The organism is Lentzea tibetensis, assembly GCF_007845675.1.
In the GTDB taxonomy this organism is placed as follows: Bacteria; Actinomycetota; Actinomycetes; order Mycobacteriales; family Pseudonocardiaceae; genus Lentzea; species Lentzea tibetensis.
This window is the reverse complement of record NZ_VOBR01000022.1, coordinates 1-114121: the sequence shown is the minus strand read 5'-3', so window position 1 is coordinate 114121 and position 114121 is coordinate 1. Positions and strand designations below refer to the sequence as shown.

Below are 114121 nucleotides of genomic sequence, written 5' to 3'. Positions count from 1 at the left end.
GTGATCGGCGTCGTGCTGATCTCGTTCCTGTCCTGCACGATGTCGCTCCAGGCCGCCGCGTCGCGCCTGACCTACTCGTACGCGCGCGACAAGATGCTGTTCGGGCACAAGGCGTTGTCCCGCTTCTCGCCGAAGCGGCACATCCCGCCGTACTCGCTGCTGCTGGCGGGCGTGGTGCCGGTGCTGATCGTGTTCGCGTCCAAGCTGTCGACCGACGCGCTGAACAAGATCGTGTCGTTCGCGACGCTCGGCATCTACCTCGGGTTCCAGATGGTCGTGTTCGCGGCGCTGCGGGCCCGGCTGAAGGGCTGGGTGCCGTCGGGCGAGTTCACGCTGGGCCGCTGGGGCCTGCTGGTCAACGTGCTCGCGTTCGCCTACGGCGTGGCCGCGATGGTCAACATGTGCTGGCCGCGCACTCCGGACGCGGCCTGGTACGACAACTACGTCGTGCTGCTCTCCGGCGCGCTCGTGGTGGTCGTCGGCGGTGTCTACATGGCGATCGCTCGCCCCTTCGGGAACAGCGACGCCGCCGCGGGAGACGCTGTGCCGCAACCAAGTGAGATCACCAAGTGAGACGGTTCCACACGATGGAGTGATCAAAAAGACGTAGTTTCAAGATCATCCACTAGCGTCTGCGCCATGCGCGTCACGTCCACTTCGGACACCCAAGTGCAGGGCTACCGCTTCATGGTCGAGCGGATCGAGAGCGCACTGATCCAGCGCGATCCGCTGGTGCGAACAGAGGTGCTGGCCAGGCACCGCCGCGCGACGTTCGCCGGTCTGCTGGTCGCGATCGTCGGCCTGACGGCGGGCCTGGTCATCGGCCTGGCCCGCCCGGCGGCGTCGTTGCCGGGCGTGGGCATCGTGATCAGCAAGCAGACGGGCGCGGTGTACCTGGTCGCGGACGGCGAGCTGACACCGACGTTCAACCTGGCGTCGGCGCGGCTTCTGCTGGCGCGCAAGGAGTTGGAGGGCGCGCACCCGCGGCCGCGGACCCAGCAGGCGGCACAGCCGACGGTCGTGGACGAGTCGGCGTTCCGCAAGACGAGCCTGAAGACGGGGCGCCGCACGGGGATTCCGGACGCCCCGGAGCTGCTGCCCACCGAGGAGCAGCGGCTCGACGCGGCGGACGGCGCCTGGGGCGTGTGCGAGGCGGAGGGCCGCACGACCGTCCTCGCCGGACTCGACGTGCGCAGGCCGGAGCTGGGCATCCCGCTCGGGGACGACGAGGTGCTGCTCGTGCGCGGGCCGGACGAGCTGGACCAGCTGATCTACCGGCAGGACGGCAAGGTCGTGCGGGCGCGCATCGGCAAGGGCGGCCGGATGCTGCGCACCGCGTGGAACCTCAACGGCGTCAAGCCGAAGCGGGTCGGCAGCGCGCTGCTGAACATGCTGCCCGAGGTGCCCGAGCTGGCCGTGCCGCAGGCGAGCGAGGTGTTCCGCACCGAGGAGATCAACGGCCGCAAGCGCTACTGGGTCGTCGCGGAGGGCGCCACGCACCGGGTCACCGAGGCCGTGGCGACGCTGATCTGGCAGCGCAACGCGGACACGCTGCCGCCGAAGTCACCGGGCACGACCACGGACTCACTGGGCGTCTGGCGGCAGACGACGCACTACCCGGACATGCCACCGCGCCCGGTCGCCGACGAGGACAAGGTCTGCGTCGAGTGGACGAAGACCGGCACGAACCTGTTCACCGGCACCGCACCCGCGCTGGGCATCACGATCAACGCCACCGGCCCCACCGGCGAGAAGGTCGACGACTTCGTCATGCCGGCCGGCCGCGCGGCGGTCGTGCGCAGCGGGCGGGTCGGCCCGATCGTGCTCGTCACCGACCACGGCATCACCTACGGCATCCCGAACGTGCCGACGGCCCAGGTGCTCGGCATCGCTGAGCCCGACGACCGGCTGAAGCCGAACCGGATCCCCGAGGCCCCCGAAGCGCTCGTCCGGCTGCTGCCGAGCGGGCCGCAGCTCGACATCAGCAAAGCCGTCTGCACCTACGACAACATCAGCCCCGAACCTCCAGCGGACGCGGCGCCGGTCGCTCTGCCCGTGGGCGCTCGCGGAACGGCCAGCCCTCCCCGAGCAACGACGCGACGCGGACGAGCCGCCGCACCACGATGCTGACCGGCGGCCAGCGGTCTCAACCCAGGACCCTCAACAACCGCAAGGCGAGCTGCACCTCCAGCAGCCGCTCAGGAGACTGCCAGTCCTCCCCGAGCAACGACGCGACCCGGTCGAGTCGCTGCACCACGGTGTTGACGTGCACGTGCAGCGAGTCCTTGGCACGCGTGAGGTTCGTACCGCTGGCGAAGTACACCTGCAGCGTGTGCACGAGCTCCGTCCCGCGCCGCACGTCGTAGTCGAGCAGCGGCCCCAGCACCGACCGCACGTACCCGGTCACGTCGGCCCGGTCGCCGAGCAGCACGCCGACGAAGCCGAGGTCGGTCATCACCGCGCCGCTCTTCTCCCTGCCCAGCACCAGCAACGCGCGCAGGCAGCGCCGGGCCTCGTCGAACGCCGTCGCCACCGCGCCCGGCCCGAGCACCGGGCCAGCTCCGCCGACGGTCGCGCCGAGCGCCGCGGCGGCCGTGTCCACGACGGCGGTCGCCGAGGTGCCCGGCACGACCAGCACCACATCGGTCCCCCACACGCCGGCCAGCCCGCGGTGCGCGGACGCGAAGTGCGTTGCGGCGGCGAGTGATCCGTCGGTCACCAGGACGACGTGCTCGTCGGTCAGCTCGACCCCGATGCGGCGGGCGCGGGCGATCAGACCGAGCGGGTCGCGCGCGTGCAGGATGTCGGTGATCAGCTCGCCGCGCACCTTGTTCTCGGCCTCGGCGACGGTGCGGCGCAACAACAACAGCAGTGCGGTCACGACGCTCGCCCGTTCGAACAGCCTCCGGTCGGCGTCGTCGAGGTCCGGCCGCGCGAGGGTCAGCGTGCCCAGCAGCTCGCGCCCGGCGAGCACCGCGCACACCCACGAGCCGTCGTACGGCACCGCGCGCCCGGTCGTGCGCGACCTCAGCACGGCCGCGTTGGGCGGCGCGCCCTCCGGCATGCCGACGCGCGCGAGCTCGACGCCTTCCTCGTCGTGCACGGCGATCCCGCCGCCGAGCAGCTCGGCCGCCGCCGCCGCGACGGACGACGCGTCGCCGCCGCGCAGCACCAGGTCGGTGAGCCGGTCGTGCGCCTCCTCGGCCCGGCGCATGGCCAGGTTGTGCGAGCGGATCGTCTCGAACAGCGACGCGGTGTCGATCGCGATGGCGGCGTGGTCGGCGAGCGATGACAGCAGCGCGACTTCCTCGGGCGGGAACTCGCGGGTCGTCCGGTCCGCCGCGTACAGCACGCCGATGACCCGCTCGCCCAGCTTCAGCGGCACGCCGAGGATCGCGACCAGCCCCTCCTCGCGCACCGACGAGTCGATGGGGTTGGTGTGCTTGAACCGCGCGTCGGCGAAGTAGTCGGACGTGGCGTAGGGCTGGGCGGTCTGCGCAACCAGACCACCCAGCCCCTCCCCCAGCCCGAGCCGGACCCGTTGGAACAGCGAGGAGATCGACCCGTCCGTCATCCGCATGTAGGTGCCGTCGGGGTCGTTCATCGTCAGGTACGCGACGTCCGCGTTCAGCAGCGAACGGGCCCGGCGCACGATCGAGTGCAGCACCGCCTCCGGGTCCCGCATCCCGGCCAGCTCGGATGCGGTCTCGAACAGCGCCGCCAACTCGGCCTCACGTCGCCGCGTCATCCCGACATGCTGACACGTTCCTCTCGTTCGAGGTCAGTCCCGCGGGTCTCCCGGGAGGCCAGCACGGCGATCGTCGTCAGCACCGACATGCCCGCGACGTACAGCGACACCGGTGTCGTGCTGCCGTACTCCTTCAGCAACCAGGTCGCGATCAACGGCGCCAGCGCACCCGCCACGATCGACGCGAGCTGGTAGCCGACGGACGCGCCCGAGTACCGGACCCTCGTCCCGAACAGCTCGGAGAAGAACGCGGCCTGCGGCCCGTACATCGCGCCGTGCAGCACGAGCCCGACCGTGGCCGCGAGCGTGATGAGCGCGAAGTTCTTGGTGTCCAGCAGGATGAAGAACACGAACGTCCAGAGTCCGGTGCCGACCGCGCCGAACAGGTAGACCGTGCGGCGGCCGAGCCGGTCGGACAGCGCGCCCCAGCTGGGGATCGCCACCAGGTGCACGGCGGAGGCGATCAGCACGGCGTTGAGCCCGACCGAACGCGAGAGCCCCAGCGTGGTCGTGATGTACACCAGGATGAACGCGGTGATCACGTAGTAGGTGACGTTCTCCGCCAGCCGAGCGCCCATCGCGATCAACAGCTCACGCCGGTGGTGGCGCAGGACGTCGATGATCGGCGCCTTCTCGGTGCCGCGCTTCTCCGCGAGCGCCTTCTCCTGCGCGGCCAGGAAGATCGGCGACTCGGCGATGGACAGCCTGATCCACAGCCCGATGCCGACGAGCACGCCGGACAGCAGGAACGGGATGCGCCAGCCCCAGGACAGGAACGCCTCGTCGGTCTGCACCGCGGCGAGGATCGCGAGCACCGCGGTGGCCAGCAGGTTCCCCATGGGCACACCGGCCTGCGGCCACGACGCCCAGAACCCGCGCCTGCTCGCGTCACCGTGCTCGGACACGATGAGCACCGCGCCGCCCCACTCGCCGCCGAGCGCGAAACCCTGCACGAGACGCAGGAACGTCAGCAGCAGCGGTGCGCCGACGCCGATCGTCGCGTACGTCGGCAGCAGGCCCATCGCGAACGTCGCGACACCCATGAGCAGCAGGCTCAGCACGAGCAGCTTCTTGCGGCCGAGCCGGTCGCCGAAGTGCCCGAACACCAGTCCGCCGAGCGGGCGGGCGAGGAAGCCGATCGCGTACGTCGTGAACGCGAGCAGCGTGCCGTTCAAGGGGTCCGCGGTGGGGAAGAACAGCTTGTTGAACACCAGTGCGGCGGCCGAGCCGTAGAGGAAGAAGTCGTACCACTCGACGGTCGTGCCAATCATTGATGCGCCGACGATCTTCTTGATCGATGCCATCGACTCCTCCTCGGCAGTTGCAGGGTTACTGGGCGGTCCAGCCGCCGTCGATCGAGAGCGACGTGCCGGTCACGAAACCGGCGTCGCACAGCCAGAGCACGGCGGACGCGACCTCGGCCGGCTCGATGAGCCGCTTGATCGCGGTCCGCTGCAGGAAGATCTCGCCGACCACGTCCTCCTCCGCGAGGCCGTGCAGGCGCGCCTGGGACGCCACCTGGTTCTCCACCAGCGGGGTGCGCACGTAGCCGGGCGCGACGCAGTTGGACGTCACGCCGTGCGGCGCGCCCTCCAGCGCGGCGACCTTGCTGAAGCCCTCGATCGCGTGCTTCGCCGCGGTGTAGGCGGACTTGTAGGCGCTGGCGCGCAGGCCGTGCACGCTCGAGATGTGGATCAGGCGGCCCCAGCCGCGCTCGTACATGTGCGGCAGGCAGTGCCTGGTCAGCACGAACGCGGCGGTCACCATGACCTGCTGCATCCGGAAGAAGACCTCGGGCGGGAACTCGTGGATCGGTGCCACGTGCTGCATGCCCGCGTTGTTGACCAGGATGTCGACCTCGGACGGCAGGTCCGCGACCGTGAACGCGGCCAGGTCGGCGACGTGCGCCGTACCGCCGATCTCGTGCGCGACCTGCCGGGCCGCGTCCCCGTTGAGATCGACGACGTGCACCTTGGCGCCCGCCGCGGCGAGCGCGCGGGCGGTGGCCAGCCCGATGCCGCTGGCGGCTCCGGTGACCAGCGCGGTGTGACCTGTGACACTCGTCATGGTGTCAACGCTAGGAGAAGCGACACAGCGTGGACATGTGTCGCGCCCACACACCCCGCCCTGACCACATGTGTTTAGCCGACAGTTAGCCGACAGACACAGTTGTGGGTGATTAACCAGAGATCGAGAGGGGTAATGAGGAGTACGCTCCGTCACCTGAACGGGGGAAGATCTTCAGAGGGGGAGTTACCCGATGTCACTGACGCCGATATACGACGACCTCCTGCGCGAGCTCGAAGAGATCGCACAGGAGGCCGGTGTCGCCTCCGCGGACGCCGCAGCGGCGCCCGCGTCCGACTAGTTACTTCGCTACCAGCAGCTCCGCGGGCACGGGCTGGTCCTTGGCGATGGCGTCGAACAACGCGGACGCCTTCTCCTTGTCCCACTGGACGACCGAGCCGACACCGGGGAGCGTCGGGGTGCCGCCGACGGGCACGGTGCCGTTGACGGCGTCGCTCATGTTGAGGCCCATCGACACCAGGTGGTGCAGGTGGTCGTCCTGGCCGACGGACACCGAGTCGGTGGCCGCGAACATCAGCGGCACGCCCCGGAACGGGTTGAGCAGCGTGGCCGGGCTCTTGACCTTCTCGGACAGCGCGCCGAGGAACTTGCGCTGGTTCTGCACGCGCTGCAGGTCGGCCGTCGCGAACGCGCGGGTCCGGACGAAGCCGAGCGCCTGCGCACCGTCGAGCTCCTGGCAGCCCGCGGGCAGGTCGATGCCGGCGAGCGGGTCCTTGATGGGCTCGTCGAGGCACATGTCGACGCCGCCGACGGCGTCCACGATGCCCGCGAACCCGCCGAAGCCGATCTCCATGTAGTGGTCGACGCGCACGCCGGTCGCGCCCTCGACGGTCTGCACGAGCAGCTGCGGCCCGCCGAACGCGAACGCCGCGTTGATCTTGTTGCGGCCGTTGCCCGGAATCGACACCAGCGAGTCGCGCGGGATGCTCAGCAGCGTCGGCTTCGCGTCACCGTTGTCCGGCACGTGCATCATCATGATGGTGTCCGTGCGGCGCCCTGCGGCGTCACCGGTGGCCAGCGCGTCCTTCTGCTCCTGCGTCAGGTCGTCGCGCGCGTCCGAACCCACCAGCAACCACGTCGTGCCGGGGGTGTCGGCCGGACGGCCCTCGTACTCGGTGAGCGCGTCGATTCTGCGCAGCGAGGAGTCGACGTAGAGCCACATCGCGCCCGCGCCCACGAGCAACACCAGCAGCAGCACCAGGATCACACGGCCCGGCCTGCGCTTCTTGCGTCGCGCGGGCGGCATCGGGCGCCGCTGTTGTTGCTGGTAACCGTGGTGGTACCCAGCGCTCATATCTCGCCAACCCCGATCTCGATCGTCATCTTCGACTTGCACCTACAGACGTGGTGACGGCCTGGAGGTTGCGAACCTACCTGTCGAGTAGGACGAGCGTGCGGTGGAGGCGGTTCAGTTCCCGCTCCGGGTCATCGGTCAGTCCGGTGTGCGTCGGAGAGGTCTGGATCGTGGTGCTGCGCGGTGCCGTCAACCAGCGAAAACGCTGTCCCAGCGTGGTCTTCGATACCGGCCCGGCCTCGGTGCTCCCGGCACACGCGAATGTGAGCTGGCTCAAGCTCGATTCGAGCAATTCCACGTCGAAAGCCGGGTCGAGCGCGAGCAGTCGATCACCGTCCACATGGGTCCTGGCACACAGGTAGTCCAGGCTCGGGCAGTAGACGATGACGCCGACGTTCATGAACTCGCCGCGCTCCTGACGCGGCACGGCACGCAGCAGCGCGTACTCAAACACGTGCGACACGCACGGCCTCCACAGCCTCGACCCACTCGCGGTGCGCAAGACGATAGGCGAAGAACTCCGCGTACCGGGCACGGACCTCCACCGGCTCGCCGTCCGGCGCCAGCCACTCGTCCGGGATCAGCGCGAGCACCTCGGTGATCAGCTCCGGCGTGATGGCGGCGGCCAGCTCAGCGTCCACTTCGGACAGCTTCGCGGCGTTGGGCAGCATGGTGTGGTCGGCGGCGTCGAAGCGGAAGTCCTTGGTGGCCGGACGGTCCGGGCTCCACGAGTGGTGGAAGTACAACGCGGCGCCGTGGTCGATGAGCCACGGTTCGCGGTGCCACAGCAGCATGTTCGGGTTGCGCCAGCTGCGGTCGACGTTGAGCGTCAACGCGTCCAGCCACAGCGTCTTCGTGGCGAGCTCGGTGCCGGGGTCGCGCACGATCGGGTTGAAGTCGAAGCTGCCGGGCAGGTAGTCGATGCCGAGGTTGAGCCCGCCGCTGGCCCGGATCAGCTCCTGGACCTCCTGGTCGGGTTCGGACCTGGCCAGCTCGGGGTCGAGCTCGACGAGGACGATCTCCGGAACGCGGAAGCCGAGGCGGCGGGCCAGCTCGCCGACGATGATCTCGGCGACGAGCGCCTTCACGCCCTGGCCCGCACCGCGGAACTTCAGCACGTACATGCCGAGGTCGTCGGCCTCGATGAGTCCGGGCAACGACCCGCCCTCGCGGAACGGCGTCACGTACCTCGTGGCCGTGATCCTGCGCAGTCCTGTCACGCCCGCATGATCACACGCCCAGGCCCGCCGAGCCGACCCAATTCCGCCCGGCTCAGACGAAGGCCGCCGCGTAGCCGGTGAGGATCGTGCCCCAGCCGCCCTCGCCGCCGACACCGCCGCGCACCTGGTCCGGCTTGTGCGCGTGACGTTCGAAGTTGCGGTGCACCAGCTCGACGCGCGTGCGGTCCGGCGTCTCGGCGACGAACCTCACCTCGACCTCGCTGGCGTGCGCGGGATCGGGGTCGTACTCCCAGTCGCCGTTGAGGTGCCACGACAGCACGATGCGGCCGTGCGGCTCCCACGCCAGCACGGCACCCCAGTCGCACTCGGTGCCGTCGGTGCCGACCTCGTACCAGCGGCCGCCGGTGACCGGCTCGACCACGACGTCCGCGAGCTCCGTCGCGCCGATGTGGTGTTCGAGCGGCCACCAGGACAGCCACTTGCCGGTGAACACGTCGAACGCGCGCTCCTGCGTGGCGTTCACGGTCACCGACCGGTGCACCTCGGTGCTCAACGTCTCCGTCACTGCTCCTCCTCGACCACTCGGGCGAAGTTGGCCAGCGCCCGTCCCCACAGCTCGTCCATGTAGTCCCGGACGGCGCGCACGCCGACCGGGTCGACGCTGTAGAGGCGCCTGGTGCCGACCGCTCGGTCGCGCACCAGGCGGGCCTCCTTGAGGACTTTCAGGTGCTGGGACACCGCCGGCCTGCTCACCGGGAGCTCGTCCGCCAGCTGGCCGACCGCGAGCGGGCCCGACGCGAGCCGTTCGAAGATCAGCCTGCGGGTCGGGTCGCCGAGCGCGGCGAGCGCCGTTTGGTAAGGCTCCACGAACGGTAAGTGTGAACTTACGGAGCCGCCGCCGTCAAGGCCTGCCAGTAGCCCTGCTGCCCCGCCTTGTTCGGGTGGTAGGAGTGGGACGTCGGGCTGACGAGGCCGTTGATCCACGGGCTGGCCGAACAGACGCCGTGGCCGGAGAACTTCGCGCGGACGTCGACGTAGGTGGCACCCGCGTTGGCCGCGGCCTTGGCGGTGGCGTCGTTCAGCACGTCCGCGGCGGCGTTGACGGCGGTGCGCTTGGCCGGGCTCAGCGCGCGGCAGTCGGTGCTCGGCTCGAACAGCCTCGGGTAGCCGACGACGACCAGCCGGGCGTTCGGCGCCAGCTGCTTGATCTTCGCGTAGGTCGCGTCGAGCGCCTTCGGGAGCTCCGCGTGGATGTAGGTCTCGGCGCGCTTGACGCGCTTGACGCACGACTTGTCACCGCTGAGCGTGCAGGTGGTCATGACGTCGACGAAGCCGAGGTCGTTGCCGCCGGCGGTGACCGTGACGAGCGTCGTGGCCGGGGTGAGGCTATTCGACTGGGTGCCGACGACGTCGGCCGTCGTGGCTCCGGTGCAGGCGGCGAAGGTGAACGAGGGGAAGCCCTTGGCGTAGAGCGCAGGGTAGGCGTTGTCACTGCGGCGGCACGGGCCCTTGGTCCCGCCCGCGCCCACCCCGGACGCGTACGAGTCGCCCAGTGCCACGTACTCCGGTGCGACCGAGGTGGGAACGAGCAGTGTGCCCACTAGAACTGCGGCGGCGAAGAGTGTCATACCGCCGGAGTACCACTGTGGACAGTGGGGTTGAAGGGGGTTAACCCAGACGTGTGGGCGTCACGCAGACCGGGATCTGGGTCTTCAGCGGCGTGCCCGCCGCCTTCAACTTGCCGGTCGCGCTGTCGACGGCGAACGACGTCACCAGGTTGGAGTTCTGGTTGGCGGCGAACAGGAATCGCCCGGTCGGGTCCAGCGTGATGTGCCGGGGGTACTTGCCTCCGACCGGGGTCGTCTCGACGAGCTTGAGCGTCGCACCGTCGACCGAGAAGACCGCGACGCTGTCGTGACCGCGGTTGGAGAGGTACACGAACCGGCCATCCGGTGAGACGAACACCTCGGCCGGGTAGTTGCGCACCGGCGAGGACGGCGCGGTCTTGAGCACCTGGCCGGGCGTCAGCTTCCCGTTGTCGTACGCGCAGACGACGATCGTCGAGTCGAGCTCGTTGGCGACGTACGCGACCTTGCCGTTGGGGTGGAACGCGATGTGCCGCGGTCCGGCGCCCGGCTTGAGCTTCGCGGTGTTGACCGGCGTCAGCTTGCCTTCCGGACTCAGCGTGTACGTGAAGACCGCGTCGGCGCCGAGGTCGACGGCCGCGATGAACTTGCCCTGCGGGTCGAAGACGACCTGGTGCGCGTGCGGGGTCTTCTGCCGGTCCGGATCGGGGCCGGATCCCTTGTGCTTCACCAGGTGCGTGCGCGCGCCGAGCCCGCCGTCCGGCCGGATCGGGAGGACGGTGACGCTGCCGCTGGAGTAGTCCGCGGTGACCAGGAACTTGCCGGAAGGGTCGATCGCGAGGTGACACGGGTCCGCGCCGCCGGTCGGCTGCTTGTTGATCACCTTGCCGGTGGCGGCGTTGATCGCGGTGACGGCGCCGTCGGAAGTCTCGTTGACGGCGTAGAGGAACCTGCCGTCGCGCGACTCCTCGACCCAGGACGGGTTGGTCACCCCCTTGATCACGCCGGTGGTCGTGAGCTGGCCGGTGGCCGAGTCGTACGCACCGATGCCGATACCCTGGGCTCCGCCGCTCCACGTCGTGTAGGCGCCGAAGTACACCTTTCTGGTGGCCTTGCCAGGCGCCGCAGTCTCCTGGGCTTCGGCGATCTCTCCGGTCATCAACAGCCCCGCTCCGACACCCACGGCTCCCAGGAAACGTCGCCGGTCCACAACCACGTCCGCACCTCCGCTGCACTCGTCGGCGGCGGTGCCCACACTGGCCTAGACCACTACGGTCGGGCAAGAGGCGCAACGAAGATTGCGTCTAGCGCAACGGGTCGGCGTCCACGAGGCGGGCTTTCTCCGCGTCGCGGTCGTAGGCCGCGGGCGGGTACTGCGGGTCGAGGTCGCGCAGGGTCTCCAGCACGAGCCTGCCGACCGCCCAGTTGCGGTACCACTTGCGGTCGGACGGGACGACGTACCAGGGCGTCGCGGAGCAGTTCTTCAGCGCCGCGAGGTAGGCGGCCTGGTACTGCGAGAACTTGGCGCGCACGTCGATGTCGTGCGGGTTGTACTTCCACAGCTTCGTCGGGTCGTCGAGCCGGGCGAGCAGCCGTTCCTTCTGCACCTCCGGCGAGATGTGCAGGAAGCACTTCACGACCGCGACGCCCTGGTCCGCGAGCTCCTTCTCGAACGCGTTGATCTCGCGGTACCGGGTGCGGACCTCGGCGGCGGTGAGCAGGCCCTCGACCTTGGGCACGAGGACGTCCTCGTAGTGCGACCGGTCGAACACGCCGAGCTGGCCCGCGGTCGGCAGGACCTTGCGGACGCGCCACAGGAAGTGGTGCCTGCGTTCGGTCGGCGTGGGTTTCTTGAACGACGCGATGTGCACGCCCTGCGGGTTCACCAGCCCGACGACGTGGCGGATCGTGCCGCCCTTGCCGGAGGTGTCCATGCCCTGCAGCACGAGCAGCACCGCGCGGGTGTGCTCGGCGTAGAGCCGTTCCTGCAGGTCGTCGAGCTCCGCACCGGTCTCGGCGAGACTGTCGGCGGCCTCTTTCTTGGTCTTGGGACCGATCGGCCTGTCCGCCGCGTCGGGCAGGTCAGCGGTGAACCGAAGCGCTTCACGAACCGACTTCTTCGCCATCAGCGGAGAGTAGCGATACACCGTCGAGTCCGCCTGTTGCGCAACGGATCGCCACGGATCAGTGAATTTGTGCAACAAACATAGGCAACATGCAATGTCCGACGGATGAAATCATCCGTCCGGGGCCTTAGCCTTGTTGCATGACCGCCATCGCCGAGCACAACACCACCACAAGTGCTGAGTACGTCGCTCTCGACGAGGAGTGGAGCACCCACAACTACCACCCGCTGCCGGTGGTCATCGCGGAGGGCGAGGGTGCCTGGGTCACCGACGTCGAGGGTCGCCGTTACCTGGACTTCCTGTCCGGGTACTCGTCGCTGAACTTCGGCCACCGCCACCCCGAGCTGATCGCCGCGACCGTCGACCAGCTGAACAAGGTGACGCTGACGTCCCGCGCGTTCCACCACGACCAGTTCGGCCTGTTCTGCCGTGAGCTGGCGACGCTGACCGGTACCGAGATGGTGCTCGCGATGAACTCCGGCGCGGAGGCCGTCGAGTCCGCGATCAAGGTCGCACGCAAGTGGGCGTACCAGGTGAAGGGCGTGCCGTCGGGCACCGCCGAGATCGTCGTCGCGGGCTCGAACTTCCACGGCCGCACCACGACGATCGTGTCGTTCTCGACCGACGAGACCGCGCGCCAGGACTTCGGCCCGTTCACGCCGGGCTTCCGGGTCGTGAAGTACGGCAACCTGGACGAGATCGCGTCGGCGATCACCCCGAACACCGCGGCCGTCCTGATCGAGCCCATCCAGGGCGAAGCTGGTGTCGTGGTTCCGCCCGCCGGCTACCTCGCGGGCATCCGCCGCCTGTGCGACGAGCACAACGTCCTGATGATCTGCGACGAGATCCAGTCCGGTCTCGCCCGCACCGGTGAGCTGTTCGCGCTCGACCACGAGGGCGTGCGCGCCGACCTGTACACGCTGGGCAAGGCGCTGGGCGGCGGCATCATGCCGGTGTCCGCGGTCGTCGGCAGCCGCGCGGTGCTGGGCGTGCTGCGCCCCGGCGAGCACGGCTCGACGTTCGGCGGCAACCCGCTGGCGTGCGCCATCGGCCGCGCGGTCGTCCGCCTGCTGGCGACCGGCGAGTACCAGGAGCGCTCCCGCGAGCTGGGCGGCTACCTGCACACCCGGCTCGGCTCGCTCGTCGGCCGCGGCGTCGCCGAGGTCCGCGGTCGCGGCCTGTGGGCCGGTGTCGAGATCGCGCCGGGCGGCCCGGTCGGCCGGGTCGCGTCCGAGGCGCTGGCCGCGCGGGGCGTGCTGTGCAAGGAGACGCAGGCGACCACGCTGCGCGTCGCTCCCCCGCTGGTGATCACGCGTGACGAGATCGACATGGGCGTCGAGGCGATTGCGGCCGTACTCGGCCGTTGACGCCGCTGACTGTCAGACCTGCTGCGTAGGCTCGGATTCGGGGGGTCTCAAGCGCCCCCAAGGGGGCTCGGCGCCCCACTCCAAGCGTATCGCGAGGCACCGACAGTTCCGGCGGATGCGGGCCGCCCAGGCTCGCATTCAGGCAGATGCGGTCCGGCCGGACTCGCAGTCAGACCGATGCGGGTCCGGCCGGGCCCGCATCCAGGCGGATACAAGGTCCGGCCAAGCCCGCGTCCAGACGGATGCGGGTCCGGCCGGGCTCGCATCCAGACGGATACAGGTCCGGCCAAGCCCGCGTCCAGACGGATGCGGGTCCGGCCGGGCGCATGCAGGCGAATACAAAGGTCCAGCCAGCTCGCATCCAGACGGTGCAGGCCCCGCCACGCTCGCATCCAGACGGGTGCGGGTCCGGCGAAGCCCGTATCCAGGCGGATGTGGGTGCGCCAGACTCGAATTCAGGCGGATACGGGTCCGACCGGGCTCGCAGACGCCGCAATGTCAGACCTGCCGACTACGTTCGGATTCGGGGGCCCCACAACCCCCCAAGGGGGGCGCGAGGTCCCCACTCCAAGCGTATCGCGGCACACCGACAGTTTCGGGAGTTGCCGAACAGGCAACTCTCGGGTGCAGAACGCGGAACACGCCGGGCGCACGAGCACAACCCAAGCCAGGCGGTTCCGGGCAAACGTCGCGAACTGCCCCTCGCGACGGCGTGTTGTGGCCTCCGCGCTAGGTCACAAATGTGCCGGACGGGCTTCACGGCCCGTCCGGCACAGGCAGAATCATCCGCATGGGTGAACGCAAGCGAGCGCAGGCCGCCGCCGCGCTGGGCACGTGGACCGAGCCCGACGAGGTCCTCGCACGGGGTCGTGCCCTGCGCGACGAGGTGAGCTTCGCGGCGCACCGCGAGACGCACCTGGCACGTGACCGGCCCAGCGTGCTCGAGTTCATGAACATCAGCAACGAGGGCAGGCTCGAGCACCTGGTCCCGTTGCGCATCGGCCGCATGCTGGCGAACCCGTTCGCGTTCTTCCGCGGCAGCGCGGGACTCATGGCAGGCGACCTCGCCGCCGGTGTGTCGAGTGGACTCGAGGCGCAGCTGTGCGGCGACGCGCACGCGGCGAACTTCGGGCTGTACGGCACGCCCGAGGGCCAGATCGTCATGGACATCAACGACTTCGACGAGACGCTGCCCGGCCCGTGGGAGTGGGACCTCAAGCGGCTCGTCACGTCGCTCGTGCTCGCCGGGCGCACCGGTGACGTCTCGGAGAAGGGCTGCCGCGAAGCCGCCGAGGACGCGGTGAGCGCGTACCGCAGCGCGATCCGGCACCTCGCGGAGATCCCGTTCATGGACGCGTGGACCGCGCTCGGCGACGAGTCCGTGCTGTCCAAGGTCAAGGCCGACGACCTGCTCAAGGACTTCAGCAAGGCCGCGGAGAAGTCGCGCAAGAACACCAGCGCGCGCTTCGCCGCCAAGTGGACGGCGCACGACGGCGAGCAGTGGCGGTTCATCACGAACCCGCCCACGTTCACGACCGTCACCGACGAGACCAGGGACGCCGTCGTCGGCTCGCTGCCGTCCTACGTGGACACGCTGCGCGAGTCGCGCCGCAACCTGATCATGCGCTACGGCGTGTCGGACGTGGCGTTCCGCGTCGTCGGCACCGGCAGCGTCGGCCTGCGCAACTACCTGATCCTGTTGCACGGCAACGGCAACGAGGCACTGGTGCTGCAGGCCAAGGAGGCGCGGCACTCGGCGCTGGAGCCGTTCCTCGCCGCCGAGCCCGCGAAGCACGAGGGCAAGCGCATCGTGCACGGCGCGCGGCTCGTGCAGGCCGAGACGGACATCCTGCTCGGCTGGACGACGATCGAGGACCGCCCGTACATCGTGCGGCAGTTCCGCAACCGCAAGGGCGAGATCGACGCGACCACGCTCAAGCGCGACGACCTCGACGACTACGGCCGCCTCGCGGGCGCACTGCTGGCGCGGGCGCACAGCCGGTCGGTCGACCCGCGGCTGCTGGCCGGGTACTTCCAGGGCACCGGCGGCGACGACCTCGACGAGGCGTTCGCCCGGTACGCGTTCGACTACGCCGACCAGACCGAGGCCGACCACGCCGAGCTGGTCGACCTCGTCAAGAACGGGACGCTGCCCGCGCTGATCGAGTGATCGCCGCGGCGGTCACGAGGTACAGCACGACCGCGTTCAGCAGGTGCCACAGGAAGTGCGTGCCGGCAGGCCACTGCGCGCACAGCGGCTCGTCGACCGTGCGCAGCGTGAGCGACACGGCAAACACGACCGCGGCGGCGGCGAACCACGCGCGGTAGCCGTCCGCCAGCCCGGTCAGCACGATCATCACCAGCAACGCGGGCAGGTAGATGGCCGGGCCGACGCGCACGAGCAGTCCGATCGCGAACGCGAAACCGACGAACACCGGTGCCGCGAGCCACGCGAGCGACCAGCGCACGCCGTGGAACCAGTGCGCGTAACCGACGACGTAGTAGAGGACGAACACGGCGATGAACCCGGTGTCGAGCCAGCCGGTGAACTCGGTCGCCATGGTGTGGAACGACAGGCTCGCCAGACCCACCAGCGCGAGCAGCACCGGCAGCACCCGCACGCTCGGCGGCGCGTGCCTGCGCGCCAGCAGCACCGCGGCCACCAGGAACGCGATGTTGGTGAACGCGTTCAGCGGCTCACCCCACAGTCCGGGAGCGAGCCGCTCGCAGTAGTTGTCGACCTGCACGCGCCAGTTCTAGCCCACGCAGGTGAACTACTGCTGGACGATCGTCAGCGTGATGGTGGAGTCGATCGTCTTGATCCCGCCGGCGAGGCACTCGGCCACGTTCGGCGTCGCGCCCGCCGCGACCTCGACGACGGCGGCACCGGCGAACTTGCCGGACGTGAACGTGCCCCGTTTGGTCGTGACGAGCTGGCCCGCCGGGCGCTCGACCGTCGCCTCGTAGGTGAACGTGCTGGTCTCGCCGATGTTCCAGGTGAAGTCGGCGGTGCCGGGGTTCGCCTCGCCCACCGACAGGCAGGACGCGTTCTTCGTCACCTGATGCACCTGCGTGGCCGACGTGACGCCGCCGTTGCCCGCGCACGGCGCGTAGGTCGCGTGCAGCAGGATCGCCTGCTCCTGGGGCTCGAGCGTGAGACCGGGCGAGTACTTCGCGCTCTTCGCGCCCACGCACTCCAGCGCCACGGGGTCGGCGAACGCCACGGGCGTGGCGAACGCGGTGAGCAGAAGCGCTCCAGAGAGAGCGACAGACAGTTTCGGCATGGGTGCTCCGCAACCTCGCGTAGTTGATCCACTACGGAGGTTGACGGAGCACGACACCGGGCGTCACTACGGCAGCAGGGTGATCAACCGTTGCTTTGGATGTCTCAACGGGCGCGGCGAACGCGCGACTCGTCCCACACCGGCTCGTCCACCTCCGACACCACGCCGTCCGAGCGGAACAGCAGGAAGCGGTCGAACGAGCGCGCGAACCAGCGATCGTGCGTCACCGCGACGACCGTGCCCTCGAACTCGTCCAGCGCGCGTTGCAGCGCCTCCGCCGACGCCAGGTCGAGGTTGTCCGTCGGCTCGTCCAGCAGCAGCAACGTGTCGCCGGACAGCTCCAGCAGCAGCACCTGGAACCTGGCCTGCTGGCCGCCGGACAGGTTCTCGAACCGCTGGTCGCCGGACGCGCCGAGCCCGTACCGCGAGAGCACGCTCATCGCCGCGCCGCGATCACGCCCCGAGCGGTTGTCGGCGCCGTGCCAGAGGATGTCGACGAGGGTGCGCCCGATCCACTCGGGGTGCTGGTGCGTCTGCGCGAACAACCCCGGCACGACGCGCGCCCCGAGGCGGCACTTCCCCGTGTGCGCGACGGGATCACCGCCGAGCAGCCGCAGGAAGTGGCTCTTGCCGGAGCCGTTGGAGCCGAGCACGGCCACCCGGTCGCCGAAGAAGATCTCCGTGTCGAACGGCTTCATCAGTCCGGTCAGCTCGAGGTGCTCGCACGTGATCGCGCGGACACCGGTGCGGCCGCCGCGCAGCCGGGGCGTCACCTTCTCGTCCGACGGCAGCTCGGGCGGTGGTCCCGCCTCCTCGTAGCGCTCCAGCCGTCCGCACATGACGCGATACTTCGCCGCCATGACCTCGGAGACCTTCGCCTGCTGCTGCAACGTGCGCACGAGGTCCTTGAGCCGCTGGTGCTCCTCCTCCCAGCGGCGGTGCTGCTCGGCGAGCCGGTCGATGCGGGCCTCGCGCGCGGCGTGCCACGTGCCGAACGAGCCGTGGTGCGTCCACGCGCTGTGCGCCTCGACGGTGACGACGTGCGTCGCCGCGGTGGCCAGCAGCTCCCGGTCGTGACTGACGAGCAGCACGGCCTTGTCCGTCCCCTTGAGACGGTCCTCCAGCCAGCGCTTGCCCGGCACGTCGAGGTAGTTGTCCGGCTCGTCGAGCAGCAGCACCTGCTCGTGGCCGCGCAGCAACGACTCCAGCACCAGCCGCTTCTGCTCGCCGCCGGACAGCGTGCGCACCTCGCGGAACCGGGCGCGCTCGAACGGGATGCCGAGCGCCGCGACGGTCACCGTGTCCCACAGGACCTCGGCGTCGTAGCCGCCGGCCTCGCCCCAGGCGACGAGCGCCTCGGCGTACCGCATCTGGGTGGGCTCGTCGTCGGTCTCCATCATCGCGAGCTCGACGGCGTCCAGCTCGCGCGCGGCGTTGCGCAGCCGCGCCGGAGCGACGGTGAGCAGGAGGTCGCGGACGGTCGACTCGTCGCGCACCGAGCCGACGAACTGGGGCATCACGCCCATGCCGCCCTGCACCTGCGTGCTGCCCTCCCTCGGGGTCAGCTCACCCGAGAGCAACCGCAGCAGCGTCGACTTGCCGACGCCGTTCGCGCCGACGAGCGCGACCACCGTCCCGCCGCCGACTTTGAACGACACATCGCGAAACAACTCACGTCCGTCGGGAAGCCGGTACGCGAGGCCGTTCGCCTCCAAGAAGCCCACAACGGGACATCGTTGCGGGTTCGCGACGGCAACGCCTAACGAATTCGCAGCGGATGACGTTGCAGCACGGCGGCCGCACCAGCTACCAGCAGGCACAACAGGCCGATTCCCGGCGCTCCGATCGCGAGCAGCAACGCGCCCAGCGCGCCGAACACGAGCATCACTATGTGGTGCATCCACGGGTTGCGCACGGGGCCGGCCGTGAACGCGCGGACCAGGTCAGGTTCTTCAAGGGACAACCGCTGCTCGATCTCGTCCAGCGAGCGGCGTTCGGCATCGCTCAGCATCGGGCGCCTTTCTCGGGGGAAGTTCTCATTCCGAATACCCACGGCGAACGCACGGCACACTGTCTTCTTGTGACTGGGGAATCCGCGAAACGGCTCGCGTTGCGGCTCAACGCGCGCCAGTTCACCGCCTACTCCGGCCGTCCGCCGAGTCGCCCGGAGTGGACCGCCGCCAGAGTCGCGCTCGTCGCCGCGTCGGCCGTGCTGGTGCTGCTGCTCGGCGTCGTGCTGGCAAGCGGACTGCGCCTCGTGGCGCGGGACTTCCCCTCGCTGTGGATCGTTCCCGGCACCCTCCTCGTCGCGTTCGCCTGGACGTTGCGCCCGCGGATCGGCCGGATGGAGACCGACTGGGCGGTCGTGAACCGCCCGGACGCGCCTGCCCTGTTCGAGTTGATCGACCGGGTCGCACGCGCTTCGGGCGCGCCGGTACCTCACCACGTCGCACTGGACTACGAGTTCAACGCGGCTGCAGGAGTGTTCGGCCTGCGGCGTCGCCGCAGGTTGTGCCTGGGTTTGCCGCTGTGGGGAATCCTCTCGCCGCAGCAGCGGGTGGCCTTGCTGGCCCACGAGTTCGCGCATTTCGTGAACGCGGACCCGGCGCGGAGCCTGCTCACGCAGCCCGCGTTGTCCACGCCGGGTGTGCTCGCCGACCTGGTGAAGCCGAGCAGCCCGCTGACCGGGTTGAGCGAGACAACATCGCGCTCGAGATCGTCGAGTCGCTGCTGCGACCGTTGCAGCGGCTGGCCCAGCAGGCCTGCCTGTGGACGCAGGCCGGGCTGCTGGCGATCGCGTCGCGCGACCACCAGCGGGCCGAGTACTGCGCGGACGCACTCGCCGCCCGGCTGGCGGGGACCGCTGGAACCGTCGCGCTCATGGACGACCTGGTGGCGTCGTTCCACCTCAGCGGTGCGGTGGAAGCTGCGGAGCGGCGGACCAGGGCCGCCGGACGCGCTCATCCGGGTGTGGTCGAGTGGCGCGCCGCAGCGGTCGAGTGCCGGACCCGGCTCGACCTCGCCGAGCTGCGCAAGCAGTCCGTCGTCGCGGAAGCGTCCATGTGGACGCACCACCCGCCGTCAGGGCTGCGGGCGCGGATCGTCGAGTCGTGGCCGCACCAGGAGCCGTCGCTGGTGCTGTCGGCCGAGGACTCGGAGCGCATCGACGCCGAGCTGCACCGCTGGTACGCGAAGGCCGGCCGCGACCTGGCCTGGTCGTGACCTGGCTTCGGTCGTGACCTAGCTCGGTCGTGACAGTGCGACCAGGCGGGACACCGCGCGCAGGTACTTCTTGCGGTAACCGCCGCGCAGCATCTCCTCGCTGAACAGGTCGGACAGCGGCCGGCCGGACACGGCGACCGGGACGTCCCGGTCGTACAGCCGGTCGCCGAACGCCACGAGCCGCAGCGCGACGGCCTGGTCGGGCGCCGCCTTCACGTCGCGCAGGTGCACGGCCGTCACACCGTCGACGAGCCTGCCGTAGCGCGACGGGTGGATGCGGGCGAGCGCCGCGCACAGCTCGTCGAAGTCGTCGAGCGTGGCGCCCGGCATGCTCTCGGCGCGGGTGGTCAGCTCGCCGTCGGACATCGGCGGCGGCGCGTCGGGCAGGCCGCGGTGCCGGTAGTCGGGGCCGTCGACGCGCACGACGTCGAACTTCGCGGACACCGTCTGGATCTCGCGCAGGAAGTCCGCCGCCGCGAACCGGCCCTCACCGAGCTTGTCCGGCAGCGTGTTGGACGTCGCCGCGACGAACACGCCGGCCGCCGTCAGCTCCTTGAGCAGTCGCGTGACGAGCATCGTGTCGCCGGGGTCGTCGAGCTCGAACTCGTCGATCGCCAGCAGCCGGTGCTCGCTCAGCCGCTTGACGGCCTCGACGAAACCCAGCACACCGACGAGGTTCGTGACCTCGACGAACGTGCCGTACGCCTTGGGGCCGGGCACCGAGTGCCAGATCGACGCGAGCAGGTGCGTCTTGCCGACGCCGAACCCGCCGTCGAGGTACAGGCCGGGCTTGCCCTCGTCCTCCGACCGGCCGAACAGCGACCAGCGCTTCTTCCGCGCGCCCACCCGTTCGACGAACGCCTGGCACGCCTTGACGGCGGCGGCCTGGCTCGGCTCGTCCGGGTTGGGGATGTAGCTGTCGAAGCTGACGTCGTCGAACCGAGGTGGCGGGACCATCGCGTCGACCAGTTCGTCTGCCCCGACCTGGGGGTCGCGGTCGGACAAGCGCATGCGGGCAGCCTAACGTCGTGCTCGTGCAGATGTTGTGGCCCGAAGCCCGGCCTGAGATGACCGACACAATGCTCGCCGAGCTGTACCGGTTTCCGCCGGACCGCCGCTGGGTGCAGGCGAACTTCGTGTCCAGCGTGGACGGTGCCGTCACCGTGTCCGGCAAGTCCGAGGGTCTCGGCAGCCCGGCGGACAAGAAGGTCTTCATGCTGGGCCGCGCGCTGTGCGACGTGGTGCTCGTCGGCGCGGGGACGGTGATCGTCGAGGCCTACCGCGGTGTGCGGCCGGTCGACGGGCGCCCCGTCCCGCCGATCGCGGTCGTCACCGCGCGGGGCTCGCTGTCGCCGGACCTGCCGCTGTTCACCGACACCCACGTGCCGCCGATCGTCATCACCACCGCTCAGGCCGACCACGCCGCGTTGAAGGCGGCGGGAGCCGAGGTGATCGTCGCCGGCGAGACGTCCGTCGACCTGCGCCGCGCGCTGGACGAGCTGGCCTCGCGCGGCCTGCGACACGTCAACTGCGAGGGCGGGCCCACCCTGTTCGGCAGGCTGGTCGCCGACGACCTGGTCGACGAGCTGAACCTGACCCTGTCGCCGCAGCTGGCCGTCGGCGACGCGGAACGCATCGCGCACGGGCCGATGGTCACCGCGCCGCGTTCGCTGGAGCTGCGGTCCGTGCTGCACGACGCGGACGTGCTGATGCTGCGCTACCAGCGGCGTGAATCCGGGCGTGATTCCAGCTGAGGAGGCAGGATGGGGCCGTGGACCTGCCACTGACCCCACCCCTGCAGCCGATGCTCGCCTCCGCCGTCGACGCGATCCCGGACGACGACGGCCTGCTGTTCGAGCCGAAGTGGGACGGCTTCCGCTGCGTCGTGTTCCGCGACGGCGACGAAGTCGTGCTCCAGTCCCGCAGCGGCAAGCCGCTGAACCGCTACTTCCCCGAGGTCGAGGAGGAGATGCGCCGCCTCCTGCCGCCGCGGGTGGTCGTCGACGGCGAGCTGGTCGTCGCCCACAACGACGAGCTCGACTTCGACGCGCTGGGCCAGCGCATCCACCCCGCGGCCTCGCGCGTGACGCTGCTGTCCGAGGAGACGCCCGCGACGTTCGTGGCGTTCGACCTGCTCGCACTGGGCGACCGGGTGCTGCTCGACGAGCCCACCACGACCCGCCGCGCCGAGCTGCTGGCTCTGGGTTCTCTGCACGTCACCCCGGCGACGACGTCCCCGGAACTGGCACGCGAGTGGTTCACCCTGTTCGAGGGCGCGGGCCTGGACGGCGTGATGGGCAAGCCCGCCGACGGCCCGTACACGCCGGGCAAGCGCACCATGATCAAAGTGAAGCACGCCCGCACCGCCGACGCCGTCGTCGCCGGCCTGCGCTGGCACAAGGACACCGAGCCGGGCACCGCCGTCGGCTCACTGCTGCTCGGCCTCTACGACGACAACGGCCTCCTGCACCACATCGGCGTCGTCGGCTCCTTCAAGGCGGCCGAACGCCGCGCTCTCGCGGCTGAGCTGGCGGGGTTGATCACCACGGACGACCACCCGTGGGCGGCACCGCAGCCCGGCCAGCGCATCCCCGGCGAGATCAACCGGTGGCGCAGCGCGCAGGCCGAGTACGTGCCGTTGCGGCCCGAGCGCGTGCTGGAGATCCACTACACGCAGACCGAGGGCGAGCACCCGGTTCGGCTGCGGCACAACGGGCAGTTCGCGCGGTGGCGGCCGGACCGCGAGCCCGAGTCGTGCAAGTACGACCAGCTCGACATCCCGGCGCGCTACGACGTGGCCGCGGTGTTGCGCGGTGAGCTGAAGGCCAAGGACGCCTGAGCGGTCACCGGAGATCGGTGACGACCAGCTCGCCAGCCGGAGTCACCTGCCTGATGCGGACGACCGGTGTCAACTGTCGACAGCGCGCCCCTGCAACCCGCCTGTCATGCGCCGCTGGTGTCAACAGTCGACAGCCCACTCACAAGGTCGGCGTGTCCTGCGTTGCCGCTGTCGACAGTCGACAGCGCACCCCTCGGCCCGCCTGGCGCTGTCAACAGTCGACAGCTCCGCGTCCAGGTGCGCCCGCCGGGCGCGGCCGACGATCTCGTCAACCAGCCGAGGTCAAGAGCGCCGATCTCCTGCCGTCCGGACCGCGCCTCTTGGTTCCCACAGGGTCAGACGTCCGGTCTCGCGCTCCGGGTCGCCCCGACGGAGGCGATCACCACGCAGCACACCGCGACCCACTGGAGGGGCCGCAGCTGCTCCCCGAGCAGCACCAACCCGGCGAGCGCGGCCACCGCGGGCTCCATGGACATCAGGATCCCGAACACGCGCGGCGGGATCTTCCGCAGCGCCTCCAGCTCCAGCGAGTAGGGCACGACGGACGACATCAGCGCCACCAGGAGGCCGACCACCAGCACGACCGGGTCGAGCAGCGCCATCCCCGCGGAGCCGACGCCGAACGGCAGTGCCACCAGCGTGCCGAACACCATCGCCAGCGCCAGGCCCTGGCCGTCGGACGTCGCGCTGCCCAGCTTGGCCGCCAGCAGGATGTAGGCCGCCCAGCAGGCAGCCGCGGCCAGCGCGAACAGCACACCGCTCCACAGCAGACCGCCGTCCGCGCGGGCCAGCAGCAGCACGCCGGACGCGGCCAGCAGCGCCCACACGCCGTCCAGCCAGCGGCGCGACCCGAACACGGCCACGGCGAGCGGGCCGAGGAACTCGATGGTCACCGCGGCGCCGAGCGGGATGCGTTCGAGCGACTGGTAGAAGAACAGGTTCATCGATCCGAGCACCACGCCGTACGCGATGATCACCGCGTAGGTGCGCAGCGGCAGCCGGAGCGTCGGCCGCCAGACCGCCAGCAGGATCACGGCGGCGAACACCAGACGCAGGGTCACGGTGCCCGCTGAACCGGCGACGCCGAAGAGCTGCTTCGCGAACGCGGCACCCACCTGGACGCTCACGATGCCCAGCAGCACGAGCGCCGGCGGCGGGATCGCGCCCAGTGCGCGAGCGGCGACCGACGAGCCGCGTACGGGGGCCGGACCGGAGACCGGCGAGGCGTGAGCCATGACCATGAGGTCCATCTTGACTCACGGCCGTCTCACCTTTCACGTGGGAATCTCACACCCCGAGAAGCCCGATCGAGAGTGAGGAAACCCGTGCGTCGCGCTGCCATGGTCCTGCTGGCGGTGAGCGTGCTCGCGGGGTGCAGCGCCGGCCCCTCCGACCGGCCGGTCATCGCGGTCAGAGGCGAGGACAACCAGCCGCTCGACGCGACGCAGCTCGCCGGGCCGCAGCCGGTTCCGCCGCTGGAGGAGTTCCGCGAGGAGTCGATCCTCCAGTGGTCGCCGTGCACGGACGCCACCAAGGAGCGCATGGGCCCGACGGCCCCGGCCGGTGACGTCGAATACCAGTGCTCCCGGATGTCGGTGATCCTCGACTCACCCGGCAGGCCCGGCCGCGGCACGATCGGCGTCTCGCTGCTGCGCGTCGGCACGGGCCGCAACCCGCTCGTGGTCATCGGCGACCCGGACGGCGAGCCCGGCACGTTGAAGGCCGCGCGGCTCGCCGCGTCGCTGCCGCCCGAGGTGCTGAGCACGTACACGCTCATCGGCATGGACCGCCGCGGCACCGGGCGTTCCGACGGCGTGCAGTGCATCCCGGCCGAGACGCGCGCGCAGATCGTCGAGTACGACCCGGCCGCCGCCGAGCAGTCGGACCTCGTGGTGTCCGTCGGCGAGGCCGCGCAGGAGTGCGTGCTCGACCTGGAGAACCGGCTCACCGCGCTGGACAGCTGGCGCGCCGCGGCCGACCTCGAACGGCTCCGCGAGCACCTCGCCGTGAAGCGGCTCAACGCCATCGGCTTCGGCGACGGCTCGAAGGTGCTCACGACCTACGCCAACCGCTTCCCCACCAAGATCGGCCGCATGGTGCTCGACGGCGCGCCCGACCCGACGCTCGACTCGGTCGGCGTGCTGGAGTCCCGCGCCGCGTCGGCCGAGCAGACGCTCGACGCGTTCGCCCGCGACTGCACCGCCCGCTCCTGCGGACTGGCCAACCCGCGCGAGGACGTCACCGCGTTGATCGGCCAGCTGCGCACCACGCCGATCCGCGGCGCGACCATCGACCTGACGCCGGGTTCCGCGCTGCACGCGATCCTCGCCGGCCTCTCGGAACGCTCGCGCTGGCCCGCGCTGTCCGACGCGATCGTGAAGGCGCGCGCCGGTGACGGCAGCGGCCTGAACGCGTTGCTCGACCCGCTGGTGAGCGAGCTCGACGAGAACCCGCCGCGCCTCGACGCGGGCATGGTGACCGGGTGCAACGACACCGCGACGCGCATCCCGCCGGACCGGGTCGCCGGGCTCTCCAAGGACTGGCAGGACAAGCACAAGATGTTCGGCGCCCTGTTCGCGCGGATGTTGTTGCGCTGCGGGCCTTTCCCGGTGCCGCAGCTGCAGCGCCAGGACCCGCTGAAGAGCGCGCCGCCCATCCTCGTGCTCAGCACGGCCGACGACCCGGTGACGCCCGCGCCCGGCACGGAACGCGCCGCGCAGCGCCTGCCCGGTGGCGTGCTGCTGGGCTGGCAGGGCAGCGGGCACGGCGCGCTCGCGCAGTCTCCGTGCGCCACCAACGCCGCGCGCGACTACCTCATCGACGCCAAGGTCCCGACCAACGGCACCGTCTGCCCGCCGTGACAGACGCCATGAGGGGAGCTTTCCCAGCGGTCAGCGCTGGGGAAGCTCCCCTCATGCAAACCCTGACGGTCTAGCAGCTCGAACAACAGCCGCACCCCGGCCCCGTGCATCCGGAGCAGCAGCCGCAGCCGCCCATGTGAGCCGTCTCCGCGACCGTGATCTCAACCATCTGGGGCCTCCCGTGTTCGACCGGACATCCGATCCCCACGGTCCGCCGTGACACAAGGCGTGGGAACCCCCATCACCCGATCGCTGAGCGGAAACCATCAGTCGTAGCAGTACGTCAACGCGGCCCGATCACTCAGCCCGGCGGCACCTTGCCGTTCTTCGCCACCGGAAGCGCCAGCTGGTTCGATGCGAAGATCCGCACCGGTTCCGCGGGCAGGTTCACCAGAGCGGGGTTGATGTGCCGCAACGTCAACGACACCGGCGTCGGGAACGTCGGCGCGGTGATGTCGTACCTCTGCAGATCGATCCACTGGACGACGTTCAGCACATCAGGTGGGATCGGCTGGTCGTTCTTGCGCACGGGCACGCAGAGTTGCCGGTTCTCCCTGACCTTCACGAACCGCGGCGGCTGGTTCGCCAGCACCGGGTTCAGCTGCCTCAGCACCAGACCGACGCCGAGCTCCTTCGGCGGCGGCGCGGAGTAGCACTTGAGGTCGATGAACCGCACGAGGCGCAGCACCTCGGCCGGCGGCACGACGTTGTTCTTGATGACCGGAACGCACAGCTGCTCCGGCCGGTCCAGCTTGACGATGTTGCCGGGCACGCCCATGTCGCGCAGCACCGGGTTGAGGTGGTCGAGCTTCAGCGGGAAGCCGACCTGCTGCCCCTCGATCCGGTAGCAGGACAGGTCGACGAACCGCACCCAGTTGAAGGCGTCCGGCGTCGGTGTCCGGTAGTTCTTGTCCACCGGGACGCACAGCTGTTCCCGGTTGCCGAGCTTGACGACCTCGGGCGGCAGACCCGCCTGCACCAGCACGGGGTTGAGGTGGGTCGTCTTGATGACGGTCGGCGGTGGTGTGTAGGGGTCGGTCTTGAAGCACTCGAGGTCGAGCTGGGACACGAAGGACAACGGCGACGGCGACGCGGGAGCCGCCACCACCGGTCCGGTCGCGGCCGCCACGAGCCCTAACGCGGCGGCCAGACCCAAGATCGTTCTTCGATACATCCAATCCCCCTCAATCCGATCAACGAGGTGTGGGGCATTCGGGTGCCCCACACCTCTCAGATTGAGCGGAAACCGTTGTGATACATAGGAAATACGAATGCGCCGTTCGGCTCCGAGCACTACGCCCCGAGGTCGTCCAGAGCCTTCTGCGCGGCCTCCAGCTCCGCGCGCAACTGCTCCACCCGCGCCAACTGCTGCGCCCGAGCGGCGCTCAGCACGCCCTCGACGATCTCGGACACCTCGGGGTGGATCAGCTTCGCCGCCTGCGCCACCGCGGCCGGCGCGACGGACACCGGGCGCACCGTCTTCCTGGTGCCCTGCAACACCTCGACGGTCCACTCCCCCTCCGCCGTCGACACCAGCGTCACGGTCACGTCCGGTGCCTTCGAAGCCGGCTTCCTGGCGGGCCGCGCGGGCGGCGCGGGCGGTTCCGCCTTGGGTGCGACGGGTTTCGGCTTCGGCTCGGTCTTCACCGGAACCTCCGGGACGTAGGGATACTCGACGACAGTCTCCTGCGGTTTCGGCTCCGGCGCCGGTTTCGCCACGGGTGCCTTCCTGCGCGGCGGCGGCTTCTCGCACGTCAGCTCGGCCGGTGAGAAGGAGATCTCGTCCTTCGACCCGGTCGGCCGCACCTGGATGAAGTCGCCCTCCTCCGGCTCGGTGAACGCCAGCACCTTCGCCGACTTGCCCGCCTCCATGCCCACCGCGGCGGCGGTGAACCACACGAGGGGGTGCCCGCCCTCCGCGAGCTGGGCACGCAGGCCGTCGACGTCCTCCGCCGACAACCCGCTCCTCTTCGCCATGTCCACACCCCTCCAAGCCAAATCAGTACGCGACGAGGTTCAGCTTGCACTACAGCACCGACAATTCTCGGTCATGCCTCCGCGACAAGATCAACTGGGCGGCCAGCGCACCGCACAACGCGAGGAACATGTCCCACTGGGTGTCCCACACATCCCCTTGCGTGCCCAGGAAATCCGTCGCCGCCTCCCCCGCGAGCACGGCTCCGAGCCACTCGATCAACTCGTAGACAGCGCTGAACGCGAGGCACACCGCGGTGACCAACGTGAACGTCCAGCCGCCGGGCCGCAGCGGCGTGCGGCGCAACAGGATCTCACGCGCCAGCACCGCGGGTACGAAGCCCTGCACGAAGTGGGCGAAGCGGTCGTACCAGTTGCGGTCGAGGTCGCCCCAGAACCCGATCGGCACCTGCGCGTAGGTGTAGTGCGCGCCGAGCGCGAGCACCAGCGCGTGGAACGTCAGCAGCAGGTACACGAGTGTGGACAACCGGAATCGCCGGTGCGTCAGCACGAGCAGCGGCACGCCGACGAGGATCGGTGCGACCTCCAGCAGCCAGGTGAACCAGCTGTGCGGCCGCACGGCGGACAACGCCACCGCCGCGATCACGACCGCCAGCAGAATCCGGTGCATCGTGGAATCATGCCACCGCCGTCCACCCCGGGTAGTCCGGAATGGACGGCGGTGTAACGAACCGAGGTGGAACGAACTAGACCGGGTTGCCGTCCGTGCCGCACTTGCGGCCGGTGTTGAGGCAGTTCGTCACTCGACGCTGCAGCTCGGCCTGGTCCCACGCGTTCATGAAGTCACCGTGGAACGTGTAGCCGGGTGCGGACGTCACGTTGACGCCGTTGATCGTCCCGCCGAGCGAGAGACCGGTTCCGTTGACCGGGTAGGTGAGCAGGAACTCGAGCCTCGGCATGACCACGGGGTGCGTGCTCGGGCAGGTCTGCCCCAGCGCGAACGCCATGTGGTCGCGGTGGTTGGCCGAGTCGAGGTCCCTGCCGTTCCAGCACGTCGGGAAGTCCAGGTAGGTCTCCACCTTGGTGCCGGGCGGGCAGTTCAGGAAGTTCCGGTCGGACGGCGACTGCGTGGTGCAGGACCACCGCGCGGCCGGGTTGTCGTTCGGGCTCGTCGCCTTGGAGTTGCCGACCACGTACCGCAGGCCCTGCGGGAACGCCGTGGCGTTCTGCGGCTGGATGCCCTGGTAGTACATCGTCACCGAGTCCGGCGCGATGGCCTGGCCGTTCTTGTACAGGGTGGGCACCCAGTACGCGGACTTGTCGGACACCGGGTTGCAGTTGGTCGTGGCCGCCTTCAGCGACGTCAGCGTCGAGTTCGCGTTCGTGCTGCGGTTGCCGAAGAACTCGTGCATGTGCGACACGCCCGCCTGGTTCTGGAAGACGATCGGGTCGTCCTGCCTGCGGTGGCTGGCCGCGCAGGTCACCCGGAACTCGGACCCGTAGGCCGAGATCCCGATCTGCTGCTGTTCCACGATCGCCTTCGCCTGTTCCGGGCTGTAGGCGAACCCGTGTCCCGCGTGGGACACCTTCGACGCGTTGACCGGCTCGTACGAGATGATCAGTCCGGTCACGGCGACCGCCGCGGCCACCGCCGCCGCACCGATCGTTGCGCGTACCTTCACGTGCATTGGATCTCCTCTCATGCTGTCGCGAGCGGCGGACTACTGCCCGAACGTGAACCAGTCGACGGTGACGAAGTCGGCCGGTTGGCCACTGGTGAAGGTGAGGTAGACGTCCTGGGTGCCGGTGAGCGCGGAGACGTTGCCGGGCACGGTGCGCCATGCCTCCCAGCCGCCGGTGTTGGCCAGGGCGAACGACCCGAGCACCTGCCCGGTCGGACTGCCGGTCCTGACCTCGACCAGGCCGCTCACCCCGCCGGCCGCGCCGCTGGCGATCCGTGCGCTGAACTGCCGCGCCGTCGCCGAACCGAAGTTCACGCCGCGGAACAACGCCCAGTCGCCGTTGGCGATCGACGCGATGTACGTGCCCTGCTTCGTCACACCGTTCTGCTGGTCGAACGACTCGGCCTCGATGGCGGCGAAGGCGTTGCGGCCGCCCGGCGGTGAGGTGGTGGTCGTGGTCGTCGGCGGAGTCGTGGTCGTCGTGGTGGTCGTTGTAGTGGTGGTGGTCGTCGGCGGCGTTCCCCCGGTCCCGGAGTCGACGCCCGTGCCCGCCGCACCGCGCCACGCCGTCGAGGACGCGGGCACGGACAACGTCTGCCCGTCGGAGAACCGCACGGTGACCGCGGCGGGCCGGGCGTTGTAGGCGACGTAGGTGCGCGCGCCGTTCTTCGTCAGCACGGCGTGCGTCGGCACGTCGGCTGTGACGGTCGTGTCCGGGGTGCCGAACCGGTCGAGCGAGGTGAGCCAGTGGTAGGTGTGCGCCCGCGAGTCGCCCCACTCGGGTTCGACGCCCGCGCCGTAGCGGCTGAGCGCCTGCGCGGGGTCGGCGAGTCCGAGGAACGACCAGATGACGTCGGCCCACTCCTGCTCGGTCCCGCCGTTGTTGGCGCGGAGCTCGGTGATGTTCTGGGTGATGTCGGCCTTCCACGCCGCGTGGTAGAGCGAGCCGCCGGTGATCGGCAGCATGTTGATGCCGTGGATCTCCTCGGGGTTGGCGGTCCACCAGGTGCCGTACGTGGCGCCCGCGCCCCAGACGATGCCGACCGTGTCGTGCTGGAAGGCGGGCGGGAAGACGGCGTTGTCCTTGTCGAACCAGTACTGGCCGATCGCGGCCTGCTGGGTCGTGTAGAGGTAGATGCCCGCGTCGCGCAACGAGTTGTCGCCGACCGCCTCGCCGAACAGGACGGCCGCGGTCGCGAACATCATGCCCTCGGACGAGGACTCCTCGTTGTTGCCGTGCGCGAAGCCCGAGTGCCCGGAGGCCCAGCCCTGACCGGCGTACGCGTCGAACATGCGCAGGAACGGGAACCGCGTCTCGCCGCGGTCGTAGTTGTTGCCGTCCTTGGCGAGCAGCTTGACCATGCCGCCGAAGCGCGCGTCGGACGCCCACGCGGCGTCGTGCTGCGCGACCACCGACGCGGCCAGGACGTAGTAGCCGTAGTGGAAGTGGTGGTCGTTGAGCTCGGCGTCCGAGCCGTACGAGGCGGGGTAGCCGATCAGCGTGTCCCAGGTGGAGTCGTAGGCGAACATCCGCCCGTTCTCGCCGTCGGCGGCGGTGAGCCAGTCGGTGAGCCGGTCGCGCACCAGCGTGATCAGCCGGTCGCGCGCACCCGTGTAGCCGATCTGGTTGGCGACGCGGGCGAGCGCGGCCAGTCGCCACAACGCCTTGCCGGTCCAGTACGTGTCCGCGGCGCCCTTGAACGGGTCCGCCTCGGCGAGCACCTGGTCGATCCCCGCCCGCAAACGGTTGGCGTCGGCGCCCGGCGACAGGGGTAGGGCGGGCAGGACGCCGTTGAACGTGCTGCGGGTGGTGAAGGTCGCGCCCTCGCGCAGCCGCATCTCGCCGCGGGCCGAGGTGTAGCGGTACGCGGTCGTCGCGTCGGTCGAGTTCAGCCACTGGTGCCGGTACAGCGCCTGGAGCGTGCCGGTCTGCGTGCCCTGCCGCGCGACCGTCGTGGCCGTGTAGGTGGCGGTCATCCGCGCGGCGGCCGAGTCGTAGGACCAGGCGACCTTGGTGTCGGTGACGAACGAGAACGCGTACTTCTGGAAGAGCGGCAGCGCGTCACGCGACGGCAGCACCGCGACGGAGAAGAACGCCGCGTTCGACGTGGCCTCCGCGGTGCCCACGAGCGACCACGCGCTCGGCGAGAAGATCGCGTACTCGTGGCCGTTGACGGTCACGCCGAGCACGCCGGGGGCGTTGTGCCACACCGTGGTGGGTGCGTTGAAGCCGACCCGCGCCGGACCACCGGTCGCCTCGGCGTAGATGAACGGCAGGCCGTGGCCGATGGTGGTGCGCAACGTCCGCGCACCGTCGCTCCACTGTGGAGTCACCGTCCAGTCCGACCAGTTGTCGACCTCGGTGCGCGGCGCGTTCAGCCCGCTGATGCCGATGAACAGCTCGTCGCGGTGCAGCATCTCGTACATCCGGCCGTCGCCGGTGACCGTCGGCGCCGTGGTGTAGCCGACCCCGAGCCCCTGCGCCGCGGCGTGCGCGGTGAACGGGTTGGGGTACATGTTCTCGGAGTGGGTGTTCGCCGGGTAGCGCTGCCAGACGAGCGACGACCACCAGTCGTTGGTGGGCACGGCCCGGCCGGACGCGGCCGCGCGCGCGGTCAGCTTGGGCGTGACCGGCTGGCCGACGTTGTTCGAGGGGCCGACCGTGCCCGCCGGTCTGGTGGTGGCGTAGCTGCCCGAGCCGACCACCACGGCACCCGCGGAGGCGGGTAGCACGAGCGGAATCGCGGCGGCAGCGGCGACGGCGGCGACGAATGCCGTGAACCGGGGACGGGGAAACCGCACGGAAGCCTCCAGTGGATACGCTCCCACAACGGTGTGAGAGCGCTCTCACATGAGAACGGTAAACGGCGTGTTGCCAACTGTCCACGGTGAGTTTCGAAACCGAGCCGTGCTCAGTCCTCTGAACGCAAGCGGTATTCGCATCCGTATTCGACCGCGTAGGAGAGGTCGTAGTGGTGCACGATCTTGGGACCGCCGTGCAAATGCACGTGCGTGATCGTGGACTTCGGGTCCTCCGGTGGTGAGGGCAGTGAGTCCACCCTGCCGTCGAGAGGACCGCCGACGTACCGGACGACGTACGGTTCCGCCATGTCGCGACCTCCTCTCGCGCGCCCGCGCGATTCGGGCCGTCCCTCAATGGTACGAAACATGCGCACCGGGCGTGGAAGGTCCAACCGGTTGGCGCAGGGGTCTGCAACGCTCTCACGTGGCACACTGAGTGCCGACTCCGCCACCCGCCGTCCGAGGGGGCTGGAAGTGAACGCTGCCGTCCGGGTGGTTCTCGTGGAGGACCACGACCTGCTCGCCGAGGCCGTCCAGGCGTGGTTCGAGGACGTCCCCGAGGCTGATGTGGTGACGCGCGCCCGCTCCATCGAGGAGGCGCGCGTCGTCGTCAAGCGCCTGCACCCGGACGTCGTCGTGCTCGACCGCAGGCTGCCCGACGGCGACGGCATCGGCGCGATCAGGTCGATCAAGGCCGCGGCGCCGGGCGTCGCCGTGCTGGTCACCACCGCGAGCGCCGACCACGACACCGTCGCGCGGATCGACGCCGAGGGCGGCGACGGTCTCGTGCTCAAGTCCAACAACCTCGACGAGCTCGTGACCGCGATCCTCCGCGTCGCCTCACCGGAATGACCACCCTTCCATGAGCACACCGGACACCCCGTACGAAGAGGCCCTCTTTCGCCTCATGGTCCAGTCGGTGCACGAGTACGCCATCTACGCCCTGTCGCCGGAAGGCCTGGTCACGACGTGGAACCAGGGCGCTGAGCAGATCAAGGGCTACTCGGCGGCCGAGATCGTCGGCAGGCACTTCTCGGTGTTCTACCCGCCGGAGCGGATCGCGGACGGCGCACCGGACCGGCACCTGAGGATCGCCGCCGAGCGCGGTCACGCCGAGGACGAGGGCTGGCGGGTCCGCCGCGACGGCTCCCGTTTCTGGGCGCGCGCGACGATCACCGCGCTGCACGACGACGACGGCGTGCTGCGCGGGTTCGGCAAGATCACCCAGGATCTGAGCCTCGCGCTCGACGAGCGGCGCAGGCTGCTCGTGCGGATCGCGGACGCGCAGGAGACCGAGCGGCAGCGCATCTCGTGGGACCTGCACGACGACACGATCCAGTCCATGGTGGCGATCGGGATGCGGCTGCAGATGCTGACCCCCGTGGTGCCGCCCGAGCAGAGGTACAAAGCGGACGCGCTGAACGAGACGCTCCAGGAGGCCATCGGCAGGCTGCGCGGACTCGTGTTCCGCCTGCGGCCGCCCCGGCTGGACCGGCAGGGACTCATCCCCGCGATCCGCGACCACGCCGAGTACGCGTTCGCGGGATCGACGATCGCGCCGGTGGTCCGGTCCGACGACATCAGCCCGTCCGACGACGCGGCCGTGGCGATCTTCCGGATCGTCCAGGAGGCGCTCGCGAACGTCTACAAGCACGCGCAGGCGAGCGTGGTGCACGTCGACCTGTCCGCTGTGGACGGCGGGGTGCTGGTGTGCGTGTCGGACAACGGCATCGGCATGGACGACGCGTTCGTCAGCGCCGGCAGGCCGGGCCACCTGGGGCTGGTCGACATGCGCGAGCGCGCGGAAGCGGTCGGGGGCAGGCTCACGCTGAGCAGCACGGAACTGGACGGCACGACGGTCGAGTTCTGGATACCCAGCGGTTGATCTCGAGGAGAACGGTCTCATGGCGGAGAGAACTCAACAGGCTCCTGACCGGCTCCAGCAGCTGCTGGGTGGTCTGAAGGCCGTCCGCGACGGTGATTTCAGCACCCGGCTGCCCCAGGTCGACGACGTGCTGATGGACGAGATGGCGACCGTCTTCAACGGCATGGTCGACCAGCTCGCCCGGTTCACCTCCGAGGTCACCCGCGTGGCCCGCGAGGTCGGCACGGAGGGCAAGCTGGGCGGTCAGGCCGTGGTGCCGGGCGTGTCCGGCACGTGGAAGGACCTGACCGACTCGGTGAACGCCATGGCGGGCAACCTGACCGACCAGGTGCGCGACATCGCGCAGGTCGCGACGGCGGTGGCGAAGGGCGACCTCTCGCAGAAGATCACCGTGGACGTCAAGGGCGAGATGCTCGAGCTGAAGATCACCATCAACACGATGGTCGACCAGCTGTCGGCGTTCGGCGACGAGGTCACGCGTGTCGCGCGCGAGGTGGGTTCCGAGGGACGGCTCGGCGGCCAGGCCGAGGTGCCGGGCGTCGCGGGCACGTGGCGCGACCTGACGGCGTCGGTGAACTTCATGGCGGGCAACCTCACCGACCAGGTCCGCAACATCGCCCAGGTGACCACGGCGGTCGCGAAGGGCGACCTGACCCAGAAGATCACCGTCGACGCCCGCGGCGAGATCCTCGAGCTCAAGAACACCATCAACACGATGGTCGACCAGCTCTCCTCGTTCGCCGACGAGGTCACCCGCGTCGCCCGCGAGGTCGGCACGGACGGCGCGCTCGGTGGTCAGGCGCAGGTCCCCGGCGTCGCGGGCACGTGGCGCGACCTCACGACGTCGGTGAACTTCATGGCCGGCAACCTGACCGCGCAGGTCCGCTCCATCGCCCAGGTCGCGACGGCCGTGGCCCGCGGCGACCTGACCCAGAAGATCACCGTCGACGCCCGCGGCGAGATCCTCGAACTGAAGAACACCATCAACATCATGGTCGACCAGCTCTCCTCGTTCGCCGACGAGGTCACCCGCGTCGCCCGCGAGGTCGGCACGGACGGCCGCCTCGGCGGCCAGGCGGACGTGAAGGGCGTGTCCGGCACCTGGAAGGACCTCACCGAGTCGGTGAACTTCATGGCGGACAACCTCACCGACCAGGTGCGGTCGATCGCCCAGGTGACGACCGCGGTCGCGAAGGGCGACCTGACGCAGAAGATCCGGGTCGACGCGCGCGGCGAGATCCTGGAGCTCAAGGACACCATCAACACGATGGTCGACCAGCTGTCCGCGTTCGCGGACGAGGTCACCCGCGTGGCCCGCGAGGTGGGGTCCGAGGGACGGCTGGGCGGCCAGGCGACCGTGCGCGGCGTGTCCGGCACGTGGAAGGACCTGACCGACAACGTCAACGTGATGGCGTCCAAGCTGACCAGCCAGGTCCGCTCGATCGCCCAGGTCGCGACGGCCGTGGCGAAGGGCGACCTCTCGCAGAAGATCGACGTCGAGGCCAAGGGCGAGGTCGCCGCGCTGGCGCAGACGATCAACACCATGGTCGACACGCTGTCCGCGTTCGCGGACGAGGTCACCCGCATGGCGCGCGAGGTCGGCACCGAGGGCATCCTCGGCGGCCAAGCACGGGTGCCGAACGTGGCGGGCACCTGGAAGGACCTCACGGACAACGTCAACTCCATGGCGCACAACCTGACCAGCCAGGTGCGCTCGATCGCCCAGGTCACGACGGCGGTGGCGCAGGGCGACCTGACGAAGAAGATCGACGTCGACGCGCGCGGCGAGATCCTCGAGCTCAAGACGACGATCAACACGATGGTCGACCAGCTGTCCGCGTTCGCCGCGGAGGTCACCCGCGTGGCGCGCGAGGTGGGGTCCGAGGGACGGCTCGGCGGCCAGGCCGAGGTCGAGGGCGTGTCCGGCACGTGGAAGCGCCTCACGGAGAACGTGAACGGCCTCGCGGGCAACCTGACCCGCCAGGTGCGCGCCATCGCGGAGGTCACCAGCGCGGTCGCGACCGGCGACCTCACGCGGTCCATCTCCGTCGAGGCGCAGGGTGAGGTGGCCGAGCTCAAGGACAACATCAACGCGATGGTCCAGTCGCTGCGCGAAACGACGCTGGCGAACCAGGAGCAGGCCTGGCTCAACACGAACCTGGCCCGCATCTCCGGTCTCATGCAGGGCCACCGCGACCTGGGCGCGGTCGCGTGCCTGATCATGAACGAGCTGGCGCCGCTGGTCGGCGCGCAGCACGGCACGTTCTTCCTGACCGAGGACCGCAAGCTCGGCCTCATCGCGTCCTACGGGCACCAGGAGGACGGCTCGGTGCCGAGGGAGTTCGAGCTGGGCCAGTCGCTCGTCGGCCAGGTCGCGCTGACGAAGAAGCCGATCGTGGTGGAGCAGACGCCGCCGGACTACGTGAAGATCTCGTCCAGCATCGGATCGTCCACACCGGTCAACCTGATCGTGCTGTCGATCCCGTTCGAGGACCAGGTGCTCGGCGTGATCGAGCTGGCGTCGTTCTCCCGGTTCACGCCGGTGCAGCGCGACTTCCTCGAACAGCTGATGGAGACCATCGGCGTCAACGTCAACACGATCATCGCGAACTCCCGCAACGACGCGCTGCTCGACGAGTCCCAGCGACTCGCGGGCGAGCTGGGCGCGCGGTCCGACGAACTCCAGTCGCAGCAGGCGGAGCTGCGCCGCTCGAACGCGGAGCTGGAGGAGAAGGCGGAGCTGCTGGCCCAGCAGAACCGCGACATCGAGGTGAAGAACTTCGAGATCGAGCAGGCGCGGCAGGAGATCGAGGAACGCGCGCGGCAGCTCGCGCTGGCGTCGAAGTACAAGTCGGAGTTCCTGGCGAACATGTCGCACGAGCTGCGCACGCCGTTGACCTCGCTGCTGATCCTGGCGGGTGTGCTGGCGCAGAACCCGTCGCGCAACCTGACGCCCAAGCAGGTCGAGTTCGCCAACGTGATCCACTCGGCGGGCACCGACCTGCTCCAGCTGATCAACGACATCCTCGACCTGTCGAAGGTCGAGGCGGGGAAGATGGACATCCACCCCGAGCCGTTCCCGCTCGGTCAGCTGCTCGACTACGTGCAGACGACGTTCCGCCCGCTCACCGCCGAGAAGGAGCTGGAGTTCGACGTCACGGTGGCGCCGAACGTGCCGGACGAGCTGCTGACCGACCAGCAGCGATTGCGGCAGGTGCTGCGCAACCTGCTGTCCAACGCGGTGAAGTTCACCGAGGCGGGCCGGGTCGGGCTGCGAGTCAGCCTGAACGACTCGACGCTCGTGTTCTCCGTGTCCGACACCGGGATCGGCATCGCCGAGGAGAACCTGCACTCGATCTTCGGCGCGTTCCAGCAGGCCGACGGCACGACGTCGCGCAAGTACGGCGGCACGGGACTCGGCCTGTCGATCAGCCGCGAGGTCGCGTACCTGCTGGGCGGCGAGATCCGCGCGGAGTCCGCGCTGGGCGGCGGGAGCACGTTCTCGCTGCACATCCCGATCGCGCACTTCGGCCAGCCGGAACGGCGCACCGGCGACGCGCCGCGGCGGGTCTTCCCCGAGGACTCGTCGCCGGCGGGCCAGCGGGTGCTCGTGCTGGAGGCACCGGACAACGGCCTGCTCACGATGCTCACCCGCGGCGTCGCGGCGGACCTGGCCGAGACGCACGGGCACGTCGGCGTCACCACGGTCACCAACCCGGACGAGGCGCTGGAGGTGCTGTCCGCGCGACCGCACCAGTGCGTGGTGCTGGACATCAGCCTGCCCGGCGCGACGGCGCTGACGTTCCTCAAGCGGCTCACCGAGTCCGGACTCGAGCTGCCGGTGCTGGCGCACGCGACGCTGAAGCTCAGCGCCGCGCAGGACCGGCTGTTGCAGGCCCACGTGCGCAACCGCCCGATCGAGCTGCTGACGTCACTGGACGAGATGCGCGAGCAGATCACGCTGCACCTCTCGGCCAACGACCTGATCCTGCCGCTCGTTCCGTCCACACAGGACACTCAGTCGGTCGAGATCACCTCGTTCACCGAGCTGCAGGGCCGCAAGGTGCTGCTGATCGACGACGACACGCGCAACGTGTTCGCGATGGCGGGCATGCTGGAGCTCAACGGTCTCGTCGTGACGCACGCGCCCAACGGCCGCAAGGGCATCGACGAGCTGCTGGCGGCACCGGACATCGAGCTGATCCTGATGGACGTGATGATGCCCGAGATGGACGGCTACGCGACGACCGCGGCGATTCGCGAGATGCCGAGGTTCGCCGACCTGCCGATCATCACGGTGACCGCGAAGGCCATGGAGGGCGACCGGGAGAAGTCGCTGGCATCGGGTGCGTCCGACTACGTGACGAAGCCGGTCGACACCACCGAGCTGCTGTCCTGCATCGCCCGCTGGCTCAGGCGCTGAGCCCTCAGCCGCCTCAGGCGCTGAGCCCGAGCCGCCGGATGACCGCGACGATCTGGTCGTTCGGCGCGCCCTTGATCAGGTACTCGCTGACGCCCGCGGCCATGATGTCGGCGATCGTCGCGTCGTCGAGGTAGGCGGAGAACGCCATCAGCTTGGTCGCGGGCGCGACCCTGCGCAGCTCCCGTGCCGCGTGCACGCCACCACCACCGGGCATCCGCACGTCGAGCACGGCTACGGCGGGGACGTGCAGCTCGGCCAGCGCGATCGTCTCGTCCACGTCCGACGCGACGGCCACCACCGAGAGATCGGGCTCGTTCTCGAGCAACGCGCACAACGCACCTGCGATGTTGCGGTCGTCATCCGCGATGAGCACGCGCACCTTCGTCGTGTCCACGGTGCCTCCGGGTTCGCAGATGACCATTGTGCGATCAAGCCGGGGTAACTCGCAACGCGCGAGGCCTCAACCTGCGAACCAGCGCTGGGCCAGCCCCTCCAGCGTCGCCTCCCCCGGCATGACCGTCAGGTACCGCGGGAGGTTGCTGTAGACGTGCAGCAGCGTGTGCGCCATCACCACGTCCGGGTCGGGCCGGCTGCCGTACCCGCTCTGGACGGCCCGCTGCTTCTCCGGGTCGCCCCGCGCCACGAAGATGCCCGTCGAGACGAACTCGTACTCCGTGGCGCCGCGCATGCTGGGCTCGAAGTCGAAGAGGCCCGTCAGCACGCCGTCCTGCTCGACCAGGTGGGCGTTCATGACCTCGGTGTGCAGCATGGCCATCTTCGGCGTGCCCAGGTCGACCTTCGCGAGGAAGTCCGGGATCTGGTCCAGGAGAGCAGGTGTCAGGCCCCGGTCCCGTTGCCGCTGCTGGCAGCCGACGGTCTGGGTGGCCACGAACTCCGGCCAGTCCGGTGCCGGGAGTTGTTGGGGTGGCTCGATTTCGTGGAGCGCACGGAGCGCTTCTCCCAGTTGCGCGCACTGGCTCGTGGTCGGGTTGGTGACCTGGGTGCCCTTCATGCGTTCCATGAGGACGTAGCCCCAGCCGTCGAACTCTCCTGTTTCGTGGAGCTTCGGGGTGGGGACGGTCAGCTTGCCGTGCACCGCGTGGAGCACGGCCGCTTCGATGTCCGTTTCGTCCCCGTACACCGGTGGGAAGAGCTTGAGGACGAGGTCTTCCCCGATCGCGTAGACCGGGAGCGAACCCTCCGCGAACCTGGTGCGAAAGTATGCGTCCCGACCGCTCGCCGATCGATTTCCGTCGTCAGCGCGAGGCGAGGCGGTTGAGCGCCACGGCGCCCACGAGCAACCCGAAGTCGCGCAACGCGACGTCGTAGAAGCCGGGAATGGTCAGCAGGTTGACGATGATCCCCGCCAGCCACGCCGCGACGACGAGGCTCCCGATCCGGGGCATCAACGCGACCACGATCCCGGCGACGATCTCGATCACGCCCACCGCGTACATCGCCTGCTGCGCCGTGCCGGGCACGATCCCGTCGATCCAGGGCGCGAGGTAGACGGGCCAGTCGCACAGGAGGTTCGCGAACTTGTCCAGCCCGAAGAGGACGGGCGCGACCGTGAAGACCGTGCGGAGCGCCAGGAACGCCTGGGTCACCGGGTCGGTCCGCAGAGCAGTGGTCGACATGACTCCTCCTTCTAAAATCAAGTTGTGTTGACGTTAGAAGGAGCTCAGTTGTTTAGTCAAGCCGCGTTGCTTTTACACTCGGAGCCATGGACATCGCCGCCGTCGCCGCACTCGACGAGCCCACCCGGCGCAAGCTGTACGAGTTCGTCGTGGCGCAGGCCGAGGCCGTCGGCAGGGACGAAGCGGCGGAAGCACTGGGCGTTCCGCGCCAGACAGCGGCCTTCCACCTGGACAAACTCGCCGACGAGGGCCTGCTGGAGGTCATCTACGAGCGCCGCAGCGGACGGACCGGTCCTGGCGCGGGCCGTCCGGCGAAGCTGTACCGGCGGTCGCCGAACGAGGTGCGCGTCAACCTGCCCGAGCGCCGCTACGACCTGGTCGGCAGCCTGCTCGCGACGGCCGTCGAGGAGGCGGAGCGCACCGGCGAGTCACCGAGCGCCGCGCTCGCCCGGTGCGCACGCGAGTTCGGCGCACGGCTGGCACCGAAGGACGAGGACGCGGCGCTGGCCGTGCTCGCCGAGCACGGCTTCGAGCCCGCGGCCGACGGCGACGGCTACGCGTTGCGCAACTGCCCGTTCCACGCGCTGGCCCAGGAGCACACGGACCTGGTGTGCGGCATGAACCTGCACCTGCTCGAAGGCGTGCTCGGCAACACTCGCTTCACGCCGCGCCTGGCGCCTGCGCCAGGGTTCTGCTGCGTTCGCTTCGAGAAGGCGTGAGCCGCGGCCAGTTCGAGGTCAGTCGCCCTCAGCAGGCTTCTTGGCCCGTGAGGGCTGCACGCGCATCGGCTCACCCGGCATCTTCGGGTAGTCCGGCGGGTACGGCATCTCACCGCGCGGGTCGCGTTCGTACCACTCCAGCAACGTCTCCAGCCCGAACGCCTCGGAGTCCAGGTCCGCGTGCGGGTTCCCGTGCGACTCCAGGTACTTCGGCACGGTGAGCACGTCGAAGTCGTCGGGGTCCACAGTGGACAACGTGTCCCAGGTGACCGGGGTGGACACCGTCGCGCGCGGCGTGCCGCGCACCGACCACGCGGACGCGATGGTGCGGTCGCGGGCGGCCTGGTTGAAGTCGATGAAGACGCGCTCGCCGCGTTCTTCCTTCCACCACGCCGAAGTCGCCAGATCGGGTGCGCGGGACTCGACCTCGCGGGCGAGCGCGATCACGGCGTGGCGGACCTCGATGAAGTCCCACGACGGGCGGATGCGCACGGCCACGTGGATGCCGCGGCCGCCGGACGTCTTCGGGTAGCCGGTCATCCCCGCGTCGGCCAGCACCTCGCGCAGCACTCCCGCCACGCGGACGGCGTCGGCGAAGTCCGTGCCCGGCTGGGGATCGAGGTCGATGCGCAGCTCGTCCGGGTGGTCGGTGTCCGGACGGCGGACCGGCCACGGGTGGAAGTCGAACGTGCCGAGGTTCGCCGCCCACGCCAGCACGGCGGGCTCGGTCGGGCACACCTCGTCCGCGGGACGGCCGGAGGGGAACTTGATGCGCGCGGTCTCGACCCACTCGGGCGCGCCCTTGGGCAGGCGCTTCTGGTAGAACGCCTCGCCCTCGACGCCGTCGACGTAGCGCTTCAGGGTCGTCGGGCGGTCGCGCAGGACGTCGAGCAGCGGCGCGGCCACGGCGATGTAGTACTCGACCACCTGCCGCTTGGTGATGCCGCGCTCGGGGAAGTACACCTTGTCCGGGTTGGACACCCGCACCACGCGATCACCAACGGTCAGCTCAATCGCCTTGGTCGCCACCCAAAGCAGCCTAGAGTCCTCGCACGTACGCCGCGAGCGTCAGCTCGAAGCTGTCGTGGTCGAGCTCCGCCGCGACGGCGGGCAGCAGGTGCGCGCGATCGAGGTGGGGGTAGCGGCCGGAGTACACCGAGGGATCGGTGGAGAAGCCGCTGGAGAACGTGCTCAGCGCGGCGCCGAACACGATGTACATCAGGCCGGCCGCGATCATCGTGGCCTCGCGGCGCGACCAGCCCGCCGTGACCAGCGCGCCGTGCACGACGTCGAGCCGCTGCAACGACGAGTCGCGCCGCGCCGGGCCGTACGCCAGGAACGGCACGATGTTCGGGTGCGCGGCGAGCGCGGCGCGGTAGGAGCGCGCGGCGCTGACCAGGCCCTGCCGCCAGTCGCCTGACGCGAAGCCGGTGACGTCGACCCGTTCCAGCACCTCGTTCGCGATCTCGTGCAGCAGGTCGTCCTTCGTGGCGACGTGCCCGTACAGCGACGCGGCGCGAACGCCCAGCTCAGCGGCCAGTTTCCGCATCGAGAGGCCGTCGAGCCCGTCCCGGTCGATGATGTCGAGCGCCACCTCGCGGATACGGGTCCCGCTCAGCAACGGGGTGCTTGGCCGCGGCATGTGGGCTAGGTTATACCTAACACCGTTCGGTTTACGGGAGGCCGAGTGGATCTGCGCATTTCGGACGAGCACCGCCAGCTCAGGGAGCTCGCGCGGCGATTCACCGACGAGCGGATCGTTCCGCACGCGACCAGGTGGGACCGCGACGAGGCGATCGACCGCGACCTGGTGCCCGCGCTGGGCGAGGTCGGGTTCCTCGGGCTCGGCATCGACGAGGAGTACGGCGGCTCCGGCGGCGACAACCTGGCCTACTGCCTGGTGCTCGAGGAGATCGCGCGGGGTGACTCGGCGGTGCGCGGCATCATCTCCGTGTCGCTGGGCCTCATCGCCAAGACGATCTTCAAGCACGGCACGGAAGAGCAGAAGCGCCGGTGGCTGCCCGGCCTCACCGCGGGCACGCAGGTCGGCTGCTTCGCGCTCACCGAGCCCGGTACCGGGTCGGACGCGGGCAGTCTCGTCACGAAGGCCGTCCGCGACGGCGACGACTGGGTGATCAACGGCCGCAAGGTGTTCATCACCAACGGAACGTGGGCCGACGTCGCGCTGGTCTTCGCGCGCACCGGCGGCCCGGGACCGCGCGGCATCAGCGCGTTCCTCGTGCCGACCGGCACCGCGGGCTTCGAGGCGAACGAGATCCACGGCAAGCTCGGCATGCGCGGCCAGGCGACCGCGGAGATCACGCTGGAGAACGTCCGCGTGCCGGACGACGCGGTCATCAGCCACGAGGGCTTCAAGCTGGCCATGGCCGCGCTCGACCGGGGCCGGATGTCCGTCGCCGCGGGCTGCGTCGGCGCCGCGCGGGGTGCGTTGGAAGCGAGTCTCAAGTACGCGAAGGAACGCGAGCAGTTCGGCAAACCGATCGCCGGTTTCCAGCTCGTGCAGGAACTTCTCGCGGACATGGCGGTCGACACCGACGCCGCGCGTCTGCTGACGTGGCGCGTCGCCGACCTCGCCGACCGGGGCGAGCCGTTCGGCACGGAGGCGTCGATGGCGAAGCTGTACGCGAGCGAGGCCGCGGTCCGCGTGGCGAACAACGCGATCCAGGTGTTCGGCGGCTACGGCTACATCGACGAGTACCCGGTGGGCAAGTACCTGCGGGACGCCCGCGTCACCACCCTCTACGAGGGAACGAGCCAGATCCAGAAACTGCTCATCGGCCGTGCGCTGACGGGCATCAACGCGTTCGTGTAAACGGAGGGGCACATGGACTTCACGCTCGACGAGGAGCAGAAGGAGATCCGGGACTGGGTCCGGACGTTCGTGCGCAAGGAGATCGTCCCGCTCGAGCCCGAGGTGCTGCGCCGCGAGCGCGCGGGCCAGCAGGGACTGCCGCGCGACGAGCTCAAGGCGTTGCAGGACAAGGCGAAGCAGGCCGGCTTCTTCGGTGTGCTGACGCCGCAGGAGTACGGCGGCATGGGACTGGGCGCGATGATGACCGCGCTGATCGAGGCCGAGCTCGGCCGCACGTTCGTGCCGTTCCGCTTCGGCGGCTACGCGGACAACATCCTGTTCCACGGCAACGACGAGCAGAAGCAGCGCTACCTCGTGCCGACGATCTCCGGCGAGCGCATCTCGTGCTTCGCGATCACCGAGCCCGGTGCGGGTTCGGACGCGAAGGCCATCCGCACGTCGGCCGTCCGCGAGGGCGACGAGTGGGTGATCAACGGCGAGAAGACGTTCATCACGCAGGGCAACGAGGCCGACTTCGTCATGGTGTTCGCCGTGACGGACAAGGAGAAGGGCGCCAACGGCGGCGTCACGTGCTTCCTCGTCGACCGCGACATGGGCTGGAAGTCCGAGCCGATCCCGACGATGGGCCAGTGGGGTCCGGCGGCGCTGGTGTTCGACAACGTGCGGGTGCCGCACGAGAACATCCTCGGCGAGGAGGGCCGCGGTTTCGAGCTGGCCATGCAGTGGATCGGCCAGGGCCGGTACCTGCTGCCCGCGCGTGCGCTGGGTTCGGTCGAACGTCTGGTGGAGATGGCGATCGAGCAGGCCAAGAACCGCGTGACGTTCGGCCAGCCGATCGCCGAGTACCAGGCGATCCAGTGGATGATCGCCGACTCCGCGATGGAGATCGAGGCGCTGCGCTGGCTCGTGCTGCACGCGGCGTGGCTCGTCGACCAGGGCGCGGACTCGCGGCAGGCGCAGTCCATCGCGAAGCTCTACGGCGGCATCAAGGCCAACGAGATCGTCGACCGGGTGCTGCAGATCCACGGCGGCATGGGCTACACGCGTGAGCTGCCGATCGAGCGGTGGTACCGCGAGCTGCGGCTGCTGCGGATCTACGAGGGCACCGACGAGATCCAGCGCCGCACCATCGCCCGCAACCTGCTCAAGGGCCACTCCAAGGTGACCGGCACGCTGGGCTGATGCTCGACCACTCGATCCTCGGCGTCGTCGAGGTCCGCGAACAGTCGTGGACCGCAGGCGACGCCGAGGTGTACGCCGCCGCGGTCGGCGGCGACTCCCCCGCGTTCCCGATCACGCTCGCCCAGCACGGCGGGCCGCAGCTCGGGCTCACCGGGGCGGACATGACGCAGGTGCTGCACGCGACGCAGTCGCTCGTGCTGCACCGGCCGCTGCCCGCGGCGGGCACGATGCCGGTGACCAGGACAGTCACCGACATCTTCGACAAGGGCTCCGGCGCGCTGGTCGTCAGCACCTGGGACACCCCGTACTTCAGCACCCGGTCGTCGTGCTTCGTCAAGGGCGAGGGCGGGTTCGGCGGACCGCGCGGTGAGTCGCCCGCGTTCACCGTTCCCGACCGTGCGCCGGACACGACGTGGACGTTCCAGACCAGCGACGACCAGGCGCTGCGCTACCGCGAGACCGGCGACGTCAACCCGATGCACGCCGACCCCGAGTTCGCCCGGCGAGCCGGCTTCTCGCGGCCGATCCTGCACGGCCTGTGCACCCTGGGCATCACGCTGCGGCACATCGAACTGTCAACAGTCGACTGTCGATTCACCGCACCCGTCTACCCCGGCCAACTGTTGACAGTCGACTGTTGGCGGACCGGCGAGTTCCGCACCCGCACCGACCGCGTCGTCCTCGTCGGGAAGGCTGTCTAGTCGGGCAGGCTCTTGATGATCTGGGCGCACGTCCGCGACAGGTGTCGGCGCATGATCTGAGCGGCCTTCTCCCAGTCCTGCTGCTCGATGAGCTCGATGAGCTCGTCGTGGTCGTCGAGCGACCCGTGCTGATGCTGGGGGTCGTCCGGCAGACCGGTGCGCGTCAGGATGACCTTCTGCTGCACGAGCCGGACCTGCTCGGCGATGTGCGGGCTGCGCGCCGCCTCGAGCAGCGCCTGGTGGAACGCCAGGTCGAGCCGGTGCGGGAACTTCACCCCCGCGTGGTAGTTCTTCCGCGACTCCTTGGAGACCGCCCGCATCCGGTCGAGGTCCTGCTCGGTCCGCCTGGTGGCGGCGAGCTTGGCGGCCTCGCACTCCAGCGCGGTGCGCAGCTCGAACAGCGCGCGCACCTCGGCGGCGTCGGCGAACGGCACGCGAGCGCCCTTGTGCGGGACGAGCTCGACGAGCCCCTCGGCGGCGAGTCCCCTGATCGCTTCCCGCAGCGGGCCTCGGGAGATCCCGAGGCGGTTGGCGACCTCGACCTCGTTCACGCGGGCGCCGGGGAGGATCTCACCGGTCAGCACCAGCTCGCGCAGTGCGTCGAGAGCCTGGCCTGCGAGCGACAGGTGCAGGGGCTGTGTCACATCGGTCTCCAAGAGCTGGACGGTAGTCCAAGAAAAACTGTAAACTGTCGACAGTTGGCAGTTACGGGAGGAGGGCGCATGCACGAGGTCGTGGCCGAGGTTTGGCGAGGCGATTTCCTGGAGTCGGTGCACCACGGCACCCTTGTCGCGTTCAACGACAGCACCAAGTTCGAGGTCGGCAGGCCCGACCTGGTGACGTTCCCCCGCTCATCGAACAAGCCCCTCCAGGCCCTCGCGATGCTGCGCAGCGGCCTCGAGCTGGACGGCGAGCTGCTGGCGCTCGCGTGTGCGAGCCACTCCGGAGAAGACTTCCACGTCGAGGGTGTGCACCGCATCCTGGCCATGGCAGGCCTCGACGAGTCCGCTCTCCAGTGCACCGCCGACCTCCCGCTCGGCGAGGAGGCCCAGAAGCGGCACCTCGCGCTCGGCCGCGCTGCGGAGCCCAAGTACATGAACTGCTCCGGCAAGCACGCCGCGATGCTCCTGACCTGCGTGAAGAACGGCTGGTCGACCGAGGACTACCTCAACCCGGAGCACCCGCTGCAGCAGGCGGCCAAGCAGACCATCGAGGACCTCGCGGGCGAGCCGGTCGGCGCGCTCGGCGTCGACGGCTGCGGCGCCCCGATCTTCGGCATCAGCCTCAACGGCCTGGCCAGGGCGTTCGGCAAGCTCGCGAGCGCGCGGCCCGGCACCCTCGAGCACCGCGTCGCCACGGCGATGAACACCTACCCCGAATGGGTCGGCGGCACCGGCCGCGACGTCACCACCCTGATGCGCGCCATCCCCGGCGCGGTCGCCAAGGACGGCGCTGAGGGCGTCTACGCCATCGGCCTGCCCGACGGCTCCGCGGTCGCGCTGAAGATCGCCGACGGCTCGACGCGCGCCCGCGCCGTCGTGGTCGTCGAGGCGCTGCGCCTGCTCGGCGCGGACGTCGAGGGCGTGCTGGAGCTGGCCACCGTGCCCGTACTCGGGCACGGGCGGACGGTCGGCGCGGTCCGGCCCGCGCTTCCGCTCCCGGTCGCCTGCTGACACCCAACTGTTGACAGCCCACGCGGGCCGCACGCGCCGACAGCCAACTGTCGACACTTGCCGATCGCGGCACCTGCCGACAGCCAACTGTTGACACCTCTCCACCGGCACTGCTGCTGACAGCCGACTGTCGACAGCCATCGGCCTCAGTACCCGGCTGTCGACAGTCGGCATCTTCACCCCCACCCGCCCGGCGGGCGCAGTCCCCCTGCGCCCGGCGGGCGGGTGGCGTTTCGACACTCTCCGTTGCCGTTGACCCGCACCCAACGGGTCGCCCATTACGCTGTGGCACATGGCCAAGCAGCCGGATGAGCACGACCGGTTCACCGACGACCTGATCGGCCTCGACCCGCACGACCCCGAGGCCAAGGAGTTCGCGGAGCACCTCGACCGCATGGAGCGGGAGCACCCCGGCTACACGGTCGAGGGCTACCTGGCGGGCGTGCAGGACTTCGCGGAGTCCGCGAACCGCACGACCGGTCACCGCCGCCTGATCGCGGTGCTCGTGGTCGGGCTCATCCTGCTGGGCGTCGTGCTGTCGGTGTGGTTCGCGCTCGGCGACATCATCGTGCTGATCTTCTGAAACCTGATCTTCTGGTCACACGCGGGAAGCCCGCGGGCGCCGACGACGTTGTAGGAGACATGGAAACCACCCCCAAGGTCGTCCGCTCCGACGAGGAGTGGCGGACACTGCTGAACCCCGCCGAGTACCAGGTGCTGCGCAAGGCGGGCACCGAGCGCGCGTTCACCGGCGAGTACACGGACACCAAGACGAAGGGTGTCTACGAGTGCCGGGCGTGCGGTGCGGAACTGTTCCGCAGCGACGCCAAGTTCGAATCGCACTGCGGCTGGCCGAGCTTCTTCACGCCGCTCGCGGGTGAGGCCGTGGTGCTGCGCGAGGACGTGTCGATGGGCATGCGCCGCGTCGAAGTGGTATGCGCGACGTGCCACAGCCACCTGGGCCACGTGTTCGAGGGAGAGGGTTATCCCACCCCCACGGACCAGCGGTACTGCATCAACAGCATCAGCCTGAAGCTGGTTCCTGCCGAATAGTGGACAAGCAGGTTCGCTTGCCCTTCATCCATAGAGGATGGTCATGGGAAGACCGGTGACGCAGACTGGACCGGTCCGAACAGAACCTGGGAGGCGACAATGACGTTCATGGGCACGGACGGCGAGGGATCCAGCGGCTGCGACGGCGGTGCGTCGAGCTGAGCGGCCAACCCTAAGGCTTCCTCAAAACGCTTGTCCCACTGTGGTCCACCCCACACCATTGACCGCACAACGGCAGTCAGGGGGTGGACCACGTGGAGCGTCCTTGGGGATTGTCGGGTCCGGAGTTCCTCGAGCTCTACTGGATCGCGCTCGCCGCGCTCGTGGTGTTCGCGATCATCGTCCGGGTGCGCGCCCGCTCGGGAAACAGCCAGCCGGTGCGCACCCTGGATCTCGACGAACTGGCTTATCTGGCCGGAGGACCGCGGCGCGTGGTCGAGGCGTCGCTCGCCCGGCTGCTCGCCGCTGAGGCACTGCGCACGTCGCGGCGTGGCGCGGTGCAGGTGACCGGGGTTCCGGTGGTGAACCCGGTCGACCAGGCCGTCGTCGAAGACGCGCAGCGGTACACCAACCGCACCATCTACCTGCTCGTCCCGAAGGTCGCCGAGCACCACGCCGTGACGTCGATCGGCACGCGGCTGGTCGAGGCGGGACTGGTGATCGACCGCGACGAGGTTCGTTCGCGGCTGCGCAGGGGTGCGCTGCCGCTGTGGGTGCTGCTCGCGGTCGGCATCGCCCGCTGGTTCAACGGAATCACGATCGACGCGCCCGTCGGGTGGCTGACGCTCCAGCTGGTCGTCACCGGGTTGCTGATCTTCATCGTCACCCGCCGCGGCAAGCTCATGCGCACGTCCAAGGGGGACCGTGTGCTCCAGGAAGCTCGTGCCAGCGGCACCACAGGGGGTGTGACCAGCCCGGCGTCCGTCGAGTACGCGGGGGCCGCCGGGCTGGTCGCCCTGGGCGGCCTCGCCGCCTACCCGGACCTCACGGTGCGCAGCTCGCTGCTGGCCGCACCGGCGGGCGGAACGACCGGCTACGTCGGCGGCAGCTGCGGCGCCAGCACCTCCTCGTGCTCCAGCGGCGGCGGTAGCAGCAGTTGTTGCGGCGGTGGGGGTTGCGGCGGCGGCTGCGGCGGCGGTGGGGGTTGACCCTGTTCGTCGCCGCGTACGCGGTCGCGCTGCTCGCGGCGGTGCTGCTCGGCCTGCGCGTCAAGGAGGTCCGCGGCGCCGAGCGCGCGGAACCGTTGTCCCACGAGGAAGTCGGCTACCTCGGCGGCGGCCCGGCCCGTGCGGCCGAGGTCGCCGTCGCGGCACTCGTGTCGGAGAACAGGGCGAAGTTCGCCGGTGACCGGCTGGCCGCCGTCGAACCCGCCGAGCCGGCGGACAGTCCGATCGGGACCGTCGTGCTCTCGCTGGCCGGCCACCGCGTCGACGACGTCGTGCGGACCACCGCGGACAGCGACGCCGTGCGACGGCTCGGACACGCACTGCTCACCCAGGGCTTTCTGGTCACGCCAGTACGACGGCTGCGGCGCGCGATCGCGGCGGTGCTCCTGCTGTTCCTGCTGGGCGCACTGCTCTTCGTGCACGGCGACTGGACACCGTGGACGGTCGGCGCGGGCCTGCTGACCGCGGCGGCGATCGTCGGGCTGCTGGCCACGCCACCGCCGGTGCTGACGCGCGCGGGCAGCTACGCGCTGTGGGCGGCCACCATCGGACTCGCGCCGGTGGAACCAGCCGAGCTCACCGCACGCTACGGCCTGCGCCGCCCAGCGCCACCCGAGCCGGGGAAACCGAGAAAAGTCGTCCAGACCGCCACATTCGACGGCCAGACCGTGGAACGGATCGACACCACCGAAGCGTCTGAGAGTCAGCTCCCGCGGCCCCGCAGGAGCGCCACACCCCAGGACGATCCGCCACCGCGGCGGGTCGTCTGGGCCGCCGGGTGGTTCGCCGGCGGGTGGCTGGCGAGCAGTTGGCTGGGCGATGCGGACTTCAGCGACATCGGAGACATTTTCGACGCCTGACCGCGACGCGGGACCATTCCGCGTAACGACGCATCGCGCATCACCGAGTAAACGGTTGGTTCACCGGCGGGGTGACTGGCGAGCAGTGGCTCAGTGAGGTGGCGATGACGACTTCCCCAACGAAAGCGACCAAGGGCGCCGTGACGCCCGAGGAGCTCGGCTACCTGGTCGGCGGCCCCGGCCGCGCCACCGAGACGGCGATCGCGGGCCTGCTCGACGCCGGCCGCATCCGGATCTCCCGCCAGGGAGTCATCACCGTCATCGGCGGGCACTGGAACCCGACCCCGTTGCAGGCACAGGTGATGAGCGGCCACCACGGCCACCTCAGCACCGTCGCCAAGGCGGTCGCGTTCAGTCCCGCCGCCGACGCGCTGCGTGAGCACCTCGTCGGCCGCGGGCTGGTGAACCGCACGCGCGGCGGCAAGCTGAACACCCTGCTGTGGACGGTCGCGATCATCACCGTCGGCGTGGGCTTCGTGATCGGGGCGAACGACATGGTGCCGCTCATCGCGACGGCGGCCGGACTGGTCGTGCTGGCCCAGTTCTTCCGGCCCAGGAAGCCGCTGACGGCCGCGGGCAGGCGGATCGTCAGGAAGGCCGTGCCGCGCGGCCGGGTCGAGGCCGTCGCGGTGCACGGTCTGCGTGGCAGGATCAACCGGCGTCCGGTCGCCGCGTTCTTCGAACTACCGGAGGATGTCGTCCGGCAGCTGCCCACGCGCAGCACCAAGAAGAAGTCGAACGACGACGGCGGCAGCAGCTGCGGGAGTGGTTGCGGCAGCAGCAGTTGCTCATCGGGTGGTAGTAGCTGCGGCGGCGGTAGCAGCTGCGGTGGCGGAGGTTGTGGCGGCGGAGGAGGAGACTGATGACGACTTCGACACAGGCGTCGACGGTCACGCCGGAAGAACTGGGCTTCCTGGTCAGCGGACCCGGCAGGGCGAGCGAGGTCGCGCTGGCGCGGCTGCTCGACGCCGGCCTGATCCGGATCTCCCGCCAGGGCCTCGTCAGCGCGGTCGAGACGCCGGGCAACGGCGCCACGCCGCTGGAGGCGCAGATGCTCGCGTCCCTGCGCATCAGCCCGCAGAACCTCGACGTGATCACCAAGACGACCGCCTACAGCCCGGCCACCGAGTCGCTGCGCCAGCACCTGCTGGCGCGCCGCCTGATCGGCAAGCCGCGCAAGGGCGCGCTCTACCCGTGGGCGTGGATCATCGCCATCCTCACCTTCGTCATCGGCCTCGGTGCGGACAACTTCCTCCCCTACCTGCTCGTCGCCGTCGCGGTCGCCGTGCTGGGCGTGGTGTTCCTCCGTCGCAAGGGACACCTGACCGGGGCGGGCAAGCGCGTGGTCAAACGAGCCGCGGCGCTCGACCGGGTCACGGCCGTCGCCGTGTACGGGCTGCGCGGCAAGATCTTCAACCAGCCCGTCTACGCGATGTTCGGCCTCACCGCGAGCGTGGTCGGCATGCTCCCGGTGCGCAGGATCAAGAAGCGGGTCCGCGAGGACACCGGCGTCGGCAGCTGCGGGACCAGCTGCGGCAGTTCGTGCAGCAGCTGCTCGTCGGCCAGCTCGTGCTCGTCGAGCTCGAGCTCCTGTTCGTCGAGCAGCTGCTCGTCGTCGAGCTCCAGCAGCTGCAGCAGCAGCAGTTGCTCGTCGAGCAGCAGCAGCTGTAGCAGCAGCAGTTCCAGCGACTGACATGATCACGGCCAGCGGCGAAGGGGGACTCCGATGAGCGAGCTGCCCAGGCTGGGCGTCGGCATCGGCTGGCGCTCGGAGATCGACATCACCGTCGAGCGGCTGCCCGGTGTGGACTTCGTCGAGGTCGTCGCGGAGAACATCCACATCGGACACATCCCGGAGTCCGTTGTCCTGCTGAGGGAACGCGGCGTGCCGGTGCTCCCCCACGGCGTGTCGCTGTCGCTCGGCGGGGCGGACGAGGTGGACGCGCAGCGGGTCAAGCACCTGGCCGAGGTCGCCGAGGCGCTGGACGCGCCGCTGGTGAGCGACCACGTGTGCTTCGTCCGCGCGGGCGGGCTCGACTCGGGCCACCTCATGCCGGTACCCCGCACCCGCGACGCGCTGGACGTGCTCGTCGCGAACGTCAAGGCGGCGCAACAGGATCTGCCCGTTCCGCTCGCGCTGGAGAACGTCGCCGCGCTGCTGGAGTGGCCGGACGGCGAGCTGTCGGAGGGCCAGTTCCTCGCCGAGCTCGTCGAGCGCACGGACTGCTACCTGCTCGTGGACGTCGCGAACCTGTACGCGAACGCGCGCAACCTGGGCACCGACCCCGAGCGGTTCCTCGACGAGATCCCCTTGGAGCGCCTGGCGTACGTGCACGTGGCCGGAGGCGTCGAGCACGGCGAGGTCTACCACGACACGCACGCGCACGCCGTGCTGCCCGAGGTGCTCGGCCTGCTCGACGAGCTGTGCTCCCGCGTCGCGCCACCCGGCGTGCTGTTGGAACGCGACGACAACTACCCGTCCGACACCGAGATCGCGACCGAGCTCGCCGCGATCCGCGAGGTCGTGGAGAAGCACCGGTGACCGACGCGCGCGAGCGGCTCGCCGCCGCGCAGGCCGAGCTGTTGCGGGCGCTGCTCGCCGACGGCCCGATTCCGGCGGGATTCGACGAGAGCAGGTTCGTCGTAGAACGACGCGCGCTGTTGTCGAAACGACGCGGTGTCGCCGCGATGCTCGGCCCTGAGGTCGCGAACGAGCTCGGTGAACGATTCCGGCCGCTGTTCGACGCATACGCCACCGCACACCCCCGAACGGCGGGCAGCAGGGCGCGCGAGGACGCCGCGAACTTCGCGGATTGGGCACGGGAACGCGGAGAGCTGCCACCTGTTGAGACGCCGCGGAAGCGCTGGTGGCGTCGCTCGTCCTGACGGACTGTCAAGCGTTTCGAATGAATCGATCCAACGCGACTGAAAGTGGCATCGGGGCTAGCGAATCATTTTCCAGATTCACCCGAACGGCCCTGACTGCCGATCATCACCCGTCGATAGTTTCGATCTCGTCGGGGGACGTTAGTTCATTCTCAGTTCAGATATTTGTTGGTGCACAACGTCTTCCGGCCTGCGCGATCCACAGCGCGCAGAATGTTGACCGGGAGGTGTCTGTTGAGTTCCAACCAACTGCGACGACGCGGCCGATGGGGATCAGCCGCAGTCGCATTGCTCGGACTGATACTCGCCGCGGCCGTGGTGAATCCGGCCGTCGCACAGCAACAGTCCACAATGGGCGGTCAAGCACCCGCACAGGCGAAATCCGACCAGACCCGCAGCGTCACGCTCATCACGGGTGACCGGGTCGTCGTCCAGGACGGCAAGCCGACGGCCATCGTGCGAGCGAAGGGCCGGGAGAACGTCAAGTTCGTCCACCAGCGGTACGGCGGCCACACCTACGTGCTGCCCGAGGACGCGCTGGAGCCCGTCGCGAGCGGCAAGGTCGACCGCAGGCTGTTCGACGTCACCGGGCTCATCCAGTTCGGCTACGACGACGCCAAGCGCAAGACGCTGCCGGTGCTCGTCACGAGGGACGCCGCGGCCGGCGTGCAGGTGACCAGGGCGTTGGCGGGCACGGAGCTGTCCGCCGCTCAGGCCCCCCGCACCGCGGACAGCTGGCAAGCGCTTGCTGCGGGCGCCGGCAAGGTCTGGCTGGACGGCATGCGCACGACCAGCCTCGACAAGAGCACCAAGCAGATCGGCGCGCCCGCCGCGTGGCAGGCCGGGTACACCGGCAAGGGCGTGAAGGTCGCCGTGCTGGACACCGGGGTCGACGCCGACCACCCGGATCTCAAGGGCAAGCAGCTCACCGAGAAGAACTTCACCGAGGACCCGGACAACACGGACACGGTCGGCCACGGCACGCACGTCGCGGCCACCATCGCCAGCGGTGACGCGACGTTCCGCGGTGTCGCACCGGACGCGCAGATCCTCGACGGCAAGGTCTGCACGGAGGGGGGCTGCGCCGAGTCGTGGATCCTCGACGGCATGCGCTGGGCCGCTGAGCAGGGCGCGGACGTCGTGAACATGAGCCTCGGCGGCATGGACACACCGGACGTCGACCCGCTGGAGGACGCGGTCAACAAGCTGTCCGCCCAGTACGGGACGCTCTTCGTGATCGCGGCGGGCAACTCCTACACGTTCGAGCCGGTGTCCTCGCCGAGCACCGCGGACGCGGCGCTGAGCGTGGGCGCGGTCGACCGCGACGACAGCCTCGCCCCGTTCTCCAGCCGCGGCCCGCGCAAGGGCGACGGCGCGGTCAAGCCCGAGGTGACGGCACCCGGCGTCGGCATCGTGGCCGCCAAGGCGGGCACGACCGAGCGCCTCGCGGCGTCCGGCACGTCGATGGCGACCCCGCACACCGCGGGCGCGGCGGCGCTGCTCGCGCAGCAGCACCCGGACTGGACCGGTGCGCAGATCAAGGCGCAGCTCATCGCGTCCGCGAAGCCGAACCCGGCGAACACCGCGTTCGAGCAGGGTGCGGGCCGGATCGACGTCGCGAAGGCCATCACGCAGACGATCACGGCCGACCCGGTGACCGTGGCGCTCGGCAACCAGCCGTGGCCGCACAACGACGACAAGCCGGTCACCAAGGAGGTCACCTACCGCAACTCGGGCACCAGCGACGTCGCACTCGACCTGCGGATCGACTCCAACGCCCCGGCCGGGATGCTCGCGGTGTCGCCCGCGAAGCTGACGGTGCCCGCGGGCGGCTCGGCGAAGGCCTCCGTCACCGGTGACAGCCGGGTCGGCACGACCGACGGCGCGTTCTCGGGCGCGGTCGTCGCGTCCTCGGGCGCGGTGTCCGCGCGGACGCCGGTCGGCATCCAGCGCGAGGTCGAGTCGTACAACGTCACGGTCAACACCACGGGCCGCGACGGCAAGCCGACCGAGAACCACCGCACGCTCCTGATCAACGTGGACGGCCCAGGGTTCGTCGACGTGCCGAGGGAGGCGGACGGCAACGCGGTCGTGCGCGTGCCGAAGGGCCACTACTACGCCGAGTCGCTGCTGCTGGGCGCGCCCGGCGCGAAGGCGATCGACGTCGAGACCTACTCGGACGTCGACGTCACCCGTGACCTGGTGGTGGACTTCGACGCGCGCAAGGCGAAGCCGATCTCGATCACCGGGCCCGACCCGGCCGTGACGCAGACCGACGCGGTCATCGTGCACAACCGCACGGGCAAGGGGGGCGGTCTGTTCTCCGGTGTGTCGCTGGGGACCTTCGAGGACGTCGGCGTCGCGGGCTTCGGCCCGAAGCTGACGGCCAAGGAGTTCACCGCCGGGTTCAGCGCGGGCTTCACGTCGGCCGACGCCACGCGGCACGTGTACGCGTTCGAGGAGAACGGCCTCACGCCGACCGGCTACGCGAAGAAGGTCTCGAGGCCGGAGCTCGCCGAGGTGCGCACCAAGATCGGCCCGCTCATCGCCGGACGCCACGGCGTGTTCGGCGTCGGTCCGGTGTTCCCGAGCGGCAACGGGTTCACGGCGCTGTACGAGTCGCCCGCGCCAGGCTCGGTGAAGTACCTGGTCAACACCGAGAAGGGCTTCCAGTGGGGACGGTCGTACTGGCAGCTGAAGGGCCAGGAGTTCCCGCCGGAGGTCGTGCTCGGCGCCCCTGCTGAGACCTACCGGGCGAGTCGCTCCTACGACGAGCGCATCAACTTCGCCGTGTTCGGGCCCGCGCTCAACTCCGAGTTCGCGAACATCGGGCGGCAGGGCGACAACATCGGCGTCGGGGTCCCGATGCACGCCGAGCAGGCGGACGGCCGCGGCAACTCGTACGTGTTCGACACGGCGTCCACGAAGCTGTACCGCGACGGGAAGCTGATCGGGCAGAGCCCGTACCCGTCCAACGGTCTGTTCGAGAACGTTCCCGGTGGTGCGGCCACGTTCAAGGTGGACGGTGAGATCACCCGCAGCACCACCGAAACTTCAACGAAGGTCACGACCAGTTGGACCTTCCGGTCCGACACGGTTCCTGGTAACGAGTTCAAGTCTGTGCCGCTGTCGGTCGTCCGGTTCGAACCGGAGCTGTCGGACAGCAACTCGGCGCAGGCCGGAAAGCTGCTGCGCGTACCGCTGCGCGTGCAGCAGTCGAAGGGAGCGGACAACGGCCGGATCAACCGGGTCACCGTCGAGGTGTCGTTCGACGACGGCAAGACGTGGCAACGGGTTCCGGTCGTGGGTGGCAAGGCGCTGGTGCACAACCCCGGCAAGGCGGGTTTCGCCTCGCTGCGGGCGAAGGCCAGTGACACGTTGGGCAACTGCTCCGAGGTCACGGTCATCCGCGCCTACAAGATCGCCTAACTGAACAGGGACCAGGATGCGCAGGCTCGCCGGCTGGCGGCGAGCCTGCGCATCGTCGTGTACTCGCGAATCGGAGATTCGTCATGCACCGCAAGAAAACAGGTGCTCTAGCGGCACTTGCCCTACTGGTCGGCGCGACGACGGCGGCGGTCGCCGCGCCGGCACAGGCAGCACCTCTCCCCTCGCCATCGGGCGAGGGTTCTCCCGTGTCGATCACGCTCATCACCGGCGACAAGCTGCTGGTGAACGCCGGCGGCACGGTCGTGAACGCACAGCCCGCTCCGGGCCGCGAGCACATCCCGCTCAGCACCACCAGGGAGAACGGCCGGACGCACGTCGTCCCGGTCGACGTGACCCCGTTGCTGGCAGCGGGAAAGCTCGACAAGCGACTGTTCGACGTGAACACGCTGCTCGAGTTCGGCTACGACGACGCGCACGTGAACCAGCTGCCGCTGATCATCGGCGGCCACGGGGTCATGGCCGCGAGATCCGCTGAGAGCTGGCGAGCGCTCAGCACCAGCCCGGAGATGACCGGGCCGGGCAAGATCTGGCTGGACGGCATCCGCAAGCCGGTGCTGGACCGCAGCGCGGCCCAGATCGGCGCACCCGCCGCGTGGCGCGAGGGCATCACCGGCCGGGACGTGAAGGTCGCCGTACTGGACACCGGCATCGACGGCAACCACCCCGACCTCAAGGGCAAGGAGGTCGCCGAGAGGAACTTCACGAACGATCCGGACAACACCGACAAGGTGGGACACGGCACGCACGTCGCGTCCACAGTTGCCAGTACCGACTCGAAGTACCGCGGCATCGCACCGGACGCCCAGCTGATGGACGGCAAGGTGTGCGAGACCAACCAGTGCGCCGACTCGGCGATCCTCGAAGGCATGCGCTGGGCGGCCGAGCAGGGCGCCGACGTCGTGAACCTGAGCCTCGGCGGCACGGACACGCCGGAGATCGACCCGCTCGAAGAAGCCGTGAACGAGCTGTCCGCGCGCTACGGCACGCTCTTCGTCATCGCGGCCGGCAACTCCGGCGGCAAGGAAACCGTTGCCTCGCCCGGAAGTGCGGACGCCGCGCTGACCGTCGGGGCGGTCGACAGGGACGACAACATCGCCCCGTTCTCCAGCCGCGGCCCGCGCGTCGGTGACGGTGCGATCAAGCCCGACGTCACGGCACCCGGTGTCGGCATCGTGGCCGCGAAGGCCGGAACCACCGACCACATCGCGTTCTCCGGAACGTCCATGGCGACCCCGCACGTCGCGGGCGCCGCGGCGCTGCTGAAGCAGGAGAACCCGGACTGGACCGGCTCGCAGGTCAAGGCCGCGCTGATCAGCTCGGCCAAACCGACCGCGAACCTCACGCCGTTCGAGCAGGGCGCCGGGCGCATCGACGTCGCCAGGGCGATCACGCAGACGGTGACGGCCGAGCCGGGCAACCTGCACCTCGGGTTCCAGTCGTTCCCGCACAACGACGACAAGCCGCTCAACAAGCCGGTCACGTACGTGAACCCGACCGAGGACCCGATCACGTTCGCGGTCAGCGTGAAGACGAGCGCGCCGTCCGGCCTGTTCGCGGCGGGCACCAGCACGGTGACCGTCCCCGCGGGCGGCAAGGCGAGCGTCCCGGTGATCGCGGACACGCGGGTGAGCGCGGCGGGCGGCCTGTTCACCGCCGTCGTCACGGCGACCGCGGGTGACCTGGTGCTGCGGACGCCGGTGAGCGTCAACAGCGAGGTCGAGAGCTACGACGTGACGTTCTCCTACCTCGACCGCGACGGCAAGCCCACGGCGAACTACTCGCCGTACCTCATCGGGTTCGACACGGACAAGCGCCCGTCGCTCTACGACCCGAACGGCAAGATCACCGTGCGGGTGCCGAAGGGCAACTACTCGACGCACGCCTCCATCAGGACGGGCCCGAACTACGACATCGTGGCGCGGCCGAACCTGCTCATCACGGCGAACACCACCGTCGTGCTGGACGCGCGGACGACCAAGCCGCTCGAAGTGACGTTCCCGAGCGAGACGACCGGGTGGCCGAGCGGCGACATCAGCTGGGTGCGCTCGCGCAACAACCTCACCGCGGTGAACAGCATGTTGTTCTTCGGCGGCTTCAGCAACGTGGGCATCGCGCACCTCGGCGACAGCCTGCCGGACACCGAGTTCAGCATGTCGATCGGCTCGCAGGCCAGGCTCGCGGGCGAGGAGCTGGCCTACTACCGGTTCGCGTGGGAACGCTCGGGTTCGCTGCCGACGGGCTTCGTCCGGCACCCGCGCAAGGAGGACCTCGCGCGGATCGAGAACTCGATCGGCCAGCAGGAGCCGGGCAAGCAGTACTACAAGGGCATGTACCCGGTGTACCAGCGAGGTGGCCTGCGGACGACGTCGCTGTTCACCGTTCCCGGTGGTGCGAAGCCGGTCGAGTACGTCACCACGGACTCCGGCTGGCAGCCGTTGGTCTACCAGCTCGGCAGCGGCACCTTCGTGTTCGACGTGAGCCAGACGGGACTTCCGCGCACCTACCGGCCGAGTGAGCGGGTCACCGAGCGGCTGAACTACGCCGTGTTCGGTCCGTCCATCCCCACCGGACTCTCGATGGGCCGGTTCAACAACACGTTCTACGCGTACGCGCCGATGCTCACCGACAGCGGCGGCGGCAGCGGGTCGTCGAAGCAGACCTCGGCGACCAGTGCGTTGTACCGCAACGATGTCAAGGTGTACGAGACGCCGCGTGCGGGATACGCCTACACCGAGGTTCCCTCGGAGGCGGCCGACTTCCGGCTGGAGACTCACCTGACGCGTCCGTTCGAGTTCAGCACCGAGGTCAGTGCCAAGTGGACGTTCCGCTCGGCGTACACGAACGGCACCTACTACACGCCGGTGCCGATGTCCGTGCTGCGGTTCACGCCGAAGCTCGACGACGCCAACGCGTTGCGGGCGGGCAGGCTGCAGCGCATCCCGCTGGTCGTCGAGCAGCAGGCGGGCGCGGACCAGGGACGGGTCCGGTCGATCGAGGTCGAGTCGTCGTTCGACGACGGCAAGACGTGGCGGCGCGCGGGCGTCGTCGGCACCAGTGCGTTGATCTACCACCCGGACGCCGAGGGCTACGTGTCCCTGCGCGGCCGGACCACTGACACCAAGGGCAACACGTCGGAGATCACCATCATCCGCGCCTACAAGGTGACCAGGTAGGGGGATTTTTCATGCACAGCAGGAAAATCGCATGGGCGTTGATCGCCTGTGCGCTCGCTCTCGGGAACGCGACGGCGACGGCGGCCGCCGCACCCAGGGGCGAGCAACGAGCGGTCACGCTCATCACCGGTGACAAGGTCCTCGTCGACGCGGGCGGTCGCGTGCTGACCGTCCACCCCGGCGCGGGCCGCGAGCACGTCAAGTTCACCAAGACGCAGGACCGCGGGCACACGTCCGTCGTCCCGCACGACGCGCTGGCGGCGCTGGCGCAGGACAAGCTCGACCGCAGGCTGTTCGACGTCACCACGCTGCTGGAGTTCGGCTACGAGGACGCCAGGACGAACCAGCTGCCGCTGATCGTCGGCGGGCACGGCGTGCTGTCCGCGCGGTCCGCCGGCGCCTTCACGGCGTTGCGGGACAACGGTCAGAAGGTCTGGCTGGACGGCATCCGCAAGCCCAGCCTGGACAAGAGCGTCAAGCAGATCGGCGCGCCCGCCGCGCACCGCGCCGGGATCACCGGCAAGGGCGTCAAGGTCGCCGTGCTCGACACCGGTGTGGACGCGAACCACCCGGACCTCAAGGGCAAGCAGGCGGTGGAGAAGAACTTCACCGACGACCCGGACAACACGGACAACGTCGGCCACGGCACGCACGTCGGCTCCACGATCGCCAGCGGTGGCGCCACCTACGGCGGTGTCGCACCGGACGCGCAGATCATGGACGGCAAGGTCTGCGTCGACTACGGGTGCCGCGAGTCGTGGATCCTCGACGGCATGCGCTGGGCCGCCGAGGAAGGTGCGGCCGTCGTGAACCTCAGCCTCGGCGGTCCGGACTCCGAGGAGATCGACCCGCTCGAGGAGATGGTCAACGTGCTGTCCGAGCAGCACGGCACGTTGTTCGTCATCGCGGCGGGCAACAGCGGCTACGGCGGCAAGGAAACCGTTGCCTCACCGGGTAGTGCGGAGGCGGCGCTGACCGTCGGCGCGGTCGACCGGGACGAGTCCATCGCCCCGTTCTCCAGCCGCGGCCCGCGCATCGGCGACGGCGCGATCAAGCCGGACGTGACGGCACCGGGCGTCGGCATCGTCGCCGCCAAGGCGGGCACGGCCGACCACATCGCGTACTCCGGCACGTCGATGGCCACCCCGCACGTCGCGGGCGCGGCGGCGCTGATCAAGCAGCAGCACCCGGACTGGACCGGTGCGCAGATCAAGGCCCTGCTCACCAGCACGGCCAAGCCGAACCCCGCGCTGGGCGCGTTCGACCAGGGCGCGGGACGCATCGACGTCGCCAAGGCGATCACCCAGCCCGTGGTGAGCCTGCCGAGCAACGCGGCCTTCGGTCTGCAGCGCTGGCCGCACGCCGACGACCCGCTGCTCACCCGGCACATCACCTACCTCAACCCGACCAGCGCGGCGATCACGTTCGACGTGAAGGTGGAGAGCAACGCTCCGGCGGGGCTGTTCTCGCTGGGCGGCACCAAGGTCACCGTTCCCGCGGGCGGCAAGGCGTCCGTCCCGCTCGTCGCGGACACGCGGGCGGGCGCGAAGGACGGCGTGTTCACCGGGCAGGTCACCGCGACCTCGGGTGCGCTGACGGTGCGGACGCCGTTCAGCGTCAACCGCGAGGTCGAGAGCTACGACGTCACCATGGAGGTGCTCGACCGCGAAGGCAAGCCGTCGGACACCAACTTCATGACGTTCACCGGTGTGGACGTGGACAAGTCGGTGTACCCGTCGGCACCCGCAGGTTCGGCGAAGCTGCGGCTGCCCAAGGGCAAGTACAACGCCTACGGCTACGTGCTGTCCGGTGGCGGGTTCGACATGCTGGTCCGGCCGGAGGTGGTCGTCAGCGGTGACGCGAAGGTCACCTTCGACGCGCGCCAGGCGAAGCCGGTCGACATCAAGATCCCCGACCAGCCCGGCGACTTCCAGATCGGTGAGCTCGGCTACACGCGCACCATCCAGGGCAGGCCGTACGGCTTCACGCTGATCAGCTTCGGCGGGTTCGGCAACACCCGGTCGCTCCACATCGGAGGTGACCTGCCCGCCGACCAGATGTCGTCGATGGTGGCGTTCCAGTCGAACAGCGCGAGCGACGACGCGACGTTCTACCGGTTCGCGTGGGAGCAGCCGGGCAGGTTCTACACCGGCTTCACCGCGGCCCCGCAGAAGAAGGAGCTGGCGCGCACCGAGACGAAGTTCGCCTCCGTGCTCCCCGGCGCGGCCGCGTCGAAGGGCGCGTGGGCCGTCACCGACCGCGGCGGCGGCGGTTCGGCGATCTACCAGGTGCCCGCGGGCAAGACCGCGGTGGACTACTTCACCACCTCTACGCGGTGGGAGCACCTGGGCTACCTGGACCGCAGGCCGGACGGTGCGGGTGCGTACAGCGGGGCGAAGCGCTACGTGGCCGGTGAGACCTATCCGGAGCGCTTGTTCTTCGGTGTCACCGGTCCCGCGCTGCCCGAGTCGCAGTACCCGTACGCGGGCCGGGACGGCGACGACCTGTTCGCCGGGATCCCGTTGTTCGCCGACGAGAACAACGGCAGCGGATCGTCCAGTGTGGAGTCGGCGAAGTCGGCGCTGTACCGCGACGGCGTGCTGGTCGGCGAGACCGACCGGGTCGGCGGCGGCTACTTCCAGAAGCTGCCCGCGGCGGCCGGTTCCTACCGGCTGGAGACCGAGGCCAGGCGCACCGGCGGGTTCGAGCTGAGCACCACGGTCAAGGCCGCGTGGACGTTCCGCTCGGCGCGCACGCAGCCAGGTGAGCCGGCGCCGTTGCCGGTCGCGGTGGTCAAGTTCCGGCCGAAGCTCGACGACACCACGTCGACGAAGCCGGGTCTGCTGCGGGTGCCGTTCACGGTGCAGCGGCAGGCGGGCGGCAGCTACGGCCGGGTCGACGTCGAGTACTCGTTCGACGACGGCAAGTCGTGGCGCCGGGCGGGCGTGGTGGGCGACACCGCGCTGATCCACCACCCCGACGCCAACGGCTACGTCTCCCTGCGGGCCAAGGCGTCCGACGACCAGGGCAACTCGTTCGAGCAGACGGTCATCCGCGCCTACAAGGTGACCGCCAGGTAAGCAACGCCATGAGGGGAGCTTTGCCAGCGCAGACCGCTGGGAAAGCTCCCCTCACGGCGTTCACGGCAGGTTCGTGACCAGTTCCGCGGCCGGGACGCGGGTGCCCGTGTAGAAGGGGATCTCCTCGCGCACGTGCAGCCGCGCCTCGGTGCCGCGCAGGTGCCGCATCAGGTCGACGATCCGGTGCAGCTCGTCCGCCTCGAACGCGAGCATCCACTCGTAGTCGCCGAGCGCGAACGACGCGACCGTGTTCGCGCGCACGTCCGGGTAGTCCCGCGCCTCCTTGCCGTGGTCCGCCAGCATCTTGCGGCGGTCCTCCTCCGGCAGCAGGTACCACTCGTAGGACCGCACGAACGGGTAGACGCAGACGTACTTGCGCGGCTCCTCACCCGCGAGGAACGCGGGGATGTGGCTGCGGTTGAACTCGGCGGGCCGGTGCAGCGCGACCTGCGACCAGACCGGCGTGCTGACCCGGCCGAGCGGGGTGCGGCGGAAGCCGGTGTAGGCGGCCTGCACCTGCTCGATCTCCTCGGAGTGCCACCAGATCATGTAGTCCGCGTCCGCGCGCAGGCCGGCCACGTCGTACACGCCGCGCACCACGACGCCCTTGGACTCGAGCGCGTCGAGGTAGTTCTGCGTCTCGGCCGCGGCGGGACCGCGGTCCTCGGGGAGACGACCGGGTTCGACCCGGAACACCGACCACATGGTGTAGCGGATCGTGTCGTTGAGCTCGGTGTAGTTCAGACGCGCCATGCCTCAATCCTCTCAAACGCCGTCAGCGGCGGACGCGGCCCAGCAGGTGTGCTGCGACACGGGCCGCGGCGGCGTCGGCGGTGGCGATGCACGCCGGGATGCCGACGCCGTGCAGGGTGGCGCCCGCCACGGCGACGCCGGGCAGCTCCCCCACCGACTTCTCGATGCTCGACACCAGGTCGAGGTGTCCCACGCCGTACTGCGGCAGCCCGCCGCCCCACCGCTGCACCACGTACTCGATCGGCGCGGCGGTGATGCCGGTCAGTTCCTTCAGATCAGCGCGCACGGCCTTCACCAGGTCCGCGTCGCTGCGCTGGAGCAGCGCGGTCTCGCCGTGCCGCCCGACGGACCCGCGCACGAGCACCGGCTCGCCGAGGTGGGCCCACTTGCGGCTGGAGAACGTGAACGCCTTGGCCGTGAACGGCGTGATCGCGTCGGAGTAGCGCTCCTTCTCGGCGAGCAGCACGCCGGAGCGTTCCGGCAGCTCGGTGCCGGGCGGCAGCGCCATCGCGACCACGGCCATCGAGGCGACCTCGACCTTGCCGTACGCGGCGGACGCCTGCGGCGCGATGTCGCCGAGCAGCTTGCGGGCCGACGGCGCGGGCACGGCGAGCACGACGCCGTCGCACTCGACGTACTGCGGCGACGCGGCGGACCCGATCTCCAGGCGCCAGCCGTTCGAACGCCACGACAGCACGCGCACCGGCAGCCCGAGCCGGATCTCCGGGCGCGCGGCGCGTGCGAGCGCTTCCACCAGCGTCGACAGCCCACCGCGCAACGTGCCGAACACGGGCGGGCGCTCGGCGCGGGCCTGCGGCGGCGCGGGCATCGTCATCGCGGCGGCGGCCAGCAGCGAGCCGACGCCCTTGTCCAGCAGCGTCGCGATCTGCGGCATCGTCGCGCGCAGGCCCAGCTCGTCCGCGCGGCCCGCGTAGACGCCGCCGAGCAGCGGGCCGACCAGCCGGTCGCCGACCTCGGGGCCGAACCGCTCGCGCATGAGCGAGCCGACGGCGATGTCGCTGCCGCGCAGGTCGATGGGCGGCAGCGACGGTTCCATCTCGACGCGCAGCGCGCCTTCGGAGGAGAGCATGGGCCGCACGGCCTCGACCGACGCGGGGATGCCCATCATCGTGTGCGAGGGCATCGCGCGGGTCTCGCCGGCGGCGTGGATCGACGCGCCGAAGTGCGTCGGGTGCACGACCTCCGACGAGAGGCCGAGCTCGGCGATCAGCTCGGCGGCCTCGGGGCGGCGGTGCAGGAACGCCTCGGCTCCCACGTCGTAGGCGCGGCCCGCCAGTTCGACCGTGCGCAGCTTGCCGCCGAGGCGGTCGGACTGCTCGACGATCGTGATGACCGCCGTCGGGCCGAGCAGCATGCGCAGCCGGTGCGCGGTGGCGAGACCGGAGATTCCGCCACCGACGACCACGACGTGGAGCGGTCTCACAAGCTGTGGATCAGCTCGACGGTGCGGGTGATCACTTCCGGATCCGTGTCCGGCAGCACACCGTGACCGAGGTTGAAGATGTGGCCCGCCGCGGCCTTGCCCTCGGCGTGGATGCGCCTGACCTCGCGCTCCAGCGCCTCCCACGACGAGAACAGCAGCGTCGGGTCGAGGTTGCCCTGCACGACCGGTTTCGGCTGGTCCGGCGCGGCGGCCTCGAGCCTGCGCACGGCCTCGTCCAGCGGGATGCGCCAGTCGACGCCGACGACGTCGGCACCGGCCTCGCGCATCGCGGGGAGCAGCTCGCCCGTGCCGACGCCGAAGTGGATGCGCGGCACGCCCGTGACGCTGCCGAGCACCCGCGCGGAGTGCGGCATGACCAGGTCGCGGTAGGTGCGCTCGGACAGCGCGCCCGCCCACGAGTCGAACAGCTGGACCGCGGAAACGCCGGCCTCGACCTGGATGCGCAGGAACTCGCCCGCGATGGCCGCGATCTTGCCGAGCAGCTCGTGCCAGGTCTCGGGGTCGGAGTGCATGAGCGCCTTGGTGCGCTCGTAGTTGCGGCTCGGACCGCCTTCGATCAGGTACGACGCGAGCGTGAACGGCGCGCCGGCGAAACCGATCAGCGGGACGCCGTTCAGCTCCTTCACCAGCAGCTGGATCGCGTCGACGACGGGCTGGACCTGCTCGGCGTGCAGCTCGGGCAGGCGGTCCACGTCGGCGGGCGTGCGCACCGGGTTCGCGATCACCGGGCCGACGCCGGGGACGATGTCGAGGTCGACACCGGCGGCCTTGAGCGGCACGACGATGTCGCTGTAGAGGATGGCGCCGTCCATGTCGTGCCTGCGGACCGGCTGCATGGTGATCTCGCAGACCATCTCCGGGTCCATGCAGGCGTCGAGCATCGCGGTGCCCTCGCGGAGCTTGCGGTACTCGGGCAGCGAACGGCCCGCCTGGCGCATGAACCAGACCGGGGTGCGGGAAGGCGTGCCGCCGTGAGCGGCCACGAGGAGGGGGGCGTCTGCACTCATCTCGTCAGTCATGGTCCCACGTCTCGGCGTGCCGCTGTCACTCGGCTGGATTGCGAAGGCCTACAGTCAGTTGCGTGACCGAGCCGGAACTCTTCCGCCGGGCGGTGGGGACGCTCAAGTCGGTTCGCACCCGGCCCGAGATCGAACTCACCGAGGTGCGCCCGCCGCAGCGGCTCGCGCCGTGGGCGTTCGCGTTGACCGCGGAGGTCTCCGGCCCGTCCGACGAGCTGTCGACGGGGCGCCTCGTGCTGCTGCACGACCCGGACGGCGACGAGGCGTGGGGCGGAGTGCTCCGCGTCGTCGCCTACGTGCGCGTCGAGCTGGACCACGAGCTGGCGAGCGACCCGCTGCTGCCCGAGGTCGGCTGGTCGTGGCTGACCGAGGCGCTGGAGCTGTCCGGTGCGCGGTTCACCGCGCTCGGCGGCACGGTCACGCAGACGTCGTCCGCCCGGTTCGGCGACATCGCGGGTCCCGCGCGCACCGACGACCTGGAGTTGCGCGCGTCCTGGACGGCGCTGGACGGCGAGCTCGCCGAACACGGCACGGCGTTTTACGAACTGATGGCGACAGCCGTCGGACTACCGCCGGTCGGCGTCACCATTTTCGGCCAACGCTGATCACCCTCCGTTATTCGGTGCGGTCATTCATCTCAATACGCTGCTCTATGGTTCGGTACGAGCGTTCCAGCCAGAGGAGTGAGGATGACGCGCGCAGTTCTCTCCAGTCGGGAAATCGAGACGATGGAGCTCATCGCACGCGGCCTGTGCAACGACGAGATCGCGGCGCGCCTGCACGTGAGCGTGAAAACCGTCAAGAACCGCATCAACAGCATCTTCGGCAAGCTCCACGCACGACACCGCGCGGAAGCCGTCGCGATCTGGCTCGGGAATCACGAAACCGTTCTCATGAAGGCTGTCTCATGAATCCTTCGACCACATTTGTAGCCCAAACGGGAAAGATCACCCTGTACAGCGAGTAGTCGAGCACGGCGGTGCCGAAAAATACACCCGACGCCGCCTCGTGGATTGTTTGGGGCCAATCGAGGAATTGTCCGGCGCGCAATACCGCGGGGTGTTCCGGGCCGATCGCCCTGGTCAGTGCGAGCACCGCCCAGCCGGTCATGGTTCGCTGACCGTGCGGATGCGGGACGTACTCGCCGGTGCGGCAGCTCAGGTGGTGCTCGCCCCAGCCGCCGTCGGGCCGTTGGTGCCGCAGCAACCAGTCCGCCACGCCCGCGACGGCCGGATCGCCGACCGGCACGCCCGCCTCGGTGAGCGCCTCGACCACGAAGAACGCGGCATAGGTGAAGTTGATGCCCCACGCGCCCCGGTAGCTCCCGTCCGGCCGCTGCTGCGTCCGCAGGAACGCGACACCCGCGGCGACGGCGTCGTCCACGCGCGGGTCCGGCCACCTCCTGCGGTACCTGACCAGCGCGGACACGCAGGACGCCGTGCACTCGACGTGCGAGAGGTCGGTCATGCAGCCGTGGTACATCTCCGACGGGTTGAGCTTCTCCGCCCAGCCCGGCGCGCGGGTGCGTTCGTACGTGCCGAAGCCGCCGTCGGGGTTCTGCCTGGTCAGGATGAACTCGGCGGCTAGCCGCGCCCGGTCGGCCGGCGTGCGCGTGCCGATCGCGTCGTCGGTCAGCAGGAGCGCGGACAGCGCCTCGGCGGTCGAGTCCGACACCGGCCAGCGGATCGTCCGGTCGCGGAAGAAGCACCACCCGCCCGCGACGCGGTCACGGCCTTCGCGCAGCTCGGGCGGGAGCTCGTCGACGACCTGCGCGCCGAGCAGCCACTCGTGGGCCTTCCGCAGCGGTTCCTCCGGCGCGTCGCCGGCGACCAGTGCCCGCATCGCGAACGAGGTCTCCCAGATGGCGGAGCTGGCGCCGGTGATCCGCAGGCCGTCGTCCTCGTCCTGCCAGCGCCACACGTCGAGCTTCGTCAGCCGCTTCAGCACCTGTTCTCTCGGCTCCCCCGCGTGGGCGAGGACGAGGCACGCGAGCAGGCCGTTGACCGGCGACAGGCACTGGCCGTCCGACGCGGCGAGCTCGCGTTCGGCCAGCTCGGCGCACCTCCGCAACGCCTTGGCCCGCAGCTTTCGCGACGGGCGGCGTTCGTAGGCGGTGAGGAGGTCGTAGCCGCGGCGCAGCGGCCAGATCGGGCGCTGGAAGAGGTCGCTGTCGTCGATCTCGTGCCTGCGGAAGTTCGTCTTGTCACCGTGCAGCTCGGCGCGGATCTCGTCGTTGATCTCGGTGTGCTGGAACCGCGCCCCGTACAGGTAGGCGAGGCCGAGGTAGACGTGCCTGGTGTGGGTGTACATCCGTTGCACGACGCCCGGCAGCAGCGCCAGCTCGGGCGGGATCGGGTTGATGCCCTCATAGGGGTAGAGGCCCAGCATCGCGAGCCACATCCGGCCCCACGTGGGCACCGCGGCCACGCCGTGCGGCCTGCGGTGCATCCACGCGCGGGCCCTGGCGGTGAGCGGGTCGTCGGCCGGTGTGCCGATCAGCCGCAGTGCCACGTACGCGAGCGTCGTGACGTAGAGCGAGCCTTCCTCGCCGTCGCAGTGGAACGGCCACGAGCCGTCGTCCAGCACGGTCAGCTCGTAGTGCTTTCTGGCGTCCTTCAGGTCCACTTCGGACAGTGCACGGGAGTCGAGGATGTGGTGCGTCATCAGGTACTGGGACAGCAGCATGGTGTTCCACACCACCTCGCCCTCCCAGTGCCCGTCGGCGTGCTGGAGATCGAGCAGCGTCATCGTTCCTCCAGGACCATCGGCATGCCGTGCCTGCTGCGCAGCGTGAACGTCGGCCACAGCTCGATCGGGTCTCCCTTGTGCCGCAACCGGAACCGTTGCGCGATCGTCGCGATCGCCAGCACGGCCTCGGTCATCGCGAACCCCTTGCCCATGCACATCCGGGCGCCGCCGCCGAACGGGCAGTACGCGAACCTGGGCAGCGCGCGTTCGAACTCGGGCGTCCACCGGCCGGGGCGGAACTCGTCCGGTTCCGGGAAGAACCGCGGGTCCCGGTGCAGCACCCAGGGCGCGATGATCACGGTCTGACCGCGTTTGATCCGGTGTTCTCCGATTGTCGTGTCCGTTCGCGCGTCACGGCCGAACGCGTACACCGGCGGGTAGAGCCGCATGACCTCCTTGACGAGCCGCGTGACGCCTTCGAGCTTCGGCACGTCCTCGGCGGTGGGCGGGCGTCCACCGAGCACGGCGTCCAGCTCGTCGTGCAGCTGCCACTCCTCGTGCGGGTGCTCGGACAGCAGGTACCAGACCCAGGACAGCGTGAGCGCCGTCGTCTCGTGCCCGGCGAACAGCATCGTCATGACCTCGTCGCGCAGCTCGGCGTCGGTCATGCCCGCCTCGGACAGCTCGCCGAGCAGGCCCTGCCGGCCCGCGATCAGCCCGGCGATGACGCCGTCGAGCCGCTTCACCGCCCGGCGCAGCCGCACGTTGCGCGGCGTCCACGCGGTGTCCGGCAACGGGACCAGCGCCTGGTAGCGCTCCTTCATCCGCTGCTGGATGACGTCCAGCCCCCGCGCGACGTCGTCGATGCGCACCTCGCTGCCGCCGAACAGGGTGCGGGTGATGATCGGCAGCGTGAGCACGGCCATCTCGTCCTGCGCGTCGATGATGTCACCCGAGCGCCACCCGTCGGCGAGCTTCGTGCTCTCGTCGACGATCACGCTCGTGTAGTCCGCGATGCGGTCGTGGTGGAACGACGGCTGGGTGAGCCTGCGGTTGCGCTTCCACTGCTCCCCCTCGCTGGTGAGCAGCCCGCCGCCGAGGAACAACCTGTTGTTGCGCAACAGGAACACCTTGCGGAAGTCCTGGTGCTTGCGGACGAGCACGTCCGCGACCAGGTCGGGTCCGCTGACGAGATACCCGCGCCGCACGGCGAGCCGCGCGGGCACGAAGTCGCCGTACGTGCGGGCGCAGTCGAGCAGCCACGCGAGCAGGTCCGCGCGGAAGTCCTTGAGGTTGCCCAGAACCAGTGTGCCGGGTGGTCCCTGCGCAACGGCGGCGTCGCTCATTCATCGGCTCCTGACGAGAAGCTGCGCCCACTGGGTGAGCGCACCGGTCCGTGACGGTTTGATCTCCTGGCCGAGCACGTCGAAGTCGTTGCGGCGCAACGCGGCCGCGGTCGCCCGGCCGCCTGCGACGTAGCCGGCGACCGCGATCCGGGCGAAGCCGCGCAGCCTGCCGATCAGCGGCGAGCCCGCGGTCAGCAGCTGGTCGGCGCGCGCGGTCTCGTACTCGACGACGGCGCGCGCCGCGGGTGACGTGCGGTAGCACGCGAGGTCGAGCGTGGTGCAGCCGAACAGGCGCATGTCCTGGCGCGGCAGGTACACCCGGCCGCGGTGGTAGTCCTCCGAGACGTCCAGCAGGCGCTCCAGCAGCTGCAGCGCCGTGCAGATCGGGTCGGACAACGCGATGTTCTCGTCGGTCGCGACGCCGAACACGTGCAGCACCAGCCGCCCGACCGGGTTCGCCGAGAGCGCGCAGTACGACGTCAGCGCCGCGAAGTCCGCGTAGTCGCGCTGGTGCTGGTCCATCCGGTTGGCCGAGATCAGGTCCTGCAACGGCTCGCGCGGGATGCCGCACGCCCGGACGGTCTCCTGCAACGCGAGGAACGCGGGCGAGCGCGGCGTGCCGTCGTACACGCGCCCCAGCTCGCGCTCGGCCGCGTCCAGCAGCGACAGCCGGTCGCCGGACGCCTCGTCGCCGAGGTCGTCGACCAGCCGGCAGTACCCGTGGATGGACACGAGGTGCCCGCGGACCGCGCGGGGCAGCACCCGCGCGGCCACCGGGAGGTTCTCGGACGCGGCCTGGTCGAGCATCAGCGGAGGTGCACCGGCAGGGACACCATGGACCGGCGCACCGCGTTCGGCTCGAACACCGGCGGACCGGCCGAGCGCAACGCGGGGAAACGCCGCAGCAGCAACCCGATCGCCGTCTCCGCCTCACCGCGCGCCAGCGCGTGGCCGAGGCAGAAGTGCGACCCGGCGCCGAACATCAGCCGCGTCGGCTCGCGGTGGATGTCGAACCGGTCGGGTTCGTCGAACACCGCCGGGTCGCGCAGTGCGCTCGCCACCAGCATCACCAGCTTGCTGCCCGCCTTCAGCTCGACGCCGTGCAGCGTGCAGTCCTCCAGCACCGTGCGGCTCAGCCCGTGCTTGGCGAACGAGTCGTACCGCGACGCCTCGGCCAGAGCGTTGGGCAGCAACGAGAAGTCGGCGCGGATCGCGGCCAGGTCGTCCGGGTGGTCGAGCAGCGTGCGCATGCCGTAGCCGATGAGGTGGACGCTCGTCTCCGCGCCGGCGGCGATCAGCGACGCCACGATGCCGAGCAGCTCGTCGACCGACAACCGGTCGCCTTCGTCGCACATGCTCACGAGCTGGCTCAACAGGTCGTCGCCCGGTGTGACGCGGCGTTCCTCGATCAGCGACGTGATCATCTCGATCGCCGGGGGGAACACCTCGACGTGCGCGTCGAACTCCTCGGGGCTCAGCCACGGCACGACGGTCGCGAGCATCGACTGGGAGAACCGGACGAACAGCTCGTCGTGCTCCTCCGGGATCGCGAGCAGGTGGCTCATCACGCGCACCGGGATGTGCCGGGCGAAGTCGGTGACGACGTCCACCTCGGACCGGTCGCCCCACGAGTCGACGATCGCGCTGACGATCGACTCGATCGCCGCGTGCCTGCGCGCGGCCTCGCGCGGCGCGAACGCGGGCGTCACGAGCCTGCGCACCCGGACGTGGTCGGACTTGCCGAGCCCGAAGAACCCGTTGTCCATCAGCCTGCGGTGGATCGCGCCGCCCTCGGTGCGCGGCTCGGGCCGGTCCGGTTCCTGACCGGGCAACGCGAGCCGCCGGTCCTTCAGCAACCGGTCGACGTCGGCGTACCGGCTGATCAGGTGGACGCCTGCCAGCTCCCAGAAGAACACCGGCGCGTGCTCGCGCAGAAAGGAATAGGTGGGGTGCGGGTCCTCGTCGAACGACGGCGCGAAGGGGTTGTACTCGAAGGTGGCCGGAGCATCGGAGTTCACGGTCATGCCAGCGCCTCTTCCCACTTGCTGATGGTCAGCCGCTGGAACTCCTGCACCGCCGGGTTGAGCTCGGGGATCGGCAGGTCGTGGTGCAGCTCGTGGGCGACCTGCTCGGCCTCGATGGCGACCCGGTCCTGTTCGAGCAGCGGCACGATGTACGCGCGCTTCGCGATCTTCAACATGCCGCGCACCATCGCCAGCGGCATGCGGATGCGGGTGAACGGCAGCCGGTAGGTGTCCGGCGCGAACAAGAAGAGGAAGAACACGCGCGTGCGGCGTTCGTCGATCGGCAGCACGAAGCACCAGTGCTTGATCTTCCCGTCCGTGTCGGACCACTGGTACGGGTAGGAGTAGCAGAGCTCGATGCTGCCGCGGTCGATGCTCGGGTTGAGCACCATCTCGGTCTTCGGGTCGCCGCCGACCTTCGTGCGGTAGCCGACGTGCACGCGGTCGTCGACGACCTCCAGCTTCGTCAGCTCGGGGTCGGAGAACGGCTTGTACTTCTCGTGCAGGTACTCGTGGGTGAAGTCGCTGACGTTGTCGATGATCATCGAGTGGTGGCCGTTCCACGTCGCGTCGACCGGGACGCTCGGCCAGCCCTCCGCGAGCTCGGGGATGGCGGGCACCTCGCGCACCGACGCCAGCGCCGGATCACCGGGGAAGATCCAGATCAGCCCGTGCCGCACCTGCACCGGGTAGGTGGTGATCTTCGACTTCGGGATCTGCTTGCCGAACCGCTCGTGCGGGATGTGCGCGATCCTGCCGTCCTCGCCGTGCTCCCACCCGTGGTACAGGCACACGAGGTTGCAGCCCTTGACGTTCCCGGCGGACAGCTTCAGCTGACGGTGCGCGCACCGGTCGTCCACCGCGCGCAGCACGCCGTCCTCACCGCGGTAGAGCGCGATCGACTTCTTCCAGAACACGATCTCGACGACCTGGCCCGGTTTCACGGCGTGGTCCCACTCGACCGCGTACCAGTAGTCGGGGTGCAGGCCCGCCGCGCGCGCTTTCTGGTGCCGCGTGCGCGCGGCCTCGAACGAGGGTGGTGTCACGACTGCCTCCGGATCAGTCCGCGTCGCACGAAGTCGTCGTGCGCCTCTCGGATGGCGTCCTCGACGGACGTCGGCGCGTAGCCGAGCTCGACGCGGGCGCGCGTGCAGTCCGCCCGCCGCCCCTGGGTCAGCAGCCGCACGGCGGCCGGCGTGAGCAGCTGCTCGCGGCCGGTCCTCGCGAGCAACGGGCTGAGCACCCGGCCGACGCCGCCGACGAGCGCGGGCGGGAGCTTCAGCCGGGGCCGCCGCCTGCCGGTGACCTCCTCGAACGTCGCCATCAGCTGGTCCATCGACCGGTAGCCGCTGCCCAGCAGGTACTGGGCGCCGGACCGGCCCTTGGCCATCGCGAGCAGGTGCCCGGCGACGACGTCGCGCGCCGCGACGAACTCGAACCCGCCGTCGATGTACGCGCGCAGCTGCCCGTTCGCGAACCGCAGCAGCAGACGTCCCATGCGCGACGGCAGGTAGTCGTGGGGTCCGACGATCGCGCACGACGTGGCGAGCACGACGTCGAGCCCGTCGGCGTGCGCGCGCAACGCCTCGTGCGCGACGAGGACCTTGGTCGCCTGATAAGCGGTGTGCGGGGTGAAGGGGTCGAACGGCACCCGCTCGTCGCTCGGCCGGTCGGGCAGGTGACCCACCGCTCCGAACGAGCCGGTGACGACGACCCGCTCCACGCCTTCGGCCAGCGCGGCGTCGAGCAGGTTGCGGGTGCCGAGCACGTTGCTGGCGTAGATCTCCCGCTCACCACCGGCGACGGTCGAGATGACCGCCGCGCAGTGGAACAGCCGCGTCGCCCCGCGCACAGCGGGCCTCAGCGCCGTCGCGTCGCGCAGGTCGGCCTCGAACCGGCGCACGTCCAGCCCGGCGAGCCCCGAGTCGTCGCTGCCCGGCCGGACCAGCACGCGCACCGACTCGCCGTCCGCGACGAGCTGCCGCACCAGGTTCGCGCCGAGATGACCCGCCGCACCGGTGACCAGTACCTCGGTCACCTCAGCCGCACCGGCATGCTCTTGATGCCGTGGGCGAAGTTCGACCGCAGCCGCTGCACCTCACCGTCCAGCCGGATGTCCGGCAGGCGGGTGGTGAGCTCGCGGAACATCGCCGCCGACTGCACGCGGGCCATGTGCGCGCCGATGCAGTAGTGCGGGCCGCCACCGCCGAACGCCACGTGCGGGTTGGGCGATCGGGTGATGTCGAGGCGGAACGGGTCGGCGAACACGGTCTCGTCGAAGTTCGCCGAGACGAACCACGTGGTGACCTTGTCGCCCTCCTTGATGACCTTGCCGTGCAGCGCGTGGTCCCGCGTCGCGGTGCGGCGGAACTGCATGGTCGGCGACGCCCACCGCATCATCTCGTCGACGGCGGTGTCCATCAGCGTCGGCACCTCGCGCAGGAGGTCCCACTGCGCGGGGAACCGGGAGAACGCGAGCATCGCCTGCGAGATCAGGTTGCGGATCGGCTCGTTGCCCGCGATCGCGAGCATCAGGAAGAACAGTCCGTACTGGAGGTCGCTCAGCTTCTCGCCGTCGACCTCGACGGTGACGAGCTGCGAGGTGAGGTCGTCGCCCTGCTCGACGCGCTTGCGGGCGGCCAGCTCGGCGGCGTACTGGAGCATCTCCATCGCGGCCTGGGTGGCGTCCGAGCGCTGGTCGACGTACTGCGGGTCACTCCAGCCGAGGATCTTGTTCGACCAGGCGGCGAGCTCGTCCCGGTCGGACGGCGGCATGCCCAGCATGTCCGCGATGACCGGCAGCGGCAGCCGTGCGGCGATGTCGCTGACGAAGTCGCAGCCGTCCCTGCCGATGACCTCGTCGACGGTCTCGCGGGCCAGCCGGTCGATCTTGTCCTGCATCGTGGCCAGCACCCGCGGGGTGAACGCCCTGACCACGAGCTTGCGGTAGCTCGTGTGCTCGTCCGGGTCCATGTAGAGCATGAGCAGCCGCAGCATGGCCAGCTCGTCCGGCGGGCTGTCGATGATCTCGATGCCGCCGCGCGAGCTCGAGTACGTCTGCCAGTCCTTGCTGACGGCGGTGACGTCGGCGTGCCTGGACAGCACCCAGAAGCCGGGGCCGTCCGCCTCCTCGTGCCAGTGGACGGGGTCTTCCCGGCGCAACCGGGTGAAGTACTCGTGCGGGAACCCGCCGTCGAAGCACGCGGGGTTGGTCAGATCAACGGCTGGGCTCTCGACGCGCACCCGGTCTCCTCCTCATGGGGGTGAGGCCGGGTGGCGGTTCCTCGGCCCCTTCCAGAGCACCACCGGGGGTGGCGGACCGGAAAGGGCCCAGGGACCCACGTCTGTCTCAAAGCTGTCGACGGCCAACTGTCGACAGTCGACTGTCTGCGGGTGGTCCGCCGGCGAACTGCCGACAGTTAACTGTCGGCGGCGAACTCACCGCGCAACTGTCGACAGTTGACTGTCAGCTGTCTGCCGCACCGCGCGCCGGTCGTCCGGTCATCCGGATATCCGGATATCCGGACTTCCGGCGACCTGGCCGAGCCACGTCGGTCGACACCGTCAGCGGTCGGCGTCCCTCAGCACGCGGAGGACGTTCTGGCCGGCGAGCTTGGCGCAGTCGTCCTCCGACCAGCCGTTGTCGAGCAGCGCGCCGAACAGGGCCGGGTAGCAGGAGACGTTCTCGAGGCCTTCCGGCAGCTCGCGGACGCCGTCGTAGTCGCCGCCGAGCCCGATGTGGTCGACGCCGGCGACCTCGCGGGCGTGGTCGAGGTGGGCGACGACGTCGGCGATCGTCACGACCGGGCGTGGACCGCCCTCGGTCCACGAGTCGGCGAACTTCTGCCGGGCCTCGAGGTCGGCGTGCTTCTCCCCCGCGGCCGTCATCGCGGCGCGCAGTGCGCCGTCCCACCCGGCGACACGCGGGGACACGAAGTCGGGCACGAATGTGATCATGGCCACACCGCCGTTGTCGACGAGCTTGCCCAGCACGTCGTCCGGGATGTTGCGCGGATGGTCGGCGACCGCCCGGCAGGACGAGTGGCTGAAGATCACCGGTTTGGCGGAAACCGCCAGCGCGTCGTGCATGGTGCTCGGCGCCACGTGCGACAGGTCGACGAGCATGCCGATGCGGTTCATCTCGCGCACGACGTCCTTGCCGAACTCCGTCAGCCCGTCGTGTTCTGGCTGGTCAGTGGCCGAGTCGGCCCACGGGGTGTTGTCGTTGTGGGTGAGCGTCATGTAGCGGACGCCCAGGCGCCGCAGCGCGCGCAACACGCCGATGGACGAGTTGATGCTGTGGCCACCCTCGGCGCCGATGAGCGAGGCGATCCGGCCGGAGGCGAACACGGCTTCGGCCTCGTCCGCGCTCGTGGCGATGCCGAGTTGGTCCGGGTAGCGCTCGGTGAGCTCGTGGACCAGCTCGATCTGCTCCAGCACGGCGGTGACGGCGCTGTCGCCCTCGAGCCTGCACGGGATGTAGACGGACCAGAACTGCATGCCCAGACCGCCCTCGCGGGCCTTCACGAAGTCGGTGTGGAGCTTCGGCTGAACGGTGGTCAGATCGACTTTCGCGGCCGTGTCGAAGACGTTGTCGGTTGAATTTTCACCGAAGAAGTCCCGGAGCGACCACGGCAGGTCGTTGTGGCCGTCGACGAGTGGCACACGCTGCAGCAACGCCTTGGCCCGGTCCTGACTCACCAGCAACTCCTAGATGTCGTTATGAGGGGGCCTCGCGTTACACCCCCTATCCAGTTGTCAGCCAATCGTGTGACAAGAGGGTCCATCTGTCACAACTCAATAGGGATAGATACCCGATTGATCGTCCCGTAGACCCGCTTGGGCGGCTACGCTGCCCCAGACGACACCACTTTCGGTCGATCAGTGGCGCGGCTGATTGGACGAAAGTCCCGGTGCCGGTCGGGGGGCACGACCGACTCCAGGGAGGTAGTGACGTGGCTGCCGTCGGCTTAGGTCAGGCCGTTCGTACCACGCCAGCCGGCTCGTTGCCGGCGAACATGGTCCCGCACCCGCGGGAAGAGCTGTTCTCAGTGCTGGTGGTCGACGACCACCCACTGCTGAGGGAGGCGATATCAGCTCGGCTCACCCAGATGGGAGCCGGGACAGTGCATGAGGCCGCTTCGGTGGCGGAGGCTCGGGCGCGGGCACTCGCAACCGGTCCGTGCGACCTCGCGATCCTCGATCTGGGCCTGCCGGATGGCACCGGCATCGACCTGGTCACGGAACTCCGTGCTCAGGGCTGGCCCCGCATCGTTGTCCTCGCATCGTCCGACGACCCCTATGCGGTTCGGTCGGCCTTCCAGGCGGGCGCTCAGGCGTACCTCCTGAAGTCCGCCTCGCCGATGGTGGTCACCGATGGCGTGCGCAGGGTGCTCGATGGCGGCGTTTACGCAGATCCGAGCGTGGCACCAGTACTCGCAGCGGGTACTCGGGTGCCGGGCACCGACAACACGCCGCGGGAACTCTCCGCACGTGAGGTCGAGGTCCTCCAGCTGGTCGCCGATGGCCAGAGCAACAAGGAAATCGGCGAGGCTCTGAGCCTGTCCGCACTCACGGTGAAGTCTCACCTGAGCCGGATAGGGCGGAAGCTGGGCACCGGGGATCGCGCTCAGATGGTTGCGCTGGCCATGCGTGCCGGCGTGATCCGCTAGGAACCGGTTGAAGCACTGAACCGGCCGAACACAACTGCGAGTGGTGCGTTCGTCGTAGGGTCATCCGCTGTGGATGTACCCGCCGACGAGCCAACCGCACCAACCGGGCCTGATCCGGTACCGCTGACGGAGCCTGCTGATGGGGTTCCGCCCGTGGTCGCTGATCCGACTGCGCTCCGGCGAGCCGCTACCGCGCTCGCCGGGGCGAAGGGCCCGGTCGCGGTGGACACCGAGCGAGCCTCGGGCTACCGCTACTCGCAACGTGCCTATCTGGTGCAACTGCGCCGGGACGGTGCCGGCACCGTGCTGGTCGACCCGATCGCCCTTGGCGGTCGGCTAGATCCGCTGGTGGAGGCACTCGAGGGCGCCGAGTGGGTGTTGCACGCAGCGTCGCAAGACCTGCCGTGCCTCGCCGAGCTCGGGCTCCGTCCCAGCGCGCTGTTCGACACCGAGCTGGCGGGCAGGCTGGCTGGGTTCGAACGAGTTGCCCTCGGCACATTGGTCGAGCGTTTGCTCGGTTTTCGGCTCGAGAAGGGGCACGGCGCGGCCGACTGGTCGCGCCGTCCTCTTCCGGCCGACTGGCTGAACTACGCGGCACTCGACGTCGAGCTCCTCGTGGAGCTGCGCGATGTCCTGGAAGCCGAGCTCGAACGCCAGGGCAAACTCGCCTGGGCACTCGAGGAGTTCGAGGCCGTGCGGACGGCGCCTTTGCCGCGCCCGCGCACGGACCCGTGGCGCCGGACGTCCGGAATCCACCGCGTGCGCAACCCCCGCCAGCTGGCGGCCGTGCGCGCCCTGTGGGAAACCCGTGACTCGGTGGCCCGCGAACGCGACATCGCCCCCGGCCGCGTGCTGCCCGACAGCGCGCTCATGGAGGCGGCCTCCCGCAACCCTTCGGATGAGGCTGAACTGCTCGCTCTGCCCGTCTTCCGGGGTCGGGCGCAGCGGCGCATGGTCGGCACCTGGATGAACGCCCTGAGGCGTGCTGGGGCCCTCCCGAAGGACGAACTGCCTGAGCCGGCCGCGCAGCACGACGGCCCTCCACCACCGAACCGGTGGTCGGACAAGGACCCCGACGCGGCCGCCCGTCTGGCCGCCGCCCGAACGGCTCTCAACCTGATCGCCGAGGCTCACACGTTGCCCGTCGAAAACCTGTTGCTTCCCGACCTGGTGCGGCGGACCTGCTGGCAGCCTCCCGCGGACACCTCGCCTGGAGCTGTCGCCGCCGCGTTGCGCGAGGGTGGCGCTCGGCCGTGGCAGGTGGAGCTGACCGCGGACGCTGTGGCGAAGGCCTTGTCCGTCTCCGCCGGCTAGACGCTGTCGACCTCGGCCGTGGGTGCGCTGGCTTGCGCCCATGGCCTGGGTGCGGAGTTGCCCTTCGGCTCGGCCGACGTGAGTTGCTTGTCGGCAACCTCGGCCGGGCGAGTTGCTTGTCGACAACCTCAGCCCAGGTGATTTCGTTTGTCGGCAACCTCGGCCGAAGTGATCGCGAGTTGTCCACACCGGCCGAGTTGTCCACAGATCGCCGAATGACAGCCTGACCTGCTGCTTTGCCGATAGACTGGAGCAGGGACGCCCCCCGGGAGGGTGGGGGCTGCCCGCGGTTCCGCTTTGCGGCAATCAGCCTGGGCTCGGCGCAGGGCTACGGGCCGCACCGCGCGGCAGGCCTCCGCCGCGCTCCGGGCCCGCACCGCGCCCCAAGGCCCACGCGGCCGTCGAAACCGGAATCAGGTCGGATTCGAGGGCTGAGGAGTCGGCTGCGGCCCGCCCAGCCATTCACGATCCCGCCCCACCCGCACCCCACGCCGCCGCAACAGCCGCATCACCGCTCCCCCTCACGAGCCGCACTCGCACGAGCGGCGCTGTCACCGATCCGCTTCGCGGACTCCTGGGCGTGCGCGAGCCGGCGCACCGCGATCATCGCCGCATCCCCCAGGATCGTGCCGACGACCATGGACTCGACGACGTCGTCGACGGACGTGGCCCGGCGCATCACGTACTCGATGTCGGCCTCGGCGATGATCCGCATCCCCTCGACGTAGGCACCGAGGTTCTCGCCGAACTTGTCGTGGCCCAGGCTCCGCGCGGCGGACAGGACGGCGGCCAGCATGCGGCTGACGCCGCTGCACTCGATGTCGTAGCCCTCGAGAGGCCCGTACTGGGCGATGAACGCCTCGGCCTCGCGGACCGACTCGTCGTCGAGCGGTGTGGACGGGGCGCGGCTGATGGCCTCCTGCACCTGGCCGAGCTTCACGTGCAGCGACTCGTCCGAGGCGTCGATGGCGCTGAGCGCGTCGCGCACGGACGAGATCGACAGCTCGCCGACGTCGATCAGTGCGCGCACCAGGCGGAGTCTGCGCAGGTGCGACTCGTCGTAGTGCGCCTGGTTCGGGCTGGTCAGCACGCCCGCGGGCAGCAGTCCCTCGCGCAGGTAGTACTTGATCGTCGGCACCGGGACACCACTTCGCTTGGACAGCTCGCCAATCCGCATTTGGATAGTGTACCTTTCCGATAGTAGAGAGTGCCGCTATCTACTCTTGGAGGAAGCGATGCACCGCCCGTTGATGGTCTTCGGGACACTGATGACCGCACTGATCCCGATCAGCGTGATCGGACTGCTGGTGGACGACCGCGTGCTCGTCGGGTCGCCGATCTGGTTCAAGCCGCTCAAGTTCGCGATCTCGCTCGCCCTGTACGGCTTCACGCTCGCCTGGTTCCTCAGGTACCTCAGCCCCCGCCACCAGAAGCTCGGCTGGTGGGCGGGCACGCTCGTCGCCGTCGCGGGCACGGCCGAGATGGCCGTGATCGTCGGCCAGGTGGTCCGCGGCAAGCGCAGCCACTTCAACTTCGAGACGACGCTCGACGGCGCGCTGTTCTCGCTGATGGGCACCACGATCGTCGCGCTCTGGGTCTTCCACGCGATCATCGCGATCCTGTTGCTGCGCACCAGGTTCGAGAACCAGGCCATGGCCTGGTCGATCCGGCTCGGACTGGTGGTCGCGTTCTTCGGGCTCGGCATCGCGTTCCTCATGACCCGGCCCATGCCCGGCCAGAGCATGGCGGGCGGCACGCTCGGCGCGCACAGCGTCGGCGCGCCGGACGGCGGGTCGTACATGGCGATCACCGGCTGGAGCACCGAGGCAGGCGACATGCGCGTGCCGCACTTCGTCGGCATCCACGCGGTGCAGGTGCTGCCGATCGTGATCGCACTGCTCGGCCGCTGGGCGACGCCGCGGCTCGCCTGGGTGCTCGGCATCGGCTACTTCGGCCTCTTCCTGATCACAGCGTGGCAGGCGTTGCGCGGCCAGCCGGTCACCAGCCCGGACGCGCTCACGGTCACCGCGTACGCCGGACTCGCCGCTCTGACCGGCGCCGCTAGCCTGTGGGCCGTCCGGCCGGTGAAGCAGGTGAGCTACGCGTGACCACGACACTGTTCGACCTGACGTTCCTGCTCGTCGCACCCTTCTGGGCCTTGATGATCCTCTTCCCGAAGTGGTGGTTCACCCACAAAGTCAGCGAGTCACCCCTGATCGTCCTGCCGCCACTGGCGATCTTCGCGGTGCTCGCGGCCAGCCGCCTGCCCGAGCTGTGGGCGGTCGTCAGCACCCCCGAGCTCGGCGAGTTCACCGCGTTCGTCGGCACACCCGAAGGCGCGGCACTGATCTGGGCCCAGGTGCTCGCGTGGGACCTGTTCATCGGGCGCTGGATGTACCTGGAGAGCAGGCGGCTGGACATCAGCCCGTTGCTGATGGCGCCGATCATGGTGGGCACGATCCTGCTGTCTCCTGTCGGACTACCCGTATTCCTCGCGGTCCGCCGGTACCGCAGGTCACCGGTCGCTTCCTGAACCTGTCTGCGACATTTCCACCTTACTGCAAAAGGAATAGCTCGGCGTTGAACACCCACGTCCAGTCGTTCCCCTAGTAAATCATCCGGCAAGCTCTAATTGTTTCCGGAACACCTGCATGTCGAGAGCGCTCTCACATTCGCAACAAGGCTACTGACCAGCAGAAATGCCATTCACTTCCCATTGAGATACGGGGCAACAGTTCACACGTTCACCAATCGAGACTAGGTGGACGACTATCTGCACCCTGACTACATTCGAGTCCGAGAAGGTTTACAGAAAACCGGTCTGCCCGACCCGGTTTCTTTTGTTGTCTCGGAAACAACAGTCAGGGAGAATCATGTTGAACCGAACCCTCCCATTGCTGGTCATTGCCGCCGTTCTGGTGAGCGCCGCGCCCGCGAGCACAACGCCGGCGCACCCGCTGAGAAGCGCGGACTGGCCGGGCTGGCAGAAGGACCTGTCGGGCACCAGGCACAACGCCGCCGAGTGGCGCGTCAACCGGCACACGGTCGGCGGGCTGAAGCTGAAGTGGGCCTTCGCCTACCCGCCGTCCGAGGGCAAGCTCGTCCGCAGCCAGCCCGCGGTGGTCGGCGACACCGTCTACTTCGGCGGCCCGGACGGCAAGTTCTACGCCCGCGACGCCCGCACCGGCGCCGACCGGTGGACGTTCGACCTCACCGCCGTCGACCCGGCGCCGCCCGGCACGATCATCTTCAACACCGACAGCCCGTCGATCGCGGGCGGCAAGATCTACTTCGGCGACAACCGCGCGTACCTCTACGCGGTCGACCAGCGCACGGGACGCCTGTCGTGGGCGACGCGGATGGACACCAACACCCGCGGCTCGGCCACCGGCTCCCCGATCGTCCACGACGGCAAGGTGTTCATCGGCATCTCGAGCGGCGAGACCGCGATGCCGCGCGACTACGCGTGCTGCACGTTCCGCGGGCACGTCGACGCCTACGACGCCAACACCGGCGCGCTGGCGTGGCGGCACTACACGGTGCCCGAGCCGAAGGAAGCGGGCACCTGGCCCAACGGCGCGAAGCGGTTCGAGCCGTCCGGCGCCGGGGTGTGGGGCTCACCGGTCATCGACCCCCGCGACCACACGCTGTACGTGGGCACCGGCCAGAACTACTCCGGGCGCGGCGGCGAGTTCGACTCGATGCTCGCGCTCGACACCCGGTCCGGCGCGGTGAAGTGGACCAACCAGGTGACCGACGCGGACACCTGGCGCTGGGCCTGCACCGAGCCGAGCCCCGAGGGCTTCTGCACCGGCCTCACCGACGGCACGCACCTGGACTACGACATCGGCACGGGGCCCAACCTGTTCACCGCGGGCGGCCGCAAGCTCGTCGGAGCAGGCCAGAAGTCCGGGGTCTACCACGTGTTCGACGCGCGCACGGGCCAGGTGGTGTGGCGCAGGCAGCTCGGCGTCGCCGTGCCGAACGGCGGCCAGTCCGGCATCCAGTGGGGCTCCAGCTACGACGGCAAACGCCTCTACATCGCCACGTTCAACGCCAAGCCCGGCACGCTGTTCGCCGTCGACCCGCTGACCGGCAAGGTCCTGTGGGCGACCCCCAACCCGGCCGACGGCTGCACCACCGGCGGCGCGGCCGGACAGCCGGACTGCGCGCTCGCGCACGGCGCACCGGTCTCCAGCACGCCCGGCGTCGTGTACCTGGGCAGCAGCGACGGCAAGGTCCGCGCGTACGCGGCCGACACCGGCAAGGTGCTGTGGACCTACGACACCGTCCAGGACGTCCGCGGCGTCAACGGGGTGATGGGCCGCGGCAACGTGGTCGGCGGCCCCGGCGGCGGCGTGGTCGTGTCGCGCGGCATGGTCTTCGTCCAGTCCGGCTACCGCGGCAACTTCAACTCGCCGCACAGCCGCGTCCTCCTCGCGTTCGCCCCATGAGCGCCGACACGCACCGAGCACCGCTGTCCACCTGGGGAGGAACAGTGCTGCGCACCGCACTGAGCTGGCACCGTCCGTTGGTGATCTTCGGCCTGGCCATGGTGGCGCTCGCGCCGCTGTGCGCGATCGGAATGCTGGTCGACGACCGCGTCCTCGTCGGCGAGCCCATCTGGGCCAAGCCGTTCAAGTTCGCCGTCTCGGCCGCGCTCTACACGATCGCGCTGGCCTGGTTCCTGTCGTTCCTGCGCCGGGGACGCCGGGTCGGCTGGTGGGCGGGCACGATCATCGTCGCCGCCGCCACGATCGAGGTACCGGCGATCATCTTCCAGGTGCTGCGCGGCAAGCGCAGCCACTTCAACGCCGAGACCCCGTTCGACGCCAACGTCCTGTCGATGCTGGGCATGTTGATCATGCTGGTCTGGCTCATGCACGCCGTCATCGCCGTCCTGCTCCTCTTCGCCAAGCTCGAGAACAAGGCACTGGCGTGGAGCATCCGGCTCGGGCTGCTCATCTCGATGGCCGGCCTGTCCGTCGGCGTGCTGATGGCCACGCCGAAACCAGGTGAGCCGGGCCCGGCGGGCACCGTCGGCGGGCACAGCGTCGGCGCCGTCGACGGCGGGCCGCACCTGCCGGTCGTCGGCTGGAACACCGAGGTGGGCGACCTGCGGGTGCCGCACTTCATCGGCATCCACGCGGTGCAGGTGGTGCCCGTCGTGATCGCTCTGCTCGGCAGGCGGGCCAGCACGTTCCTCGCCTGGGTGGTCGGCGTCGCCTACGCGGGCCTGTTCGCGATCACGTTCTGGCAGGCGGCACGTGGGCAGGCGGTGCTGCGCCCCGACTCGCTCACGCTCGCCGCGTACGCCGCGCTCGCCGCGGCGACCACCGCCGCCGTGTACCTCGCCGTCCGACAACCACAGAAACAGGTGATCCCCGCATGAGCATCGACGACCTCTTCTTCCTGGCCTTCCACCTCGTCACGCCGTTCTGGGCGTTGATGATCTTCGCGCCGAACTGGAAGTGGACCAAGAAGATCATCGACTCGCCGTGGATCATCGTCGGGCCGCTGGGGATCTTCTTCTACCTGGGACTCGCGATCATCCCCGAGCTGCTGAAGTTCGCCTGGAGCCCGACGGTCGAGGGGTTCATCGCGATCATCGGCAGCCCGGAGGGCGCGACGATGGCGTGGGCGCAGATCATCGCCTGGGACCTCGCCATCGGCAGGTGGATGTACCTGATGAACCGCGAGAGCTCCATGCGCATCCACCCGCTGATCATGGGGCCGATCCTGTTCCTGGCCAGCACGCTGCCCGCGGTCGTGTTCCCGGCCTTCCTCGTCATCCGCTTCGTACTGCGCTTCATCCCCCGGAAGGATTACGACCCGACCATTCGAAACGGATCCGAAAAATCAGCGGTTTCCACTTCCTGAACCTGTCAGTAATATTTCTTCCGCAACGAACACAACTGGTGTAGTAGCAGGTCGGAGACTTCTTCAGCGGCTGGACGACGGCTCCAGCCGCTGCTAGTTTCGACCCAAAAGGTCGATTCGAATACGACGATCTGCTTTCTTTCGTTGTCGGGGAAAACACATGTTGAAAACTTCTGTGAACACAGCTCTGCGCTGGCACCGCCCGTTGGTGATCCTCGGAATCGCGATGGCCGCACTGGTCCCGGTCACCCTGATCGGCATGCTGGTCGACGACCGCGTGCTCGTCGGAGCGCCGATCTGGACGAAGCCGTTCAAGTTCGCGGTGTCGCTCGGGACCTACGCGGTCAGCCTGGCGTGGTTCCTGACGTTCCTGAACCGCGGGCGCCGGATCGGCTGGTGGGCGGGCACGGCGATGGCGGTCGCACTCGGCGTCGAGATGGTCGCCATCCTCGTCCAGGTGCTGCGCGGCAAGCGCAGCCACTTCAACATCGAGACGCAGTTCGACTCCGCGCTCTACTCGTTCATGGGCCAGGGGATCATCGTGCTGTGGGTCGCGCACGCGGTCATCGCGCTCCTGCTGCTCTGGACCAGGTTCGACAACAGGGCACTCGCGTGGGCGATCCGGCTCGGGCTGGCGATCTCGCTGCTCGGCCTGACGCTCGGCACGCTGATGACCCAGCCGCAGCCGGGCCAGACCGGCAAGAGCGGCACCGTCGGCGCGCACAGCGTCGGAGCGCCGGACGGCGGCGAGCACCTGCCGGTCACCGGCTGGAGCACCGAGGTGGGCGACCTGCGGGTGCCGCACTTCGTCGGCATCCACGCGCTGCAGGCGATACCGGTGCTGGTCGCGCTGTTCGGCCGCCGGGCCGACGCCCGGCTGGCCTGGGTGCTCTCGGGGAGCTACTTCGGCCTCTTCGCGCTCACCACGTGGCAGGCGTTGCGCGGGCAGCCGGTGACCGACCCGGACGCGCTGACCCTCCTCGCGTTCGCCGCGCTGGCGGCGTTGACCGTGGTGGCCGTTCGGCTTGCCGCCCTTCCCCGCAGCCCACAAGGTGTGTGACGCAACCGACAGGGGCACCACGGTAGTTACTCGTCAGTAACGAGGGCTACAGTGGCGTTACCGGCCGGTAGGACTCGCGCCCCCTGCCGGACTGGACAGAGTTGTTCACCACGAGTGGAGGAGACGCCGTGGCCGCACCAGCAGCGCCGGCACGCGTTCGGAACGTTGTCTTCGTAGACGGCGTTCGGACGCCGTTCGGCAAGGCCGGCCCGAAGGGCATTTTCGCCGAGACCCGCGCCGACGACCTGATCGTCAAGGTCATCCGTGAGCTGCTGCGCAGGCACCCCGAGCTGCCGCCGGAGCGCGTCGACGAGGTCGCGATCGCCGCGACCACCCAGATCGGCGACCAGGGTCTGACGCTCGGCCGCACCGCCGCTCTGCTGGCGGGCCTGCCGAAGTCGGTGCCCGGTTACTCGGTCGACCGCATGTGCGCAGGCGCGATGACCGCGGTCACCACCGCGGCGAGCGGTATCGCGTTCGGCGCGTACGACGTCGCCATCGCGGGCGGTGTCGAGCACATGGGCCGTCACCCGATGGGTGAGGGCGTCGACCCGAACCCGCGCTTCCTGTCGGACCGCATCGTCGACACGAGCGCGCTGGTCATGGGGCAGACCGCGGAGAACCTGCACGACCGGTTCCCGGAGATCACCAAGGACCGCACGGACGCCTACGCCGCGGCCTCGCAGGCCAAGTACGCCGCCGCGCTCGCCGCGGGCAAGATCGGCCCGGAGCTCGTCCCCGTCGCCACCCGCTCCGCGGAGCACGGCTGGGGCCTCGCGACGGCCGACGAGCCGCCGCGTCCGGGCACCACCGTCGAGGACCTGGGCAAGCTCAAGACGCCGTTCCGCCCGCACGGCCGGATCACCGCGGGCAACGCGGCCGGTCTGAACGACGGCGCGACCGGCTGCATCCTCGCCGAGGAGGAGACCGCGCGCGAGCTCGGTCTGCCGATCGGCATGCGGATGGTCGGCTACTCGTTCCTGGGTGTCGAGCCCGAGGTCATGGGCATCGGCCCGGTTCCGGCCACCGAGAAGGCTCTCGAGCGCGCCGGTCTGTCCATCGAGGACATCGGCCTGTTCGAGGTCAACGAGGCGTTCGCCATCCAGGTGCTCGCGTTCCTCGACCACTTCAAGATCGCTGACGACGACCCGCGCGTGAACCAGTGGGGCGGCGCGATCGCGACCGGCCACCCGCTCGCGTCGAGCGGTGTCCGTCTGATGACGCAGCTGTCGCGTCAGTTCGCCGAGCGGCCGGACGTCCGCTACGGCCTCACCACCATGTGCATCGGCATCGGCATGGGTGGCACCGTTATCTGGGAGAACCCGAACTGGAGCGGCAAGTGACCATCATTTCTGCAGAGGACGCCAAGGCGCTCTTTCCGGACGAGGTCGTCACGGTCGCCAAGACGCGGTTGATCTCCGTACCGGGCCTGGACAAGCCGGTCGCGTTCATCACGATCGACAACGGCAAGGACCACACCCGTCCGTCGACGTTCGGCCCGCAGTCGCTGGTGTCGCTGAACGCGGCGTTCGACGAGGCCTACGCGGCCGAGCCGGCCGCCATCGCGGTCACCGGCAAGCCGTTCATCTTCGCCGTGGGCGCGGACCTGACGGCCGTCGAGGGCTCGTCGGACCGCGAGCAGGGCCGGACGATCGGCGAGCTGGGCCACGAGGTCTTCAAGAAGTTCACCGACTCCGACATCCCGACCTTCGCCTTCGTCAACGGCGCGGTCATGGGTGGCGGCCTGGAGCTGGCGCTGTCGTGCCACTACCGGACGCTGGCGTCGAACGCGGCCGCGATCGCGCTGCCCGAGGTCTTCCTCGGCCTCTTCCCCGGCTGGGGCGGCACGCAGCTGCTGCCGAACCTGATCGGCGCGAACGACGCGGTCACCGTGATCTTCGAGAACGCGTTGAACCAGAACAAGATGCTGAAGCCGAAGGAGGCTTTGGCGCTGGGCATCGCGGACGCGCTGTTCGACTCCGCCGACTACCTGGAGCAGTCGCTGCTGTGGCTGTCCTCCGTGGTCCGCGGCGAGATCGTGCCGCCCCGCAAGGAGATCGACCGCGGCGAGGCGTGGGACGCGGCCGTCGCACGCGCCAAGGCGATCGTGCACGGCAAGACCAAGGGCGCCGCTCCCGGTGCGCTCAAGGCTCTGGAACTGCTGGAGCTGGCGCGGGAGAACGACCTGAAGAAGGGCTACGCGGCCGAGACCGAGGGTCTCGCGGACGTCGTGATGAGCGACGAGCTGCGCGCCGGCCTGTACTCGTTCAACCTGGTGCAGAAGCGCGCGAAGCGCCCGGCCGGTGCGCCGGACAAGTCGCTGGCGCGCAACGTCACCAAGGTCGGCGTCGTCGGCGCCGGTCTGATGGCGTCGCAGATGGCGCTGCTGTTCATCCGCCGCCTGCACGTGCCGGTCGTGCTGACCGACATCGACCAGGCGCGGGTGGACAAGGGCGTCGGCTACGTCCACAGCGAGATCGACAAGCTGGCCGGCAAGAAGCGCATCTCGCCGGACGAGGCCAACCGCCTCAAGGCGCTGGTGTCGGGCTCGCTGGACAAGGCCGCCTTCGCGGACGCCGACTTCGTCATCGAGGCCGTGTTCGAGGACCTCGCGGTGAAGCAGCAGGTGTTCGCCGAGGTCGAGGAGCACGTCTCCCCCGAGGCGATCCTCGCGACGAACACGTCGTCGCTGTCCATCACGGACATGGCGTCGAAGCTCAAGCACCCCGAGCGGGTCGTGGGCTTCCACTTCTTCAACCCGGTCGCGGTCATGCCGCTGCTGGAGATCGTGCGCGCCGAGCAGACCGACGACGCGACGCTGGCGACGGCGTTCAAGATCGGCAAGGAGCTCAAGAAGTCCTGCGTGCTCGTGAAGGACGCCCCGGCGTTCGTCGTGAACCGCCTGCTGACCCGCTTCATGGGCGAGGTCATCAAGTCGGTCGACGAGGGCACGTCGTTCGAGGTGGCCGACAAGGCGACCGAGCCGCTCGGCCTGCCGATGTCGCCGATGATCCTGCTGCAGCTGGTGGGTTCGGCCGTCGCGCTGCACGTGTCCGAGACGATGCACGGCGCGTTCCCCGACCGCTTCTCGGTGTCGGAGAACATGAAGAAGTTCGTCGCCGCGGGCAAGGCCGCCGTCTGGCAGTGGGACTCCACCGGCAAGCAGACCGTCGACCCCGAGGTCCAGGCGCTGTGGGAGTTCGGCACGTCGCCGCTCACCGGTGACGAGGTCAAGACGCGTGCTCTCGAGGCGCTGGCCGAGGAGATCCGCATCATGCTCGACGAGGGCGTGGTGCAGGAGGCGCAGGACATCGACCTGTGCATGATCCTCGGCGCGGGCTGGCCGTTCTGGCTGGGCGGCATCACGCCGTACCTCGACCGGTCCGGCATCTCGGAGAAGGTGACGGGCAAGCGGTTCCTCGCCCCCGGCGTGGCTTCCGTCCCGGCCTGATCCGTTCGCTGACTGCGCCCGGTCCTCGCGTTGCGGGGGCCGGGCGTTCTCACGTTCAGGCGCCGTGCAGCACGCGTTCGCTGATGGCCTGCACGCGGTCCAGCGTGATCCCGGTGCGCTGCTCGACCGCCAGCGGGTGGTCCGTCGGCTCCAGCTCGATCAACGGCCGGATGCCGACCCGCTGGGTGTGCAGGTTGGTCTTGAGGTTCAGCGTGCTCAGGTCGTACACGAGCAGCTCCGTCGACAGCCAGCCGAAGTACGGCGGCTCGTTCACCCGGTCCTCGTCGTGCCAGATCTCGCCCATGCGGTCGTAGTTGGCCTCGCTCAACGAGACCCACACGCCCCACTCGAAGTCCTCGTCCGCGTCCAGCACCGGCAGCACGATCCGCCCGCGCACGAAGAAGTGCTCGTCGTTGATGACGCACTGCTCGTCACCGAGCACGCTGCCGGGGTCGTGCGCGAACTCGGGCCGCCAGTAGGCGGGGGCGGCCGCCGTGTACGCGAGAGGCATCCCGTCGTGGCGCTGGGCGCATCGCGTGCACTCGAACCCCAGTGTGTTGGACACGGTGACAGAGTAAACGCTGGTACGACGCCTGAACGGGTTGTTTTGATCTGCGTCCGATGGGGTGGCCCCTCACCGGTCGGTGCCGCGCCACGCCACGACGAACGCCGCCACCCCGCACGCCGCTCCGACCGCGCACAGGGCCAGCACGAGCCCGTCGCGCTCGAGAAACGCGGTCACCGCGGCCGCGAACAGCACCAGCACCGCCGTGAGGAGAGCGAGGATCCCGGCGACGTGCCGGGCGGTGAACTTCCGCCGCATCACGTCGCCGAACGACAGCGGAACCGGTTCCGCCTCGATGTGCCCGGACCCGGTCAGGTCGTGCAACCGCGCCCACACGGCAGGCGACACGGCGAGCACGTTCTCGAAGACCACGCCCTCGCGCAACGTCACGTAGACGCGTTCAGCCTCGTACCCGTGCACCACCAAGCGCACGGTGTCGCCGCTCGCCAATGAGAGCTTCTGGCACTTGGCCCACGCGGTCGTGCCGCTCAGCTTGTCGCTCTCGACCACGCGCAGCATCAGTAACCCAGCTGGAACGGCGACTCGAGCTGGACCATCAGCATCGTGCTGAGCAGGATCACCAGAGCGGGCATCTGCGGACCTCCCGGCACGTGGAAGATCGACCTCTCCAACGACCACGCCCCGTGTGCGGCACAAGCGGCCGCCAGCACGGCCACGGCGTACTCGGCGCGATCGCGGCTGGGATCGGATGGCGGCTCGATCGTACGCACGTCGTGGCTCAACCGCTCGAACAGAACGCCGAGCGGCGCACCCGCGGCCTCGGCGCGCAGCCGTTCGCGCACCTGCAGCACGACGGCGGCCGGCTCGGTGCCGAACTGCTTCAGCGCGTGGTGCATGTCGTCGACGAGCCGATGGTCGAACAAGGCGCGGCCCGCCGAGCAGACACGGGGCGCCTCCTCGGCGAACGAGAAGAGCTCGGGCCCGTCGGCCAGTGCGCGGCGTGCGGCGTCGGCGGTGACGCAGTCGGCGCACAGGAAGTGCCTCGGCAGTCGTTCGCCGTGCTGCGCGCACACGTGGACCGAGCAGACGGCGCAGGTGCCGACACATCCCGGTGTGCTGCTGGCGGACGAGACGAAGCAGAGGAAGCACGTGTCGGCCATGGCGACACCTCCAAGCTGGCAGCACTGATATCGCCGCGTGCTCGCTTCCGTTAGCGCTCAAGTGGAACTGCTTACGTTGACCGGCATGGCAGTGCTGACGACCGGATCACGCAGGGCGTACCTCGCGGCCGAGTACGGCGCCGTGTTCTTCGGCGCGGTCGTCCTCTACGGCCTCGTCGCGGCCGGGGCGAGCCCGATCCCCGTCCTGCTCGTGCTCGGCGCGGCGGCGACGACGTACCTGCTGCGCAGACCCGGTTTCGACCGCGCGCGGCTGTGGCGGTTCGACGCGAACGACCTGCCGCCGGTGCTGTTGCTGTGGGGCGTGACGGCCGCCGTGGCGACGCTGACGGTCGCGGTGCTCGTGCCGGACGCGCTCTTCCGGCTGCCGGACCAGCAGCAGTGGCCGCTGCTGATGGTGATCTACCCGCTGCTCAGCGTGTACCCGCAGGAGCTGGTGTTCCGCGCGTTCCTGTTCGAGCGGTACGCGCCCGTGTTCGGCAACGGCAGGCTGATGGTCGCGGCGAGCGCGGCCGCGTTCGGGTTCGTGCACGTCGTGTACGGCCACTGGCTGCCGGTGGTGCTGTCCGCGGCAGGCGGCTGGATCTTCGGCGAGCGCTACCGGCGCACCGGATCGCTGCCCGCGGTGTCGGTCGAGCACTCGCTGTACGGGCTGCTGATGTTCGTGCTCGGGCTCGGGCAGTTCTTCCTGAGTCGTTGACACGGCGGTGACACTGGGTGGCGTGACCCGTCTGTCGGAGCGGATCACCGCCGCTCGACGGCGGGCTTTCGTCGGTCGTGACGAGGAGCTGGCCGTGTTCGGCCGTCTGCTCGCACCCGGCGCGAGCGAGGCCGTCCTCTTCGTCCACGGGCCGGGCGGCACCGGGAAGTCCACGCTGCTGCGGCAGTTCGGCTTCCTCGCCGAGGACGCGGGCAGGCAGGTCGTGTGGCTCGACGGACGCGACCCGATCACCGACGTCACCGCCGAGCACGCGGCCGTGCTGGTGGACAACGCCGAGCTCGTCGACGTGTGGCTGCGCGAGGAACTGCTGCCCGCGCTGGGCGACGACGTGGTGGTCGCGATCGCCGGCCGCGAACCGCCGTCGGTCGCGTTCCGCACGGACCCCGGCTGGCGCAGCGTGCTGCGCACGATCCGGCTCACCAACCTCGACCGCGAGACCGGCCGCGCACTGCTGCGGCTGCGCGGTGTCCCGGACTCCGAGCACGACCAGGCGCTGGAGTTCACGCACGGCCACCCGCTCGCGCTGGCGCTGCTCGCGGACGTGTGCGCGCAGTCCGACATCCCGAACATCACCGCCACGCCCGAGGTGCTGAACACGTTGCTGCGCAGCCTGATCGGCAGCGTGCCGACACCGCGGCACCTCACCGCACTGGAGGCGTGCTCACAGGTGCTGGTCGCCACCGAGCCGCTGCTGGCCGCACTGCTGGACGTGCCGGACGCGCGCGAGATCTTCGACTGGCTGCGCGAGTTGTCCATAGTGGACTACGCCCCGCGCGGGCTGGTGCTGCACGACTTCGTCCGGGAAACCCTGGCCACGGAACTGAGGTGGCGTCAGCCCGAGACGTACTCCCTGCTGCACCAACGGGCCCGCGCGTACTACCAGCAGCAGTTCCCCGCGCAGCAGTCGGTTCTGCTCGACTTCGCGTTCCTGCACCGCGACTCCCCCATGCTCGGCCCGTACCTCCGGCACGTCAACGCGACGGCCGACGACTTCACCGTCACCCGCACGTCCGCCCAGGACTGGGCGAAGCTGAGACGCGCGATCGAGACGCACGAGGGTCGTGAGTCAGCCGCTCAGGCGGAGCGCTGGTACACCGAGCAACCGCAGTCGGTGTCGGTGATCAGGAACGGCGACGCCGTCGGACTGGTCATCGCGCCGATGATCGGCGACACGCTGTGGGTCACGCACTGGATGGCGCTGGACACGCACCAGGCCGTGTCGCCGGTGCAGATGTTCATCACGCTGCACCTGGTCCGCCGCTACCTCACCACGCCGGGACTCGGCCAGGTCAACGTCACCTGCCTGAACCCGGACTTCTGGACCGAGGCCTTCCGCTACACGGACTTCCACCGCCTGCCCGGCGAGGACTTCTCCCGCGACGGCAAGCACTTCGGCGTCTTCGGCCACGACTGGCGCGCGGTGCCGCCGATGACGTGGATGACCCTGCTGGCCGACCGGGAGAACGCCGACGACCTGCCGGACACCCCGCGCCCGCTGTCCGAGGCCGAGTTCGCGGCGGCCGTGCGCGACGCGCTGCGCGACTTCACCAGGCCGGACCGCCTGCGCGACGCACCGCTGGGCCGCGACGCCATCGCCCGCGCCGCCCGCGTCATGGAGGCCTCGCCGCGCGACCGCCGCGCGTTCCGCGTGCTGCACCACACCTACCTGCAGCCCGCCGAGACCCAGGCGGCCGCGGCGGAGCTGCTGGACCTGCCGATGACGACGTACCGCCGTCATCTCGCGGCGGGCGTCGCGCGCATCACCGAGATCCTGTGGCAGGAAATCGGACTGAAAGTGGATGCGGAACGGTCTGCCGACTGACCATTCCCGGCTCCTACCTTCTGCACATCGCAAATCCGCCTCGCAGAAGGAGAACCCCGATGTTCGCCAAGATCGCCGCCGTCACCGGTGCCGCCGCTTTCGCCCTGCTGACCGCCTCCTCCGCCGCCTCCGCGGCCGGCCCGGTGACCAAGGTCCTCGTGCCCGGCGAGCAGTGGTGCCAGACCCAGTACGCGACCTTCGCGGCCCGCGGCGACGGCAGCGCCACCAACCAGGGTGCCAAGTTCAAGCTGCAGCACAACGGTTCGACGGTCCCCGGCAGCGGCTCGGTGGGCCTGGTGTCGAGCTGGGCGCACGAGGTGCGCTCGATCTACGGCAACTTCCCCGGCTACGGCTACTACTCCGCGTGCGCCACGAACAACGGCACCAAGAACACCACGGTGACGTTGCGCATCAGAACCGACGGCGAGGTCTGATCACGCCGGGTAGACCGGCACGACCTCGACGAGCCGTTCGATCCCGACGAAGTCCTTCACGTTGCTGGTGAGCACCGGCATCCCGTTCGCAGCGGCCGTGGCGGCGATCTGCAGATCCATCCGCCGCGGCCGCGGGCTGCGCCCCATCCGGCGCACCAGCGCGGCCATCTGCCCGTAGACCTTGGCCGCCTTGACGTCGAACGGCAGCACCTCGAACCGGTCCAGCGCCGCGTAGTACCGCTCGGCGCGGGCGAACCGCTCGATGGGGTCGTCGGTGTCGAGCCCGAACCCGAGCTCGGCGATCGTCACCGCGCTGAGGAACGGTTGTGCGTCCGCGAGGTCACCCAGGTCGAACTTCTCCAACCGGATGACCACGCAGGTGTCGAGGAGAACGTTCACCGCAGCCACGGGTCTTCGGTGGGATCGTCGGAACCGAACACCTCGTCCGCGGCGCGTTGGTCGGCGTGCCAGCGGTCGATGTCGACCGAGGGCAGCTCGCGGAACATCGCCTGCAGCTCGCCCAGTTTCGGGCGGGCCACGTCTTGTGAAACGTACGGCGACAACTGCGCGACCGGGCGGCTGTTGCGGGTGACGATGAAGCTCTCGCCCGCTTCGACGCGCCTCATGATCTCCGCGTTGTCGTTGCGGAGCTCACGCTGTCCGATGGTGTGCGTGCTGGTCTCCATCGCACGAGGGTAGCTCAATCGGGCAAAAAGTGCTACAGATGAGCTACACGCGCGGAGGGAGCGTCATGGCCGGCCCGGACGAGCTGCAACGAGCGCTGGACGCCCATCCCAAACCCGACGTGGCCGAGCGCCAGCACCTCATCGACCGCGAGCGGGAGGAGGTGTTCACCTACTTCCCGCTCGACCTGTGGCCCGACCTGGCGCTGGACCGGTACGCGCTGGGCATCGGCGACCAGCTCACGTTCTGCCGGATGATGGAGTACCAGACCCCCTACCTGGGCGGGATCAAGGGCGGCAGCTCGGTCAAGCACATCATCTACAAGCGCCGCAGCGACGGCGACTGGTACCGCGCGGGCTCGCTGGCGGACCTGCCGGTCGACGAGGCGTGGAAACGCCTGCGGGAGCAGTTCGTCGCCGCCTTCGACGCGGTCAACCAGGAGCGGTTCGACCAGCTCGACCGGCTCACGCTGCTGCGGCACGGCCAGTCGCTGGTGACGAAGGCGCTCAGCACGTACTTCCCGGACGCCTTCCTGCCGATCTTCTCGGCGGCGCACCTGCGTGAGTACATCCGCCTGTTCGGCGCGGAGCCCGTGCCCAACGGCCTGTCCTGGCAGCTGAACCGCCAGCTGATGGACCTCGCGCGCCTGCACCCGAAGACCGGCGACTGGTCGCTGCTGGAGGTCACCCGCTTCCTCTACGACCACCTCGACCCGCGCACCAGCACCGAGACCGCCATCAAGGTCCGGCCGCACCACGACTGGGCCCACTGGCTCGCCACCGGCACGATGCGCCTCGCCACGGAGCTCGACGATCTCGCCCAGTACTCGAAGCCCGACGAGATGCCGGTCAACAGGTGGCTGGCCACCAGGCTGCTGCGCGACTTCCGCGACCTCTCCGCGGGATCGCACGTCGTCGCGCACCGCGGCTACTGGGAGGTCCTCGCGGTCGGCACGGTCGCGGACGACAGCTACTCCTACGACGGCGAGTTCCACAGCATCAAGGTCGACTGGGACACCAGCTACGCGCAGCAGCTCGACGAGCCGATCAAGGGCCGCTGGCCGTACGTCCCGGGACCGCTGAAGTCCGCGGTGTGGCGCAAGATCCAGACGCGCGTCACCCACGTCGAGACCATCCCGCGCGACGTCGAGGACGTCATCCGCGGGCTGGAGCGCAAGAACCAGGTGATCCTCTACGGCCCGCCGGGCACCGGCAAGACCCGGCTGGCCTTCGCGGCGGCGGCAGCGTTCGCGGGCGACCACGTCACGCACGCGACGTTCCACCCGTCCTACGGCTACGAGGACTTCGTGGAGGGCTTCAAGCCGGTCGACACGGGTCACGGCCTGGCTCTGAAGCTGACCGACGGCGTGTTCCTCCAGGTCTGCGCACAGGCCAGGAACACCGGCAGACACGTCCTGGTCATCGACGAGATCAACCGCGCGGACCTGGCACGGGTGCTGGGCGAGCTCGTGACGTACCTGGAGAAGGACAAACGGGGCCGCGCGTTCACGCTGTCCACGAGCGGCCGCCCGTTCGACGTCCCCCCGAACGTCTTCATCATCGGCACGATGAACACCGCGGACCGCAGCGTCGCCCACCTCGACGCGGCGATCCGCAGGCGCTTCGAGTTCCAGGAGATCCGCCCCGACCACGGGCTGCTGGCCGGCGAGATCGGCCCGCTGGACCTGGAGGCGCTCGTGGACGCGCTGAACACGCGGGTCCGCACGCACCTCGGCCGGGACCACGAGATCGGGCACGCCTTCTTCCTGCGCGACGACAAGCCGCTGGACAACGAGCAGGACGTGCACTCGGCGTTCTTCCGCGACGTGGTCCCGCTCCTGGAGGACTACACGATCAACGACGAGGGACTCCTCCGCGCCATCCTCGGCGAGAAGATCAGCATCGAGGTGTCGCCGGACGAGCTGCTCACGTTGCTGGCGAAGGAGTTCCAGGCCGAGGCGAGCACCGATGCGCCCGGTGCGTGAGGTCGTCGAGTACGACGACATCCCCCTGGAGCCCAGCGACCACGACCTGGAGCTGCTGACGCACCCCGACCTGCGCGGCTACTTCTCGTTGCGCCGCACCAGGAAGGGCTGGACGCTCAAGGTCAGGTCGGCCGCGGGCGTGCTGGTGCTCGACTGCGCGGAGCTGCGCATCAGCCCGAAGATCCCGATCAGCGGCGAGATGCTGCTGCACTGGCTGCACTGGCTGCACTACGCGACCAAGCCCTACAACACGACCGTCGACCAGCCGCGCAGGTGGGACGTCGAAGGCACCTACTTCACCGACCTGGTGGTGCAGGCGTTCCTGGACGAGTGCCGGATCCTGCTGCGCAACCAGCTCCGAAAGGACTACGTCCGCGAAGAGGACGTGCAGAACGTGCTGCGCGGCAGGCTCGACGTGGTCAAGCAGGCGTCCCAGCGCTACGGCATGCTCGACCGCCTGCACGTGCGCACGTTCGACCGGCGCGTCGAGGTGTGGGAGAACGAGGTGTGCGGCGCCGCACTCCGGTACGCCGCCCGGCACGCCGAGCAGCCGAGGCTGCGCTGCTCGCCAGGCAGTTCCCGAGCTGCGACACCGAGACCGCGCGCACCACGCTGCGACGGCAGCGGCACCACCGGATGAACGTCCACTACTTCGCCGCGCACAACTGGGCGGCGCTGCTGCTCAGGACCGGTGGCGTGGCCGACCTGATGGTGCAGCACGAGCTGCCCGGCGAGTCGCGGCTGCTGGACATGTTCCGGCTGTGGGAGAGCGTCGTGCACCGCATGGTCGGGAGCACGACGATCTCCCCCATCCACGTGCGCAGGCCCAGCGGCACGGCGTACTTCCGGCCGGACGCGGTGGCGCGGCTGAGCACCGGGACGGTCGCCGTGGACGCGAAGTACAAGGACTACGACGACCGCAACGTCAGCCGCGAGGACGTCCACCAGCTGCTGACGTACTCGAGTGCCTACCGCGCGTCCGAGACGCCGCGTGCGGTGATCGTGCACCCGTCGGAGTCGACGACGACCTCGGAACGGATCACCGTCGACTTCGAGGGACGCGTGCTCGGCGTGATCGACGTGATCGGGATCGATGTCCGGGTCCATCCGGAGGACAATTCGTTACACCTGAAAACGTTGCTCAGCAGCTAGCCTGCGGGACATGAGAGCGATTCGCGTCTTGGCCCCCCTGCTCCTGGCCGCGACTCTCGTAGCTCCCGTGCAGGCGGAGCCGGTGTCCTGGACCGGCCCGCTGAGCACCCGAGGGCGCTACATCGTCGACGCCAACGGTGACCGCTTCAAGCTGAAGTCAGGCAACTGGCACGGCGCCAGCGGCACGTGGAACGGGTCGGGCGACATCAACGACCCCGCCAACCACCATTCCGGAGAGAAGGCCGACCAGGTCCCGCTCGCGCTGGACCGCGCCCACGTCGACGAGATCATCGACAGCTTCGAGGAGCTCGGCGTCAACAGCGTGCGGCTGCCGTTCTCCAACCAGATGATCAAGGAAACTCAGCCCGTCACCGGGCTCAAGGACTTCAGCGGCAAGACACCGCTGCAGGTCTACGACGCCGTCGTCGAGCGGCTCACCCAGCGCAAGATCGCCGTGATCCTCAACAACCACACCAACACCTCGCGCTGGTGCTGCGGCGTGGACGGCAACGAACGCTGGAACACCAGCCAGAGCACCGACCAGTGGATCAACGACTGGGCGTTCATGGCGAACCGCTACAAGAACAACAAGCGGGTCGTCGGCGCGGACCTCTACAACGAGGTGCGCCGCACCGTGTGGGACGACCCGAACTGGGGCTGGGGCAACCAGCACGACTGGCAGCGCGCGTCGCAGCAGGCGGCGGACCGGATCATGGAGACCAGCCCGGACCTGCTGGTCATGGTCGAGGGCATCAACTGGACCGGCATCCCGGTCGACGGCCTGCCGCACGGACGGCCGACGCTCGAACCCGTCCGGAACCTCTCGCACACCCTGCTCAGCACGAACAAGCTCGTCTACGCGGCGCACTTCTACGGCTACACCGGCCCGAACCACACCGGGGCCACCGGCAGCGGCGAGACCAGCGACCCGCGCTACCAGGACCTCACCGCGCAGCAACTCACCGAAACCGTGCGGCGCCAGGCGTTGTACGTGCTCCAGGAGACGCAGAAGCACTTCACCGCGCCGGTGTGGATCAGCGAGTTCGGCGTCGGCGGACGCGACGAGACGAACCCGAAGGCACGCGCCTGGTTCGAGAACTTCGTCAACTACCTGATCGAGACCGACGCGGACTTCGCGTACTGGCCGCTCGTCGGCTTCCACACCAACCGCGGCGGCAACGGCTGGGCGTTGATGCACTGGGACGCCGCCGGGAACCGGATGGGCCTGTTCGACGGCGACGACTGGCGGGCGGCGGCGTGGCGACGGCTCGTCGCGAGTGGCCGCACCGGCCAGATCCCTGAGGTCCGGCGCTGGAACATGCTGACGCTCGACCACGCCGACCAGGTCCAGTCACGGAAGGTGCGCGCCCAGCCGGACTGGAACTCGGGCGCGCGCAAGGGTGTCTGCCCGGACGGCGAGGTGCTGGCCGGCCTGAGCCACACCGGCAACCGCGGCCTGTGCACGAGCGGTCCGCAGTGGACCGAGACGACCGTCGTCAAGGACGAGCGGTACGTCCAGCAGGACTGGGCGTCGACGTTCACGAAGGTCCAGTGCCCGCCCGGCACCGCCGCGATCGGGTACAGCGCAAGGGGTTCGGCGTTCGACGGCCTGCTGTGCGCGAAGGCCCCGACCGGCACGGCGACCCGCACGGTGTGGTTCGACCGCTCCGACAGCCGCCCGCAGGACGTCGGCGACTGGGCGAGCGGCCACTACAAGGGCCAGTGCGACCAGAGCGAGCACGTCGCGGGCGTCGCCTACACCGGGAGGGACGGCAGGAAGCCCGCCGCGTTGCTCTGCCGGAAGTCCGCGTGAGGCAGTGAGAACCCGAAGACCGAGGAGTACACGGCCAGCACGTCGTCGACGTCCTCCTCGGTCTTCTCCTCACCGACGGTCCGGATCAGCGTCGTGCCCGAGAGGGTGACGCGGCCGTCCGGCGTGGACATGCTGCACACCGGGCCCCGCAGGAACTGCGACTCGGGCGCGGTCTGCTGCCACCAGCAGGCGGGCCCGAACTCGTCGAGCGTGCGCGGCCGGGTGTCGAGCACGTACTGCGGCTCATCGTCCTTGTGCACCTCGACGTCACCGTCGTTGTCGATCAACCGGCACACCCCGTACGGGTCGGTCTGGTCCTCGCGCGAGTCCCAGCGCAGCGGGTGCAGCGTGAACTTGCCGAACCCGACGTCGGCGAGCCACGCGTCGTCGACGAGCAGCGCCATGTGGTCGAACGGCGGCGTGAGCCCACCCGCGGACATGAACACCCTGGCGGACAACAACTTCACCTCGTGCCCCAGCGACCGCAGCAACCAGGCGAACGCGCCGTTGAGCTCGTAGCAGAACCCGCCCCGCCGCCGCGTCACGATCTTGTCCAGGAACGCCTCCTCGTCCAGGACGATCCGGGTGCCGAGGTGGATGTCGAGGTTCTCGAACGGGACGGTCAGCAGGTGCCGTTCGTGCAGCTCGGTCAACGAGGAGTCGCGCGTGGCTCCGATCCGCGCCAGGTAGTCGTCCATGCCACCATTGTGCGCGTGGGTGAGATCCGGATCGGCACGTCGGGGTGGGTCTACCCGCCGTGGCGCGGCACGTTCTACCCCAAGGGCGTCACGCAGAGCCAGGAGCTCACCTACCTGTCGTCCCAGCTGAACAGCGTCGAGATCAACGGCAGCTTCTACTCGCTGCAACGGCCGTCCAGCTACGAGAAGTGGGCGCGCGCAACACCGGACGACTTCGTGTTCGCGGTCAAGGGCAGCCGGTTCATCACGCACATGAAGCGGTTGAAGGATCCGGACGACGTGCTGCCGAACTTCCTCGCGTCCGGCGTGCTCGCGCTCGGCCCGAAGCTCGGCCCGTTCCTGTGGCAGCTGCCGCCGACGTTCCAGTACGACGCCAAGGCGCTCGCGAACTTCTTCGACCACCTCCCCCGCACGACCACCGAGGCCGCGCGCAAGGCCGAGCGGCACGACGAGCGGGTCGACCCGGCGCACCCGACCACGGACGCGGACCGCCCGATCCGGCACGCGCTCGAGATCCGGCACCCCAGCTTCGCGACGAAGGAGTTCCCCCGGCTGCTGCGCGACCACGACATCGCGCTGGTCATCGCGGACGCCGCCGGCAAGTACCCGCTCATCGAGGAGGTCACGTCCGACCTCGTCTACGTCCGGCTGCACGGCCACGACGAGCTGTACGTCAGCGGCTACACCGACGAGGGCCTGGACACCTGGGCCGCCAAGGTTCGCAAGTGGTCGAAGAAGCACGACGTGCACGTCTACTTCGACAACGACGCGAAGGTCATGGCCCCGCGCGACGCGCTCGCGCTGCGGCGGCGTCTCGATTAGCAGACACTCGTCGGACGGGAGGTGCCGCCCATGTCCACGAAGACCCTCGTCGCCGCACTCGTCGTCTTCACGGGCGTGGTCATCGCACCCGCCAGCCAGGCCCAGGTCACCCGGGGTGACTCGGCCTGCGACAAGGGCGAGTTCTGCGTGTGGGCCGGCGCCCAGTACGCGGGCAAGACTGAGCGGCTTGACCTGGAATCGGCGAACCCGAACGAATGCATCCAGCTCAGCCTGGTCGGCCGGTCGTTCGCCAACCGGCTGAGCAGGGACGTCGCCGTGTACCAGCGGGAGGACTGCTCGACGGAGGCCGAGTTCACCACCTACCCGAAGAACGGCACGTACGTTCCTGATGCGTATTTCGTCATCCGTGCGATCACTGTCTGGGAGGGGTAATAGTTCCTCACCCTATGTATCACCACCCGATCGTGTGATGACTGCTCAGTAAGTCTCAATTGGTGCCTAAGTTGCCGCCCTATCGAGTGGTGGCAGCTGGAGGCAATGTGACCGTGGCGGGTGAAGCCGGGTTACTCGACTTACTGGCCAGCCGACTGGCCAAGGACGATCTCACCCCCCGTGCGGCGGAGCTGGTGCTCGCGGCGTGCCGGGGCGAAGCGGCGCTGGACCGCGCGCTGGACGGCATCCCGATGCCGGACGAGGCGCCTGCGGCGCGGCCGGACGGGCCAGGCGCGGGCATCTTCGTGTCCGGGATCAAGGTGCGCGGTTTTCGCGGCATCGGGCCCCAGACCGAGCTGCCGCTGGCGCCCGGACCGGGGCTGACCGTCGTGACCGGCCGCAACGGGTCCGGCAAGTCGAGTTTCGCCGAGGCGGCCGAGCTGGCGCTGACCGGCAACAACGCGCGCTGGACGCGGGCGCAGCACGAGGTGTGGCGGCAGGGCTGGCGCAACCTGCACAGCACGGAGGGGACGGCCGTCGAGCTGTCACTCGTGCGGGCGGGGAGCAGTGAGGCGACGACGGTCCGAAGACGGTGGGCCGCTGCCGACGACCTCGGTGGCGGCACCTGGACGGAGGAGGACGAACCGTTCACCGAGGCGCGCTGGCGCGACTCGCTGGAGACCTACCGGCCGTTCCTGCCCTACAGCGAGCTGGGCACGGTGCTGGACGCGCAGCCGGACGAGCTGTACGAGGCGCTGCACCGGCTGCTGGGGCTGGAGGCGATCACCGAGGCGCAGAACGTGCTGGCGGGACACCGCAAGCGGCTCGCCGAGGTCGTCGCCCGGCCGTACGACCGCAAGGAGCGGGTGCGCGCGGAGCTGGCGGCGTCGTCCGACGAACGCGCGCGGCAGGCGGCCGAGCTGCTCGGCCAGGACGTGCCGGACCTCGACGCGATCGCGGACCTGGCGCTGGGCGCGGACGTCGGTGGCGGCGGGATGCCGTTGCTGCACCAGGTCGTCGACCTGCAGCTGCCGTCCGACGACGAGCTGGAGCGCTGCCGGGAGAACCTGGACCTCGCGCTGAGCGCGGTGACCGTCGTCGCGACCGAGAACGCGCAGGACTCGTTGCGCTGCAGCGAGATCCTGCGGCTGGCGATGCAGCTGCACGAGTCCGGCGGCAACCAGGAGTGCCCGGTGTGCTCGCTCGGCAGACTGGACGGGCTGTGGCACGCCAAGGCAGCCGAACGCGCGGACTCGCTCGCCAAGGCCGCCGCCGAGCTGCACGAGGCAGCCGACCGGCTGGACGTCGCCGTCGCGGCCGCCCGCGCGCTGTGCCAGCCGCCGCCCGACGCGCTGGTCGAGGCCGGTGGCGTGCTGGACACGTCCGGCGCCTACAACGCGTGGCAGGCCTGGCAGGACTGCGCGTCGATCGACGACCCGGTGCGGCTGCGGCACGAGCTGTTCGACCGGTACGCGGAGCTGGCCACCGCGGTGGACGCGCTGCGCGGGGTCGCGCAGGAGCAGCTCGACCGGCGCGACCTGGTGTGGCGGCCGATGGCGCTGGCGCTGTTCGAGTGGCACTCGCAGGCGCAGCAGGCGCTCGCCGACCAGGAGGTCCTCGGTGACGTCACCGAGGCCGAGAACTGGATCCGCAAGACCGCCGCGACACTGCGGTCCGAACGCATCGCGCCGTTCGCCAAGGAGTCGCAGCGGATCTGGCAGCGGCTGCGCCAGCAGAGCAACGTCGACCTCGGGTCGGTGCGGCTCGGCGGCACCCGGCACGTCGAGCTGGAGGTGTCCGTCGACGGCGTCGCGAACTCCGCGCTCGCAGTGATGAGCCAGGGCGAACTGCACTCGCTGGGGCTGGCGCTGTTCCTGCCCAGGGCGATGGTCGACGAGAGCCCGTTCCGCTTCGTGATCATCGACGACCCGGTGCAGGCCATGGATCCGTCCAAGGTGGACGGTCTGGCGCAGGTGCTCGCGGACGTGGCGCTCACCCGGCAGGTCGTGGTGTTCACGCACGACGAGCGGCTGGTCGAGGCGATCAGGCGGTTGCGGCTCACGGCCACCGTCTGGGAGGTGTGCCGCGGCGAGGAGTCCGTGGTGCGGGTGCGCATGTGCGACGACCCGGTCGGCCGGTGCCTGTCCGACGCCCGCGCGATGCGGATCGACGACGACCTGCCGGACACGCTTCGCGCCGAACTGGTGGCGTCGTGCTGCCGTGGCGCACTGGAAGCCGCCAGCCACGCCAGGTTCCGCCGCGAACGGCTCGGCAGGGGCGTGCCGCACGCGGACGTCGAGCAGGCGCTCGAGTGCGCGCTGACGACCAAGCAGAAGCTCGCGCTGGCGGTGCTCGACGACCTCGGCGACACCGCGCAGCTGCTGGCGCACCTGGAGGCGTCCGTCGGCTCGTGGGCGGTCGACCTGCTCCACGCGTGCCGCGTCGGTGGCGACGGCGGCGACCTGGACGCGCTGATCAGGGATACCGAGCTGTTCGCGGGGTGGTTGCAGCGATGACCGTCGAACAGGACGTGTACGACCGCCTGACGTGCGTCAGCAACCTGCTGGACAGCGGACAGCCGCTCGACGGCGTGCGGGTCCGGTGCTGCGCGGAGCTGTTGCGCACGGCCGTGGAACGCGCCGTCGCGCTCACGTGCGGCGCGGACCAGCCCGTCCACGCGCTGCTGCTGAGCCTGCCGCGGCACGTCGACGCCGACCTCGCCGTGGACGCGGTGCAGCTGTGGCACGCGCTGGCCCGCGCGACGAGGCAGCACGACTACGAGGTCATGCCCACACCGGAGGAGCTGAGGGGCTGGCACGCCGACGTCACGTCCGTGACGGGCGCGCTGCTGTCGGCCTTCACGCTCTCCGGCACCATCGAGATCTCTTGAGGCACTCGTGAAAATCCTGCACTTCGCGGACCTGCACCTGGACACGCGCTTCGACCGGGCTGGTCCCGCCCGGCGCAAGGCCCAGCGCGACACGCTCGCCCTCATCGTCGAGCTCGCCTGCGCCCAGCAGGTCGACGCGCTGCTGTGCGCGGGCGACCTGTACGAGCACGACCGGTTCTCCCCGGACACCGCGGCGTTCCTGCGGTCGGCGTTCGACATCGACGTGCCCGTGTACCTCGCGCCCGGCGACGACGACTGGTACGGGCCGCAGAGCCTCTACCAGCAGGTCGACTGGTCGCCGAACGTCCACGTGTTCACCGAGGAGGCGCTAGAACCCGTCGAGCTCACCGACGGCGTGACGCTGTGGGGCGGTGCGCACTGCGAACCCTCTGGCGGCAAAGGGTTCCTGGAGGAGTTCACGGTGAACCGGGGCGGGGTCAACCTCGCGCTGTTCCACGGTCCCTCGCCCGCGGACGTGGAGATCACCGGGCTGGACCACGCGTTCCTCGGGCACGAGCACACGCCCGCGCACGCCGCCCGCTACACCTACCCCGGCAACCCGGACCCGCTGACGTCCGGCGAGACCGGCGAACGCGGTGCCGTGCTGTGCACGGTCAACCCCGACGGCACGGTGTCCCGCCAGACGCACGACGTGTCCGTCAGCCGGTCGCGCGGCCTCGTCGTGCCGGACGTCATCGCGTCACCCTCAGCCGTCGACCACGGCTGGTTCGTCGAGGAACGCACGGTGCGCGGGCAGTTCGTCCGCGACGTGCTCGCGTCGTCGCTGGAGCCCGCGACGCGAGACCGCGTGCTGGCGATGGGCCTGGCCGCACTGGAGGAACGATGAGGATCGAGTCCGTGACGGCACAGGCGTTCGGGCCGATCGTCGGCAGGACGCTGCCGCTGGCGCCGGGGTTGACCGTGGTGGCGGGCGCGAACGAGTCCGCGAAGTCGTCGTGGCACGCCGCGATCCACACCGCGCTGTGCGGCGGCCCGGCCGAGCGCTACCGGCCGTGGTCCGGCGACGACTGGCGGGTGGGCGCGACCGTGCTGATGGCCGACGGCAGGCACATCGCGATCGGCCGCGACCTGGACAACGACGACTGCCCCGACGCGGCCACCTGGCTGGGCCTCGACCGCGACTCGTTCGCCGCCACGGCGTGCGTGGACCAGGCGCAGCTGCTGAACGTCCTGGACGCGGCCGACGGCATGCAGGAACACCTCCGCCGCGCCGCGGCCACCGCGGGCACCGACAGCACGGCCGCGGAAGCGTTGGCGCGCTTGACAGATCCCGCCGACGCGCTGCGCGCCGCGCGGAACCGATTGAGGGAAGCCGAGACCGACCTCGGCCACGCCCAGCGCGCACACGCCGAGTACCTGTCGCTCGCCGAACAGGCCGCTTTGGCCGCGCGTGAAGCACAGGCGCTGGCGGCTCGCCGCGCGCGCACCGCGTTGGAAGACCACACGGTCGAACTGATCGAGCACGCCGGTCGCCTGGCTCGCGCCCACGAGCTGCACGAGCGCTACGGCGACACGCCGCCGTCCGGCCTGGCCGCCCAGGAAGAGCTGGCCCGCCAGGTGAACGTGGCACTGGCCGCGTGGCGCGCCGCACCGACCCCGCGTCAGCTGACCGGCCCCGGTGTCGCGGAGATCCAGCAGGAGCTGGAGAACCTGCCGGCACCACCGTCCGGCGACGTCGAGGTCGACGAGGAGATCCGTTCGCTGGCAACGGCTTACGAGGCCGCGGTCGCCGTTCTCGACGCGCACGACCTGAAGCAGGCGGGCGTCGACGTGACCACGTCGGTGTCCCCTCCCGAGCTGCGTGAGATGGCCGGCCTGCTCGACCCGACCAGCGGTTCGCGCGTCACAACGGCGACCATCGCGGTCGACGCGGCCCGCCAGCGCCAGGACGAGGCCGCGGCTCAGGCGGCCCGCGCCCAGGTCGAGGCCGACGTGGCGGGCGAACGCCTGCGCGAACTCGGTGAGCCGGGCAGCAGGTACGCCCGTCCCCTGCTCTTCGCGCTGGCCGTGTCGACCGGCGTGGTCGGTGCTTTGCTGCTGTTCGCCGGCCTGCCCCTGGCCGGCATCGGCGTGCTGGTGGCCGCCGCTTTCTCTTTGCTGGCAGGCGTTCTCGTCCGCCCGTCGGCCCCCGAACACGACGCCGCGGCGTCGTACGCGGCGACCGCGCTGACGAACGCCGCCCAGGCCCGCGCCGGCCTGTTCCACGCCGATCGCGCCCTGGCCGAGGCCGAGGGCCAGCGCGCGGTCGCCGTCGAGTCGGCCCGCGTGCACGACACCGCGGCAGCCAGGTGCTCGGTCGCGGGCCTGCCCGCCGACCCCGACCTGCTGCGCCTGCTGGCCGACCGGTCGGGCTGGGAAGCCGAGCGCGTCGGTTACGCGGCAAAGGTTTCCGCCTGCGGTGACGCCGTCGTCGCCGCGTTGTCCGCGCGCGGCAAGGAAGATCCGTCGATGTCCACGGCTGCGCTGCTGGTGGACTACGAGACCGATTGCAAGGTCAACGCCCGCCAGGCCGCGATGGCCGCCCAGCGCCCCGTGCTCACCCAGGCCCTCGCGGACCGCACGGCTGCCGAAGCCGCTGCGGCAGAAGCGGTTTCGCTCCGCGCGTCCGCCCTGACGTTGCTGCGTTCCGCGGTCACCGCGATCTCGGGCGTCTCCGTGGACGACCCGGTGGAGCTGTTGAAGGCGATCGCCGACTGGCAACGCGGCTGGGAGGACATGCTCCGCACCGCCGAGTCCGAGCGCAACGAGTGGGCCGAGCTGACCACCCTGCTGTCCGGCACCACCCTGTCCGCTCTCGCCACCCGCCAGGCCGCACGCCAGGAACGCCACGCCGTGCTGCTGGCCGAAGCCACGCGCCTGGGCGAGTCGCACGCCGACGTCGACGCTTCCCTTGCCGCGTCAGCACCTTCACTCGCGGCAGCTCTGGCGTCGTGCACGGTACCGAGCGTCCCGGACGCCGAGGAAGCCGTCGACGAGGCGCGCGCCGCGTTGACCCGGCTGCAGGAACACGCGTCGACCGTTGCGCTCACCACGCAGTTCCTGTCGGCGGCGGCGGACAAGGTGCACAGCGACATCGCTCCGCTGCTGGAGGAGTCGCTCCGCACGTGGCTGCCTTCGGTGACCTCTGACCGTTACGTCGATGCGCGGGTGGACGGGTCCACTTTGGACGTGTCCGTGCGTTCGGCGTCCGGGACCTGGCATCCGGCGACGTCCCTGTCACTCGGCACGGCCGAGCAGGTGTACCTGCTGCTGCGGTTCGCGCTGGCTTCGGCGCTGACCACGCCTGGAGAGTCGTGCCCGCTGCTGCTGGACGACGTCACCGTGCAGGCCGACGACACGCGCACCCGTGCGATCCTCGACCTGCTGCTGTCGATGTCCGCCGACCGGCAGATCATCCTGTTCGCGCAGGAGACCGCCGTGCTCACGTGGGCCCGTGCGCACCTGCCCGCCGACGCCCTGCACGAACTGGAACCGGTCGCGTCCTGACGAGGTCGCGGATGCGGTCCGCCGCCGCATCCGCGTCTTCGTGCTCCCACACGCGCACCACGTGCCAGCCCGACGCGGCGAGTTGCTCATCGGTGTCCCGGTCGCGGCGCACGACGCCGCGCAACTTGAGCCGCCACCAGTCGCGGTTCGCCTTGGGCAGTTGGCCGTGCTCGGGGCACGAGTGCCAGAAGCAGCCGTCGACGAACACCGCCACGCGCGCTCCTCGCAGCACGACGTCGACCCGGCGACGCCGATTGGTCCCAGCCGGCGCGACGTCGACGAGGAACCGCATTCCCCTTCTGTGCAAAGCGCTGCGCAGAGCCAGCTCCGGCGCCGTTCCCGTGCGCCTCGTGCGGCGCATGACCCGGGATGTCGCGGGCGACGTGGCCGGCGGCGCCGCTCCGGGATCGAGGTAGCGGTACACGGTCGTCAGCGTCTCAGAATTGTCAGACCCCGTCGCTACCGTGACGCCATGACCCGAATCGCCTTCCGCAAACCCACCCCGACCACCGAGGACAAGCTGGCTGACCTTGGCCTTCGCCTAACGCACCTGGACCACGCGATCTGGGCAGGCATAGAGGCACGCTCGTCATCCCCACCCCTGGGCCCGACGAACGGCCCAGGCCTGCTGGACTGGATCCACCGCGTCGGCAAGCTCCGCGAGCTGCTCGTCGCGGAGGGCTGGCGCCGCCTGGACCAGTGGAACGCGGGCCTGGTCCAGCACCCGACCCGGCCGGTGGTGCTGGGCACGCTGCAGGGCAACCGGGGAACCGGCTCCCCGGACGCCCCGCTGCGCAGCGACTACGCCAAGGGCCCGGCGATCGCGGCGATGATGAGGGACAACGACCACGACCAGTTCAGCCTGTTCGAGACCATGGCCCGCTCGGAGGGCCTGAAGCTGTGGTTCCTCGTCACCTATCCGATGCAAGTGGATGACAAGCTCGTCGTGCTCCGCGAGGTCTCCCAACCGGAGCCGACCCCGCAGGGCCAGGTGATCGACCGCTGGGCGCACCGGATCACGCTGCCGCCGCTGGAGTTCCCGCACCTGCGCGCCCGCAACGTCGACGGACCTGAGGAGGTCGCCGTCCCCGTCCAGCTGAAGGCGAGGTGATCACCGGCTGGCGCGCTCGCGAGGGAGCGACCACAATGACCCGATCATGCTCACGCCCTCGCGACTCACCATGGCCAGGAGACGGCGCGGCCTCACCGCGATCGAGCTGGCCCGCAAGGCCGGGCTGAGTGCGCGCAGCATCGCGGACTACGAGCACGGGCGCCGTCAACCGGGCGCGGGCACAACCGAATCACTGACCTCGGCACTGGGTTTCCCGGAGGGGTTCCTCACGCAGGCCGAACCGGCCGACCTGCCGGAGACCGCGGTCGCCTTCCGCGCGGCCGCGAAGCTGCCCGCGCGGAACAAGGCAGCGGCGATCAGCGCGGGCCAGCTGGCGATCGAGTTCAACGGCTGGCTGGAGAGCACGTTCACCCTGCCGGTCCCGGACGTGCCCACGCTCGAGCACCCCGACCCGGAGACGGCGGCGGAGATGGTGCGCGCGCGGTGGGGCCTGCACGACAAGGCCGCGCCGAACATGGTGCAGCTGCTGGAGTCGCGCGGCGTGCGGGTGTTCTCGCTGCCCGCGGACTGCGCGGACGTCGACGCCTTCTCGTTCTGGCACGCAGGCACGCCGTACGTGTTCCTGAACCCGGCGACGTCACCGGAGCGCGGGCGGTTCGACGCGGCGCACGAGCTCGGGCACCTCGTCCTGCACCAGGCCAGGCCTGCGCGGGAATGCGAGGCGAACGCGTTCGCGGGCGCGTTCCTCATGCCCAAGGCGGGCATGCACCTGAACAACCCGAGCACCGAACAGGTGCTGGCACACCGCGCGGACTGGCACGTGTCGGCGCTCGCCCTCACCTACCGGCTGCGCGACCTCGGCCTGCTCGGCCAGGAGCAGTACACCGCGATGTGCGTGGAACTGAGCCGCCGCGGCTACCGGACGAGCGAGCCGGACGGCATGGCGCGACGCGAGACGTCGCGGCTGCTGGCGACGGTGTTCCGGGAGCAGGGCGTCAAGCCGCAGCAGGTGGCGCGCGAGCTGCTGCTCGACGTCGAGGAGCTGAACGGGCTCGTGTTCGGGCTCGTGCTCACGGCCGTGCCCGGCGGAGGGGAACCCAGCGCCAGGCAGCGGCCGCGGCTGCGGGTGGTCAGGCCCGCGGAACGCGGATGACCATGCCCGGCGTGATCACGTTCGGGTTGGTGATCGTCCCCGGATTCGCGGCGACGAGCCGGTAGTACAGGTTGCCCGAGCCGTAGTACTTCACGGAGATTCCCCACAACGTCTCGCCCGCGACGACCACGTGCTCCAAGTAGTTCTGGTAGCCGGGAACGACCAGCGGGCCCAGCACCACGGGCACGATCTTCTTGTCGAGCTCGGCGCCGTCCTTCGGTGAGGTCCAGAACACCTCGACGAAGATCCGGTTCAGCTGGAAGGCGGCGCCCGTCACGTCGACCGTCAGCTGGAACTGCCCGTGCCCGCCCGCACCGTCACCGGCCATGAAGCCGCCGGTCACCTCGTCGTGCCCCTCGGTGATCCGGTAGTTGAACGCCGCCTCGAACGCCCCACCGGCCACACCCCCGATCTGGATGTGGTTGCTCACCAGGTCGTGCGTCCTCGGTTGCTGAACATCGATCGACATGGTTCAGGCCTCCCGTCCTGTGCACCTCTGCACAAGGGAATCGGGCCCGGCCGGAAGTCCATTACCGGCAGGGTGAGCTGATGATGTTCGTCCGCCCACGGCGCCGGACGCCGACCCACGCCTGGCGCCGATCGCCGGGCGGAGCACGACCGTTCACCCGATCGGGGGTTAGGTGAAACGGGTGGCTGATCTGGTCCGACAGACGGCATGACAGCTGAGCGCGACCAGGGGGTCACCGATGGCGACGCAACGCACCGAAACGTCACCCGCAGCGGCACTCGTTCTGGTGGGTGTGATCGCCCTGATCCTCACGGTCTCGTTCGGACGCCTCGGTTTCGCGCTCGGCGGTGGCGCCTTCGTTCTGGCGTTCGTCGGGCTGCGTCGCCTGTGCGTCGCGCCGCACGTGCCGGTGCCGAGCCGGCTGCGGCGCCTGTCGACCGCCGGACGGCTCGCCGTGGTCGGTGAGTCGTGCCATCAGCCGGCGGTCAGGGAGTTCTGCCGCAGGGGCAGCGCGGGCACCCTGGAGACCGCGCTACCGGTGACGGCCGTGCTGGTTCCCGAGCCCAGGAACCGGCACGACCGTCACGCGGTCCGGGTCGACCTGCTGCGCGAGGACGGGTCCGCGGCGACCGTCGGCTACCTGATGAAGGACGACGCCCGTCGCTACGAGCCGAAGCTCGCCGAGCTCGCGAAGCGGGGCGAGGCGGGCACGTGCCCGGCCCGCATCACGGGCGGCAGGCGTCACTTCGCCGTTCACCTGCACGTCGGCGGACCCCAGGTGCTGCTGTTCGACCACGAGGGGCTCGGCGACGCACCGACGTTGCCCGCCGACCAGGCGATCGTGGTGACCAGCAGCGGTGAGCAGCAGGACGAGCTGCACGAGATCTCGTCGGGACGGTCGGTGCACGTGATCGCCGAGCTGCGCGACCACATGATCACCGACGGCATCCACGAGGGCGCCATGACGTTCGAGGTCCTGCTCGACGGCGAGCCCGTCGGCCTGCTCGGCTACGCGCTCGGTCAGCGCTACAGCGGGATCGTCCGCGACTGGCGGGACCGCACCGGCCGCACGCTGTGCGAGGCGGTTGTGATCAACAAGAGCATCAGGCTGTTGCTGCCCAAGTAGGTTCGGCAGCCTTCACGTAGTCCGCAAACGTTCGCGGCGCCCGTCCCAGCACCCGCCGCACTCCGTCGGACAGGTGTGCTTCGCGGCCGTCGCGGATGTTCGTCAGCAGCACGGTCACGAGCGACGCGATGTCCTCCGGGTAGCCGAGGTCGACGAGTGTCGCGGTGAACGCGGGCGCCGGGACGTCGGAGAACCGCACCGCACGGCCGGAAGCGGCCGCGATCCGGGCGAATGCGTCCGGAAAGGACAGTGCGTCGGGTCCGGTCAGCTCGTAGACCTGACCGGCGTGCCCGTCGCCGGTCAGCGCTGCGACGGCGACGTCGGCGATGTCCTGCACGTCGATGAACGGGTGCACCCCGTCGCCGGTGGGCAGCGCCGCCTCGCCGGCGAGGATCATCGGCAGGAACATGTCCTCGCTGAAGTTCTGCATGAACCACACCGGGCGCAGGATCGTCCAGTCCACTCCGGACGCCCGCACGGGCGCCTCGAACGGGTCGTCGTCCGGCACGCTGCGCATGGACAGCTGCACGAACCGGGTGACGCCGGACTCGACGGCGAGCGACACGAACGACGCCACGGCCTCCGGGTCGTCACCGGGCACGAGGTAGACGCCGGTGACGCCTTCGAGCGCCGGCTTCCAGGTGTCCAGGTCGGACCAGTCGAAGCGCGTCTCCGACGAACGGGACGCCGGGCGGGCGAGTGAACCGAGGGACGCTGCGACGCGGCGGCCGGTCTTGCCGGTGGCTGCGAGAACCAGGATTGTCATGACTCAAGGAAACCGTCCGCGGCCTGGACGGACCATGACTCAAAGACCGAGTTCCATGCTCGATCGTCCATGTGATAGCTGTGGGGCATGAGCTTGGAAGACCTGCGCGACGCACTCCGATCCTTCGCCGCGGCCCGCGACTGGGACAGCTACCACACGCCGAAGAACCTCGTCATGGCGTTGTCCGGCGAGGTGGGCGAGCTGACGGACCTGTTCCAGTGGCTGACGCCGGAGGAGGCCGCCGACGCGATGCGGGACCCGGAACTGGCGTGGAACGTGCGCGACGAGCTCGCCGATGTGATGCACTACCTCGTGCGCCTCGCGGACAAGCTCGACGTCGACCTGGTCGAGGCCGCGTTCGCGAAGATCGAGCGCAACGAGAGGCGTTTCCCGACCGGCGATCTGCGTCCGGTCGACGACGGGGGTAGGTGAGAAGTGCAGGGTCTTGGGGCGTTCCACGTCCATCAGCGGATCACGATGATGATCAACCGGTACGAGGTGTTCGCGGACAACGCGGGCGAGCCGGGCGAGCTCATCGCGTTCGTGGAGCAGAAGCGGTTCAAGTTCAAGGAGCAGGTGACGATCTACACGGACTCCACCAAGTCCCGTGTGCTCGCGGAGTTCAACGCGCGCAAGGTGATCGACCTCGGCGGCGGCTACGACGTGACCGACGAGCAGCGCCGTCCCATCGGCTTCTTCCGCAAGGACTTCGGCGCCTCGCTGGGCAGGTCGACCTGGCACGTCGAGCAGCACGGCTGGGGCGGCGCGACGGGCACCGAGCGGAGCGTGCCGATCGCGATCTTCCGGCGGGCGTGGAACTTCCTGCCGTTCGTGAACGACCTGCCGTTCCCGTTCCGGTACCACTTCGACTTCACCGCCCCGAACGGCGCACCGGTGTTCACCGTGGACAAGAAGACGTGGGTGCGGGACCAGTACCTGGTGGTGCTGCAGGATCCGGGGATCGATCGCCGGCTGGTGATCGCGCAGGCGGTCGCACTGGACGCGTTGCAGTCCCGCTAAAGGTAGGTCAGGAGCAGGAGGACCAGGCACACCAGCAGCACGAGCCCCAGCAGCGCGGGTATGAGCGACTGCGACACGGGCACGGGTTCGCGGGCGTGCCTGCCCCGTCTGTGACGTCGCCTCCACGGCACCGGCGCCTCCCCAACCCACTGACCGCTCATGACGATCACGGTAGGGACGGGCAAGTCGAGCTGGGCTCATGTCACCCGGTCGCTCAGGGTGCTTCGCTCGGTCGGCGGTAAGGAAGCCAGATCCTGTGACGAAGTACCACACAGCGGGCACAACAAGAAAAAACCCGCGAGGGGCACCGGGAGCCTTGTGGGCTCGACCAGGCGCCCGCTCGCGGGCCAAAAATTGTTCGGCGGCGACCTACTCTCCCACACCGTCACCAGTGCAGTACCATCGGCGCAGAAGGGCTTAACTACCGGGTTCGGAATGGGACCGGGTGTTTCCCCAACGCTATAACCACCGAAACACTATGGA

At 69.7% G+C, this 114121-nt stretch carries 107 protein-coding genes, 1 rRNA gene and 2 pseudogenes (1 of these 110 cut by a window edge); 58 read left to right on the top strand and 52 right to left on the bottom strand.

All coding sequences use genetic code 11. From position 1 onward, the window contains the following. Positions 1-573 carry the end of an APC family permease gene (locus tag FKR81_RS29790; RefSeq protein WP_146356845.1) on the top strand. It extends 900 nt beyond the left edge of the window, so only the last 573 of its 1473 coding nucleotides appear in the window; its start codon lies off the left edge, out of view; the stop codon is at positions 571-573. Positions 574-639: 66 nt separating this feature from the next. After that, a complete protein-coding gene (gene eccB, locus FKR81_RS29785; RefSeq protein ID WP_146356843.1) occupies positions 640-2130 on the top strand; it encodes a type VII secretion protein EccB in 1491 nt (496 codons plus the stop codon). Between the two features lie 16 nt (positions 2131-2146). Here eccB and FKR81_RS29780 read toward each other — a convergent pair whose 3' ends face one another. The 11 genes from FKR81_RS29780 to FKR81_RS29730 form a co-directional block, all read right to left on the bottom strand. Beyond that, positions 2147-3748 (bottom strand): helix-turn-helix domain-containing protein, encoded by a 1602-nt coding sequence (locus FKR81_RS29780; RefSeq protein WP_146356841.1) that lies wholly within the window; start codon positions 3746-3748, stop codon positions 2147-2149. Beyond that, on the bottom strand, positions 3745-5052 hold the full coding sequence (locus tag FKR81_RS29775) for an MFS transporter (protein ID WP_146356839.1): 1308 nt from the start codon (positions 5050-5052) through the stop codon (positions 3745-3747). Before FKR81_RS29775 ends, FKR81_RS29780 begins: the two co-directional genes overlap by 4 nt. Positions 5053-5077: 25 nt before the next feature. Further along, entirely contained in the window at positions 5078-5815 is a 738-nt protein-coding gene (locus tag FKR81_RS29770) for a 3-hydroxybutyrate dehydrogenase (protein WP_146356837.1), read from the bottom strand. A 301-nt stretch (positions 5816-6116) separates the two neighbouring features. Beyond that, positions 6117-7130, bottom strand: a complete 1014-nt coding sequence (locus FKR81_RS29765) for an LCP family protein (RefSeq protein WP_146356835.1) — start codon at positions 7128-7130, stop codon at positions 6117-6119. A gap of 76 nt (positions 7131-7206) precedes the next feature. Next, positions 7207-7593, bottom strand: a complete 387-nt coding sequence (locus FKR81_RS29760; RefSeq protein WP_146356833.1) for a DUF3037 domain-containing protein — start codon at positions 7591-7593, stop codon at positions 7207-7209. Next, positions 7577-8350: a HipA family kinase gene (locus FKR81_RS29755; protein ID WP_222598440.1), complete on the bottom strand. Its 774-nt coding sequence runs from the start codon at positions 8348-8350 to the stop codon at positions 7577-7579. The genes FKR81_RS29760 and FKR81_RS29755 overlap by 17 nt, the downstream gene beginning before the upstream one ends. A 52-nt stretch (positions 8351-8402) precedes the next feature. Continuing rightward, a complete protein-coding gene (locus FKR81_RS29750; protein WP_235921843.1) occupies positions 8403-8876 on the bottom strand; it encodes an SRPBCC family protein in 474 nt (157 codons plus the stop codon). Beyond that, a complete protein-coding gene (locus FKR81_RS29745) occupies positions 8873-9178 on the bottom strand; it encodes an ArsR/SmtB family transcription factor (protein ID WP_146356831.1) in 306 nt (101 codons plus the stop codon). Before FKR81_RS29745 ends, FKR81_RS29750 begins: the two co-directional genes overlap by 4 nt. Before the next feature lie 17 nt (positions 9179-9195). Beyond that, positions 9196-9939 carry an SGNH/GDSL hydrolase family protein gene (locus tag FKR81_RS29740; protein WP_146356829.1) on the bottom strand — a complete coding sequence of 248 codons (744 nt, stop codon included), beginning with the start codon at positions 9937-9939 and terminating at the stop codon, positions 9196-9198. Positions 9940-9979: 40 nt separating this feature from the next. Beyond that, positions 9980-11056 carry a lactonase family protein gene (locus FKR81_RS29735; RefSeq protein ID WP_235921842.1) on the bottom strand — a complete coding sequence of 359 codons (1077 nt, stop codon included), beginning with the start codon at positions 11054-11056 and terminating at the stop codon, positions 9980-9982. Positions 11057-11201: 145 nt separating this feature from the next. After that, positions 11202-12023, bottom strand: coding sequence for a PPK2 family polyphosphate kinase (locus FKR81_RS29730; RefSeq protein ID WP_146356827.1), 822 nt, complete (start codon positions 12021-12023; stop codon positions 11202-11204). Positions 12024-12163: 140 nt separating this feature from the next. On the opposite strand from FKR81_RS29730, the gene rocD reads away from it, so the two are divergent. Both rocD and FKR81_RS29720 read left to right on the top strand, forming a co-directional pair. After that, a complete protein-coding gene (rocD, locus tag FKR81_RS29725) occupies positions 12164-13390 on the top strand; it encodes an ornithine--oxo-acid transaminase (protein WP_146356825.1) in 1227 nt (408 codons plus the stop codon). A 790-nt stretch (positions 13391-14180) separates the two neighbouring features. Beyond that, positions 14181-15560, top strand: a complete 1380-nt coding sequence (locus tag FKR81_RS29720) for a DUF2252 domain-containing protein (RefSeq protein ID WP_146356823.1) — start codon at positions 14181-14183, stop codon at positions 15558-15560. Here the strand turns inward: FKR81_RS29720 and FKR81_RS29715 are convergent. The 4 genes from FKR81_RS29715 to FKR81_RS43800 all read right to left on the bottom strand — a co-directional run bounded on the left by FKR81_RS29715 (position 15526) and on the right by FKR81_RS43800 (position 18685). Next, positions 15526-16137 (bottom strand): hypothetical protein, encoded by a 612-nt coding sequence (locus FKR81_RS29715; protein ID WP_146356822.1) that lies wholly within the window; start codon positions 16135-16137, stop codon positions 15526-15528. The genes FKR81_RS29720 and FKR81_RS29715 overlap by 35 nt on opposite strands. A 27-nt stretch (positions 16138-16164) precedes the next feature. After that, complete coding sequence (locus FKR81_RS29710) at positions 16165-16674, bottom strand: hypothetical protein (RefSeq protein WP_146356820.1); 510 nt, start codon at positions 16672-16674, stop codon at positions 16165-16167. A 104-nt stretch (positions 16675-16778) separates the two neighbouring features. Continuing rightward, complete coding sequence (locus FKR81_RS29705; RefSeq protein ID WP_146356818.1) at positions 16779-18398, bottom strand: ABC-F family ATP-binding cassette domain-containing protein; 1620 nt, start codon at positions 18396-18398, stop codon at positions 16779-16781. Between the two features lie 35 nt (positions 18399-18433). After that, on the bottom strand, positions 18434-18685 hold the full coding sequence (locus FKR81_RS43800; protein WP_186763240.1) for a DUF3040 domain-containing protein: 252 nt from the start codon (positions 18683-18685) through the stop codon (positions 18434-18436). A 333-nt stretch (positions 18686-19018) separates the two neighbouring features. Between FKR81_RS43800 and FKR81_RS46055 the strand changes: the two are divergent. Together FKR81_RS46055 and FKR81_RS45255 are read left to right on the top strand one after the other, a co-directional pair. Beyond that, positions 19019-19303, top strand: a pseudogene (locus tag FKR81_RS46055) (M48 family metallopeptidase); the annotation flags it as partial. 110 nt (positions 19304-19413) lie between these two features. After that, positions 19414-19896, top strand: coding sequence for a hypothetical protein (locus FKR81_RS45255; RefSeq protein WP_146356814.1), 483 nt, complete (start codon positions 19414-19416; stop codon positions 19894-19896). A gap of 18 nt (positions 19897-19914) precedes the next feature. On the opposite strand, the gene zapE is transcribed toward FKR81_RS45255, so the two are convergent. Beyond that, on the bottom strand, positions 19915-20907 hold the full coding sequence (zapE, locus tag FKR81_RS29690) for a cell division protein ZapE (protein WP_146356812.1): 993 nt from the start codon (positions 20905-20907) through the stop codon (positions 19915-19917). A gap of 23 nt (positions 20908-20930) precedes the next feature. On the opposite strand from zapE, the gene FKR81_RS29685 reads away from it, so the two are divergent. Together FKR81_RS29685 and FKR81_RS29680 are read left to right on the top strand one after the other, a co-directional pair. Next, the gene (locus tag FKR81_RS29685) at positions 20931-21650 is read left to right on the top strand and encodes a pyrimidine reductase family protein (RefSeq protein WP_146356910.1); all 720 of its coding nucleotides are present in this window, start codon (positions 20931-20933) and stop codon (positions 21648-21650) included. A gap of 17 nt (positions 21651-21667) precedes the next feature. Continuing rightward, the gene (locus FKR81_RS29680) at positions 21668-22735 is read left to right on the top strand and encodes an ATP-dependent DNA ligase (protein ID WP_146356810.1); all 1068 of its coding nucleotides are present in this window, start codon (positions 21668-21670) and stop codon (positions 22733-22735) included. Between the two features lie 335 nt (positions 22736-23070). Here FKR81_RS29680 and FKR81_RS29675 read toward each other — a convergent pair whose 3' ends face one another. Further along, a complete protein-coding gene (locus FKR81_RS29675) occupies positions 23071-23976 on the bottom strand; it encodes an EamA family transporter (protein WP_146356808.1) in 906 nt (301 codons plus the stop codon). Positions 23977-24060: 84 nt separating this feature from the next. Between FKR81_RS29675 and FKR81_RS29670 the strand changes: the two genes are divergently transcribed. Then, positions 24061-25596, top strand: a complete 1536-nt coding sequence (locus FKR81_RS29670) for an alpha/beta hydrolase (protein WP_235921841.1) — start codon at positions 24061-24063, stop codon at positions 25594-25596. Positions 25597-25897: 301 nt separating this feature from the next. Here FKR81_RS29670 and FKR81_RS29665 read toward each other — a convergent pair whose 3' ends face one another. From FKR81_RS29665 to FKR81_RS29640, 6 genes are all read right to left on the bottom strand, one after another. Continuing rightward, positions 25898-26770, bottom strand: a complete 873-nt coding sequence (locus FKR81_RS29665) for a hypothetical protein (RefSeq protein WP_146356806.1) — start codon at positions 26768-26770, stop codon at positions 25898-25900. A 119-nt stretch (positions 26771-26889) separates the two neighbouring features. Then, entirely contained in the window at positions 26890-27573 is a 684-nt protein-coding gene (locus FKR81_RS29660) for a DUF6319 family protein (RefSeq protein WP_146356804.1), read from the bottom strand. Positions 27574-27622: 49 nt separating this feature from the next. Next, on the bottom strand, positions 27623-28201 hold the full coding sequence (locus FKR81_RS29655) for a DUF2238 domain-containing protein (protein ID WP_146356802.1): 579 nt from the start codon (positions 28199-28201) through the stop codon (positions 27623-27625). A gap of 76 nt (positions 28202-28277) precedes the next feature. Further along, positions 28278-29219, bottom strand: a complete 942-nt coding sequence (locus FKR81_RS29650) for a DUF1996 domain-containing protein (RefSeq protein ID WP_186763239.1) — start codon at positions 29217-29219, stop codon at positions 28278-28280. Between the two features lie 33 nt (positions 29220-29252). After that, positions 29253-32015 carry a glycosyl hydrolase gene (locus FKR81_RS45250; RefSeq protein ID WP_146356798.1) on the bottom strand — a complete coding sequence of 921 codons (2763 nt, stop codon included), beginning with the start codon at positions 32013-32015 and terminating at the stop codon, positions 29253-29255. A 110-nt stretch (positions 32016-32125) separates the two neighbouring features. Next, positions 32126-32323, bottom strand: coding sequence for a hypothetical protein (locus tag FKR81_RS29640; protein WP_146356796.1), 198 nt, complete (start codon positions 32321-32323; stop codon positions 32126-32128). Positions 32324-32489: 166 nt separating this feature from the next. Between FKR81_RS29640 and FKR81_RS29635 the strand changes: the two genes are divergently transcribed. The 3 genes from FKR81_RS29635 to FKR81_RS29625 are packed head-to-tail and all read left to right on the top strand — an operon-like array spanning position 32490 to position 38323. After that, a complete protein-coding gene (locus tag FKR81_RS29635) occupies positions 32490-32867 on the top strand; it encodes a response regulator (protein ID WP_186763238.1) in 378 nt (125 codons plus the stop codon). Positions 32868-32877: 10 nt separating this feature from the next. After that, positions 32878-33900: a PAS domain-containing sensor histidine kinase gene (locus FKR81_RS29630; protein ID WP_146356792.1), complete on the top strand. Its 1023-nt coding sequence runs from the start codon at positions 32878-32880 to the stop codon at positions 33898-33900. A gap of 19 nt (positions 33901-33919) precedes the next feature. Beyond that, the gene (locus FKR81_RS29625; protein WP_146356790.1) at positions 33920-38323 is read left to right on the top strand and encodes a HAMP domain-containing protein; all 4404 of its coding nucleotides are present in this window, start codon (positions 33920-33922) and stop codon (positions 38321-38323) included. A 13-nt stretch (positions 38324-38336) separates the two neighbouring features. Here FKR81_RS29625 and FKR81_RS29620 read toward each other — a convergent pair whose 3' ends face one another. The 3 genes and pseudogenes from FKR81_RS29620 to FKR81_RS29610 all read right to left on the bottom strand — a co-directional run bounded on the left by FKR81_RS29620 (position 38337) and on the right by FKR81_RS29610 (position 39960). Continuing rightward, positions 38337-38717, bottom strand: a complete 381-nt coding sequence (locus FKR81_RS29620; protein ID WP_235921840.1) for a response regulator — start codon at positions 38715-38717, stop codon at positions 38337-38339. Between the two features lie 66 nt (positions 38718-38783). Next, positions 38784-39521 (bottom strand): annotated as a pseudogene (locus FKR81_RS29615) (phosphotransferase family protein); the annotation flags it as partial. 58 nt (positions 39522-39579) lie between these two features. Then, positions 39580-39960 carry a hypothetical protein gene (locus FKR81_RS29610; protein ID WP_146356784.1) on the bottom strand — a complete coding sequence of 127 codons (381 nt, stop codon included), beginning with the start codon at positions 39958-39960 and terminating at the stop codon, positions 39580-39582. An 86-nt stretch (positions 39961-40046) separates the two neighbouring features. Between FKR81_RS29610 and FKR81_RS29605 the strand changes: the two genes are divergently transcribed. After that, positions 40047-40679, top strand: a complete 633-nt coding sequence (locus FKR81_RS29605) for a helix-turn-helix transcriptional regulator (RefSeq protein WP_146356782.1) — start codon at positions 40047-40049, stop codon at positions 40677-40679. Between the two features lie 18 nt (positions 40680-40697). Here FKR81_RS29605 and ligD read toward each other — a convergent pair whose 3' ends face one another. Together ligD and FKR81_RS29595 are read right to left on the bottom strand one after the other, a co-directional pair. After that, the gene (gene ligD / locus FKR81_RS29600; RefSeq protein WP_146356780.1) at positions 40698-41708 is read right to left on the bottom strand and encodes a non-homologous end-joining DNA ligase; all 1011 of its coding nucleotides are present in this window, start codon (positions 41706-41708) and stop codon (positions 40698-40700) included. 10 nt (positions 41709-41718) lie between these two features. After that, positions 41719-42321: a TetR/AcrR family transcriptional regulator gene (locus FKR81_RS29595; RefSeq protein WP_146356778.1), complete on the bottom strand. Its 603-nt coding sequence runs from the start codon at positions 42319-42321 to the stop codon at positions 41719-41721. 45 nt (positions 42322-42366) lie between these two features. On the opposite strand from FKR81_RS29595, the gene FKR81_RS29590 reads away from it, so the two are divergent. From FKR81_RS29590 to FKR81_RS29580, 3 genes are read left to right on the top strand one after another with little or no spacing between them, the layout of a single operon-like run. Beyond that, positions 42367-43512, top strand: coding sequence for an acyl-CoA dehydrogenase family protein (locus tag FKR81_RS29590; protein WP_146356776.1), 1146 nt, complete (start codon positions 42367-42369; stop codon positions 43510-43512). 12 nt (positions 43513-43524) lie between these two features. Further along, complete coding sequence (locus FKR81_RS29585; protein WP_146356774.1) at positions 43525-44694, top strand: acyl-CoA dehydrogenase family protein; 1170 nt, start codon at positions 43525-43527, stop codon at positions 44692-44694. Next, on the top strand, positions 44694-45395 hold the full coding sequence (locus FKR81_RS29580; protein WP_146356772.1) for a MaoC/PaaZ C-terminal domain-containing protein: 702 nt from the start codon (positions 44694-44696) through the stop codon (positions 45393-45395). Before FKR81_RS29585 ends, FKR81_RS29580 begins: the two co-directional genes overlap by 1 nt. On the opposite strand, the gene FKR81_RS29575 is transcribed toward FKR81_RS29580, so the two are convergent. Beyond that, entirely contained in the window at positions 45392-46039 is a 648-nt protein-coding gene (locus tag FKR81_RS29575; RefSeq protein WP_146356770.1) for a GntR family transcriptional regulator, read from the bottom strand. The genes FKR81_RS29580 and FKR81_RS29575 overlap by 4 nt on opposite strands. Before the next feature lie 78 nt (positions 46040-46117). On the opposite strand from FKR81_RS29575, the gene FKR81_RS29570 reads away from it, so the two are divergent. The 12 genes from FKR81_RS29570 (at position 46118) to FKR81_RS29515 (ending at position 62736) form a co-directional block, all read left to right on the top strand. After that, positions 46118-47068 carry an asparaginase gene (locus FKR81_RS29570; RefSeq protein ID WP_146356768.1) on the top strand — a complete coding sequence of 317 codons (951 nt, stop codon included), beginning with the start codon at positions 46118-46120 and terminating at the stop codon, positions 47066-47068. 292 nt (positions 47069-47360) lie between these two features. After that, positions 47361-47651: a hypothetical protein gene (locus tag FKR81_RS29565; RefSeq protein WP_146356766.1), complete on the top strand. Its 291-nt coding sequence runs from the start codon at positions 47361-47363 to the stop codon at positions 47649-47651. Positions 47652-47710: 59 nt separating this feature from the next. Then, positions 47711-48121, top strand: coding sequence for a peptide-methionine (R)-S-oxide reductase MsrB (msrB, locus tag FKR81_RS29560; RefSeq protein WP_146356764.1), 411 nt, complete (start codon positions 47711-47713; stop codon positions 48119-48121). A gap of 254 nt (positions 48122-48375) precedes the next feature. Continuing rightward, positions 48376-49269: a TIGR04222 domain-containing membrane protein gene (locus tag FKR81_RS29555; RefSeq protein ID WP_186763237.1), complete on the top strand. Its 894-nt coding sequence runs from the start codon at positions 48376-48378 to the stop codon at positions 49267-49269. Next, positions 49266-50147: a TIGR04222 domain-containing membrane protein gene (locus FKR81_RS29550; protein ID WP_186763236.1), complete on the top strand. Its 882-nt coding sequence runs from the start codon at positions 49266-49268 to the stop codon at positions 50145-50147. Before FKR81_RS29555 ends, FKR81_RS29550 begins: the two co-directional genes overlap by 4 nt. A gap of 104 nt (positions 50148-50251) precedes the next feature. Continuing rightward, positions 50252-51010 (top strand): TIGR04222 domain-containing membrane protein, encoded by a 759-nt coding sequence (locus FKR81_RS29545; RefSeq protein ID WP_146356758.1) that lies wholly within the window; start codon positions 50252-50254, stop codon positions 51008-51010. Continuing rightward, positions 51010-51840 carry a TIGR04222 domain-containing membrane protein gene (locus FKR81_RS29540; protein ID WP_146356756.1) on the top strand — a complete coding sequence of 277 codons (831 nt, stop codon included), beginning with the start codon at positions 51010-51012 and terminating at the stop codon, positions 51838-51840. The genes FKR81_RS29545 and FKR81_RS29540 overlap by 1 nt, the downstream gene beginning before the upstream one ends. A gap of 33 nt (positions 51841-51873) precedes the next feature. Then, a complete protein-coding gene (locus FKR81_RS29535) occupies positions 51874-52689 on the top strand; it encodes a DUF692 domain-containing protein (protein WP_146356754.1) in 816 nt (271 codons plus the stop codon). Continuing rightward, the gene (locus FKR81_RS29530) at positions 52686-53033 is read left to right on the top strand and encodes a hypothetical protein (protein WP_146356752.1); all 348 of its coding nucleotides are present in this window, start codon (positions 52686-52688) and stop codon (positions 53031-53033) included. Before FKR81_RS29535 ends, FKR81_RS29530 begins: the two co-directional genes overlap by 4 nt. 288 nt (positions 53034-53321) lie before the next feature. Then, a complete protein-coding gene (locus FKR81_RS29525; protein WP_235921838.1) occupies positions 53322-56462 on the top strand; it encodes a S8 family serine peptidase in 3141 nt (1046 codons plus the stop codon). A 206-nt stretch (positions 56463-56668) separates the two neighbouring features. Continuing rightward, positions 56669-59656, top strand: coding sequence for a S8 family peptidase (locus tag FKR81_RS29520; RefSeq protein ID WP_186763235.1), 2988 nt, complete (start codon positions 56669-56671; stop codon positions 59654-59656). 11 nt (positions 59657-59667) lie between these two features. Continuing rightward, the gene (locus FKR81_RS29515) at positions 59668-62736 is read left to right on the top strand and encodes a S8 family peptidase (RefSeq protein ID WP_146356746.1); all 3069 of its coding nucleotides are present in this window, start codon (positions 59668-59670) and stop codon (positions 62734-62736) included. Positions 62737-62796: 60 nt separating this feature from the next. Here FKR81_RS29515 and hemQ read toward each other — a convergent pair whose 3' ends face one another. Genes hemQ through hemE form a run of 3 tightly spaced genes read right to left on the bottom strand, consistent with a single transcriptional unit; the run spans position 62797 to position 65973 of the window. Beyond that, complete coding sequence (gene hemQ, locus FKR81_RS29510) at positions 62797-63489, bottom strand: hydrogen peroxide-dependent heme synthase (RefSeq protein ID WP_146356744.1); 693 nt, start codon at positions 63487-63489, stop codon at positions 62797-62799. Between the two features lie 22 nt (positions 63490-63511). Further along, on the bottom strand, positions 63512-64933 hold the full coding sequence (hemG, locus tag FKR81_RS29505; protein ID WP_146356742.1) for a protoporphyrinogen oxidase: 1422 nt from the start codon (positions 64931-64933) through the stop codon (positions 63512-63514). Then, a complete protein-coding gene (gene hemE, locus FKR81_RS29500; protein ID WP_146356740.1) occupies positions 64930-65973 on the bottom strand; it encodes a uroporphyrinogen decarboxylase in 1044 nt (347 codons plus the stop codon). The genes hemG and hemE overlap by 4 nt, the downstream gene beginning before the upstream one ends. Before the next feature lie 62 nt (positions 65974-66035). Here hemE and FKR81_RS29495 point away from each other — a divergent pair, with 62 nt between their 5' ends. After that, positions 66036-66578, top strand: coding sequence for a DUF3000 domain-containing protein (locus tag FKR81_RS29495; protein ID WP_146356738.1), 543 nt, complete (start codon positions 66036-66038; stop codon positions 66576-66578). Between the two features lie 84 nt (positions 66579-66662). Then, the gene (locus FKR81_RS29490; protein ID WP_146356736.1) at positions 66663-66884 is read left to right on the top strand and encodes a response regulator transcription factor; all 222 of its coding nucleotides are present in this window, start codon (positions 66663-66665) and stop codon (positions 66882-66884) included. Here the strand turns inward: FKR81_RS29490 and FKR81_RS29485 are convergent. The 8 genes from FKR81_RS29485 to FKR81_RS29450 form a co-directional block, all read right to left on the bottom strand. Next, a complete protein-coding gene (locus tag FKR81_RS29485; RefSeq protein ID WP_146356734.1) occupies positions 66865-68721 on the bottom strand; it encodes a prenyltransferase/squalene oxidase repeat-containing protein in 1857 nt (618 codons plus the stop codon). The two genes, FKR81_RS29490 and FKR81_RS29485, sit on opposite strands and share 20 nt — an antisense overlap. Continuing rightward, positions 68718-70007, bottom strand: coding sequence for a cytochrome P450 (locus tag FKR81_RS29480; RefSeq protein ID WP_146356732.1), 1290 nt, complete (start codon positions 70005-70007; stop codon positions 68718-68720). The genes FKR81_RS29485 and FKR81_RS29480 overlap by 4 nt, the downstream gene beginning before the upstream one ends. Next, a complete protein-coding gene (gene hpnC, locus FKR81_RS29475; RefSeq protein ID WP_146356730.1) occupies positions 70008-70814 on the bottom strand; it encodes a squalene synthase HpnC in 807 nt (268 codons plus the stop codon). After that, positions 70814-72049 carry a cytochrome P450 gene (locus FKR81_RS29470; protein ID WP_146356728.1) on the bottom strand — a complete coding sequence of 412 codons (1236 nt, stop codon included), beginning with the start codon at positions 72047-72049 and terminating at the stop codon, positions 70814-70816. Before FKR81_RS29470 ends, hpnC begins: the two co-directional genes overlap by 1 nt. Continuing rightward, positions 72028-73077, bottom strand: a complete 1050-nt coding sequence (locus FKR81_RS29465; RefSeq protein ID WP_146356726.1) for an aromatic ring-hydroxylating oxygenase subunit alpha — start codon at positions 73075-73077, stop codon at positions 72028-72030. The genes FKR81_RS29470 and FKR81_RS29465 overlap by 22 nt, the downstream gene beginning before the upstream one ends. Next, on the bottom strand, positions 73074-74069 hold the full coding sequence (locus FKR81_RS29460) for an NAD-dependent epimerase/dehydratase family protein (protein WP_146356724.1): 996 nt from the start codon (positions 74067-74069) through the stop codon (positions 73074-73076). Before FKR81_RS29460 ends, FKR81_RS29465 begins: the two co-directional genes overlap by 4 nt. Then, positions 74066-75274, bottom strand: coding sequence for a cytochrome P450 (locus tag FKR81_RS29455; protein ID WP_146356722.1), 1209 nt, complete (start codon positions 75272-75274; stop codon positions 74066-74068). Before FKR81_RS29455 ends, FKR81_RS29460 begins: the two co-directional genes overlap by 4 nt. A gap of 321 nt (positions 75275-75595) precedes the next feature. Then, the gene (locus FKR81_RS29450; protein WP_146356906.1) at positions 75596-76735 is read right to left on the bottom strand and encodes a dipeptidase; all 1140 of its coding nucleotides are present in this window, start codon (positions 76733-76735) and stop codon (positions 75596-75598) included. Positions 76736-76986: 251 nt separating this feature from the next. On the opposite strand from FKR81_RS29450, the gene FKR81_RS29445 reads away from it, so the two are divergent. Continuing rightward, positions 76987-77703 carry a response regulator gene (locus tag FKR81_RS29445; RefSeq protein ID WP_015099292.1) on the top strand — a complete coding sequence of 239 codons (717 nt, stop codon included), beginning with the start codon at positions 76987-76989 and terminating at the stop codon, positions 77701-77703. A 69-nt stretch (positions 77704-77772) separates the two neighbouring features. Next, entirely contained in the window at positions 77773-79017 is a 1245-nt protein-coding gene (locus FKR81_RS29440) for a ribonuclease D (RefSeq protein WP_146356720.1), read from the top strand. Positions 79018-79525: 508 nt separating this feature from the next. Here the strand turns inward: FKR81_RS29440 and FKR81_RS29435 are convergent. Continuing rightward, positions 79526-80194: a MerR family transcriptional regulator gene (locus FKR81_RS29435; RefSeq protein WP_146356718.1), complete on the bottom strand. Its 669-nt coding sequence runs from the start codon at positions 80192-80194 to the stop codon at positions 79526-79528. 58 nt (positions 80195-80252) lie between these two features. Between FKR81_RS29435 and FKR81_RS29430 the strand changes: the two genes are divergently transcribed. From FKR81_RS29430 to FKR81_RS29395, 8 genes are all read left to right on the top strand, one after another. Further along, on the top strand, positions 80253-81125 hold the full coding sequence (locus FKR81_RS29430; RefSeq protein ID WP_146356716.1) for a hypothetical protein: 873 nt from the start codon (positions 80253-80255) through the stop codon (positions 81123-81125). After that, positions 81122-81550 (top strand): ABA4-like family protein, encoded by a 429-nt coding sequence (locus FKR81_RS29425; RefSeq protein WP_146356714.1) that lies wholly within the window; start codon positions 81122-81124, stop codon positions 81548-81550. Before FKR81_RS29430 ends, FKR81_RS29425 begins: the two co-directional genes overlap by 4 nt. Before the next feature lie 340 nt (positions 81551-81890). Beyond that, entirely contained in the window at positions 81891-83471 is a 1581-nt protein-coding gene (locus FKR81_RS29420) for an outer membrane protein assembly factor BamB family protein (RefSeq protein WP_146356712.1), read from the top strand. After that, positions 83468-84409 (top strand): hypothetical protein, encoded by a 942-nt coding sequence (locus FKR81_RS29415; protein WP_235921837.1) that lies wholly within the window; start codon positions 83468-83470, stop codon positions 84407-84409. The genes FKR81_RS29420 and FKR81_RS29415 overlap by 4 nt, the downstream gene beginning before the upstream one ends. Continuing rightward, positions 84406-84897 (top strand): ABA4-like family protein, encoded by a 492-nt coding sequence (locus FKR81_RS29410; RefSeq protein WP_146356710.1) that lies wholly within the window; start codon positions 84406-84408, stop codon positions 84895-84897. The genes FKR81_RS29415 and FKR81_RS29410 overlap by 4 nt, the downstream gene beginning before the upstream one ends. Before the next feature lie 208 nt (positions 84898-85105). Then, positions 85106-85957: a hypothetical protein gene (locus FKR81_RS29405; RefSeq protein WP_222598438.1), complete on the top strand. Its 852-nt coding sequence runs from the start codon at positions 85106-85108 to the stop codon at positions 85955-85957. Between the two features lie 128 nt (positions 85958-86085). Further along, positions 86086-87300: a thiolase family protein gene (locus tag FKR81_RS29400; protein WP_146356706.1), complete on the top strand. Its 1215-nt coding sequence runs from the start codon at positions 86086-86088 to the stop codon at positions 87298-87300. Further along, the gene (locus FKR81_RS29395) at positions 87297-89408 is read left to right on the top strand and encodes a 3-hydroxyacyl-CoA dehydrogenase NAD-binding domain-containing protein (RefSeq protein WP_146356704.1); all 2112 of its coding nucleotides are present in this window, start codon (positions 87297-87299) and stop codon (positions 89406-89408) included. The genes FKR81_RS29400 and FKR81_RS29395 overlap by 4 nt, the downstream gene beginning before the upstream one ends. 55 nt (positions 89409-89463) lie before the next feature. On the opposite strand, the gene FKR81_RS29390 is transcribed toward FKR81_RS29395, so the two are convergent. The 3 genes from FKR81_RS29390 to FKR81_RS29380 form a co-directional block, all read right to left on the bottom strand. Beyond that, entirely contained in the window at positions 89464-89973 is a 510-nt protein-coding gene (locus FKR81_RS29390) for a DUF2199 domain-containing protein (RefSeq protein ID WP_146356702.1), read from the bottom strand. A 69-nt stretch (positions 89974-90042) separates the two neighbouring features. Beyond that, positions 90043-90492: a hypothetical protein gene (locus FKR81_RS29385; RefSeq protein WP_146356700.1), complete on the bottom strand. Its 450-nt coding sequence runs from the start codon at positions 90490-90492 to the stop codon at positions 90043-90045. After that, positions 90492-91094, bottom strand: a complete 603-nt coding sequence (locus FKR81_RS29380) for a hypothetical protein (RefSeq protein ID WP_146356698.1) — start codon at positions 91092-91094, stop codon at positions 90492-90494. The genes FKR81_RS29385 and FKR81_RS29380 overlap by 1 nt, the downstream gene beginning before the upstream one ends. A gap of 85 nt (positions 91095-91179) precedes the next feature. On the opposite strand from FKR81_RS29380, the gene FKR81_RS29375 reads away from it, so the two are divergent. Genes FKR81_RS29375 through FKR81_RS29365 form a run of 3 tightly spaced genes read left to right on the top strand, consistent with a single transcriptional unit; the run spans position 91180 to position 94089 of the window. Then, on the top strand, positions 91180-91812 hold the full coding sequence (locus FKR81_RS29375; RefSeq protein WP_146356696.1) for a CPBP family intramembrane glutamic endopeptidase: 633 nt from the start codon (positions 91180-91182) through the stop codon (positions 91810-91812). Positions 91813-91834: 22 nt separating this feature from the next. Continuing rightward, on the top strand, positions 91835-93655 hold the full coding sequence (locus FKR81_RS29370; protein ID WP_186763233.1) for an ATP-binding protein: 1821 nt from the start codon (positions 91835-91837) through the stop codon (positions 93653-93655). Between the two features lie 59 nt (positions 93656-93714). Then, a complete protein-coding gene (locus FKR81_RS29365; RefSeq protein ID WP_146356692.1) occupies positions 93715-94089 on the top strand; it encodes a hypothetical protein in 375 nt (124 codons plus the stop codon). Here the strand turns inward: FKR81_RS29365 and FKR81_RS29360 are convergent, their stop codons facing one another. Further along, positions 94090-94488: a type II toxin-antitoxin system VapC family toxin gene (locus FKR81_RS29360; RefSeq protein ID WP_328593165.1), complete on the bottom strand. Its 399-nt coding sequence runs from the start codon at positions 94486-94488 to the stop codon at positions 94090-94092. It lies immediately after the preceding gene. Then, a complete protein-coding gene (locus FKR81_RS29355) occupies positions 94485-94775 on the bottom strand; it encodes a type II toxin-antitoxin system Phd/YefM family antitoxin (RefSeq protein ID WP_146356688.1) in 291 nt (96 codons plus the stop codon). The genes FKR81_RS29360 and FKR81_RS29355 overlap by 4 nt, the downstream gene beginning before the upstream one ends. 38 nt (positions 94776-94813) lie before the next feature. Between FKR81_RS29355 and FKR81_RS29350 the strand changes: the two genes are divergently transcribed. Genes FKR81_RS29350 through FKR81_RS29335 form a run of 4 tightly spaced genes read left to right on the top strand, consistent with a single transcriptional unit; the run spans position 94814 to position 99722 of the window. Next, positions 94814-96757 carry an McrB family protein gene (locus FKR81_RS29350; RefSeq protein ID WP_146356686.1) on the top strand — a complete coding sequence of 648 codons (1944 nt, stop codon included), beginning with the start codon at positions 94814-94816 and terminating at the stop codon, positions 96755-96757. Beyond that, positions 96741-97397, top strand: a complete 657-nt coding sequence (locus FKR81_RS45720) for a 5-methylcytosine restriction system specificity protein McrC (protein ID WP_146356684.1) — start codon at positions 96741-96743, stop codon at positions 97395-97397. Before FKR81_RS29350 ends, FKR81_RS45720 begins: the two co-directional genes overlap by 17 nt. Next, complete coding sequence (locus tag FKR81_RS45715) at positions 97319-97909, top strand: 5-methylcytosine restriction system specificity protein McrC (protein WP_328593166.1); 591 nt, start codon at positions 97319-97321, stop codon at positions 97907-97909. The genes FKR81_RS45720 and FKR81_RS45715 overlap by 79 nt, the downstream gene beginning before the upstream one ends. 10 nt (positions 97910-97919) lie before the next feature. After that, entirely contained in the window at positions 97920-99722 is a 1803-nt protein-coding gene (locus FKR81_RS29335; protein WP_146356680.1) for a glycoside hydrolase family 5 protein, read from the top strand. Here FKR81_RS29335 and FKR81_RS29330 read toward each other — a convergent pair. Further along, positions 99665-100420: an arylamine N-acetyltransferase family protein gene (locus FKR81_RS29330; RefSeq protein WP_146356678.1), complete on the bottom strand. Its 756-nt coding sequence runs from the start codon at positions 100418-100420 to the stop codon at positions 99665-99667. The two genes, FKR81_RS29335 and FKR81_RS29330, sit on opposite strands and share 58 nt — an antisense overlap. A gap of 6 nt (positions 100421-100426) precedes the next feature. On the opposite strand from FKR81_RS29330, the gene FKR81_RS29325 reads away from it, so the two are divergent. The 6 genes from FKR81_RS29325 (at position 100427) to FKR81_RS29300 (ending at position 108032) form a co-directional block, all read left to right on the top strand. Next, complete coding sequence (locus tag FKR81_RS29325) at positions 100427-101242, top strand: DUF72 domain-containing protein (protein ID WP_222598443.1); 816 nt, start codon at positions 100427-100429, stop codon at positions 101240-101242. Positions 101243-101272: 30 nt separating this feature from the next. Beyond that, positions 101273-101635 carry a peptidase inhibitor family I36 protein gene (locus FKR81_RS29320; protein ID WP_146356674.1) on the top strand — a complete coding sequence of 121 codons (363 nt, stop codon included), beginning with the start codon at positions 101273-101275 and terminating at the stop codon, positions 101633-101635. 107 nt (positions 101636-101742) lie between these two features. Then, the gene (locus tag FKR81_RS29315; RefSeq protein ID WP_146356672.1) at positions 101743-104151 is read left to right on the top strand and encodes an AAA family ATPase; all 2409 of its coding nucleotides are present in this window, start codon (positions 101743-101745) and stop codon (positions 104149-104151) included. Then, positions 104148-104525 carry a hypothetical protein gene (locus tag FKR81_RS29310; protein WP_146356670.1) on the top strand — a complete coding sequence of 126 codons (378 nt, stop codon included), beginning with the start codon at positions 104148-104150 and terminating at the stop codon, positions 104523-104525. Before FKR81_RS29315 ends, FKR81_RS29310 begins: the two co-directional genes overlap by 4 nt. A gap of 7 nt (positions 104526-104532) precedes the next feature. Then, positions 104533-105372, top strand: coding sequence for a metallophosphoesterase family protein (locus tag FKR81_RS29305; protein WP_146356668.1), 840 nt, complete (start codon positions 104533-104535; stop codon positions 105370-105372). Next, positions 105369-108032 carry an AAA family ATPase gene (locus FKR81_RS29300; RefSeq protein ID WP_146356666.1) on the top strand — a complete coding sequence of 888 codons (2664 nt, stop codon included), beginning with the start codon at positions 105369-105371 and terminating at the stop codon, positions 108030-108032. The genes FKR81_RS29305 and FKR81_RS29300 overlap by 4 nt, the downstream gene beginning before the upstream one ends. Here the strand turns inward: FKR81_RS29300 and vsr are convergent. Continuing rightward, positions 107968-108393 (bottom strand): DNA mismatch endonuclease Vsr, encoded by a 426-nt coding sequence (vsr, locus tag FKR81_RS29295; protein WP_146356664.1) that lies wholly within the window; start codon positions 108391-108393, stop codon positions 107968-107970. The two genes, FKR81_RS29300 and vsr, sit on opposite strands and share 65 nt — an antisense overlap. A 111-nt stretch (positions 108394-108504) precedes the next feature. Between vsr and FKR81_RS29290 the strand changes: the two genes are divergently transcribed. Together FKR81_RS29290 and FKR81_RS29285 are read left to right on the top strand one after the other, a co-directional pair. Beyond that, positions 108505-109143, top strand: coding sequence for a hypothetical protein (locus FKR81_RS29290; protein ID WP_146356662.1), 639 nt, complete (start codon positions 108505-108507; stop codon positions 109141-109143). Between the two features lie 46 nt (positions 109144-109189). Next, complete coding sequence (locus FKR81_RS29285) at positions 109190-110257, top strand: helix-turn-helix domain-containing protein (protein ID WP_146356660.1); 1068 nt, start codon at positions 109190-109192, stop codon at positions 110255-110257. On the opposite strand, the gene FKR81_RS29280 is transcribed toward FKR81_RS29285, so the two are convergent. Next, positions 110235-110726, bottom strand: coding sequence for a Gmad2 immunoglobulin-like domain-containing protein (locus FKR81_RS29280; RefSeq protein WP_146356658.1), 492 nt, complete (start codon positions 110724-110726; stop codon positions 110235-110237). The two genes, FKR81_RS29285 and FKR81_RS29280, sit on opposite strands and share 23 nt — an antisense overlap. Positions 110727-111012: 286 nt before the next feature. On the opposite strand from FKR81_RS29280, the gene FKR81_RS29275 reads away from it, so the two are divergent. Next, complete coding sequence (locus FKR81_RS29275; RefSeq protein ID WP_186763232.1) at positions 111013-111852, top strand: hypothetical protein; 840 nt, start codon at positions 111013-111015, stop codon at positions 111850-111852. Here FKR81_RS29275 and FKR81_RS29270 read toward each other — a convergent pair. Further along, positions 111830-112618, bottom strand: a complete 789-nt coding sequence (locus FKR81_RS29270; protein WP_186763231.1) for an NmrA family NAD(P)-binding protein — start codon at positions 112616-112618, stop codon at positions 111830-111832. The two genes, FKR81_RS29275 and FKR81_RS29270, sit on opposite strands and share 23 nt — an antisense overlap. Before the next feature lie 87 nt (positions 112619-112705). Between FKR81_RS29270 and FKR81_RS29265 the strand changes: the two genes are divergently transcribed. After that, positions 112706-113050 (top strand): nucleotide pyrophosphohydrolase, encoded by a 345-nt coding sequence (locus FKR81_RS29265; RefSeq protein ID WP_146356654.1) that lies wholly within the window; start codon positions 112706-112708, stop codon positions 113048-113050. Positions 113051-113053: 3 nt separating this feature from the next. Next, positions 113054-113638, top strand: a complete 585-nt coding sequence (locus tag FKR81_RS29260; RefSeq protein WP_235921836.1) for an LURP-one-related/scramblase family protein — start codon at positions 113054-113056, stop codon at positions 113636-113638. Here FKR81_RS29260 and FKR81_RS43795 read toward each other — a convergent pair. Beyond that, entirely contained in the window at positions 113635-113799 is a 165-nt protein-coding gene (locus FKR81_RS43795; protein WP_186763230.1) for a hypothetical protein, read from the bottom strand. The genes FKR81_RS29260 and FKR81_RS43795 overlap by 4 nt on opposite strands. Before the next feature lie 195 nt (positions 113800-113994). Continuing rightward, a 5S ribosomal RNA gene (gene rrf / locus FKR81_RS29255) occupies positions 113995-114111 on the bottom strand. Between the last annotated feature and the right edge of the window lie 10 nt (positions 114112-114121).

What these genes read in the sequence shown, in the direction of transcription:
- eccB (WP_146356843.1), top strand. Translation starts at nt 640, where the DNA reads ATGCGCGTCACGTCCACTTCGGACACCCAAGTGCAGGGCTACCGCTTC.
- FKR81_RS29780 (WP_146356841.1), bottom strand. Translation starts at nt 3,748, where the DNA reads ATGACGCGGCGACGTGAGGCCGAGTTGGCGGCGCTGTTCGAGACCGCA.
- FKR81_RS29775 (WP_146356839.1), bottom strand. Translation starts at nt 5,052, where the DNA reads ATGGCATCGATCAAGAAGATCGTCGGCGCATCAATGATTGGCACGACC.
- FKR81_RS29770 (WP_146356837.1), bottom strand. Translation starts at nt 5,815, where the DNA reads ATGACGAGTGTCACAGGTCACACCGCGCTGGTCACCGGAGCCGCCAGC.
- FKR81_RS29765 (WP_146356835.1), bottom strand. Translation starts at nt 7,130, where the DNA reads ATGAGCGCTGGGTACCACCACGGTTACCAGCAACAACAGCGGCGCCCG.
- FKR81_RS29740 (WP_146356829.1), bottom strand. Translation starts at nt 9,939, where the DNA reads ATGACACTCTTCGCCGCCGCAGTTCTAGTGGGCACACTGCTCGTTCCC.
- FKR81_RS29735 (WP_235921842.1), bottom strand. Translation starts at nt 11,056, where the DNA reads ATGACCGGAGAGATCGCCGAAGCCCAGGAGACTGCGGCGCCTGGCAAG.
- FKR81_RS29730 (WP_146356827.1), bottom strand. Translation starts at nt 12,023, where the DNA reads ATGGCGAAGAAGTCGGTTCGTGAAGCGCTTCGGTTCACCGCTGACCTG.
- rocD (WP_146356825.1), top strand. Translation starts at nt 12,164, where the DNA reads ATGACCGCCATCGCCGAGCACAACACCACCACAAGTGCTGAGTACGTC.
- FKR81_RS29720 (WP_146356823.1), top strand. Translation starts at nt 14,181, where the DNA reads ATGGGTGAACGCAAGCGAGCGCAGGCCGCCGCCGCGCTGGGCACGTGG.
- FKR81_RS29710 (WP_146356820.1), bottom strand. Translation starts at nt 16,674, where the DNA reads ATGCCGAAACTGTCTGTCGCTCTCTCTGGAGCGCTTCTGCTCACCGCG.
- FKR81_RS43800 (WP_186763240.1), bottom strand. Translation starts at nt 18,685, where the DNA reads ATGCTGAGCGATGCCGAACGCCGCTCGCTGGACGAGATCGAGCAGCGG.
- zapE (WP_146356812.1), bottom strand. Translation starts at nt 20,907, where the DNA reads ATGCGCTTGTCCGACCGCGACCCCCAGGTCGGGGCAGACGAACTGGTC.
- FKR81_RS29675 (WP_146356808.1), bottom strand. Translation starts at nt 23,976, where the DNA reads ATGGTCATGGCTCACGCCTCGCCGGTCTCCGGTCCGGCCCCCGTACGC.
- FKR81_RS29665 (WP_146356806.1), bottom strand. Translation starts at nt 26,770, where the DNA reads ATGTATCGAAGAACGATCTTGGGTCTGGCCGCCGCGTTAGGGCTCGTG.
- FKR81_RS29660 (WP_146356804.1), bottom strand. Translation starts at nt 27,573, where the DNA reads ATGGCGAAGAGGAGCGGGTTGTCGGCGGAGGACGTCGACGGCCTGCGT.
- FKR81_RS29655 (WP_146356802.1), bottom strand. Translation starts at nt 28,201, where the DNA reads ATGCACCGGATTCTGCTGGCGGTCGTGATCGCGGCGGTGGCGTTGTCC.
- FKR81_RS29650 (WP_186763239.1), bottom strand. Translation starts at nt 29,219, where the DNA reads ATGCACGTGAAGGTACGCGCAACGATCGGTGCGGCGGCGGTGGCCGCG.
- FKR81_RS29640 (WP_146356796.1), bottom strand. Translation starts at nt 32,323, where the DNA reads ATGGCGGAACCGTACGTCGTCCGGTACGTCGGCGGTCCTCTCGACGGC.
- FKR81_RS29630 (WP_146356792.1), top strand. Translation starts at nt 32,878, where the DNA reads ATGAGCACACCGGACACCCCGTACGAAGAGGCCCTCTTTCGCCTCATG.
- FKR81_RS29625 (WP_146356790.1), top strand. Translation starts at nt 33,920, where the DNA reads ATGGCGGAGAGAACTCAACAGGCTCCTGACCGGCTCCAGCAGCTGCTG.
- FKR81_RS29610 (WP_146356784.1), bottom strand. Translation starts at nt 39,960, where the DNA reads ATGTCGACCACTGCTCTGCGGACCGACCCGGTGACCCAGGCGTTCCTG.
- FKR81_RS29605 (WP_146356782.1), top strand. Translation starts at nt 40,047, where the DNA reads ATGGACATCGCCGCCGTCGCCGCACTCGACGAGCCCACCCGGCGCAAG.
- FKR81_RS29595 (WP_146356778.1), bottom strand. Translation starts at nt 42,321, where the DNA reads ATGCCGCGGCCAAGCACCCCGTTGCTGAGCGGGACCCGTATCCGCGAG.
- FKR81_RS29585 (WP_146356774.1), top strand. Translation starts at nt 43,525, where the DNA reads ATGGACTTCACGCTCGACGAGGAGCAGAAGGAGATCCGGGACTGGGTC.
- FKR81_RS29580 (WP_146356772.1), top strand. Translation starts at nt 44,694, where the DNA reads ATGCTCGACCACTCGATCCTCGGCGTCGTCGAGGTCCGCGAACAGTCG.
- FKR81_RS29570 (WP_146356768.1), top strand. Translation starts at nt 46,118, where the DNA reads ATGCACGAGGTCGTGGCCGAGGTTTGGCGAGGCGATTTCCTGGAGTCG.
- FKR81_RS29565 (WP_146356766.1), top strand. Translation starts at nt 47,361, where the DNA reads ATGGCCAAGCAGCCGGATGAGCACGACCGGTTCACCGACGACCTGATC.
- msrB (WP_146356764.1), top strand. Translation starts at nt 47,711, where the DNA reads ATGGAAACCACCCCCAAGGTCGTCCGCTCCGACGAGGAGTGGCGGACA.
- FKR81_RS29545 (WP_146356758.1), top strand. Translation starts at nt 50,252, where the DNA reads ATGACGACTTCCCCAACGAAAGCGACCAAGGGCGCCGTGACGCCCGAG.
- FKR81_RS29540 (WP_146356756.1), top strand. Translation starts at nt 51,010, where the DNA reads ATGACGACTTCGACACAGGCGTCGACGGTCACGCCGGAAGAACTGGGC.
- FKR81_RS29535 (WP_146356754.1), top strand. Translation starts at nt 51,874, where the DNA reads ATGAGCGAGCTGCCCAGGCTGGGCGTCGGCATCGGCTGGCGCTCGGAG.
- FKR81_RS29515 (WP_146356746.1), top strand. Translation starts at nt 59,668, where the DNA reads ATGCACAGCAGGAAAATCGCATGGGCGTTGATCGCCTGTGCGCTCGCT.
- hemQ (WP_146356744.1), bottom strand. Translation starts at nt 63,489, where the DNA reads ATGGCGCGTCTGAACTACACCGAGCTCAACGACACGATCCGCTACACC.
- hemE (WP_146356740.1), bottom strand. Translation starts at nt 65,973, where the DNA reads ATGACTGACGAGATGAGTGCAGACGCCCCCCTCCTCGTGGCCGCTCAC.
- FKR81_RS29490 (WP_146356736.1), top strand. Translation starts at nt 66,663, where the DNA reads ATGACGCGCGCAGTTCTCTCCAGTCGGGAAATCGAGACGATGGAGCTC.
- FKR81_RS29485 (WP_146356734.1), bottom strand. Translation starts at nt 68,721, where the DNA reads ATGACGCTGCTCGATCTCCAGCACGCCGACGGGCACTGGGAGGGCGAG.
- FKR81_RS29480 (WP_146356732.1), bottom strand. Translation starts at nt 70,007, where the DNA reads ATGAGCGACGCCGCCGTTGCGCAGGGACCACCCGGCACACTGGTTCTG.
- hpnC (WP_146356730.1), bottom strand. Translation starts at nt 70,814, where the DNA reads ATGCTCGACCAGGCCGCGTCCGAGAACCTCCCGGTGGCCGCGCGGGTG.
- FKR81_RS29435 (WP_146356718.1), bottom strand. Translation starts at nt 80,194, where the DNA reads ATGCGGATTGGCGAGCTGTCCAAGCGAAGTGGTGTCCCGGTGCCGACG.
- FKR81_RS29430 (WP_146356716.1), top strand. Translation starts at nt 80,253, where the DNA reads ATGCACCGCCCGTTGATGGTCTTCGGGACACTGATGACCGCACTGATC.
- FKR81_RS29420 (WP_146356712.1), top strand. Translation starts at nt 81,891, where the DNA reads ATGTTGAACCGAACCCTCCCATTGCTGGTCATTGCCGCCGTTCTGGTG.
- FKR81_RS29415 (WP_235921837.1), top strand. Translation starts at nt 83,468, where the DNA reads ATGAGCGCCGACACGCACCGAGCACCGCTGTCCACCTGGGGAGGAACA.
- FKR81_RS29410 (WP_146356710.1), top strand. Translation starts at nt 84,406, where the DNA reads ATGAGCATCGACGACCTCTTCTTCCTGGCCTTCCACCTCGTCACGCCG.
- FKR81_RS29385 (WP_146356700.1), bottom strand. Translation starts at nt 90,492, where the DNA reads ATGCTGCGCGTGGTCGAGAGCGACAAGCTGAGCGGCACGACCGCGTGG.
- FKR81_RS29380 (WP_146356698.1), bottom strand. Translation starts at nt 91,094, where the DNA reads ATGGCCGACACGTGCTTCCTCTGCTTCGTCTCGTCCGCCAGCAGCACA.
- FKR81_RS29375 (WP_146356696.1), top strand. Translation starts at nt 91,180, where the DNA reads ATGGCAGTGCTGACGACCGGATCACGCAGGGCGTACCTCGCGGCCGAG.
- FKR81_RS29365 (WP_146356692.1), top strand. Translation starts at nt 93,715, where the DNA reads ATGTTCGCCAAGATCGCCGCCGTCACCGGTGCCGCCGCTTTCGCCCTG.
- FKR81_RS29355 (WP_146356688.1), bottom strand. Translation starts at nt 94,775, where the DNA reads ATGGAGACCAGCACGCACACCATCGGACAGCGTGAGCTCCGCAACGAC.
- FKR81_RS29350 (WP_146356686.1), top strand. Translation starts at nt 94,814, where the DNA reads ATGAGCTACACGCGCGGAGGGAGCGTCATGGCCGGCCCGGACGAGCTG.
- FKR81_RS45720 (WP_146356684.1), top strand. Translation starts at nt 96,741, where the DNA reads ATGCGCCCGGTGCGTGAGGTCGTCGAGTACGACGACATCCCCCTGGAG.
- FKR81_RS29335 (WP_146356680.1), top strand. Translation starts at nt 97,920, where the DNA reads ATGAGAGCGATTCGCGTCTTGGCCCCCCTGCTCCTGGCCGCGACTCTC.
- FKR81_RS29330 (WP_146356678.1), bottom strand. Translation starts at nt 100,420, where the DNA reads ATGGACGACTACCTGGCGCGGATCGGAGCCACGCGCGACTCCTCGTTG.
- FKR81_RS29320 (WP_146356674.1), top strand. Translation starts at nt 101,273, where the DNA reads ATGTCCACGAAGACCCTCGTCGCCGCACTCGTCGTCTTCACGGGCGTG.
- FKR81_RS29310 (WP_146356670.1), top strand. Translation starts at nt 104,148, where the DNA reads ATGACCGTCGAACAGGACGTGTACGACCGCCTGACGTGCGTCAGCAAC.
- FKR81_RS29300 (WP_146356666.1), top strand. Translation starts at nt 105,369, where the DNA reads ATGAGGATCGAGTCCGTGACGGCACAGGCGTTCGGGCCGATCGTCGGC.
- vsr (WP_146356664.1), bottom strand. Translation starts at nt 108,393, where the DNA reads ATGCGCCGCACGAGGCGCACGGGAACGGCGCCGGAGCTGGCTCTGCGC.
- FKR81_RS29290 (WP_146356662.1), top strand. Translation starts at nt 108,505, where the DNA reads ATGACCCGAATCGCCTTCCGCAAACCCACCCCGACCACCGAGGACAAG.
- FKR81_RS29285 (WP_146356660.1), top strand. Translation starts at nt 109,190, where the DNA reads ATGCTCACGCCCTCGCGACTCACCATGGCCAGGAGACGGCGCGGCCTC.
- FKR81_RS29280 (WP_146356658.1), bottom strand. Translation starts at nt 110,726, where the DNA reads ATGTCGATCGATGTTCAGCAACCGAGGACGCACGACCTGGTGAGCAAC.
- FKR81_RS29270 (WP_186763231.1), bottom strand. Translation starts at nt 112,618, where the DNA reads ATGACAATCCTGGTTCTCGCAGCCACCGGCAAGACCGGCCGCCGCGTC.
- FKR81_RS29265 (WP_146356654.1), top strand. Translation starts at nt 112,706, where the DNA reads ATGAGCTTGGAAGACCTGCGCGACGCACTCCGATCCTTCGCCGCGGCC.
- FKR81_RS43795 (WP_186763230.1), bottom strand. Translation starts at nt 113,799, where the DNA reads ATGAGCGGTCAGTGGGTTGGGGAGGCGCCGGTGCCGTGGAGGCGACGT.